Consider the following 115,343-nt stretch of genomic DNA (forward strand, 5'->3'; position numbering starts at 1 on the left):
GAAATCACCTACATGGCCTTCCAATACGGCGAAATGTACACCTTCGACACCGTCTGCAACGACGTCCTCCAACGCAAAGAACCCCTCGACTGGAACGCTCCCACCGACAAGGGCTACTAAACACCCATGAAAACACCCACCACCGCAGCGTAAAGGTAACTTGCCCATAAATTCCGTAATATGGCTTGGCTCAAACTCTTTAGTATCTACCGCTATATAACTTATGTAACTGAGAAATCTCTGGTCCCACTAGATAAAAGAGTCTCATTGGTCGCAAAAAAGCTATAGACTGCGTACACTCAGGATATTTGGTTCCACCAAATTACTAGAAAGTTGGTAGGCATTTTCTACCCTGACCGGGTAGCCCTACCTGCCCTGTAGCACACACCCACAGATCCGGCTGAAAGGTGACCGAGCATGCCCGTGCCCCCTCTTGCCCAACGTACCCCACTTGAACGTACCCACCACGGTGATACTTTTATCGACCACTACGAGTGGCTCCGCGATAAAGAAAGCCAGCAGGTACTGGACTATCTGAAGGCAGAAAACGCTTACACTGAGGCCGCGACAGCCGACCAACAGCCCCTACGTGACGCTATTTTTGAAGAAATCAAGGGCCGCACCCAGCAAACCGACATGTCGGTGCCTTCGCGCAGGGGGGCCTGGTGGTACTTCAATCGCACCGTCGCCGGTCAGCAGTACCCGATTATGTGCCGGGTTCCCGCTCAGACCGAGGGCAGCCTGGCGGAGCGCTACGAGCCACCGGTCGTTCAGCCCGGCCAGCCTCTTGACGGGGAGCAGGTCGTCCTGGACTGTAACGACTTCGCCCGCGATATGGCTTTCTTCTCACTGGGCTCTTTTCAGGTCACCCGTGACGGCACCCTTTTGACTTTCAGTGTTGATGACTCCGGCGATGAACGCTACACCCAGTACTTTAAGAATCTGGAGACCGGTGACTTCCTCCCCGAAACTTTGGAGAACATCTTTGCCGGTGCTTTCTTTGCCTCCGGCGCAAGCCACCTGATCTACTCAGTGGCTGATGAGTCCTGGCGGCCCTATGAGATTCGCGCTCATGCGCTGGGCACCAGCCCGGAGCAGGACATTGTGCTCTACCGCGAGGACGACCCCGGTATGTGGCTAAGCGCGAACATGTCCTCATCCCGCACCCACCTTGTGATTACGTCCTCAAATTCTGAATACTCAGAGACTCGCATTATTAACATTCACGAGCTGGGCCAGCTTGAGCCCACCCTCATCCTGCACCGGGATGCTGGGCTTGAGCACACCACCGACATTATCGATGTCAACGGAACCGGCTACCTGCTACTGGGGCACAATTACCAGGCTCCTAACGGTGAGGTTGTTCTTGCTCCCCTGCATGACCGGTATCTTGCTTTTGAGGACTTCCGGGCGGGCTGGATTCCTCTGATGCCGCACAGTTCCCAGGTCAGGATTGAGAGCTTCAAGTTCTCCCGTAACCACTGGGTGGTTATGGCACGTGAGAACACCACGGTCAAGGTCTTTATTGCCCCTCGGAGTGCTCTAGCAGAGCAAATTGCAAACCCGCATGCTCAGGGAATAGAGCTCTATGAGCCGGGCGGTTTTACCGATGAGCTTTATACCTCGGCCTTTTCGGGGGTCAATATCATGTCCCCGGTGATACGGCTGAACTACACTTCCTATCTAACCCCCAATAGCGTCTACGATTATTTCCCGGACAGCGATGAGCTCATTTTGCGCCGGCAGACCCCGGTCCTTGGCTACCTGCCAGAGCAGTACACGGCCTACCGCATGTGGGCACCGGCTGAGGACGGGGCTATGATTCCTCTGTCTGTCATGCACCGCGCTGACCTGGATCGGAGTCAGGGACACCCTGTGATTCAGTACGGCTACGGCTCCTACGAGTCCTCCATGGACCCCTATTTCTCAACGGCCCGCCTGAGCGTGCTGGACCGAAACGTCGTTTTCGTTGTTGCCCATGTTCGAGGTGGCGGGGAGCTGGGCCGCGCCTGGTACACCGAGGGCAAGAAACTGGCTAAGAAGAACACCTTTACCGATTTCATTGCTGCTACCGACTTTTTGGCACAGCAGCCCTGGGTTGATGCCTCCCGCATCGGAATTATGGGCGGTTCTGCCGGTGGTCTACTGATGGGTGCGGTGGTGAACATGGCTCCCGAGAAGTACGCCGCTTGTCTTGCACAGGTACCCTTTGTGGATGCTCTGACCACCATTCTTGATCCTAACCTGCCGCTATCGTCCCTGGAGTGGGAGGAGTGGGGCAACCCCATAACCGACCGTGAGGTCTATGAGTACATGAAGTCCTACAGCCCCTACGAAAATATCCGCCCGGTTCGCTACCCCGCCATTGCAGCGGTCACCTCGCTCAATGACACCCGAGTTTTCTATGTGGAGCCAGCCAAGTGGGTTGCCGCTCTTAGGCACACCATTGCACAGGACTCCCCCACGCCTCTCCTGAAGATTGAGATGGAGGGCGGTCACGGTGGCGGTTCGGGGCGCTATACCGCCTGGAAAGAAATCGCCTGGGACTATGCCTTCTTACTACAAAAGTTAGGTGCTCAAGACTGAGCGGACACAGGCCGGACGGCCCCTTGCATAAGTTACGACTATGACAAACAATATTTCAAAGGTCCCTCTGAGCATCACTCAGGAGGTCTTACTCTCCATTCTCAGTAAACCTGCTTACCGGGCTCAGTGGATGCCCTATGCTCAGAGGCAAAGGGGCTCTTTGGTCAACCAAAGAGCTGTAGCCACCTTCATCGCCTATCATCTCTCTGACGAGACTGGCACAGAGGTATCAGTAGAATCGCTTAAGGACCGCGTATCACGCGCACTCACGGGCTATCTACCCTCCGATTCAACGCTTCAGCTCTTTGCGTCCGCTTTTGGTTTCACTCTCTCAGAGCGCCAGGAGCTACGCCAAGCCCTTTCGGCAGATACCTTCTCTCGCAGGGCTATATCCACTACCTCGGCAGATGAGGAAGAGCCACCAGATGCCCTAGAAAGAGCACGTTCAGACTATACTTCTTTGTCCACTATCATGATCTGCCATACGGATAGGGAGGGCCTTTTAACCAGCATCGACATTACAGAAGTGATCCAAGCTGACAGGGATCATGTCACCCGTATCCTACCCCGCTTTGAGGCCCCTCAGGCTGATTTTAATCTGCTGGAGGGGGGTCAGCTACAGGTGACCCAGGCGCCGGAGAAGATCAAACCCCACGGGGAGGATAACACCCTGTGGGAATTGGTTATCCAGCCTCCTAGCCCCATCCGCAAGGAACAGATCCACCAGGTACGGTATCGAATCGATATCGACCCCTCTGAAGATCAGCTCATAGATAACCAAAATTGCATCACCCTGGGGCCTTTTGAAAAGGCCCGTTACAATTTCACCTTAGTGATTGATGGACAGGCGCCCCTGAAGAACATGGTCAAAAAAATCTGGGGACCCACCATCGATGAATCCGAATTGATTGATTCTTCTAGCCTGCCCGACCAGTCCTATCATTCCCTGTCCCTACCCATTATTCAGGACACCATTGTTGCCTACCAGTGGGAGCACTCCCACTCAGATTCTTAAGGCTTTGAGAGAAAGTCACTCTAGTCATGAATCATAATCCTGATTTTCCTTCCCTGGACGAGGGTGCCCAGCTACCGGCGCCCCATTCCTTTCGTGACCAGTCGGTCAAACTAGCCAGCGCGATTCTGCGCCAGGAACTACTCTCTGCAAGCAACCGCGCTATCTGGTCTAAGCACACCGCTTCAGATGGCGATCCGCCCTCCCAGACTCTCTCAGTCAGGGCCATATCCAGGGCCATCGCCGCCCATTGCAAACACTATTATGGTCAAGACTGCTCCAGCAACCGCTATAAAGACCGGGTCAGCCGCGCTATTCGCGGGGAGCATATCAGTCTTGACACCCTCAATCTTTTCACCGAAACCTTCAGTTTCAGCCCCTCCGCCAGCGCTAACCTCCATGAAGTACTGACCACTGGGATCGAAACGGATGAGATGCTCGGAATGCTCAGAGTGGTCCCCCAGGCATCTATCGTCAGTTCCTTCACCAGAGTTGATTTAGCCCCCTCAGATCAGGATGGGGAGGACCATGTCATGGCTCATATCAACGCCAAGCTCCTGAGCCTAGAGACCGGTTGCTCGGCCTTACTGCTACCGCTTTCAGCTACTAGCACAGTCACCGTCCGAGAGAGCAACTTCTTACTCAGCAGGCTAGAGGGTGGCCCGGAGTGGGTTTTTACTCCCATGCAGTACATACCACCCCTGCAAACCTTTATGCTCAGGTTTTCTGTCCTTATCCAGGCTCCTGCCGATTCCGAGGGCTTCCGAAAAATCCACTTCCCCTTAGCGACGCGCGTTCATTCCACCGGGATCCGGGTTGAGACGGGAGGGCAGAAAAAAGACATCGAAATTCTACTGGAGGGTCGCGGGTCCAAAGCAGACACAACTTTAATCCATGAAACAGTGGAGGACTACTCGTCCTGTTTTATCCCCCTACTCAGCGACGACTATCTGGTGGTTCGGTGGCGCTAGCAGCTGCCTTTTCCCGGTGCTACATAAGAACGACATGGGCACTTATAGAATCAAAGCACCGGTTGAGGTAAAACGGCTGAGGCCCTCTTGAGGGGTTACTCAGCCAGCCAGGAGGGCTCTAACCAGCCTGACAAACCGCAGGTGCTCACCTCATATCTGCAGGCATGCTGGCCAGTAGGATCTCTCCCCCCAGAGATCTGGCTCTCCTAACGGCGGAACCCACCCGGTCACTGATTCAGGTAGTTTTGGTGCGATATAGCTCCTGAATCTCTAGGGCTTGTTTTTCAAGCCCAGCTCTTGGCCCGAAAGGTCAAGATGATGCCCCTAGGGTATAAATGGTGCGAGTCAAACAGCCCACCTGCTAGCAGGTGGGCTGTTTGCTATTGAGGCCCCTCGTAGAGGCTTTTATACGGCCAGTTTTTCTAAAATCAGCTCGCGCACACGTCCGGCATCTGCCTGCCCCCGGGTTGCTTTCATGACCTGGCCAACGATAGCGCCAACAGCCTGAATCTTGCCGGCCCGAATCTTATCGGCAACATCGGGCATAGCTGCCAGAGCATCGTCGATAGCGGCGGTCAGCGCCCCATCGTCAGAGACAACAGCAAGGCCGCGCTTCTCGACGATTTCAGCGGGTTGGCCTTCACCGTCAATGACAAAGCCAAGTACCTGGCGGGCAATCTTGTCGTTGATCTTCTGAGCTTCAACCAGCTTATTTAGCTCGACAACGGTCTGGGCAGTCACACCGGTTTCCGTCAGTTCAACTTCACCTTCCTTGGCGATACGAGCGATTTCGCCCATCCACCACTTACGAGCAACGGAGGCGGGAGCACCAGCAGCTACGGTTTCCTCGATAGCGTCCATAGCACCGGCGTTTACTACGTCGCGGAACTCCTCGTCCGAGAAACCCCAGTCAGCCTTCAGACGGCGACGGCGCTCGGCAGGAGGCTCGGGTAGCTCTGCACGCAGGCGCTCAATCCATTCACTGTCGGTAACAACGGGAACCAGATCGGGCTCCGGGAAGTAGCGGTAATCGTCAGCATCGGACTTGGGGCGACCCGATGTGGTTTCGCGGGTGTCCTCGTGCCAGTGACGGGTCTCCTGAACGACCTTCTCCCCTGCCTCAAGAACAGCCGCGTGGCGCTGAATCTCGTAGCGGACAGCACGCTCAACGGAACGCAGTGAGTTCACGTTCTTGGTTTCTGAGCGGGTACCGAACTCGGTGGTGCCCTTAGGCATGAGCGAGACGTTGGCATCACAGCGCACGTTACCGCGTTCCATCTTGGCATCGGAGATACCCAGGTTTTTGACGATTTCACGGATTGCCGCAACGTAGGCGCGGGCCAGCTCGGGCGCACGCTCACCGGCACCCACAATGGGGCGGGTCACAATCTCAATGAGCGGAACACCGGCACGGTTGTAATCCACCAGTGAGAAGTCAGCGCCCTGGATACGGCCAGCGCTACCACCCTTGTGGGTCAGCTTACCGGCGTCCTCTTCCATGTGGGCACGTTCAATCTCAATGGTAAAGACGGTGCCATCTTCCAGCTCGACATCCAGTGACCCGTTGGCGGCGATGGGCTCATCGTATTGGGAGGTCTGGAAGTTCTTGGGGGTATCGGGGTAGAAGTAGTTCTTCCGCGCGAAATGTGAGATAGGAGCGATTTCGCAGCCCAGAGCCAGACCCAGCTTAATCGCGGATTCAACAGCCTTGCCATTGACCACCGGAAGAACACCGGGCAACCCCAGCGAAACAGGGGTGATGTTGGTGTTGGGGGTGTCACCGAACTCGTTGGGGGCCGCGTCAAACATCTTGGTTTTGGTGTTGAGCTCTACGTGCACCTCAAAGCCAAGTACGGGGTCGTACTTCTCCATGGCTTCTTCAAACGACAGGATTTCGTCAGACATTTACTTAGCTCCCTCGAAGTCGAAGTCACGGATTAGGGTTTCAGTATCGGGTAGCTGCTCGTGCAGGTAGCCACCCCATTGAGCGACAAGCAGGGCTTCCAGGCCTGCACCTGCGCGGTAGAGACGGGCGTCCTCATGGGCAGGAGCGGTGAACTGGATACCCACGGGCAGGCCGTCTTCATCTGCTAGACCGGCAGGCAGAGACAGCGAAGGAACACCGGCTAGGTTGGTGGGCACGGTAGCGATATCGCCCTTGTACATAGCCATGGGGTCGCCCTTGGTCTTCTCGCCCAGCTTGTAGGCGGTGGTGGGAGCGGTGGGGCTGATCAGTACATCTGCAAGCTCAAAAGCCTTAGCGTAATCGCGCTGAATCAGGGTGCGAACTTTCTGGGCTGAGCCATAGTAGGCATCGTAGTAGCCGGCAGAGAGTGCGTAGGTACCCAGAATGATGCGGCGCTTAGCCTCGGCACCAAAGCCTGCTGCACGAGAAGCAGCCATGACGCGCTCGATGGTAATGTTGCCTTCTTCGGGCAGCTTACGCAGGCCAAAACGAACGCCGTCATACTTAGCCAGGTTTGAAGAAACCTCCGAAGCCATAATCAGGTAGTAGGCACCGATTGCTTCCTTGACGGAGGGCAGGGACACCTCAACGATTTCGGCTCCGGCTTCTTTGAGAAGTTCCAGTGACTCATTGAAGCGAGCCATGACACCGGCTTGGAAGCCCTCGCCGGTCAGTTCCTTGATGACGCCTACGCGCAGACCCTTGATGCCACCCTCAGCGGCACCTTCACGGGCTGCCTGAGCGTAAGCAGGGACCTGAACGGGCAACGAAGTGGAGTCCTTGGGGTCATGCCCACCGATGACCTCGTGCAGTAGCGCGGTATCAAGGACGGTGCGAGCACAGGGGCCTACCTGATCCAGAGATGAGGCCATAGCAATGACACCGTAGCGGGAGACTGAGCCGTAGGTGGGCTTGACACCGACGGAGCCGGTAAGAGCCGCAGGCTGACGGATTGAACCACCTGTGTCGGTCCCCAGGGCCAAAGGAGCCTGGAAAGCCGCAACGGCAACGGCTGAGCCGCCGCCTGAGCCGCCGGGAATGCGATCCAGTGCCCAGGGGTTGCGGGTTACGCCAAAGGCGGAGTGCTCGGTGGTGGAACCCATCGCAAATTCATCGAGATTGGTCTTACCCAGAATAGGCATGCGCGCTTGGCGGAGCTTCTGGGTGACGGTACCGTCGTAAGGGCTTATCCAGCCCTCAAGCATGCGGGAGGCGGCAGTGGTGGGCTGACCCTTGGTGACGATCAGATCCTTCACGGCGATAGGGACACCGGCCAGGGCAGGCAGTTCCTTACCAGCGGCACGGTCTTGGTCAACGCTCCGAGCAACAGCCAAAGCTTCCTCAGAGTTCAGGTGCAAGAAAGCGTTCAGGCCGCTCTTGCCAGCGGCCCGGTTATCGGGGTCAAGCGCCTGACCATCGGTAGCAAGGATATGGTCCAGGTAGGCCTGGGTCACCTCAACTGAGGTCAGCTCACCAGCGGCAAGCTTTTCAGCAATTTCGGCTGCGGACAGTTTAATAATGTCAGTCATGCCTGCTCCTTAATCTTCGTCCAAAATAGCGGGCACCTTGAACTTGCCGTCCTCAGCGTCGGGGGCGCCGGAGAGAGCTTCATCAGCGCTCAGGGTCTCCCCTACAAGGTCTTCGCGGAAGACGTTCTTGAGCGGAATCGGGTGGCTGGTTGCCGGGATATCGTCAGAGACAGCATCAGAAACAGATTTAACGGATTCAACGATGATGTCGAGTTCAGCGGCCATGGCAGCTAGTTCCTCGTCAGTCATCTCGATATGAGCCAGGGTAGCTAGGTGCGCTACCTGCTCACTCGTAATTACAGACATAATCACTTCCACATTTTAGATAGAGGTTTTCATGGTCTATCTTAGCCCGCTTGCCTGCTTAACACGATTTTCCCGCCCTTACCCAGGAGCTAAGAAACCCACGACCATGGAGAGCGCAGAAAAAGCTGTGGCCTACACCCTAAGGTGTAGGCCACAGCTACAGGTTTTATAACCGCTTGAAGCTAAGAGTTGAGGTCTTACTTAGCGGGGATGTTCAGTACCCAACCGATTTCAATGACGTTTGCGTCCTTGATGAGGTCGGAGTTAGCTGCTACCAGCTCGTCCCAGCCGTTGAAGCCGTGAGCGTAGGCGATAGCGGAAAGGGTGTCACCGGCAACAACGGTGTAGGTCTGACCTGCGGGTGCTGCCTCAACAACGGGAGCTGCTTCAACGACAGGTGCTGCCTCAACAACGGGAGCTGCCTCAACAACAGGTGCAGCTTCAACGACAGGTGCTGCTTCAACAACGGGAGCTGCCTCAACAACGGGAGCTGCCTCAACAACAGGAGCAACAACTTCGGTTACGGTGGTTGACTGTGCTGCCACTGCAGGAGTCTCAGCAACGGCTGCGGGTGCGCTACCGGTGCCGTAGGCGTAGAGGTTCAAGCGAGATGAACATGCAGGCCAGGCGCCCCAGCCCTGCATCTGCAGGAGGTTTTCAGCTACACGAATCTGCTCTGCCTTTGAAGCAAACTGGGGGCTACCGGAGCCACCTGCTGCTGCCCAGGATGAAGGGGTGAACTGCAGACCACCGTAGAAGCCGTTACCGGTATTGATTGACCAGTTACCGCCTGACTCACACTGAGCCAGAGCTTCCCAAGCTTCGAGGGGGGCAGCGTTTGCTGCGGGGGTAGCTGCCAGAGATGCGGCTGCTGCGCCACCGATTGCCAGTACTGCTGCTGAACGACGAATATTGGAAGACATGTAATGCTCCGTGAGGCCACCTTATGCTCTTTCCATCCCTGGACGTCTTCGCATTGCCGTCTACCCGTAATCGTAGTGGGATCAGTTGAGGCTATACCCTGTAGACGGCATCAGGTGTGCGGTACAGCCCAGCATGCGTTCACGGCTTCCACCGTGAACTATTGACCGCCCATTCGGACGATCGTTTATTGATTCGTAGATAACGATAACGTAACGATTTCAGCTTTGCCAACCCCAATTTGAGACACAACACAGTCAAAGGGCGCGACCCCCATCGCCTCTGGAGGGTGCGATACACACACTTAAAGACAGGCTTGTATCACCCTTCACACCTTAAAAAATCCCTGATTTTTGGGGATATATAGGTTTTGTATCTGGGAGGCTAAGAGCGGGACAAGCATTTTTTAGACAGGTTAGAAGGTTCTTTTAATTTCTCAAAAAAAATTTCAACCCCTAGCCTGGCAGGTGGTTCTAGGTCACAAAAAGGTCACAAGATCCAAAAACCCTGTGACCTTTCCGTAATTACCCTCTAGTGGGAAGGTTCGCTTGCACCCGCCAGAAGCGCACGGAACCCAGCCTCGTCCAACACAGGGACACCAAGCTGTTCAGCCTTATCCAGCTTAGAGCCAGCTGAAGCCCCTGCCACCAGGTAACTTGTCTTCTTAGAAATCGATCCAGATGCCTTGCCACCACGAATGATAATCGCTTCCTTTGCGCTATCGCGGGTAAAGCCCTCTAGAGTACCGGTGACCACTATAGTCAGGCCCTCCAGCGTCCTCTCAATTGCGGTGTCTCGTTCGTCCTCCATGCGGACCCCAGCAGCAGCCCAACGCTCAAGGATCTCCAGATGCCAGTCCTCACCAAACCATTCCATGAGGGAACGAGCAATAATTGCCCCTACCCCATCTACATGCGCCAGTTCTTCTTCACTGGCCGCCCTGATAGCATCCATTGAACCGAACTCTGTGGCCAGGGCACGAGCCGCAGTGGGCCCAACATGGCGGATAGAGAGTGCAACCAATACCCTCCACAAGGGCTGACTCTTGGCCTTTTCAAGCTGCTCGAAGAGCTTTTCAGTATTGCGAGTGGGAGCGCTCGGCTTTTTGGCGGTGCCACGGGTGTAGAAATAAGGCACAAGTTCGGTAGCACCGGTAGCAACACCCCTGACCTTCTTCTCTCGCTCAATCCGAACATCAGCTAAGTCTTCGGCGGTGAGGTCAAAAAGGAAGGCTTCAGATACCAGTGGTGCCTGGGCAGGAGCGGCAGGACTGGTCAAAGCTCGAGCGGCCTCGTACCCCAGGGCTTCAATATCAAAAGCACCGCGCCCGGCCAGGTGGTTAACGCGCTCGGTTAGCTGAGCCGGGCATGAACGAGCGTTGAGACAGCGAATATCGACGTCCCCGTCCTTAGCCGGGGCAAGAGGCTGACCACATGAGGGGCAGTCTGTGGGCATCACGAACTCCCGCTCACTACCGTCACGTAGCGCAACAACGGGGCCTACGATTTCGGGGATGACGTCCCCAGCCTTGCGCAGCACAACGGTATCGCCAACCAGAACCCCCTTAGCTTTCACCACATCCTGGTTATGCAGGGTAGCCATCTCAACGGTAGAGCCTGCAACCTTTACCGGCTCCATTACACCGTAAGGAGTGACGCGCCCGGTGCGCCCAACGTTGACCCGAATATCAAGTAGCTTGGTGTTGACTTCCTCCGGTGGATACTTATAGGCAACGGCCCAGCGAGGCACCCGTGAGGTATAGCCCAGGCGCTCCTGGGTAAAAAAATCATTGACCTTAATGACGATGCCATCAATCTCGTGCACCAGAGAGTGGCGCTGATCGCCGTACTGGGCAATGAAATCGAGAATCTCGGCCCTGCCAGTCAGCAACTGGGAGTAGGGGCTCACCGGCAGACCCCAGGCTTTGAGCTGGTCGTAGGTCTCGTACTGGGTGCTGATATCAAGCCCGGTGCGCGAGCCAATACCGTGCACAAACATGCTCAGGGGGCGCTCGGCGGTCAAGGCCGCATCTTTTTGACGTAGCGAACCAGCCGCCGCATTGCGGGGATTAGCAAACGGCGCCTTGCCCTGGGCAATCATCTGCTCATTCAATGAACGGAAGTCAGCCGAGGAAATAAAGACCTCACCGCGAATCTCCAGCTCTTCGGGGTGGCCCTCCCCCGCTAATTGGGTGGGGATAGAAGCGATAGTCAGTACGTTGTGGGTGACGTCTTCGCCCGTGGTACCGTCGCCGCGAGTAGCGGCACGAACCAGCTTGCCCCGACGGTAGAGCAGGTTAACAGCCAGACCATCAATTTTCAGCTCGGTCAGCCAAGCCGGGGTCTTCCCGGTCATCTGCTGAGCATTAGCCTCAGCGCGGTCCAACCAAGCGCCCAACTCTTCTAGTGAGAAAACATCTTCCAGAGAGTACATACGGGCCAGGTGGGTTACCGGGGCGAAGGCGGCTGAAGCTTCGCCTCCCACCTCTTGGGTCGGTGAGTCGTTAGCTACCAGCTCAGGATACTGGGCTTCCAGCTTCTCAAGGTCCCGGTAGAGGGTATCGTAGGCAGCATCGGAGATGGTAGGAGCATCGTTCACATAGTAGCTTTGACGCGCCTGACGCACCCGGTCCACAAGCTGGTCATACTGCTCACGAATATCTGTGGGAATCTGCTGGCGCTCACCGCCGCTTGCTTGAAGCTCGAGGGCAGTTTCTTCGACAGAGGCTAAGTCTTTATTTTCACTCACGCTTCCATTGTGCCCTATAGGAGGGCTTGACCAAGAAAACCGGGCGTAGATATGGAACAAACCCCACGCAAAAGCCCCACCTGCATCTGCAGGTGGGGCTCTGTCATTAGCCGTTTATTTCACGGTGCAGGTCTTTCTCAGAGTGGAACTGCTCTTCTTCGGTCGTGGTTGTATGGTGGTAGTCATAACCGTCAATACCGGTCACAATCTGCTGGGCGGCGCTCTCAGTTAGCTCCTTGAGCTCATCGGCACGAGCTTGGGCATCCTCAGTTGTAATCGCATCGGCTACCACAACCGTGATGTTGTCACGCCCGCCAGCACGCAGAGCCGCCATCTGAAGCACATCCGCCGCATCTTGGGGGTGCTCAACGGTAGCTAAGACACGCGCCATATAGTTATGGGACAGCTCGCCGGAAAGCCCATCGGAGCACATCATCAGGCGATCCCCCTCGCGGGCAGGAATTACCCAGAAATCAGGTTCCCAGTAGTTACCGGTACCCAGCGCACGAGTAATGACGTTGCGCCGGGGGTGTGTCAGCGCCTCAAGAGCAGTAATCTGGCCTGTATCGACCAGGTACTGAACCTCGGAGTGATCCACAGTAATCTGCTCAAGCTCCAAACCGTCGACAGGGCCGTTCGAGATAGAAAGAGCGTCCTCGGTTTCTACGTCTTCACTGCGCACCAGCCGGTAGGTGCGAGAGTCACCCACATTGAAGATAAACCACATCTGCTGGTCCCCTATATGGGTGAGCCAGGCACCGGTCACGGTGGTACCTGCTCGTAGGTCCAGGGCACCTTTAATGGCTTCATCGGCTTCCCCGATGATCCCTTTAATCTTGTCTAGAGTCTTGAGAATCTGACGATTAAGCGCTGAAGTTTCTTTACGACGTCGGCGGAGCAGGCGGCTACCTGCATCCCCAGAAAGAGCCTCGCTCGCGACCTCGGAGTCAAAGGCTTTTTCTTCTTCAGGGGTCATGCCACCGGGCAAACTAAAGATTGGAGAATAGGCCAGAGTACGAGTGCATAAGCGCGAAGCAACCTCGCCTTTCTCGTGCCCTCCCATTCCATCAGCTACCACGCAGAGAGTGCCAGCAACGACCACGGAGTCTTCATTATTATCGCGGTACTGGCCTACGTCAGTTGACTTGCCCGCATATACGGTGAGTTGTGGGGCCGGGGTCATTCGAAATCGATCTCCAGTTCGTTGCCTATGCCCGGGGTTATTGCCACGGGCCTAACATTACCGAACCCGCGCACGTTACGTACGCCCTGCGGGATCAGCACAAATCGTTTATCGTCTTCAAGCGCCTCAGCGGTTGAAGCATCGGTGAGCACAATTCCGGGCTCAGTCAAAGCTACCAGGCGAGAAGCCAGGTTAACAGTGGGGCCGTAGATATCGCCCAGACGGGGCAGAACCCGCCCCCACACAAAGGACACTCGAGCTTCGGGGAGCAGGGGGTCTTCGCTAATGAGCTTTGAGAGCGCCAAGGCGATACGAGCACCGTCTTCAGGGGACTCTACCAGGTACATGACCTCATCGCCCACGGTTTTGATGATACGCCCGCCCCCCACAGCAATAACTTCGGCGCATCGCTGCTCAAAGTTCTTCACCAGAGAAGCCAGTTTGCGCTCGTTCATCTCACGAGAGAGAGAGGTATACGAAACAAGGTCAACAAAGCCAACACCGCGCGCCAAGGGCAAATCACTATCGGCCAGTGGTGCGCCGTCTTCCTCGTTGCGCAAAGCAAGGCGCAAAATCGCAGAGTTAAGCATGCGACGGTAGCCATAGACCGTAATATCCTCGAGGTCTTCAATCAGACGCGGGAGCAGGTTCAGCAGTTCCCCCCGGGCTTGTGTATCGGTCAGACCCCCGTGGATTACCATGTCTTCAACCAGGGCCTCTACCTGCCAGACAACCATGCGGTCCATCATTTGCCCGACCGAGCGGGTAATGGAAAGAGCGGCCTCTTCGGAGAGCTGACCTTCTTGCACTAGAGAGTTCACCGTCTTAAGCGCCTTGCTGTCGGCGTGCGTGAAGTGCTCGTCATCATCCTTGTGGTTAGGGAGCCCCAAAGACCGCCAAATTTTACGGGCGGTCAGCAGGGAAACACCGGCTTCTTCAGCCACCTCCCGGCGTTTCATGGTCAGGTTATCACCCAAGAGAGCACGCTCAAGCTCTAGCACTCCCCGGCGGGCTTCGTCACTGCGGTAGAGCAGACTCTGGACGCGATTATGGGGGCGCCTGCTCCGGCTGCTTGCACTGCCGGTTTCCTCGGCTCTTTCGCTACCGGGTGCTGACTTCTCCACTGGAGTATTCCTTCTCTTCTCTCTGGCCTGAGCTCGGTGCCTCGCCATTATTACTAGCTGGACCCCAAGGGGCCTTCTTCAAGAATACCCAAATCGGTGTGACTTGGGCTACGACCGGCAGGGGTAGAGTTTCATTTACCTGCATATTCTATGCCCCCGGTCACTTTTTCAAAAACCATACAGCCATATGTGGGCTCATCACAGGACTTTTTAGGCAAAAACCCAAGGCAACCCCTGCCTCGCTTGGTCAAAAGGGATACCCCTTAAACGCCCAAAGGTGCTAGCGCTCTAGATACTCTTCTTGAGCAGTGCGGATACGGGCACTAAATCTCTCGGGATCAGGAACAGCCCGCAAAACATGGCTGATGCCACGCCCATACACGGTCAAAGGAGCCGCCGCCACAACCCCCATCAAAGCTTTGTACCCCACGCTCACCCTCTCAATTTCATACAGGGGGACGCAAATGTCTTTCTTGGCAGATAAGCCCCGGCGAATGACCAGCCGATCACTGGTCAGCAGGTAACTGGTCAAAATCCAGGCTGCGAGGTACCTGACGGCAAGCACAGCCAGCACCAAAGACACCATAAGGGCCGGGTATGAGATCCAGGCCTGCGCCGAGCCTAGCGCCGAGGAAAAACTCCACAGTGCCATGGCTACCAGCACATAGCACAGAGGGCGCACAAGCACGATCCCGTGAGCGCGCGTAGCGGTCAGCGTGTATTCATCTGGGTTGAGTGGTCCGCGTAGTTTCATCGCCTTTGAGTGTATCGGGGAAAGCTGAAAACATACCTCAACCCACCCTGAAAAGAGCCCTGTATATATAGGTATAAATGATTGGGAACAGGCCTCCCTTTACGCTCCAGCACCGTATCCTTCGGGTCGAACATGCACCACATCACCTACAGTGAAGCTGCGTTCCTGACCGGTAGCTGAGCGAACAACCAGTTGACCTTGGTCGGTCAGGTCTACACCGACCCCTCGGAAAATCTCCTCCCCCGGAAGGTGAATGGTCAGTCTGGAACCCAGGGTACTCATGGCGTCTTTGAGTCTCTGAATCAGAGTTCCTGCTCCCCTGTCAATCCCAGCATCAAAGCCTGCCGCCGCAAAGTCACGATAGTGCTGTTCAAACCGCTGGGCCAAGATGTTGAGAGCGCGGTTAAGATTGACCTCCTGTCCGGTTGCAACAAGAGTGCTAGTGGCAGTGGGCACCGGCAGCTGTTCCTGGTTGACGTTCAGGTTCATACCAATACCCACCACTACCGAGATGTTCCCTTCTGGCTCTATGACCAGTTGAGCAAGAACCCCGCAGACCTTACGGTTTCCCAGCAAAACGTCATTGGGCCACTTGATGGAGGGGCTTAGCCCACACAGTTGCTCCAGGGCATCACAAGCCGCCAAGGCCACCAGCGAAGTAAACCAGTGATACTGATCAGGCGCTACCTTATTGGCAGGGTTGGCATGAGGGCGCACCATAAAACTCGTTGCAAGGGTTGCACCGGGCGGAGCGACCCACACCCTATCCAGACGCCCCTTACCTGCATTCTGGTCTGAGGTACTCACCAGTGAAAGTTCACCGTAGCTACGCCGAGTCAGCGCATCGCCTACCAGAATCTTGCGGGCGTATTCGTTGGTAGACCCGACCCTGGTCAGCACCTCAACCCGGTCGTACCCGGTCAGGTTAAGCTCAGTTGCGCTGAGTTTGGCGTGCATGATGGGCCCTTCTAGCTTGGGGTATCTTCTGCCCGTCATTTTACGGCTTTTGTAGCTTCCGCCGTAAGAGGGGTGAGATACTGGCTACACCATGCACCCTATGAAAGGCTATTCCCTTGGCAGTTTATGCAGTCCAGTACTCTTACGGTCCCGCCGAAGTTCAGGCTGAGCACCGCCCCGCCCACCGTCAATACCTTGCCCAGCTCCACGAGCAGGGCAAGCTCTACGTCTCAGGCCCCTTGGTCGATGATCCCGCCGGCGCTCTGCTGATCTTTGAAGTACAGAACCGCCAAGAGCTCGACCAGCTTGTTGCGGCTGACCCCATGCACTCCGGCGGCGCCGTTACCGGCCACACTGTCCGCGAATGGAACCCTGTCATCGGCAAGCTCGGTTAGTAAACACAGTAAATACTGAGTATCTCCAGGGAGGGGTTAGGGCAGAGCTACGTCTCATGACATAGCCAGATGCTCTAGCCCCGTCTCTTATTTAGAAAAAATGACCTCAAAATCACAAGAATAATTGGGTGGCACAAGCGGCGCAGTCTATAGTTGTTAGGAAGGACCCCACCGCCGGTCAGTCCCCATCCGCCCTACCAACCCCCGCGTGAGAAGGCCCAGCATGAGCGAGAACTCCACTTCCGAAGCCCCCGATCTGACCACCACAGCCGGTAAGATTGCGGACTTCTACGCCCGCCGCGAGCAGACCCTAGCCCCTACCGGTCAAGGCCCTATCGACCGCCAGCATGAGCGAGGCAAGCAGACCGCTCGCGAGCGCATTGAGATGCTCCTGGATGAGGGTTCTTTCGTTGAGTTTGATGCTCTAGCCAAGCACCGCACCACCGCTTTCGGTATGGAGAAGAAGAAGCCACTCGGTGACGGTTTGGTTTCTGGCTATGGCACTATTGACGGGCGACTGGTTGCTGTTTATTCTCAGGACTTCACTGTCTACGGTGGTTCACTGTCGCAGGTCAACGGCGAGAAGATTGTTAAGGTTCAGAAGTTTGCGCTGAAGAATGGTTGCCCCATTATCGGCATTAATGACGGTGGCGGCGCCCGTATTCAGGAGGGCGTGGCTTCGCTGGCTATGTTTGCCGATATCTTCCGCATGAATGTTCGGGCCTCGGGGGTTATCCCCCAGATTTCGGTCATCATGGGTCCCTGCGCTGGCGGTGCGGCTTACTCCCCCGCTCTAACTGATTACATTGTCATGGTAGATAAGACCAGCCACATGTTTATTACCGGCCCCGATGTAATTAAGACTGTGACCGGTGAAGAAGTTGATATGGAGACTCTGGGTGGTGCCCGCCAGCACAATGCTGTCACCGGTACCTCCACTTACCTGGCTGAGGATGAAGAGGACGCCTTTGACTTTGTGCGTGAGCTGGTAGAGTTTCTGCCCTCTAATAATCTCAGCGAGCCTTTCCCGCTGGATCATGACCAGGAGCCGCAGGTTACGGTCGATGACCTTGACCTGGATTTGCTGATTCCCGATTCCGCCAACCAGCCCTACGATATGCGGGCTGTGATTGAGTCGGTCGTTGATGACGGCCACTTCTTTGAATTACAGGCGCTTTATGCGCCCAACGTGATGATTGGCTATGCCCGCCTTGAGGGTAAGACCGTGGGCATTGTGGCTAACCAGCCCATGCAGTTTGCGGGAACCCTCGATATCAATGCTTCGGAGAAGGCCGCTCGCTTTGTGCGTAACTGCGATGCTTTCAACATCCCGATTCTCACTTTTGTTGACGTTCCCGGCTTCCTACCCGGTACCGACCAGGAGTTCAACGGAATCATCCGCCGCGGCGCTAAGCTACTCTACGCTTACGCTGAGGCGACGGTTCCGCTGGTTACCGTCATTACCCGCAAGGCCTACGGTGGTGCCTACATTGTGATGGGTTCCAAGAAGCTGGGCGCTGATATTAACCTGGCCTGGCCCACTGCCCAGATTGGTGTCATGGGTGCCCAGGGTGCCGTTAATATTCTCTACCGCCGTGAGCTGGCTGCTCTTGCCCAAGAAGGTGGCGACATTGAGGCTAAACGGGCTGAGCTGATTCAGAAGTACGAGGAAGAACTGCTTAACCCCTACCAGGCGGCTGAGCTCGGCTTTATTGACGAGGTAATCGCGCCCTCCGAAACCCGCGTCCGTCTTGTAGGCGCCTTGCGTGCTCTGCACGATAAGCGGGCAGCAACCCCCGCCAAGAAGCACGGCAACATTCCCCTGTAAAGGTTTAGGTAGATATGGCAACCGCTAACCCGCTCTCTCTTCTGGGCTTCGGCAAGAAACAGCCTGCACCCCGTTCTACCCCTGCCAAAGTAGAGCACGATACACCGGGTGCTCTCGAAGAGCCTCCCGCTCTTTTTTCTGTGGTTAAGGGCAACCCAACCGAGGAGGAACTAGCAGCCCTTGCCAGCGTGATTGTCGCAGCTCAGCAGCAGGCTAATGCGCACAAAGAAACCGCGCTGGAGCTGTGGCAACGCCGTCTGAATAAGACCCAACGGCTAGGTGTGAAGCTTCGACCGGGGCCGGGGTCTTGGAGACGGGCGCGGCCCCAGTAGCATCATGTGGTGAGGGTAGCTAGCTAAGTTACCTAACCTTTACCTGTGACCGCTCCCATAAAAGCTAGGTCATACTGCCTACAATGGTAGGTATGACTATGCACCCTGAACTTCCTGAAATTTTCCGCACCGAACGCCCGGAAACCCAGATTGACCGGATCGCCAACGCTCACTTTGAGAAACTCCTAGAACTTGATCCTGCCTTTGCCACCATGGAGGGCTATAAGGGCCGGGAAACCGAGTACGCAGACTACTCCCCTGCGGGTATCGAAGAATATGTGGCTACTGTTCGGGCTACCCTTGCCGCACTTGATAGCGCCCAACCAGCAGATGATATTGATCTTGTCACTCTCGATGCTATGCGCGAGCGCCTGGGCCTTGAGATTGAACTGCACGAAGCTGGCCTCGACAGCTGGGAGCTCAACAACATCGCCTGCCCCGTTCAAATAATTCGCGCTACCTTTGACTTGATGAACCGCTCCACTCCCGAGGACTGGGGGCACATCGCAGGGCGTCTGCACAATGTTGCTGCCGCTATTTCTGGTTTTACAGAAACCCTAGAACAGGCTCGTCAGGCAGGTAAGGTCTCTGCTGTTCGCCAGGTCGATACCATTATCGAGCAGGTGGGCGCTTACGTCTCTGAGGGCGGTTTCTTTGATTCGTTGGCTCAGGAAGTCGTGGATGCTTGCCCCGAACACGCTGAGCAGGCCCGATCCGGGGCAGAATCGGCCAAGGCCGGTTACGGTAAGTTCCTGACCTATTTGAAAGAAACTCTGCGCCCCGAAGCCCCTGAACAGGATGCCGTGGGCCGTGACCGCTATGCCCTGTACTCCCGCAAATTTGTGGGAACCGCCCTGGACCTTGAGGAAACCTACGCCTGGGGTGTGGAAGAACTCGACCGGATTATCGAGGCACAGAAGCAGGTTGCCGAGCAGATCAAACCCGGGGCCAGTATCGAAGAAGCCAAAGCACTTCTTGACGCGGACCCCGATCGAACTCTCAAGGGAACCGATGCTCTGCAGGCCTGGATGCAGAAACTATCCGACGCCGCAGTCGACTACCTGAGCCGTGAGCACTTCACCATTGAAGGTCCCCTGCGCAAGCTTGAGTGCATGATTGCCCCCACTCAGGAGGGCGGTATCTACTACACCGGACCGTCCGCTGATTTTGAGCGGGCAGGGCGTATGTGGTGGTCTGTTCCTGCGGGCGAGGACACCTTCGGTACCTGGCGTGAGACCTCGACGGTCTACCACGAGGGAGTCCCCGGGCACCACCTACAGATTGCTTACGCAACCGCTATGGCCGATGCCCTCAACAAGTGGCGTGCCAGTGCCTGCTGGGTCTCCGGTCACGGCGAAGGCTGGGCTCTCTACGCTGAGCGCCTGATGGATGAGCTGGGCTATCTTTCTGATTCCGGTGACCGGATGGGTATGCTCGATGCCCAACGCATGCGCGCGGCACGGGTGGTCTTTGACATTGGTTTGCACTGCCAGTTTGAGATCCCTGAGCGTTGGGTAGCTGAACTCGGTCTTGAACCGGGTGTCTGGGATGCGGAGCGCGGCTACGCCTTCCTGGAAGCTAACCTGGATACCTCTGAGGGCCAGCGCCGCTTTGAGTTCCTGCGCTACCTGGGCTGGCCGGGCCAGGCCCCCTCCTACAAGGTAGGTGAGCGTGTCTGGCTCCAGCTCCGGGAGCAGGCACGAGCTGCCGGTATCTCTGACCGAGACTTCCATACCCGCGCCCTCCTTCTGGGCTCAGTAGGGCTTGACACCCTGCGCCGAGCACTAGCAGCCTAAATACAGCTCATATGCCCCGCACTCTTACCGGTGCGGGGCATGTGGCAAGGCCTCCACCGGTTAGGCCGGTGGCCAGCCAGCGCTTTAGACCTGGTTGAGAGGCCTTGACCTCTTCTTTTATAGTCATTGCGGTACTAGACTGTGATTTACCTTACCCATCGTGGGGGTAAATCCTCACCCAGCTCAAAGGAGAGCCATGACTGTCTATGCCGCACCTGGATCCAAGGATTCACTTCTTACTTTTAAGTCCCGCTACGATCACTTCATTGGGGGCCAGTGGGTAGCTCCAACCGGAGGAGACTACTTTGAGGACTACTCACCGGTCACCGGCAAACCCTTCACCGAGGTTGCCCGAGGAAGCGCTGCGGATATTGATAAAGCCGTCGATGCTGCCGAGAAAGCCTTTATGACCTGGGGCAAGAGCTCACCTACAGAGCGAGCCACCCTCCTGCTCAAGCTGGCGAGCATCATGGAGGATAATCTAGAGAAAATAGCTGTAGCCGAGACCTGGGAGAACGGCAAACCAGTCCGCGAAACCCTTGCCGCGGATATCCCCCTGGCCATCGACCAGCTACGCTACTTCGCCTCGGCAATCCGAACGCAGGAAGGCCGTATCTCCCAGCTGGACGAGGACACCGTTGCCTACCATTTTCATGAGCCCCTGGGAGTCGTAGGGCAAATTATCCCCTGGAACTTCCCCATCCTTATGGCTATTTGGAAGATCGCCCCGGCCCTGGCAACGGGTAACACTATCGTACTCAAGCCGGCCGAGCAGACACCTGCCTCCATCCTCTTTCTCGCGGACCTTTGGAAGGATGTATTACCGGCCGGTGTGCTCAACATTGTTAATGGTTTTGGGGCTGAAGCCGGCGCTGCGCTTTCTGGGCACAAGAGAATCCGCAAAATAGCCTTCACCGGCGAAACCACCACCGGCTCCATCATCATGAAAGCCGCCTCTGAGAACATCATTCCGGTCACCCTTGAGCTGGGTGGTAAGTCACCTAACATCTTCTTTGCCGATGTGGCTAGCCAAGAGGACTCTTTCTACAGCAAGGCCCTGGAGGGGTTTGCCTCCTTCGGCCTTAACCAGGGTGAGGTTTGCACCTGCCCTTCCCGTGCCCTAATTCAGAAGCCCATTTACGATAGCTTTGTGGAAGCTGGAATTGAGCGGGTCAAAGCTATGAAGCAGGGCAACCCCCTCGATACCGAGACTATGGTGGGTGCTCAGGCATCGCGGGAGCAGTGGGATAAGATTACCGGCTACCTGCAGCTGGGTAAAGAGGAAGGCGCGGAGGTCCTCGTCGGTGGCCAGGCCTGTGAACTGAGTGGCGATTTGGCCGGGGGCTGGTATATTCAGCCCACCGTCTTTGCTGGAAATAACGATATGAGGATTTTCCGTGAGGAAATTTTTGGTCCTGTGCTGGCAACCACCAGTTTCACCGATTTTGATGATGCTATTCGCATCGCCAATGACACCGACTACGGTCTGGGCGCAGGGGTTTGGAGCCGAGATCAGTTCACCGCCTACCGTGCTGGGCGTGCGATCCAGGCCGGTCGAGTCTGGGTCAATAACTATCACAACTACCCGGCGCACGCAGCCTTTGGCGGGTACAAGAAATCCGGTATTGGCCGGGAGAACCATCTGATGATGCTTGAACACTACCAGCAGACCAAAAACCTGCTGGTCTCCTACAGCCCTGAGCCGACAGGCCTCTTCTAGGCCCTGGGTGTTCTAGGCTCTGGGTGTTCCGGGCCCTGAGCCAGAGCCGAGCAAGAATAACCCCGCCCTTTCTCTCCTCACTCCGAGCTTATTCACCGGGGCTAGGAGAGAAATAGCGGGTTTTATGCACTTATCAAAGTCTCTTTCCTACAAGACACTAGACTGGTCATATGCAGACCTCCACCAGCACCGATGACAACGGCCAAGACTCGCCCCGCTTGATTCTGGCTTCAGCCTCCCCAGCTCGCAAAAAACTCCTTGAAGACGCCGGCCTAAACTTCACGGTCATGGTCAGTGACGTCGATGAGGACGCCGCCCTAGCGCAAGCACAAAACCAGGCTTACGCGCGGGGGCTGGGGGAGATTACTCCCGCCCAGACAGCCCAGTTACTGGCCAAGGCAAAAGCTCAGGCCGTTGCAGCGCTCCCCGAAACCGCCGGCGCCCTGGTTCTGGGGTGCGATTCCGTCTTCGAGCTTGACGGGCAGGCCTACGGCAAGCCCGGCACCGCTGAGCAAGCCCTCCAACGTATCACCGCAATGAGCGGGCGGAGCGGGCTATTGCATACGGGGCACTGGCTCATCGACAACCGCACAGGCACCCAGCAGAAACTGCCCGAAGCCAGCGAGCTCCGCACCGCAACCGTCCACTTTGACACGCTCAGCCCGGCAGAAGCTGAACGGTATGTAGCCACCGGAGAACCCATCTGGGTGGCAGGTTCCTTCACCATCGACGGCTTCGGCGCCGCCTTTATTCGTGGGATTGAGGGCGAATATCACACCGTCGTAGGACTCTCAATCCATGCCCTGCGTACAATGCTGGGCAGTCTAGGCGTTTCAATCACCGACATTTGGAAAAAATCGCGATAAATTTCAAGATGCGGCTTTTTCTGCTTGCCATCGTAAGCGAGCCTAAAAACCGCCTCACCCGCCAGCGCGCTGCACTAGGCGGGGTAAAACTACCGAGGAGCTGTACGTGACTGAAACCAAGACCCAGGATCAGCAATTTACCCCTGTTGCAGGCCGCCACACCGGCCCCGTCAGTAAGGTACTCATTGCCAACCGTGGTGAGATTGCTGTGCGCGTTATCCGCGCCGCTCAGGACGAGGGAATCGCCACCGTAGCGGTCTACGCTGACCCTGACCGCCAGGCCCAGCACGTCCAGCTTGCCGATGAATCCTATGCCCTGGGCGGTAACACCGCTACCGAGTCCTACCTGGTCATGGACAAACTCCTTGAGGTTGCCCGCCGCTCCGGTGCCGATGCGGTACACCCCGGCTACGGCTTCCTCTCAGAAAACGCCCAGTTCGCCCAGCAGGTCATTGACGCTGGGCTGACCTGGATTGGGCCCTCCCCTGAATCTATTAACCGTCTGGGCGATAAGGTAGCCGCCCGCCATATCGCGGAAAAGGTCGGCGCACCCCTGGTTCCCGGAACCAAGGACCCGGTCAAGAGCGCCGCTGAGGTCGAGGCTTTTGCCGATGAGTTCGGCCTGCCCGTTGCTATTAAGGCAGCTTTTGGTGGTGGCGGACGCGGTATTAAGGTCGCCCGCGAGCGCCAAGGCATTGGTGAGCTCTACGACTCGGCAGTGCGCGAAGCCCTTGCGGCCTTTGGGCGCGGTGAATGCTTTATCGAGCGTTTCTTGGATTCCCCGCGCCATGTGGAAACTCAGTGCCTGGCCGATGCGCACGGCAATGTTGTGGTGGTTTCCACCCGCGACTGTTCACTGCAGCGCCGTAACCAGAAGCTGGTTGAAGAGGCACCTGCTCCTTACCTGACCGATGATCAGAACAAGCGTCTCTACGATGCTTCTAAGGCAATTTTGCGGGAGGCTGGCTACCAGGGCGCGGGTACCTGCGAGTTCTTGGTGGGTACCGACGGTACAATTTCCTTCTTGGAGGTCAACACCCGTCTGCAGGTGGAGCACCCGGTTTCTGAGGAAGTCACCGGTATTGACCTGGTACGTGAGCAGTTCCGGATTGCGCGCGGCGAAGAAATTAGCCCGGTTGACCCCCAGGTGCGGGGCCACTCCTTCGAGTTCCGTATCAACGGTGAGGACGCTGGCCGGAGCTTCATGCCCTCCCCCGGCACTATTGACAGGCTGGTTGTGCCCCAGGGGCCTGGCGTGCGCTGGGATTCCGGGGTCATTGCCGGCGATACCGTCAGTGGCAACTTCGACTCTATGATTGCCAAGCTCATTGTGACCGGTGCTGACCGTGACCAGGCTCTTGCGCGCGCCCGCCGTGCGCTGGGTGAACTGGTGATTGAGGGTATGCCCACGGTCGCCAACTTTCACGCTGCCGTTCTTAATGACCCCGCTTTTGCTCCCGGTGAGGGCGGCACCTTTGCTGTGCATACCCGTTGGATTGAGACCGAATTCAAGAATAATCTGCCCGCCTACGATGGTGCTCTTACCCTGGCCGAGGCTGAGGAAGAGCGCCAGAAGATTACCGTTGAGGTCAACGGCAAGCGCATGGAAATTACCATGCCCTCCTTAGCCGGTACCGGTGCTAAGCCCGCCGCTGCGGCTAAGGCCCGTAAGTCCCGTTCGGCTCGTGGCGGCGCAAGCGGCCCGGCCAATAGCAATGAGCTGACCAGTCCCATGCAGGGCACTATCGTCAAGGTGGCGGTCAAGGACGGCACTAAGGTCGCTGAGGGTGATCTGATTGTGGTTCTTGAAGCCATGAAGATGGAACAGCCTATTACAGCACACAAGGCAGGTAAGGTAAGCGGTCTCAAGCTCAAAGCAGGCGATACCGTTTCTGCTGGGGCCCTTGTTGCAACCATCAAATAGGTAGCCTGCCCTAGGTTTATGCCGGGGCATGCCCGCTGCCTGATACCCGCCCAAGGGCTATCTGGTAGGTAGGGTATGCCCCTGTCTATTTGCCACCAGTGAATAGCGCTCTCAGAATATGAAACACAAGTTTCAGAATGAGAACCGGAGTCTTACATTAAAACCGTAGGCATACACCCATATACCCCGAGAGAAAACCATGTCCACCTCCACTAGGCCTCGTAGAGACTCCGCAGATATCACGGTGCCCCGCAGTCGCGTCATTCTGGCCTCGCTGATTGGTACCACCATTGAGTTCTATGACTTCTACATCTATGCCACCGCAGCTGTAGCTGTCTTCCCCGCACTCTTCTTCACCGGCAACGATGACACCGCCAAGCTACTAGCTTCTATGGCAACTTTTGGTGCCGCCTTTATTGCCCGTCCAATTGGCTCTGTCGTCTTCGGTCACTTCGGTGACAAGGTAGGCCGCAAGGCCACCCTGGTGGGCGCACTACTGACCATGGGTATCGCAACCTTCCTGATCGGTCTGCTCCCCACCTACTATCAGATTGGCCTGTGGGCCCCTACTCTGCTAACTATCCTGCGCTTCTGCCAGGGCCTGGGCCTGGGCGGTGAATGGTCAGGTGCGGCCCTGCTGGCCACCGAGTACGCCCAAGAAGGTAAGCGTGCACGCGCAGCTATGTGGCCCCAGCTTGGGGCACCGTTTGGCTTTATTCTGGCTAACGGTTTCATGCTACTTCTTACCCTGTCGATGGGTTTCACCTCCCTAGCGGCCGGTGACAGTCTGAACCACGACTTCCTGGTCTGGGGCTGGCGTATCCCCTTCATAGCTTCTATCATCATGGTGGCGGTTGGGCTCTACGTGCGTTTCAAACTGGAGGAAACCCCGATCTTTAAGCAGGCACTAGAGCAGGAACAGAAGGTTAAGACCCCTCTGGCTGAAGCTTTCCGTGTTGCCAGGTGGCCCATGATTCAGGGGACTTTCATTATGCTGGCTACCTACGTTCTCTTCTACCTGATGACTGCCTGGATCCTCTCCTTCGGTATCGGCAAGATTGAAGACGGCGGCCTGGGCATTGCCTATCGCACCTTCCTGGTTATCCAGATCATCACCATTCTCTTCTTTGCCGCAATGGTTCCTGTATCGGGCTGGCTGGCAGATAAGTATGGCCGTCGCTCCTCCCAGCTGGTGATTACCGCTTTCATCATGATCTTCGGTATGTCTTTCGGCTTCCTGATGGACCCTGCCAGTGTTGGTACCGGGTCCAACGCTAACATTGGGCGTATTATCCTCTTCATGGCCATCGGAATGACCCTGATGGGCCTGACCTTTGGTTCCATGTCGGCCTACCTGCCCGAGCTTTTCCCCACCAACGTTCGCTATACCGCTAGCGGTATCAGCTACAACGTGGCCTCCATCCTGGGGGCGGCGCTAACCCCCTACGCAGCGGTTTGGCTCAACGCCCACGGCGGCGTTGGCGCAGTGGGGCTTTACCTGGCCGGTGCAAGCTTGCTCACCCTAATCTTTATGGCTATTACCCATGAGACCAGGGACGTTAACCTAACTACCATGGAGCGAACCCAGTAGGTTCTATAAAAATCCAGCATCATAGGGCGCCGCCGGTCTTTCCCACACTGGAAGACCGGCGGCGCTTTTGGTATATCTATGGGTTTTTATTTGGTGTGAAGCTGACGGGCGGCTTCTGAGATAGAGCCGGTCAAGGAGGGGTAGACCGTGAAACACTCGGCAATATCATCGACGTGCAACTTCTTATCCACAGCCAAGGACAGCGGGAAGATGAGCTCCGAGGCTCGCGGACCAACCACAACACCACCGATCACGGTGCCCGAATGTTTGCGAGCAAAAATCTTGATGAAGCCATCCTCAACAGCCATCATCTTGGCACGCGGGTTAGTGGCCAACGGTAGCATGACCATATCGGCCTGGTACTTGCCCTGCTCGATTTCGCGCTGGCTGACGCCAACAGTGGCGATCTCGGGGGCGGTGAAGATATTAGCCGCTACCTGATGGGTTCGCAAGGGCTTAACGGTGTCCCCCATCATATGAGACACAGCTACTCGGCCCTGCATAGCCGCAACTGATGCCAGCGGGTAAACACCTGTGCAGTCACCTGCGGCGTAGATATTGGAGATATTGGTACGAGAGACGCGGTCCACGTTGATGTGCCCGGTCTCGTTGACCTCAACCCCTGCCTGAGCCAGGCCCAGGTTCTCTGTATTGGGGATCGAGCCCACGGCGATCAAAACGTGGGAGCCAGAGACCTTACGCCCGTCCCCCAGGGTTACGATAACGCCGTCACCCGCCTCGTTGTAGCAGGCGGCATCGGCCCGCGAACGCGGCATAACTCGGACGCCGCGGCGTTCAAAGACATTTTCAAGAACGGTTGCGGCGTCTTGGTCTTCGCCGGGAAGAACCTGGTCACGCGAGGAGATCAGTGTAACCGATGAACCCAGGCCCTTGTAGGCTGAAGCGAACTCAGCACCGGTGACACCAGAGCCAACAACGATTAGCTCTTCGGGGAGCTTTTCAAGCTGGTAAAGCTGGGTCCAGTTAAGGATTCGCTTACCATCTGGCTGGGCGGTGGGTAGCTCACGGGGGTGAGTTCCTACTGCAAGGAGGATAAAATCTGCTGCAAGCTCATAGACCAGGCCGGTCTTGTCGGTGACTTCAATGGTGTGCTTGTCAACGAGCTTACCCCTCCCATGGATAATCTTGACCCCACTACGTTCCAGGGTTCGTTTGATGTCCTGGGACTGCTGGTGGGCCAGAGCAAGTAGCCGCTCATTGACCTTTGCCAGGTCAACCGAGATAGGGGGCGGAGAGTCGTCCTCCCCCACCGAGATAGCTAGTTCTTGGGCCTTACCGAAGCGGTTGCGAGCATCTGCGCTTGCAATCAGTGTTTTGGATGGCACAACGTCGGTAAGAACGGCCGAACCGCCCATACCTTTGTCTTCAATCAGTGTTACATCGGCACCGTGGCTTGCGGCTACCAGGGCGGCCTCGTAGCCACCGGGGCCTCCACCAAGAATGACGAGTTTGTGTGATGCGTAGTCTGTTTTTAGAGTCACACCTTATATTGTGTCCTACATCGCAGGAACCCTCAACTTAAGAGGTGCAGGCGGTTGCGGTAGCCCGCTGAGTGTTCACTGCTTACCGGGTAAGGCTACTTCTTTTGTGCTCGCAGATATAGGTGGGTGGCGGGCGGGTTTGGTACCGTAGATAGGGTGTTGAATGATTCAAATATTTCCTCCGTATCCACCGCTGACCCCTCGCACCCGGCGCTTGTTCGCGCCCGCGAAGCAGCTGACTTTATTGCCGAGAAAACCGGTGTAGAAAAGCATGATCTGGCACTGACGCTCGGATCAGGCTGGGGTCAAGCCGCCTCCCTGATTGGTGAGGCAACCCACGTCCTCTCCGCCGATGAGGTTCCGGGCTTTCACAAGGCCGCCGTGGTTGGCCACCCCGGGACCATTACCTCAATTTTGACCCCCGGCGGTCAGCGTGCCCTGGTCATCGGTGCCCGCACCCACTACTACGAGGGGCGCGGTGTTGAAGCCGTGGTCCATGGTGTTCGTACCGCTGCTGCAACCGGTGCCCGGACCATGATTCTGACCAACGGCTGCGGTGGCCTCAATCCGGCCTACTCAGCCGGTGAGCCTGTGCTGATTGCCGATCACATCAACTTCACCTCAGCGTCTCCACTCACCGGTGCCCACTTTGTTGATTTGACCGACCTATACTCACCGCGTATCCGCGACCTGGCAAAAGGTATTGACCCCAGCCTGCAAGAAGGGGTCTACATGCAGTTCCCTGGCCCCCACTACGAGACTCCTTCCGAAGTTGGCATGGCCGGTGTCTTAGGTGCTGATCTGGTGGGTATGTCCACCGCTCTTGAAGCCATTGCCGCCCGCGCCGCAGGCCTTGAAGTCTTTGGTATCTCACTGGTTACCAATCTGGCCGCAGGTATCCAGGAGACCCCTCTGAGCCACGCTGAGGTTATTGAGGCTGGCCAGGCCGCTGGCCCCCGCATCTCGCGCCTGCTGGCAGATATTATTGCGGCCCTCTAAACCCGGGCTTATCCCATCACCGGCCCCGGCATACTTTCTGCCGGGGCTTGACACCTCTCACCTTGGAGAACACACATGACCCCAGATATTAACCAGCTTCTTGAGCAAGCCCGCGCCTGGGTAGCTCTTGACCCCGACGCGGAGACCAAAAGCCAGCTTGAGGGCATCATTGCGCAGGTAGAGGCCGGCAGCCAAGATGCTGCCGCTGACCTGGCAGACCGCTTTAGCGGGACTCTACAGTTCGGTACCGCTGGTCTACGTGCTGAGCTGGGGGCAGGTCCCATGCGTATGAACCGTGTGGTTGTTCAGCGGGCTGCCCAGGGGATAGCTAACTACGCGGTAGCACGAGCACGGGCGGAGGGCTGGGAGAAGATTTCGGCCGTCGTGGGCTTTGATGCCCGTAAGAACTCCGATATCTTTGCCACCGATACCGCCGCTATCTTCACCGCCGCAGGCATCGAGACCCACCTCATGCCCAGCGCCCTGCCCACCCCTGTTACAGCCTGGGCCACCCGCGAATACGGGGCAGAAATAGGGGTCATGGTCACAGCTTCCCACAACCCGCCCAACGATAACGGCTATAAGGTCTACCTCGGTGGGGCCGCCGTTGAACCCGGTGCGCGCGGTGCCCAAATTATTCCGCCCTATGACGGTGATATTGCCGCCTCCATCGCGGCGGTTGAAGCCCCTGTGCTGGCTGCTGAGGGCTGGAATGTACTCCCCGCAAGCCTTGCCACCGACTATATCAACAGGGTCACTCCCCTGGTGGAAACCAAAGAACGGGACCTCAAGATTGTTCTGACCCCCATGCACGGCGTGGGCGGCAAGACCGCTCTTGCTGTGCTGAACCAGGCCGGTTTTAAGAATGTCACTCTGGTCCCTGAGCAGGCTGACCCGGACCCTAACTTCTCGACCGTGGCCTTCCCCAACCCAGAAGAGCCCGGTGCCCTGGACCTAGCGATGGCCCTTGCCCAGCACATTGATGCCGACCTGATTATCGCTAACGACCCAGACGCTGACCGCGCCGCCTTTGCCATCAGGCAAGAGGGCACCTGGCGTATGCTCCGCGGGGACGAAACAGGCACTATTTTGGCCTCTCGTCTGCTGGCTCAGCTGACCGATCCGGCACAGGCAACCTTTGCTAACTCGATTGTCTCCTCCCGCCAGATGGGCGCCCTGGCCCGCGCCGCGGGAGTCAAGCACGTTGAAACCCTCACCGGCTTCAAGTGGATTGCCCGTGTTGAGGACCTAACCTTTGGCTACGAAGAAGCCCTGGGCTACTGCGTCGATCATGCCCAGGTCCGCGATAAGGACGGCATCTCTGCCGCCCTGGTCATGGCCGACTACGCCCAGGAACTCAAGGATGCTGCTTCTTCTTTCCCCGCCCTTCTCGATGAGATTGCCCGTGAACACGGTGTCTACGCTACCGACCAGCTTTCGGTGCGCGTTGATGATTTAGCCCTGATTCCGGCCATGATGAAGCGCCTGCGCACCGCACCTCCTCAGGACTTGGCAGGTTCGCCGGTGACTGTCAGTGATGACCTGACCCAGGGTAGCGAGGCTCTGCCCCCGACCGACGGCATGCGCTTCTATACCGAAGACTCATCGCGCGTCATTGTGCGCCCCTCTGGCACCGAGCCCAAGCTCAAGTGCTACCTTGAAGTCCTTGTGCCCGTTACCGAATCCGTAGCAGAGGCCCGTTCGATAGCCGCAGACCGGCTTGCCCGCATTACCGAAGATATGAAAATCGCGCTGGGCCTCTAAGCCCACGTTGCAAGGAGAAACCATGACTCTTGAACTTACCCAGGCCGAGCTGGCCGCCATGATTGACCACACCATTTTGGCTCCCAGCGCCTCCGAAGAGGACGTCCGCCGGCTCTGCTCCGAAGCCAAGCGCTACGGCTTCGCCAGCGTCTGCGCTAACCCAGTTTGGGCACCGGTCCTGGCTGAAGAGCTAGCCGGCTCTCAGTCCCTTCCCTGCGTTGTAGTGGGCTTCCCCTTCGGCGCTTCCGCCACCGTGGTTAAGGCTTTTGAGGCTAAAACCGCAGTTGAGGCAGGCGCCGCTGAGGTAGATATGGTCATCAACATTGCCGATGCCAAGGCCGGCAAGAAGGAGGCCCTGGTTGCAGATATTAAGGCTGTAGCCGATGCCGTCCACGCAGGTGGCGCCCAGCTTAAGGTCATCATTGAAACCTCTGAGCTCACCGATGAGCAGAAGGTTCTGGCTTGCCAGGCTTCTGTTGAGGCAGGTGCTGACTTTGTGAAGACCTCCACCGGCTACTCAGCGTCGGGTGCCACCCTTGAAGACATTGCCCTCATGCGCAAGACCGTTGGCCCCGACCTGGGTGTTAAGGCTTCTGGCGGTGTGCGCACCCGCCAAGATGCGCTGGCCATGATTGAGGCTGGCGCTACCCGTATCGGTGCTTCTCAGGGTATCGCTATCATTGAAGCGGGGCAGGAAACACCTGGGGCCTACTAAAAGCGCGGGGCCCCCGTAGGGGTGCAAACCTCTAGCTGAACACCTATACTATCTATAAAAGCACACACATCCCACTAAAGGATTTCTCATGGATAATGCCACTGAGCAGCAAGAAGCCGAGAAGCGGTCCAACGTTGAATCGTTGGGCCTGGAATCTGGTAATCGCAAGCGGAGCGGCGCCCCCCAGTACTCCGGCACCAAGGAGCTTGGCTCAAACATCGCCCTTTTTGTTCTCTGCTTTGTTATGCTCTTGGGTTGCCTTTATACCCTGGGCATGTACCCCGAGGGCGGCTGGGTCTGGTGGATGGTTGCCGTTATTCTCTACGGTGTAACCTTCATGGTTCCGCTTTGGATTCTTCCCTCTAAGACCAATGAGCGCGTGCACACCGGCGGTAGCGATCTCTTCCTTAAGTAAGTTCGGCTAGCACAAGGCAAGGCAAAGGGGGCTGGCCCACCGTCATGGTGGGCCAGCCCCTTTTTATTACAGCTGCCCCAGCTAGGGGTTAAGCCGTACCTGCCTCAAAGATGGCGTGGATAAACTGCTCAGTCCACTCCACGATGGCTTCATCTACCAGGTCTTTGCCACCAAGCCGGGCTGTCTTGGGGCGGGGAACAAGAATCTGCCAGTTCTCTGTACCGGGAATCTGCCGGTAGGTTGAGCCGGGGTACATACGCTCTAGGCGCATCTGGCGGGACTCTGGCAGGTCATTGACTGGGAAAAACCGTATCTTGGGTCCCATAGCGACGATTTCCTCCAGACCCACAGCCCGAGCACGGTGGCGTAGGGAGGCAACTTTAAAGAGATTCTCCACGGGGGCCGGGGGCTGGCCGTAACGGTCAATGAGTTCTTCCCGGGCTTCGCCCAGTTCCTCAGCGGTCTGAGCCTGAGCAATCTGACGGTAGGCAGAAAGACGCAGGCGTTCGGAGGAAACGTAGTCGTGGGGCATGTGAGCGTTGACGGGTAGGTCCACCTTGATGTCGGCGGGTGTTTCTTCTTTATCTCCGTGTTGGAAGGAGGCTACGGCCTCCCCCACCAGACGCAGGTAGAGGTCAAAGCCAACACCTGCAATATGCCCTGACTGTTCACCACCGAGCAGGTTACCAGCCCCGCGAATCTCAAGGTCTTTCATGGCAAGGCGCATACCCGCGCCCAGCTCGTTGTGGGTAGCAACAGCTTTAAGGCGCTCATGGGCGACCTCGCTCAGCATCTTCTCTACCGGGTAGAGGAAGTAGGCGTAGGCGCGTTCACGGCCACGGCCTACACGCCCGCGCAACTGGTGAAGCTGGGACAACCCGTAGTTCTGGGCTTGGTCCACAATCAGGGTATTGGCGTTGGAGATATCCAGGCCGGTCTCCACAATGGTAGTTGAGACGAGCACATCGAACTTCTTTTCCCAGAAGTCCACAATGATTTTTTCCAGCCGGGACTCGCTCATGCGCCCGTGCGCAACGGCAATACGGGCCTCGGGCACCAGTTTCTGAATCTCGTTGGCGGTTTCTTCGATAGTGGCGACCCGGTTATGAACCACAAAGACCTGGCCTTCGCGCATGAGCTCCCGGCGGATAGCGGCGGTTACCTGTTGATCGGTCTTGGGGCCAACAAAGGTGAGAACCGGGTGGCGTTCCTCAGGCGGGGTGGCCAGGGTGGAGGTCTCCCGGATACCGGTCAGTGACATCTCCAGGGTGCGAGGAATGGGGGTGGCGCTCATGGCTAGCACGTCCACGTTGGTACGCATGGTTTTGAGCTTTTCCTTATGCTCCACCCCGAAGCGCTGTTCCTCGTCAATAATGACCAGGCCCAGGTCCTTCCATTCGATGGACTCGGACAGAATCCGGTGGGTGCCCACCACAAGATCGACGGAGCCGTGCTTGATTCCCTCGATGGTTTCGGCAGATTCTTTAGCTTTTTGGAAGCGGGAGAGCACCTTGATAGAGACGGGGAAGCCGGAGAAGCGCTCGGTGAAAGTCTCGTAGTGTTGCTGGGCCAGCAAGGTGGTGGGGACCAGAACTGCCACCTGCTTGCCATCTTGAACGGCTTTGAAGGCGGCACGCACAGCGATTTCGGTCTTGCCGTAGCCCACATCCCCCGAGATCAGGCGGTCCATGGGGATTTCTTTCTCCATGTCGGCCTTGACCTCGTTGATAGCCGAGAGCTGGTCGGGTGTCTCGTTATAGGGGAAGGCTTCTTCCAGTTCACCCTGCCAGGGGGTGTCGGGCCCAAAGGCATGACCGCGCGAGGCCTGGCGGGCAGAATACAGTTTAATGAGATCAGCGGCGATTTCCTTGACCGCTTTGCGGGCCTTTGACTTAGTCTTGGCCCAGTCGGAACCGCCCATTTTAGAGAGTACCGGAGCGTCACCGCCCACATAGTTAGAGACCTGGTCCAGCTGGTCGCTGGGCACAAAGAGCCTATCCTTGGGGCCGCCCCGCTTAGAGGGGGCGTACTCCAGTACCAGGTACTCTTTCATGGGCTTGGGCTGGCCCGGGGTGACTGTGGCCCCGGCAATGGGGCGCTGAATCAGCTCCACGAACTGACCGATACCGTGTTGTTCATGCACTACGTAGTCCCCCGCACTCAAAGACATGGGATCTACCGCGTTCTTTCGGCGGCGCACCGGTAGCTTGCCACTGCGCAAATCGCGGGTAGCGTAGGGGCTGGTACGGCCCAGGATATCCGCCTCGGTGAGCAGACCGAGCCGCTCGGTGTCCATCATGAAGCCGCGCCCCATGCTAGCGGTTGTCATCTCGATCATGCCGGGCTCGGGTGGATTGGTCAGGTCTTGGACCCGTGATGCCGGAATCTCAGCCTGCTGGAAGAGGTCGAGTAAGCGGGCTAGCGGGCCGGGGCCGTCCGTCACGACGGTGATCCGCCAGCCGGCCTTAATCTTCTTACCGACCTCGGTGAGCAGTTCGTTGACGTTGCCCGCGTAGGTGTGCGGGGCACGTGCAGCAAGCTGAACGGAGTCAATGCCGTCATCGACCGCATCATCTACACCCAGTGCAGTCATGGCCCACCAGCCAAAGCCTCGGGCAAGGGCTTCATCACGGATTGAGGCAACGGTCCTGAATCCACCTTGGCTCAGCTCCTGGGGGCTGCGGTCAGTCAGGTCAATAGGAGCCTGGGAGGTTTCGGTAGCTGAGTCCCAGGCAGCAAGGAGGAACTCTTCGTTGGTTGCTACCAGGTCGTGGGCTCGCGAGCGCACCCGCTCAGGTTCGAAGACAAGGGGCAGGGAGCCAGCAGGCAGGTGATCGAGCAGGGTCACCATGTCGTCAACCAGTAAGGGGATGAGGGACTCCATACCCTCTACGTAAATACCGCCTGCAATTTTTTCAAGCATGGCGGCTGCCCCCGGGAAACTGGCTTTGAGACGGGCTGCTTTGCTCATGACCGCCGGGGTTATAAGCAGTTCACGGCAGGGTGGTGCCACAAGTTCTTGGGGGTGCTCCTGTCCGGGAAGGGTTCGTTGGTCAGCTATCGAGAAGTAACGGATGCTCTCCACTTCATCGCCGAAGAATTCGACGCGTACGGGATGGGCGGCAGTAGGGGAAAAGATGTCGATGATTCCGCCTCGAACAGCGAACTCTCCTCGCTTAGAGACTAAGTCAACCCGTGAATAGGCGGCGTTTGCCAGGGTTTTGATGAGCTCATCGAAGTCTTGTTCTTGGCCTAGCTTGAGATAAACCGGGCGCATCTTTTCAAGACCAGCAACCAGCGGCTGGAGGACCGAGCGAATGGGTGCCACCACGATACGGGGGGCCTGAGGGCCTCCTTGATGGAGCGCACGCAAAACGGAGAGCCTTTGTCCTACGGTATCGCTTCGGGGTGAGAGCCGTTCATGGGGCAGGGTTTCCCATGCAGGAAAGAGCTGGACTGCCCCGGGCTCTACCAGAGCGCCAAGAGCTGTTGCGGTGTCTTCAGCTTCTCGATCGGTGGCTGTAATTGCGAGCAGGACAGGCTGAGTAGCTTCTGGTGCGGAGGCACTCAGTTGGTCAGCCAAACCCGCTAGCACAAAGGGGCGGGCTCCATCGGGAGCACCGATGATGAACTCATCAACACGTGATGATGGGCTTGCAAAAGCCTGATTGCTAATAGCCCGATAACTCGGTTCCTGGCTCAGGGCGGCGGTGATACCACGCAATGACATGTTCGCTCCATCGATCAGACCTCTAGTGCAGCCCCCATTATCCCATAGGCGGCCCCCTGCCAAGGTAGGGTGATGTAGGCCATTGAAGGGGTCTTAGCCGGCAGTAACTCTTGCCCCCATATTTGGGGGATTTTATCCCCAGCATTGACATACTTTAGATACATTCCCTGGTGAGGAATTTATTGCCTTGTCCCCACAAGTTACTACCAAGTAACCTGATTTTTTACAGGGGTTATACCGGTAAAATTGAAGTGTCTAGCTCACCTCCGGTTTCCTATAAATCTTCTCGCACATGTCCCGGGGGCGCTAGCTTATTTCGCACCATCTTAAGGGACTACATGAACACATTAGGGACCTCTCTATCCTTTTTCCCCGCTATATCTCCCTTTCGGACTATAGCCCTCACCGCGTCATTAGCAGCCAGTTTGGGATTGACGGCCTGCGGGTCAATGACCACCCCTGAAACTTCAGGCAGCAGTTCAGCTACGGTATCTGCTACCAAGGCCTCAGGAAATGCTACAAGCGCGCCCGGGAGCGCTTCTGCTTTGGCACAGCCATCTGCTAGCTCAAATAGCTCGGAAGAGGCTCTGCCCGAAAATAACCAGGCAGCAAGTGCTTTAGCCCAGGCCACTGAAGCGAAGTCGGATGCAGACGAGGTAAAGAAAACCGAAGAGCTCTACAACCAGGTTGAGGAGGCTCTCTCCAAGGTTCCGCCCCTTGATGTGTCAGGAGCAGAAGAGCTCTCTCCCGAGGGTTCAACCGCACAGGACGACAAGGCCCTGGCCGAGCCTAGCTCCTATGTCTCTCCTGAAACCATGTCGCAGCTAGAAGCCATGACCACCGGTAGCGCCCTCGACCAGTACATTGCCACTGCCACCGAATACGCAATGAGTGGCTGGCATGTAGAAGGTAGCTCCAAGGTCATCGGTACACCCAAAATTGCCGACGGCGAATATCAGGGCCAGAAAGCAAAGATTCTCGAAGTCTGCCTTGATTCATCCCAAGTCAAAGTATTTGACTCCTCCGGAAACCTCATGAACTCGGCCCAGGCCACACGTTCCCTGAACATCTTTACCCTGATCGAAGACAAAGGGACTTGGAAAATAGCCTCCCAAGATTTCCCCAATAACGCAGATTGCTAACAGACATGAAAAAACCATCACTCATCACCAAGATCTCAGTAGGAGCTCTTGCCTTAGGCCTAGGTGTCTCCCTACTCCCCGGAGCAACAGCCACCAATGATTTTGCCCCTAACGGTCTGTCTTCGGAAACCGCCGCTGCCTCCTGCTGGGAGGTCAAACAAAACGACCCCGCTGCAAAGTCAGGAACCTACTGGCTCTATACCCCCTCCATGGACGCCCCAGAAAAGTTTTACTGTGATCAGGAAACAGACGGCGGCGGCTGGGTTCTCATCGGCCGAGGGCGAGAAGGCTGGGCTGAGGACTACTATGGTCGCGGCGATGCCTCTGAGCTCTATACTCAGCCTGAAGGCTCAACTGCCTTCACCCCCGTCCAGCTCTCATCAGAAAAAGTGGATCAACTTCTCAATGGACAAAGAGTTGATTCTTTACAGGATGGAATCCGCTTCCGTCGCGCAGCAGACATGAATGGGCGTAGCTGGCAGAATACCTACGCCAAACGCTCACAGACAGAAAAGTGGAGTTGGGCCCTACGCGCCACAGCCAACTGGTCAGACATTCGTTTTGAGAATCCCCCCTTCACCAGTTCTAACTACAGCACACCTGCCTCCCTAGGTAGCGTAGGCAGTTGGGGTTCTTTCAACACTCTTGATTTCACCACCTCTAAAACCTATGGGTGGAAGAATGGTTTTGCCTACAAGGCCGGTGTGTGGGGTAGCTCATCAGCCACCTCCTACCTCTGGTCACCGAGCTACGGCACCCCGCCCATAGCCTTCACCCAGGTCTTTATCCGCCCCCGAATTACTCAGAACACGGCGGGTTTTAAGGCCATCGGTGATAGCGGATTACCCGCTGAGACCAACCGTCAACTGCCCAACAGCTACACGGCTTCTATGCGTTGGCGAACCTCCGAAGACTCAGGCACCGGTGTTGTCTCTGAGCTCAACACCCGAGTCCAGGCCATTGCTCAGGTCGGCAACACTGTCTTCACCGGAGGGGACTTCAAGAATGTTGTCAGCGCCAACGGCGAAACCGTTAACCAGGCTTTCATTGCGGGCTACGACGTCAACACAGCCGAATTAGTCCGCACCTTCACCCCCACCTTTAATGGGCAAATCAAGTCTTTGGCGGCCCTGCCCAATAACCTGCTGGCCGTAGGTGGCGAGTTCAGCCGAGTCAACGGAAAACCAGCCAACGGGTTTGTCATTTTAGACCCGGTTACAGGTCAAACAGATACCTCCCTAGACTGGGATATTGAAAATAGGCTGGCCTCTGGAGTTCCCGTAGTCAAAACCATTGAAGTTCACGGCGATTATGTTTACATCGGTGGTGCTTTCACTCACGTCAAGGGTGCCAACCGCCTCAGCTACGCATACTCTCGTAACGCCGCCAGGTTCTCCTTGAGCGACGGGACAGTTGATATTAGCTGGCGCCCTGCCACTAACGGCACCGTTAACGGCATCTCAGCCAGCGATGACGGGGTAGCCCTTGCTGGCTACTTCACCACAGTCAGCGGCCAGCCCTCTCGAAAGCTGGCCTACCTAAAAACCACCGAGGGCACTCTGGCTAAAAGCTGGAATTGGGCCTTATCCCACCGGGCCGATAGGCCCTACCCCAGCGACGGCTTCCAGTTTGATGTTCAGGACACGGGGGACTCCATCTGGGCCGGTGGTGCTGAGCACCTCATTGCCCAATACGATAAGTCCGATCTTTCTCGACGCTCATCCTCTATCACTAAAAAGGGTGGAGACTTCCAAGATCTGAGCTTTGACCCGCAGGCTAACGTTATCTACGGTTCCTGTCACTGTGGTGACTGGATTTATCAGGGAGGCCAGCAGTACAGCAGCCCTTGGGAGACCTCTTCTAATATCCACCGAATCCGGCTAATCGCCGCCTTTGACGCCCAGTCTGGTCACCTGCTACCAGAGTTCGCACCCGATCTTGCCGGGGCAAGAGGGTATGGCGTTTGGGCCTCCTTCCTCGATTCCACCGGTGTCCTATGGGTGGGTGGGGATATCACCCGTTCCCGAGGCGCAAACGGTACCCAAGCAACGGTGGGCTTTGCTCGCTTCACTCCCCAGGATGTTACTGCAGCTGCTGCACCTAGCAACCTGCAGGTCACCTCAGACGGAACTAATGACCAACTCACCTGGGACAGCAACACTGCCGGCCGCACCGATTACCAGGTACTGCGCAACGATCGCGTGATTGCTACAGTCACTCAGGGTACCTCCTACTCGGTTGCTCACACAGATGATGCGCGCTACTTTGTACGCTCAGTCGATAACGTAGGCAACTACTCTGAGACAACCCCTGTTGCCCTGGCAGAAGTCAAGGCCCCACCAGCGGAGCCCACTACCCCACCCGCTGAGGAGTCCCCGGTGACTCCCCCAGACCAGCCCCAACCCACCAAGGCCCCGGTAAGCCCACCTGTGGAACCAGGACCAGGCGAGGACCCGCTTACCCCACCGGATCAGCCGGAGCCCGGGCAGGACCCTGATCAGCCCGCCGATGGGGCTGACCCAGTGGCTCCCCCCATTGGGGAGGACACTCCCGCTGACCCAGAACAACCCGATGTTGAAGATAATCCGGCTCCAGCTGACCCGGTGGAACCGGTTGGGCCGGAGAAACCAGCCGACCAAAAAATCATTGCCTCTGGAGATGACTGGCGGGTAGCTTTTCACCTCTTCAGTGACTTTGACCGTAGCTGGCGCGATACCAATTACAGGTACAACACCGCCTGGCAGTGGTACACGGCACCAACTTCAATCGGTTGGGGTGAAGGTAGCCTGAAGACCCAGCTGACCTTCAACTTCTTCACCCAGCCCTCGTCCTTCTTCTTGCGTAAGGAGTTCACCTTGAACCCCGCCCCCAACCAGGAGCTGGTCCTGACTACCTACGCTGATGATGGCATCGCTATCTATGTCAATGGCAAGGAAGTGGCCCGTCAGAACCTCCCTGCCAATGCCTACCCCAGGACGGCTGCTCTTGCACGAGTTTCTTATGCTGATGCAAAAGCTAACCCGCTTACTATCACCATTCCGTCTAAGGATCTCAAAGATGGTAAGAACGTCATCGCGGTTGAGGTTCATTCCCACCGTCGTGGCGAACCTACCACCTTCGATATGGATGCAACTCTGGTAACACGCTAGAGGCTGCTCGGGCAAAGAATAGAAAATCCTGCTCCCCAAAGGTTTCCCTTTGATGAGCAGGATTTTCTACCTTCCTATACAGCCCGGTAAAAGATTAGGCTCTGGGTCTTTTTGCCTACATGTTTAGCGGCGGCTTATGAAGACAGGGGATCCTTTCGTCCACCGTTTAGCTGACAAATGATAGGGACAAGTCCTTATAAATATGGGGCTTGTCCCAAGAAGGTCGGCTACTGTTTGAACCTACTCTGACCTAAAATTGAGGGATATACCCCCACCCTTGAGCGGCATCTACCTTTCCCTACACCTGAGGGGTAAAGCAATGATAGGCCGACTCAGGGGCTAACAAGCGGTCCGCACACCGCACTTATCTGCTCGCACTTTACTAGGGACTTCCAGGGCATGGCTATGACCTCTTCTTCCTCTGGCGCCAAAGGCCGGTTCAGGGAAACACTTTCACATTTGAATGCAGCGCAGAAGCCCGGGGTGGGCGTACCTGCTTACACCCGCTGGGTTAATCGTCGGGTCGCACGCATCTTTGCAGCCGCTGCCGTTAAGTGTGGTATTACCCCAAACGGCGTCACCGCTATCAGCGCCATCACCTCGCTGCTAGCCATGCTTCTCTTGCTGACTGCCCAGCCCGCTTTGGCTGTGGGCGCGCTTGCAGCTTTCCTCTTTGCCCTGGGCTACGCGCTCGACTCCGCTGATGGCCAGGTTGCCCGCGTGACAGGCAAATCCTCCCCCGCCGGGGAATGGCTAGATCACGTCGTTGATGCTATGCGCACCCCCGCCATGCACCTGACCATCCTGATCGGCTTCATCCAGTACCCCGGCAGCTGGCCTGTGACAGGCTGGCAGCTCTGGTGGCTACCCCTGGCTTTTTCGGTTCTGATGACCGGCCACTTCATGAGCCAGATTCTGGCAGAACAGCTCCGTAAAAAGCACGCTAGGCAGGAGCCACCCTCGGGGGGAAGTCTTCGCTCTTTCATCAATCTACATATGGATTCCGGTACTTTCTGCTGGGTCTTTATTCTCTGGGGAACGGGCTGGGGCTTCCTCATTGCCTACGGCCTCCTCTTCCTCTCCAACGCAGCAACGGTTCTTCTCTCCATGCGCCGTAAGTTCCTTTCACTCAGTACACCTCAAGGAGCATAGGTCCCATGTCCGACGTTAAAATTTCAGCACTTATTGCAACCGCAGGGGCACGCCCCCAGCTGTTGCGACAGACCGTTCAATCCATGTTTGACCAGGACTACACAGGTCACATCGAGGTTATCGTTGTGTTTGACTACGTTGATATCGATGATCTATCCGATATGACGGTACCGCCCAACCGCTCTCTTAAGACCATTGTTAACTCACATTCGAAGGGTCTTGCCGGCGGACGGAACACCGGTGTGGTTGAGGCCAGCGGTGAATGTGTTGGCTTCTGCGACGATGATGATTATTGGTACCCCACCCGTATCTCTGAACAGATCAAACTCTGGAAAGAGCACCCGGAGGCTATCGCCATTTCATCTGGCATCGTCATTCGTTCTGAAGGTAAGGAGATCGAACGTCTTGCTCCTGCTCTTGCAAGATTCGACGACTTCCTGCGCTCTCGCATCACCGAGATTAATCCCTGCACCACGCTCTTTAAGCGTGATGACCTAGTTCCTGGAGGGCGTATTGGGCTGGTTGATGAAGAGCTCCCCGCCGCCTATGGTGAAGACTACGATCTGCTCCTGCGGGCAACCCGTTGCGGTGATATTTACTCAATTCAGAAGCCCGGCGCGCTCATACTCTGGGATCGCCCCTCCTTCTTTGCGGGGCGCTGGCAGTCAATGGTCGATGGTCTTACCTATATTCTCCAGAAGTACCCCGAGTTTGAGCGTCAGCCCAAAGGCACCGCGAGAATCGCCGGTCAGATCGCTTTTGCACATGCTGCCCTGGGCAACCGCAAACCCGCGCAGGCATACGCAAGATCGGCACTGCGTCGCGACCCCCTACAGGTTCGGGCCTGGGCCGCACGCTGCATTGTAGCGGGACTCATCAAGCCCGAGTTTCTACTGAACCTGGTGAATAAAACAGGTAGAGGGCTCTAGGTCCGCATGACGGTTCCACTCTCCCCAACCTCACACTACAATCGATTTCTGTCGGCGGTGCCCCCCACCGTGGATGCACCGCTCCCGGCCTGGCCCATTTTAATCCTGCTCTATGGCTTCCCCCTTGTGTGGGCTATGGGTTTCATGCAGTTCGCCCCAACGGTTCTAGCCTTGATCATGATTGTTCTCATGGTCATGCGCCGACACGTGATGGTTCATTCCACCATGTGGGTCTGGTTCGCTCTCATGTTCTGGGGGCTTATCTGCCTTGTCTCCATCAATACAGGATCGGAGTTTTTAGGCTGGTTCCAGCGCTACATGAACATCTTTAATGTGGGCATCTACACGGTCTATTTCTTTAACGCCCGTGAACGGATCCCTAACCACATCATGCTGGGCGGCCTGCTGACTATATGGGCAACGGTCGTTATCCTGGGCTACGCCGCCCTAGCTTTCCCCAACTTTAGGCTTCAAACGCCCATGAGTTTTGTCTTGCCGGGTTCGCTACTCAATAACGACCTGGTGAAAGCCTATGTGCTCCCCCCCATGGCAGAAGTTCAGCTCCCGTGGGGAGTCGACGTACCCTACAACAGGCCCTCAGCGCCTTTCCCCTACGCCAACTCATGGGGTTTAGCTTATGCGCTACTCACACCCGTTGTTTTTGCTGTGATTACCGGGGTTCACTCACGTAAAACCCAGATCCTTCTTGTCCTTGCCGTAGTTGTTTCGCTAGTCCCAGCAGTGGCAACCTCAAACCGAGGTATGTTCATTGGCCTGGGCGCAGCTTTTGCCTATGTCCTCTTCCGTTTGCTTCTTCGCGGTGACTGGCGTGCTTTGGGTATAGGCTTTGTGCTCTTCCTTGGGGGCATCACCTACCTCACGGTTTCCGGTGCTATTGAGGAAATCTTGGGCCGCCAGGAGTATTCAAACTCAACCGGTGGTCGGGCCTCACTCTACGAGCTCACTTTTGAGTACACCTTGCGTTCACCACTCGTAGGCTATGGAACCTCCAAGATGGCCGATAACGTGGGTGTTTCAATGGGCACCCAGGGCCAGGTATGGGCTCTCATGTTCTGCTTTGGTTTTGTTGGTCTGGGGCTCTTCCTACTCTATGTAGTCTCAGTCCTCATCAATACCTGGAACGTTGCATCGCTGACCGGTATGTGGGTTCACTCGGTGATTGTGGCAGCGCTAGCAGTGGTCTTCTTCTATTCCTTCGACGTCATTCAGCTCACCGTTCTTATGCTGACGGTAGCCATGATGATGAGATCTCGAATGTACGGGGAGGGCCTCTAATGGCTCGTTCTCTTGCAAAAAGTGGAGCTTTCTCAACGCTGTACGTCATGTACGGTTCGGCTGCGGCCTTTGTGGCTACGCTTATAGTGTCAAATGGTGTAGGTAAAGCCGGTGCGGGTTCCTTCTTTCAAGTCATGGCACTCTTTGCGATTGCGACTTCGCTCTGTGTCTTTGGTGCAGATACCGGACTTGTAAGAGCCATGAGCGCACAGCGAGCTCTGGGGCAGTATTCCCTTCTACCGAAGCTCTTACGATATGCTTTTGGCCCCGCAACCCTCATTGCTTTCACGGTTCTTATTGCGGCAACCCTTATCGCGCTACCGGTTGTAACCCCCAATATGGGCACTGAAAACCGAACAGCGATCCTTGCCAGCGCACCTTTTATTCTGGTTGCGGCCTGGATGACACTGTGCTTCGGGGCACTCCGGGGACTGGGCTACACCGTAGAGTTCACCTTTCTCCAAAGCGCGCTCCTGCCTACCCTTCGTATTCTGGCTGTTCTGCTCGCTGTCAGTATCTCGGGGGCCATTCTCTCTTTGGCCCTGGCATGGTCACTCCCCCTGCTCCTTGTCTTTGCAGTTTCAGCGCTATGGGTTCGCAAGTACATGCCTCAGGGTGAAGATCTTCTCAGCTATCCAGCAAAGCATCTAGCTATTGAAGCCATGGCAAGTACACCTGTCACTGCGCCCGAGACCGCAAAAAGTTTCTGGGCCTTCAGCTCAGCGCGCGGTGTCTCGGCCATGGTCGAGGCGGTCCTGGAATGGATTGATGTTCTGCTCATCGGCCTCTTCTTAGGCCCGGCAGCCAGCGGCGTCTACGGCGCTGTCAATCGTTGTGTCCGTGTCGGTGCAATGGTTGAGCATACCGCCCGCGTGGTCACCGGACCAGAGATTTCGTCAGCAATCGCTCGGGGTGACCTTATTAGAGCTCGCCAGATCTTTGTCTCCGCAACCCGGATTCTGGTGGCTGTTGGTTGGCCTTTTTTCATCACCTTGGCGGCCTTCGGCCCCGCGCTACTGGGATTCTTTGGCTCCGGTTTTGTTGAGGGAGCACCGCTCTTTTGGATCATCGGGGTAGCCATGCTGGTTCAGATGGCCGCCGGTGGCGTTCAGAGTGTACTTCTCATGAGCGGGCGTAGCCGCTGGCAACTTTACAACAAGCTCTCCGCACTAGCTGTTGCAGTCGCTCTCAACCTCACCCTGATTCCACTCTGGGGGCTAGCTGGGGCAGCAACCGCTTGGGCCTCAGCCGTCCTCACAGACTGTGTGCTGGCCACGGTTCAGGTCTACGGAAAACTCGGCATCAGGCCCCGCCCTTCCGAGTTGCTCCCGGTCATGGGTCTTGCGGCTGGAACTCCGTCTCTTGGAGCCGTGGGAGTTCACCTCATCTGGGGAAACCAATTCTTAGGACTCATCATCTACCTAGGTACGGTGGTACCGCTCTATGCGGCTCTCATCTACCGTTTCCGACATCAGGTAGGCCTGGAGCAAGTCATCAACTCACTCACTCGCAAATTTAGCCGCTAGGCAACAATATCTTGATTAATCTTTAGGGAAGGACTCATACTCATGGAACGCCAATCACGGTTAAGAACCAAGGACCAGCAAGCCACACCCGTATCGCTCGGAGCAGCAGCTCGGCGGGTTCTGCGCCACCGCTTTGTGGTGCTTACCAGTTTAATGATCTTCGCGGCGCTGGGCGCTGTGGCAGGGCTTATCCTTCCTAACTCATACCAGTCTAAAGCCGTGATCAATGTAACCCAGCCCAGCTCCGGCGCATCGGGACTCCGTGCTAGCCTGAACACTATTGACATGGATACCGAAGAGGCTATTGCAGGTTCCCGCACTGTACTCGAGGCAGCTGCCGATCAGCTGGGTTTAGATGCTGATGACCTCAAAGATATGGTCAGCGTGGCAGGCCATTCCAACAGCACCATTCTCGATATTATGGTCAGCTCGGATTCACCTGAAAGATCAGCCGAGATCGCTAATACTGTAGCCCACGCTTACCTCAAACACAGGTCAGATACAATCCGGACAACCCGGGAAGAAACCCGCAAAAATATCGACGCTGTCTCTGCGGGGATGGATTCAGGAATCGTCAACCAGGCTATCCTGAGCCTAGAGGCCACCTCCACAGATACCGGCACTATTATCTCAAGCGCCCAAGCCCCTAGCAGACCATCAAATTTCACTCTGGCGCAAACCATCTTTATTGGTGCAGGAATAGGCCTGCTCCTAGGAATTTTTGCAGCCTACATCGTGGATAGAACCTCGAGGGTTCTCGGCTACCCCGAGCGTCTCTCTGAAATTGCTCAGGCTCCCGTCTCTATCATCAAGAGTGGTTCCGAAGAGGAATCTATTGCCCAGCTTCTCCGCCGAATGGATGTTGCCGATGGCAATCTCAAGAAGGCTAACTTTGATGGTGTTACTGTCTTCTCCCCCACCCCTCGCGCGGCAGGTGCGCTGACTACCTTTCTCGTCAAGGGGATTTCTGACCCCGATTTTGTCGTAACCGAGGCTCCGGCTTTCAACTCTCTAACCAACAATCAGGTCAAGGCTCATATCAAGCAGAACAAGCCGCTGATTGTAGATACTCCGGCTTCAGCCTCTCTTGCAAAGGTCCTCCTTTCAGCTGACCAGAGCGGCGTTCTACTCCTGCCTTTTACCCCCAAAAGCACGGTGAAGAGCGTACAACGCCTGTTTAGTGAGCTCACTCCCTCAAGCTCCACCCAGGTTATCCCTGTTTACTTTGACACGCATACTCACGAGAAATAATCACCCATGAAGGTCCTTCTAACAGCAAGTGCTGGTGGCCATCTGGCTCAGCTTATAGCCCTTGAAAAGTTCTGGAAAGAGCACGATCGGGCCTGGGCAACCTTTGAGCTACCCGAAGTTAAGGCCGCTTTAGACGGCGAGCGCACCTACTGGGTACACTTCCCGACTACCCGGAATATTCCTAACGCAATCCGGAATATCGGTGTTGCCTGGCGGGTACTCCGCAAGGAGCGGCCCGATGCCGTTATCTCAACCGGTGCTGCGGTTGCCGTTCCGTTCTTTATTATCGCCAAGCTTCTTGGCATCAAAACGGTCTTTATTGAGTGCTATGACCGTATTACTATGCCAACGCTCACCGGCCGCATCTGCTACCCCATGAGCGATCTTTTTGTGGTGCAGTGGGAGGAGCAGAAAAAGATATTCCCTGAGGCCGTCAATATCGGCCATATTCTCTGAGCGAGGAGGTAGCTTTGAGCGAGAAAAAATATGATCTGGTTGTATCTCTGGGCACTGATTACCACCATTTTGACCGTCTTGTGCATTGGGTGGATGAGTATCTTGCGGCGCGCCCTCAGGTGAGCTGTCTTGTTCAACATGGTTTCACGGCTCCTCCTCAACATGCTGAGGCTGTTGAGCGTTTGCCCCGCGCTGAACTACTGGAACTCTACCGCTCTGCGAAGGTGGTCTTGGTGCAGGGCGGGCCAGGGTCAATTTTGGATGCTCGTGAGGTAGGTGCGATTCCGCTGGCAGTCCCCCGTGTTGCTGAACTTGATGAGGTAGTTGATAATCACCAGGTTGAGTTCTCTCGTGTGATGCAGACACACGGTGAGACCATCGTGGTCAACAGCGCAGAAGATCTCCTGAATAAGCTTGATGCAGCTTTCGCTGACCCGGATTCTCTGCGAGGAACCTACCGTGTACCCGGCAGTGATAAGGCTGCCGATAATCTTACGGAGTCCTTTAGCCGCATTGGTAGTGGCCAGCCAAGTGGGTTTGTTCGCAGGGTCTGGCAGATTCTGTTGGGAATGTGCAGGCGGCCAAGCTAGGTCTGCCCCCCTTACCGCTAGCGCATTCAGGTACAAGCCTGTGAGTATCTGCTCTTGGGCTCAACGATTTAGCCATCAGTGAGCAGGGCTCGCATTTCTCAGTGTTCAAACATGTTAACCCCGTAGAATGGGGCAGGACAGAAACTATTTGCCCTGAAAGGCTTCACTATGGCTGTTCAAAGCTCCACCACTATTAACGCCGGCATCGATTTGGTTGCACGTGCTTTTGCCGACGAGAACTTTGCCCGTTTTGCAAGTGAAAAGGTACGGGTGACTTTTGAGTCTTTCCAGCTTCAGGGTGACCCTGCGGCAGCTTTTACCACCACCACTGTTCGCTCCGTACCTGCTGATCGTCTGCCCGATATGGCCAAGAAGATCCCCGGTGCTTCTCATGGCATCTCCCTGACCCAGGTCGATCAGGTCTCTGCGCCCGCGGCTGATGGTTCACGCACCGTTGTCTCAGAAGTATCTGTTAAGGGTGTTCCCGTAACCGGCAAAGCTAGCCAGAGCCTTACCCCCCAGGGAGATACGACCGTAGCTAATGTTGAGGGCGAAGTTAAGTGCTCTATCCCGCTGGTAGGTAAGAAAATTGCGGCGGCAGCTGAGCCTCAGATTGGCCGCGTGTTCTCGGCTCTGGGTTCCTGCGCAGAAGAGTTCATTCAGAACAACTACTAGGCCAGATAGCCCCATAAAGCTCAAGAGGCGCCCTACCCGTTCGGGTAGGGTGCCTCTTTTCTTGGCTTCAATGGGACTTAGGCCGCAGATGGCATAGAAAGTGCCTTCAGGGCGGCGCGTAACTTAGTGCTGGAGGTGTGAGCGGTGTAGGGGAAGTAAACTACGTGAACACCGACCTCCGCAAAACGGCGCTCTAACTCCTTACCACGAGCAGTACCTTTCCAGTCGTCACCTTTAAAGAAGGTGTTGAAGCGAACCTGTTCCCAGGTCTCTAGCTTATCTTCTACCGTTTCTGCTCGAACTTCATCGACAAAATCAATGTGAGAGACGATTTCCATACGCTCAGCCAAGGGCACGATGGGGCGTCGGCCCTTGGTCAGCTCTAACATTTCATCTGAGACGACTCCTGCAATCAGATAGTCGCAGTTCTTTTTTGCTTCACGCAAGATGTTGAGGTGGCCTACGTGAAAGAGGTCAAAGGCGCCAGCGGCGTAACCGATATTCATTGTTCCCCTGAAGAAAAGTGCGAAAGAACCCGCGTGCGAAAACGGGATGTTAGTGTATTTTCAGTCCTTAAGACTACGGGAGTTAACCTGCTATTGGTAGCCGTTTGAACCGGCTCTTTGGGGGACAGCCCACACTGAAAGAGGCTGGCGTGACCTGCAATAAGACCCGCCCCATTAGCTATCTTCCACAGCCGGGACGGGCCTTATGTCAGGGGCTAAGCCGCAGGTAATACCGGGGCCTAGCGGGTAGCGGCTTCCTTAGTGGCTTCTTCTGCCGCGACCCACGAAAGCATGGCACATTTCACGCGGGCCACAAATTTGGAGACACCGGCAAAAGCTGCAGCGTCGCCGAGCGCTTCCTCATCGGGTTCAATCTGACCGCGTGAGCGGAGCATCTCGCGGAAATCATCAACAAGTTTTTGGAACTCTTCTACGGTCATGCCAGGGGCCATCTCTGATAACACAGAAGCCGCCGCCATGGAGATTGAGCAGCCGTCGCCTTCCCAGGAGACCGACTGGATAAGGGGTTGGTTGGTATCAAGAATAATCCGCAGGTTAATCTCGTCACCGCAGGTTGGGTTGTACTGGTGGTTGGTGGCTACCCGTGCCCCTTCTGCCGGTTCAAGCAGGCCCTCACCACTGCGCTGTTTGGAATGTTCAAGGATAATTTGCTGATAAAGCTGTTCTAGGCCGCTCATTACAGTATCTCTTCTTTCGTCGTAGGTCTTAGAAATGGTGCAGACTAAGCACCCGCCCTCCCGGGTTCTTGCGGAGAGGGTAAGGGACTACAGCAGGTCTTAGTCGGTATACCCGAAGTAGGGGCGTACCTTTGCTAGCTCTTCAATGAAACGCTCAACGTCCTGGGTGCTCGTGTAGATGTAGGCTGATGCTCGCGTTGAGGCGGTGATGCCTAGGGCGCGGTGGAGGGGCTGGGCGCAATGGTGACCCACACGAACCGCAATGCCCTGCTGGTCCAGCAGCTGACCCACATCGTGCGGGTGTACCCCCTCGACATGCACGGAGACAAGCCCAGCACGCGGCTGCCCCACTGAGGGACCCAACAACCGCACACCGGGAATCTGGCTCACACCCTCAGCTAGGAGCTGCCCCAGGTGAGCTTCCCAGGCGTGGACGCGGTCCATACCTAGGTGTTGCAGGTAGCGCACGGCCTCGGCCCAGGCAACAGCCTGGGAGACCCGCTGGGTACCGGCCTCAAACTTGATGGGAGCGGGCATCCATTCAGCTTCGGACATGGTGACCTTGGTGATCATGGACCCGCCCGTGAGAAATGGTGGCAGAGCCTCTAAAAGTTCATGCCGGCCGTACAGGGCACCGATGCCGGTAGGTGCCAGCATCTTGTGCGCAGAAAACACCGCAAAATCAACGCCGAGCGCTTTGACATCGACCTGCATGTGGGGTGCAGACTGGCAGGCATCGAGAACGGTTAGCGCCCCCACCCGCTCTGCCAGCTGGACCATGAACGCCACATCGGTCATGGAGCCAGCAACGTTAGAAACATGGGTGAAAGCTAGGACGCGGGTACGCTCTGTGACGATATTCTCCGCCGCCTGGTAGTCAATCAGCCCATCTGCCGTCACCGGGACATAACGGAGGGTTGCCCCGGTGCGGGCCGCAAGAATCTGCCAGGGAATAATGTTGGCGTGGTGTTCCTGCTCCGTAGTAACGATTTCGTCACCGGGCTTGAGCGCAAAAGCTCGGGCGGCTTCTGCCCCAATACCGTCAGATGCGTTGCCCAGGGAGTAAGCCAGGAGATTCAGGGCCTCGGTGGCGTTTGAGGTCCATACCAGCTCGTTCTCCGCAGCTCCAAGGAATCCAGCTACCGTGCGCCGGGCGTCCTCAAAGGCATCGGTTGCATCAACTGCTAGGGTGTGGGCACCGCGGTGAACCGCAGAGTTAGCGCCCAGATAGTAGTTGCGCTCAGCATCAAGGACCTGAAGAGGATTCTGGCTCGTTGCACCCGTGTCGAGGTAAATCAGCGGTTGGTCGTTGACCGTGCGGTCAAGAATCGGGAAATCCTTACGCACTTCGGCCACAAGATCATCTGTGAGTTCCACCCCGGCCGGGGTGCGGTACTGGCTAGCCACTGATATCTGCCCTTCTTTCGAATCCTGCCTGTATAACGGCATGCTTTTATAGCCTATTCCCAAAAAAGGAAGAAAGGTAGTTAGGTGGGGCTGGCCTATTCAAAGTTCACAGCATCTAGGCCTGGTCCCTCTTGACGTGAAATTTTTGCTGGGCCGCAAGAAGCCCATCAGTGATCAGCAGTTCAAGGGCCTGCGCCGAATCAGACACCAGAAAGGGGAGCTCTTTCTTCTCAAGTTGTGAGAAGGGCCTGAGAACGAAATCTGCGGTCTGCATACGGCCTGGGGGTCGGCCAATCCCGGTACGCACCCGATAGTAATCTTTGGTTCCCAGTGCCTTGGTCATGTCGCGGAGCCCATTATGCCCGCCTTCTCCCCCACCGATTTTCAGTTTGATAGTGCCGAAGGGGATATCCAGTTCATCGTGTACTGCGATAATCCGCTCAGGCTCAATACCGTAAAATCGCGAGAGTTCTGCCGCGGGGCCACCCGAAAGATTCATATAGGTTAGAGGCTTTGCCAGGATCAGGCGGGGGCCTCCCATGCCCAGACGTCCTTCTAGGACTTGGGCACGAGCTTTTGAGTGCTTCTTAAAGCTACCGCCAACCTCACGCGCTAATTGGTCTAGGACCATCTGACCTATGTTGTGACGGGTTGCAGCGTACTCAGTACCGGGGTTCCCCAGACCGATCACGAGCCAAGTCTCTGCCATGTAACTCACCTTTCTGAGCTGATGATACAAAGAGGGTCTGCGCCGTAAATGCTACGGCGCAGACCCCTGAGGTTAGAAACCTCTAAACTTATTCAGCTTCATCTACCAGGGCATCAGCTTCGGCACCCTCAGGAGCGTTTTCGCCTTCTTCGCCGGTTTCGGGAACGTCAAGTTCCTCGGGCTCAGAAACGTTAACGATTAGAAGTTCGGGATCTGCTACCAGGGTAACGCCGGCGGGCAGTTCAATATCAGATGCATGAACGTGCTGACCGATTTCGCGACCTTCGATGTTAACAACCAGGCTCTCGGGGAGCTTGAGGGCATCTGCTTCAACCAGCAGGAAGGTTTCTGTCTGGTTTGCGACAGCGCCAACTACAGGCTCGCCCTCAACATGGATGGAAACTTCAATCTGAACCAGCTCGCCACTCTTAACGGTCTGCAGGTCAAGGTGCTGGAGTTCGGGGCGGATGGGGTGACGCTGGATGTCCTTGATCATGACGAGGTGTGATTCACCTTCGATGTCGAGTTCGAGGATAGCGTTGTCAACGCGAGCAGCCAGGGTGGTTGCGTGGCCGGGCATGATAACGTGCTTGGGCTCTTCGCCGTGGCCGTAAATTACTGCGGGGATGTCGCCTGCCATGCGGATGCGACGAGCGTAGCCCTTGCCGAAGTCGTTGCGGGGTGTTGCGGAAATCTTGATGGTATCTGACATGGTCAGCCATCCTTTCTATGGTTAGGAGTGATGCGCCAAGTGGTGTAGTGAACTGGCGCCAGAAATCACTTTCTAACCAGCCACCGTCAGGTTCGGACCTACCGTCTATAAGACGGTATTCCACTGCCTTGGCCTGTTGATTTTGATACATATTCAACTTTTAAATCATACCTGGCACTCAAGGGTTATTCAAGTACCGCCATTAACCCTTCCCAGAGAACATGCAGGTCAAGGCCGGAGAGAACTAATAATGTGATCCATGCGCCACTTTACAGTTGATGAATAGACATGCCCATTCATAAACTCTACAGCCTTAGCTCTCTTCATCTGAAATTCCCCAATATCATCATTTAGATGCATGATCTTTTGGACAAGCTGCTGCACATCTCCCTGAGGTACCACCCACCCCATTCCCTGTTGAGCTAAATCTGCTAAGGTCTCATTATCAAACCCAATAACAGGAACCCCCTGCCCCAAGGATTCAAAGTAAGTCATGGAGGGATCCCCTTGAATATGGGGCAAGAGCATAATATCGATATTCTTCCTCACAAAAGGTTCCCACTCTTTTTTATATTCCATAAATCCCTTATAGATAATATTGGGAGCACCTTCTGCAATAACTTTATTGCGATCTTCCCCATCACCCAAAATATATAATTTAATGAGCGGATTTGCCCTGTAAATCGCCCACGAAATACGTGATAAATATTCTGAACCTTTGATCTTTATAATTCGCCCAGAAAATGCGACGCTAATATTGGCGCCATCCTTAAAGGAAGATTGTTTTTCTAGAGAAATCACATTCTCAACCCTGTGATCATAAAAAAGAATAGAATTCTTATGTTTTTGACCATAGGCTCTGAATGCAGCGCTACCATTACATTGTAGACCATCCGCCTTACGTGCTGCTCTCTGCAGTTGCCACTCCACCCTGTATGATCCGAGCACAGCTCGGAATTTACTCAGCGTTGAAAAATTCCCTTGACTCAAGATTAGAGAGACTTTATTTTTGCGTGTGTTTTCAATTAAATATACAATCTTTACATTCTTCATATGGAGCCGAGTGAGCCATACAGTAGACTCATTAAGCAATGATAAAATAACAGTTTTACCATCACACTTCTGAATATACTCTTGAGCCCCCTGGGGGGAAACACTTAAACTATCCGCTTTAAACCATTTCAGGCGCGCAACTTCATGCGCATCAACCTTTCTTATTTTACCCAGACAGAGCACAGTTAAAGAGATTTTATCGTGGCGTCTCTCTAAGAAGTCTTGATAAGCTTTATAGCCTATATAGCTGCGCTCGGGCAGATAATATTCATTACCCCATTGGACAATTGCGCCTGGGTCAATAACCACGATTTCAGCCAATTTTTTCATAACTCAGAAATTCTGCGAGTGCTTCCCTATGATCCCGCGGACTGAAGCCCGCTTCGATAATTTTTGACAGGTCCATTGCGGAGTTGGTGGGGCGGGGCGCGAATACCTCAGCCTTGGCGAAGTAGTCTGCCGTGCTGACAGGGCGTACCCGGTCAGCCGAGTGCCCGCCTGCTTCAAAAACAGCTTGAGCGATCTCTGCCCAGGTCACTACATCACCGGTGTTCGAGACATGATAGGTGCCGTAGTCACACTGATTTTCGAGCAGGTGCACAATGGCACCGGCCAAATCGCGGGTGAAGGTCGGACGCCCGTGCTGGTCGGCAACCACCGTGGGGTCGATGCCCCGCTCAGCTAGTGACTTCATGATTTCGATGAAGTTCTTACCATCGCCCATGACCCAGGAGGTTCGAACAATATAATGGCGGGCTACAGAGCGGGCCGCCATTTCACCAGCAGCCTTGGACTGACCATAGACACCTAGCGGAGCCAGCGGTGCATCCACTGCGTATTCCTGCCCCAGTGGCAGGCTACCGTCAAAAACATAGTCGGTGGATACGTGTACCAACGGAACCCCGGCCTGATCGGCGACACGGGCAAGAGCGGCGACACCGGTGGCGTTAGCAGCCCAGGCATCGGCCCGACCCTGGGCGGTCTCTGCCAGGTCCACAGCGGTGTAAGCCGCCGCGTTGATGATGCCTCGTAAGGAGCGCCAACGATAGGCCTGCACCCACGAATCGGGGTCGGCCAGGTCAAGCTCATCACGGCCGGCGGCCAGGTAGGGAGTACCGCTTGCCTCAAGCTGTTTGACCAGTTCACGGCCCAACTGGCCCTTGGCACCAACCACCAGGAAGGGAGCGGGGGCAAGGGGTTCTACCTGAGCCAGACGGGGGTGGTTCTTGTCCTTCTCCGATAGCTCAGCATCTTTAAGAGCAATGGGCCAGTCGATAGCTACGGTCTCATCGGCCAGGTTCAAGAAGGAGTACTCGGACTGGGCATCAGCCGACCAGTGATCGTTGACCAGGTAAGTGTAGGCGGTGTTATCTTCTAAGGTCTGGAAGGAGTTACCCACACCGCGTGGCACGAACACCGCGGTGTCGGGGCCGAGTTCTACGGTCACGGTTTTACCGAACGATTCTCCGGCGCGCAGGTCTACCCAGGCACCAAAGATGCGGCCGGTTGCCACAGAGACATACTTATCCCAAGGCTCAGCGTGAATACCCCGAGTGGTGCCCACTGAGGCGTTAAAGGAAATGTTGTTCTGAACGGGTCCGAAATCGGGCAGACCGGCGGCCAACATTTTCTCCCGCTGCCAGTTCTCCTTGAACCAACCACGGTTATCACCGTGTTGCGGAATATCAATGACCAGCAGGCCGGGAATCTCGGTGGTGTAAACAGCAAGGTCTTTGGGCATTACTGACCAGCCTTTGCGTATTTAGCCTCAACCTCAGCTTTGAGGGGCTCCCACCAGGCGCGGTTATCGGTGTACCAGGCGATGGTGTCAGCAAGCCCAGCCTCAAAGTTGGTGAATTGCGGCTCCCAACCAAGTTCTTCGCGCAGGCGGGTGCCGTCAATGGCGTAGCGCAGGTCGTGACCGGGGCGGTCAACAACGTGCTCAAAAGCGTCCTCAGGCTGACCCATCAGGCGCAAGATAGTACGAAGCACCGTGATGTTGTTCTCTTCACCGTTTGCACCGATGAGGTAGGTCTCACCGATAGCACCCTTTTCCAGAATTGTATGAACAGCGCTGGAGTGATCTGATGCGTGAATCCAGTCGCGGACGTTCAGGCCTTGGCCGTAGAGTTTGGGCTGGATACCTGCCAGGATATTTGTAATCTGGCGAGGAATAAACTTCTCGATGTGCTGGTAGGGGCCGTAGTTATTGGAGCAGTTAGAGATAGTTGCTTCAATACCGAAAGAACGTACCCAGGCACGCACCAGCAGGTCGGAACCGGCCTTTGTTGAAGAGTATGGTGAGGAGGGATTATAGGGGGTAGTCTCAGTGAACTTAGCGGGGTCATCAAGCTCAAGATCACCAAAAACCTCATCGGTTGAGATGTGGTGGTAGCGGGTCTTATGCTGACGCACGGCCTCTAGGAGGGTGAACGTACCCACCAGATTAGTATGAATAAAAGGGCTGGGGTCGTTCAAGGAATTATCGTTGTGTGACTCTGCCGCATAATGGACGACTGCATCAGCCTCTCTCACCAGAGGGCTGACGACGTCCATATCTGCGATATCACCTTTAACCACTTCACACCGGTCAGCAGGCAAGCCAGCCAGTGACATTTCATTGGCGGCATAAGTCATTTTATCGAGGACAAGAACACTATGATCAGTTTTTTCAAGAAGATAGTGAACAAAGTTTGAGCCGATAAAGCCGGCACCGCCGGTAACAAGAATTTTTCCCATGAAGCTAACAATAGTGGTAAATCACCTCAAAGTAGAGGCTATGTTAGCCCCACGAGATGTGGTGTTCATGCCACAATGGAAACTATGAAGGGAATTTTACTCGCAGGGGGTACCGGTTCGCGCCTCCACCCCATTACGCTCGGCATCAGCAAACAGCTCACGCCTGTTTATGACAAGCCGATGATTTACTACCCCATTTCGACCCTTATGTTGGCCGGAATCCAAGACATCCTGATTATCACAACACCCCAAGATCAGGAGCAGTTCAAGCGGCTTCTCGGTGATGGTTCGCAGTTCGGTGTCAATTTCAGCTACCAGGTTCAGCCCTCTCCAGATGGACTTGCTCAGGCCTTTATTCTGGGTGAAAGCCATATCGGAAATGACACCGCAGCCCTTGTGCTCGGTGACAACATTTTCTACGGCCCCGGTTTGGGCAATCAGCTCCGCAAATACAATGATGTGGATGGTGCCGCTGTTTTTGGTTACCGTGTTGCGGACCCCACTGCCTACGGTGTTGTTGAATTTGACGATAATTTCAGAGCTATTTCTATTGAAGAAAAGCCAGAAATTCCTAAAAGTGATTACGCAATCCCTGGCCTCTACTTTTACGATAACAAGGTTATTGAATACGCCAAGGCCATTAAGCCCTCCCCCCGTGGCGAACTAGAGATTACCGACCTCAATAGGATCTATCTAGAGCAAGGCAAATTGCAGGTTGAAGTTCTTCCGCGCGGAACAGCTTGGCTCGATACAGGGACCTTCGGCTCTCTTGCCGATGCAACAAATTTCGTCCGCACGGTTCAGGCCCGCCAGGGTCTTTCCATCGGCGCCCCCGAAGAAATTGGGTGGCGCATGGGTTGGATTGATGACGACCGGCTTGCTGAACTTGCACGACCTCTCGCTAAAAGCGGTTACGGCAAGTACCTGCTGGGCCTTCTCAAATAAGAGATATTTAACATTGCTGGTGTCTTGGGATGAGTTCTGACTCCTAGGACTGCCAAACAGCTGCTGTTAGAATCAAAACAAAATTTATTCTTTTTCAACTGCTTTAAACTCACATTTAGGTTACTGATGACCATACTTGACTTCGTGCGAATGCTACGCGCCAATCTAAAATTTCTCATAGCAGGAGCCCTGATCGGGGCTTTGCTGGGCTTTGGCTACTCCCTCCTACAGCCCAAGGTTTACTCCTCGTCGTCAACTGGCTATGTAACCGTTGGGGACGGCAGCGGTATTGGGGACGTTATAGCCGGATCCACAGCGGCCAAGGAGAAAGCCAACGCCTACCTAGCCCTGGTTAATAGCGGTGCTGTTGCTGAGGAGATCGTCGCCGCCAACCCCAACCTGAACCTGAGCCGGGGACAGGTCCAAGGCAATCTTTCCGCAAGCGTTGATTCCAACTCCGCACTCATCAAGGTCTCAGCCACAGGGTCAAGCCCCGAGACGGCCCAGGCTCTAGCCAACTCTTCGCTGGAAGCTGTAGCCAAAGTTGTTAACGACATGGAAGGCTCAAGCAGCGTAAAGGTTATCCCGCTTGAGGATGCCAGCCTTAACCAGCGTCCGGTAAGCCCGGATACCCAGAAGCTGGTTCTGACTGGCGCTGCCGCTGGCCTGGGGCTAGTTCTAGTAACTATCCTTTTGCGCCGAACCCTTGATACCAAGCTCCGCACTCGCAACGATGCCACTCAAGCAACCGAAGCTGGGATCTTGGGAGTACTGCCTGTGTCAGACGAGCTTGATGAGGAGAACATCCTCAAGGCAGGTAAGGATCATGTTTCACAAGAAGCTATCCGCCAGATGCGCACCAATCTGCGCTTTGTTAATATCGATAACCCCCCTCGTTCGCTGATTGTGACCTCTGCCGAGCCCGGTGAAGGTAAATCAACCGTATCGACTTCCCTGGCCCGGGCCCTGTCCGATGCTGGTGAACCGGTTATTATTATCGACGCTGATCTTCGCCGCCCTACTATTGCCAAGAAGTTCAAAATTGACTCTAAGGTGGGTCTGACCCAGGTGCTAGCTGGCCAGGTTGAACTTGCCGATGCTGTTCGCCAGTTTGAGGACTCTCAGCTCTTCATTCTTCCAGCCGGCCGTATTCCCCCCAACCCCTCAGAGCTCCTAGGGTCCGAGAAAATGCGTCAGCTCATCGCTGAGCTAGCCGGCGAGTTCGTTGTCATTGTTGACGTCCCCCCGGTCCTTCCTGTTACCGACGCGGTCCTTCTCTCAACTGCTGTGGACGGTGTTGTGCTGGTCGGTACCGTGGGCAAGACCCGCAAGGAAAACCTGGCAGAAGCTACTGCCAACCTGCGTAAGGTCAGCGCTAAAATCCTGGGGGTCGTCATCAATAAGGCTCCCCGCACGGGTCTGGGTAACTCCTACTATGGCTTCGCCTACAGCTCCAATAAGGGTTACACCAGCTACTACGGCCAGGACACGACCAAGTCGAAAAAATCTAGGAAGGGGAAGAAAAGCTCAGCTAAGTCAGTTGAGTCCGCACCCCAGGAGTCTTAGAACTCAAATAGTGCTGTGAGTTGAGTTTTATGCCAGTCGTTTATGTAGCGACTGGCATAAACTCTATAGTCCAGGGATTATCGGAGTAAGGTCTATGTCAAAAGAACAAAGTGCCCAAACATCAGCTGTCTCTGATGTTCCCCTTGCATTGCGTATCAGCCTTTCTCATGCTTATTTTCAGCATTTAGCTAACCGGCACGGCATCGATATTCTGCATGTGAAGGGTTATGCCTTTGCGCAGGAGGTCTACCGCCAGGGTAGGGTGAGCACAGATGTTGATTTGCTGGTCCGACCTGAGCACCTACAGAAGCTCATAGAAGCTGCCCAGAGTGATGGCTGGGAAATCATTGCTCGGTTTGAGACAGGGTCAATCTTTGAACATGCTATGACCCTCTACCACGGGTCATGGGGGCTTGTTGACATCCACCGGTACTTCCCTGGAATCGGTGATGCTCAAGGCTCAGCCTTTGAAACTCTCTGGCAACAACGGCGAACGCGGGAGATAGCTCATTATCCCTGCTACCTGCCTTCTCTGACCGACTCCCGTATTTTTGTTGTAGTACACGGGGCGCGTACCGAAAATGAGTACAAGGCCGATATTGAGTATCTTCGTAAGACCCTCTCCCCCGGTCAGTGGCAGGACATGAGAGATCGTCTACCGGCGCTGGATGCTGAACTTGCTTTCGCGGCTGCTCTGCAGGAGTTGGACAGTTTCAGGGATCACCCTGACTATCTGCTCTGGAAGTCAGTATCGGAAAAGACCTCAACCTATATCCGGTGGAAGGCCCGGTTCATGCATGCCAAAGGGTTCAGGGCAAAAACGAGGGTGGTGTTCAGTATCGTGATGGTTAATAAAGATCATCTCGCCATGGAGCTAGGGCACCCACCCACCAAAGAAGAAATCTGTCAGAAGTTCTTCTCCCGGTTTATCTTCTGGAAAAAGAAGTCATGAAGGAACAAACGATGCGATACAGCCGCGCGAACCATATCGGCTTCATCATGGGGTTCGAGAGTGGGCAAAGCGCAGATGATGAAACCTATGTAGCGAATCTGCTGACCTCGGAGATTTCTGTTCTTCGCGGGCCCAGCGCCTTGATATGGGAGATTCTGGACTCTCCCCGTAGTTCCGAAGAGATTATCGCTGATATACAAGATATCTACGGTGTGCCCCGTGAAACCGTGGCAGATAGCGTCCTCAATTTTCTGGACTCGTTAGTCCGGCAAAACCTGCTAGAGCTCACGGCCTAAACCTAAAACTGATGAGGGCGGGGAACAGCTAGCTGTTACCCGCCCTCTCCTTTTAAGACCTGGCGCGCTATTGCTTGACTTGTTCCCTGATTTGCTGGATAAACCGCTCCTCGCTGAACTGGGAGATATGCTCCTGGATTTTCTGGGCTGAGTAGTCATCGGGTCGAAAGTCTTCAACAGCCCGACGGATCTCAGGGGCTGTTGGGAGGTCGATGAAGGTACCGGTGATTCCCTCACGGATAGTGTCGAGGAAGCCACCTGCTTTAAGGGCAATGGTGGGCTTGCCGAAGGCTCCACCCTCAAGCGGGGTGATCCCGAAATCTTCGTGAGAGACCGCTAGCAGAGCTCGCGCATGAGCGTAGGCGTACTGCATCTGTTCATCGCTAAGTTCAGATGCGAAAGCTATGTTGGGGGTGCTCATCGCTTTAAGCTCATCCGCCATAGGTCCGGAACCGATGACCAAGAGTTTCTGGTCGAGCCCAGCAAAAGCCTCGACGGCATGCTGGATATTTTTGTAAGGTAGCAGACGGGAAACAAGCAGATAGTAGCCATCTGCCATGAAGTCTTCAAGAGCCGGGATGGGACTCAGAGGACCGTTTGAATCCATAGAATGTGGGGGGAAAATTACCCTAGCTTGTTTGCCGTAGACATCAAAAATTCTTTGCTGGATGATGCTGGAGTTGGCTATATAGTGATCATGCCTGCCAGCAGCGCGCTGATCCCACCGACGCAAGAAGGGGCGCAAGGCTTTAAAACCTAACTCAATGGCCTTATTCATGCTGCTGCCCATATATTGATCCGTGAGGTAAATCCAGCGGGCAGGAGAATGGCAATAGATCAGGCTCTGTGTGGGAAGGTTGAACCCGTGGGCCCACCCGGTTGACGATACGATCACCCGCTCAGCATCAACTTTGAGTCTGCTCGAGAAGAAGGGAAGTAGCGGTAGCGCTAGGCGGTGGTCTTTACGGAAGAGACCCACCTTGTTAAGGGGAGAAGTGATAACGGTGCAGTTCTTGAACTCAGGGTAAGTCTTCTCTGGGTCATAGAGAGTGGTGTAAATGGGAGCATCAGGGAAGGCCTTGTGCAGGGCAAGAACTACCCGCTCGGCACCACCACGCTGGGTGAGGTAGTCGTGAGCTATTGCGACCGGGTAGCTTGCCTCTGCCGCAGAAGTAGAACGAGAACGCATGGGGGTGGGTTCTTCTTTCAGCTAGAAATTTTTTTGTGCACGGTGGGGGTATCTTGTACCAGCATAGCTGGAGGATTCAACGAGCAACGAAACCAGTTTTTCTGCAAGACGAGGCTGGACCCTCTTTGAAAGCAAATCAATAAATTGACCGGCTGTAGCGATACTGGAGTCGGTGGCAAAAATAGCAGAAGTCCTTACTAGCAGACCCCAGAGGCCTGTGGGCTTAGCGGGGGTAAGTACACCCTCCCCATTTTTGGCGATAAAAAGGTTTCGTGCGGCTCCGGAATATAGAGCTCGCTTTGCCCTGTTAGCGGTGGTAGTTGCTGCCACAAAATGATTTATAGACAGTTCCGGATCAATAATAATTTTTGCACCCGCTCGGTAAACCATATAGCCCATATCAACATCTTCCCAACCGTATAGGCGGTAACGATCGTCATACCCGCCAATTTGATCGAAAAGGGTTTTGGACATTGAGACGTTACCCGCCCAGTACTTCCATCTACTTTCTGGCTTGGTTAGATAAGCGTCCTCTCGAAATTTCTGGTCACGGTAACACCCGTACACGCGAGCATAAGGAGTATCAGGAAAAATATTTTTGTATATACCAATCACACCAATTTCGCCAGGGGATTGATGGTGCCGAAGATGCTTAGCAATGAAGCTCCGGTCTGGTTGTAAATCATCATCACAGCGAATGAGTATTTCGGCATCTGCCGCCCTATGCCCAGCGTTGAGGGCAGCAACTCTCCCCTGATTCTGGTCAAAAACAATCATGCTGAGATTGAGTCGCCCACGGTCAATATAGTTCTGGACGACAGCGGCTGAATTGTCGATATCGCCATCAAGGACGACAATAACCTGGAAGTTCTTTTCGGTTTGAGCTTCTAAGGCATCCAAGGGGTAGTGCAACTTGGGCGCTCCCCCACGGCTTGGGATAATAACGGCGGCTTGATAAGTAGTCATAATAATTTCAGTCTGTATTTTCTATTCGTTTAATAATTTCGGCAACTCTTGCCTTACCTGATTCGGGAGAATAGTTCTCAAACCACCGCCAGTAACTCCTGTCTAAGAGATTTTGACAAGCTGAGAAATCTTCACTCACCATCTCATCTAAGGCAAGGATCATCTCCGCCAGCTGTAAGCTATCGCCCTGCCGGAAAACCCAGGGGTAGTCACATCCCACAACCTCAGGTAAGGCACCTGCATCTGAAACGATAAGGGGTATTCGGGCACTCATAGCTTCAGCCGCAACCAGTCCAAACGACTCATCCACTTCTGAGGGAACAACCAGAATATCGCTCTGAGCAAAGAGCTCACCGGGGTCAACCCAGCCCAGTAGACGGCACTTATCCCCCAAACTATCTAAAGCCAGATTCACCTCCTCTTGGCTGGAGGCATCAATGAATTTTGCCTCACCCCCAATAAGTAACTCAAACCGTCTTTCTCCAGAATCATTGAGCAGTTTAATCGCATGAGCTAAAGTGTGGGTCCCTTTAATGAGAGCAGGACGCCCCAAAAAACCGATACGAACAGGGGAATCTTGTGGCTGAACTTTGGGGGAATCTGATACCTCCGCAACCCAGTTTTCCAATGCTGCAGAACGGGGGACCCGTTGTGCAACATAATAGCTGGGCACCAACACGAGACGAGCACCTTGTTTAGCAACTCTATAAGCAAATTTTTGGATGCCGGTAGGTAACTGATGTAAGTGTACTAGGCGGTTTTGATCCCCAGCCGTAGCCAGAGCCGGCGCAAGGCCGTTACACCACAGAAAAGCATCCCTATGGTGTGCCCGCCAAACACGAAGCTGTGCCATGTAAGATTTTCTGTCCCTTGCTTCTAAGGAAATTGTTGAAAACCCTTCATCCTTTGCAAGGTCTAGAAGTTCCCCCGGCTCAGCGGGGCTCAAAATTGTGACATCGTGCTTTAATGAACGCAGTGCACGGGCCACGTTCAGAAGCATAATTTCACCGCCACCTATTGCCCCGTGGTTTGAAGCAATAACAATCTTCAATTTATTCTCCTGGATTTCTCATGAGTCGAGGTTTCAGAGCGCCTCGGTCTTTTCCGGAGTAATATACAGAACCGTATAAATTACCTAGACTTGAGACAACCAGGGAGATATCACGCCTGCTAATCATCCTATTTCTTAGAATATTTTTCACTAGATTAACAAATGTTGAAGAAAATTTTTTTATACAGTAGAAAAAATTGTAAGAGGCAGAATCATATTGAGGGTACCGGCGGGCCATGAGAACCCTGCCCTTGCCCAAGATAAATTTCTTTTTAAATGAGGCAGATGAACCGCTAATTCTAAACTTTATGCGAGCTTTCTCCACAAATTCTACCGGATAACCAGCCTGCTGCACACGCCACGACAGGTCAACATCTTCAAAACCGTATTTCGGTAAGGACTCATCGTACCCCCCTACCTCAAAAAAAAGAGAACGGCTGATAGCACAGTTACAGTTACCCACATGCGGCAGGTACGTCGTCCGCATTAAACCTTTTGGAAAGAAGTCAGGGTGCAGTACCTCTTGGGAGTCATAGGCTTCAATGAGTCCACCAGCTAGAATCTTATGCCCTACCGTAGCTTCAATAAAAGCTTGAGCCCAGTCCTGAGATACCTCATCATCTGCATCGCAGAAGAGAATAGTTTCCCCCTCGGACTGTGAGGCAGCAAAATTTCTAACTGCTGGGATCCCCTGCAGATTGGGCTGGTAAAAAGACTTTATCCCAAACTTTGAGGTATATTTTTGGCTCCATAATTTTATGATGTGTGAAGTTTCATCAGTCGAGCCATTATCGACGACTATAACCTCATAGGTTACCCCTGGAGATATTCTCTGGTTAGCCACCGCTTCAAGCTGATTCCCCAGGCTAGAACCACCATTTTTCACGCAAATTATAATTGAGGCATCATACAGTTGGGTCATTTCCTCAGACTCCTCACTTCCTCATCGTAGCCAAAAAATGCAATCTTGGAATTCGCGGGTAACAGTGTCACCGCGGCACGCAGCACATAGCCCATGCAGATAGCCCAAGGCAAGGTATAAAAGACTTCGCCCAACCTCAAAGCACAGATTAGCAGAGCCACACCCACCCCCTGGGCAAGCACTCTATAGAGGGGCTCTTCCTTTCTTTGCTTGCTTAGGGGGCGCACAGCAACAAACAGGGTAAGAGCAACCAAGACAAGAGCCCAAATCCAGCCGCCTTCTACAAAAGCAGACCAATAAGAATTATGGAAAAACCAGGTTCTATCTGCCGAGGAATCATAGACGTATGCCTCCCCCAGCCCCTGCCCGAACCAACCTGTTTCTTGCACCTTAGCCCATGACATATCATCGATGCGGGCCCGCAAAGCATCGGTTCCAGTTCGGTCCCCAAAGACCTTTGCATCCGCATAGTCCTCCGTCACCAAATTCAGAAGGAACCAAAAGACCCCTAACAGCAATACTTTCACTGCCGGGGAAAAGCGTGGGGCCACAAGAATCCACAGATAGGCAAAAAGCAAGGCCGCCAGAGAAGTTCTTGAGCCTGTCTCCCACAACAGAAAACACGAAACCGCCAGCCCAACAATCTGCTGCCAGCGCTTTGTATAGACGGTCATAATCAAAAGAGCAAAGAGTGCATGGACCAAACCAGCATAATTTTTATCCCCAAGATACCCGGTGAGGTAGCCCCCGTAGGTGTCCGGTGCAATACCAGCAAAGAACAAGCCAGCATTGATTAAAAGTGCTGTGGAATAGCCAAGGATAGCGGAGCGAAGATGTATTCTGCCCACCGCAATCACATAAATAAGCCCGGTTGTGGCCACAAGACGAATAAATCGTCGCGTAGCGTCAGCGGCATAAAGGCTGGGGTCACTCACGGCAGATACAATGGCGATATAAGCCAGGATTATCCCCAGTGCGACAAAAAAAGTTGAGTACCTGCCTAGAGAAAAAATTGACTTTCGCGTGAGGCCATAACCGACAATAATGAAGACCATGAGCTGGTTAAATGGCAAGCCCAAGCCAGGAACAGGCACACCATAAATCAAGGCGGCAAAAAGTAGGAAATCTACTATACGAACCTGTGAAACCTGAGTTTCTGTTCGCTTTAACAAAACCTTTCCATGCTCGCTCAGGGTCTTCTGCCCCAAAGTCAATTTGCCCTCGTCGGTCACACCAACAACAGCCATACCTATCTGCCCCTCTGATATTGTGCTACTAGCTGATATGCCATCTCTTCTCGGCTAGCCCAGCTAAATGTCTGTGGAGTATGCGCGGTCGCAGCCTGCTCTAGCAGACACTGGGCAACCGTGCTTGCGGCCGTCTGGCGGTTCATCTGGTTGAGCGAGGGCACAAGCTCCTTACCGTCCAGGATCTCGGGGTTGCCCCCAACCGCTGTTGCTACAAGAGCTAGCCCGGCTGCTTTAGCATCCAGCAGGGTATAAGAACAGTTCTCCCAGACCGAGAGCTGAACCAGCAGGTCTGAGCGGCCCATAGCTTCGATGGGGTCCACAAAGCCGGGAAAACTCACGGAGCCCAAAAGCCCAAGTTCTGCAACCTGTCTCTGTAGGTCTTCTTTCAGTTGACCGCTACCGGCAATCTCCAAGGTAGCCCCCGGAATTTCCTGACGAACAGCGGCGAAAGCCTCCACCAGTACGTCCAGCCCCTTCTCAGGAGCTAGTCGAGAAAGCGATAGCACACGCAAAGCACCGGGGGCAGGCTGAACACGGCAGCTTTCAACGGCTGAGGCGACCCGAGCTGTATCAAGGCCGTTATAAACCACGGCCACCCCACGAGCACCCCACTTACCTTTCATCTGGTCAGCGGTGGACTGAGAAACAGCCAGCAAGCCATCTGTCCCCCACAAACGCACGCGGTGCACCAGCTCCATCACCCGCGAGCGCCAAGAAGTACCGTGGTAGACCGCGTCTTCCCCGGCAATACCGTGTTCGGTTGTAAATACCCGAGGTATATGGGTGCCCCTGCGCAGTATCTTGTTGACCTTGCGTAGGTTCACGGTCGCAGCGGCTACCACATCCGCATAAGCCAGGTGGCTGTGCACGATTGCTGGTTTGAGTTCGTCAATGACGGTGTTGAGGGTTGCCCGGGAAGTTGAGAATCCTGCAGCTGGCCCAAAATCAGCTTCGCGTACTTCAGCCCCGAGTTCTTTAAGTCGAACGGAAAGCTCCCCTGGCGGGCAGAGAACCACCAGGCGGTAGCCGGGTAGCCCGACCTCAGCGAGGTCGCTGATGTGCCGGGCTACACCACCAAAATCGGGGACCGGAACGCAGTGAAGCGCCACCGGTAGGTCGCTGTTTACAGCCACTTTTCCAGCCTATCCAGGGCAGTGAAGAAGCCCTCACCGTTGTTGACGTGGCCCTGCCAGATTTCGGGGATAAAGGATGAGTTGGGGGTAAGTTCGCGCAGCTGCTTGCCCAGCGCGGCCCAGTCCACGTCGCCTTCGCCCACCTGGACACCTTCGCCGTCCACGCCTACACCGTCAACCAGGTGCAGGTGGATAGAGCGGGGGGCCAGCAGGTCCACGGCTTCTGACAGCGGCATCTTAAGGAAGTTAGCCGCCAGCATGGTGTGGGAGATATCCAGGCAGAGGGCGGTGTTGTAGGTATCGGAGAACTCTGCGGTGTCCTTGGGGTCAAGGAAGAGGTTGTGGTACTGCTGGCCACCCATGAGCCAGGGGTAAGGGGGCAGGGTCTGAGCAGCAATTCGCACGCCGGAGGTGTCCAGCTTAGCCAGGGCCTGGCCGATACGCTCGTATTTATCGGCACGGGCGGCCGGGGCAATGTGGCCGTCCTTGGTGAAACCGCCCATGGTGACAACCATGACCGGGTCATCGTCTAGGGTGAAGTAGCGGGTCAAGTCGCGGGTGATGTCGATGGTGCGCTGGACCTCGGCGATGGAGCGTTCCCAGATTTCCTGGTCGCGTGAGGCTAGGTCTACCAGGAAGTCCCCGGCGAAGAGGTCGGGCAGGTGGGTGGTGAATGACATGTCTAGCTTGCGGTCAAAGACATCGTCAATGTTGACTTCCAGGTCCTTGTAGCTGAAGTGGAATTCAAGGAAGTCAGGCTTGGCTTCTGAAATCAGCGGCTTGTAGTCGTGGTAGCGAACGGGCAGGCCCCAGGGGCGGTCGAATTTGAAGTCGCGGCGGGTCACCAGGTCGTCTTTGAGATCGCCCTCGAAGAAGAAGGATCCGGCCTCAACCTCGCGCTGCATGGTGCGTCCCAGGAGCTGGGGCAGGTAGTTGGGCTGCAGGCCACGGCCAGGTGACTTGACCTCAACGTCGGCTTCGGTGACAACCTCGCCCTTGGCGATAGTGCGGGTAGCCACCAGTGACTTAGCCAGGTTCACACGGTTCATAAGCTCACCAGTGGATACTTGGCGGGGTGCGGCGGTACCGATGGACTCCTCAACCTCACGAATCTGCTGGACCATAGCCTTGAACTCTTCGGGCAGCAGGGAGACGGTATGGTCGTTGCCCTCAAGGGTCTTGTCAATGGTGAAGTGCTTCTCAATAATCTTGGCACCGCGAGCAACAGCAGCGATGGGTACATGATAGCCGCGTTCGTGGCCGGAGTAGCCAACCAAGCACTGGCCGATTTCTGCCAGGCGGTCCATATAGGCCAGGTTGACATCCTTGAAGGGCGCAGGGTAGGTGGACTGGCATTGGAGTAGCCCATAAGAGGCACCGAGTGAACGGAGCAGTTTGACCGATTCACGGATCTCTTCTTCGCGGCTCATGCCGGTTGAGATCAGCATGGGCAGGCCCCGTGAGGCCATGTCACGGAGCAGGTCATGGTTGGTTAGGTCTGCTGAGGCAACCTTGAGGCCCTGTACACCGTAATCCACCAGAGCCTGAACGGAGGGGGCATCCCAGGGGGTGCACATGATGTCCATGTCGTGCTGTTTGACATGGTCAAAGACCTCATACATCTGATCTACGGTGAAGGAGAAACGAGAGAGCAAATCGAGGGTGTACTGAACACCCAGGTCCTCGCCTGCTGACTTGGAGCCTTTCTGGCGGTAGAGAGCGTCCATGTCACGAAGCTGGAACTTAACAGCATCGGCACCGGTATCAACGGCCAGGTCTACCAGGCGCTTAGCCAGGTCAACGTCGCCCTGGTGGTTGTTGCCGATTTCAGCAATGATGAAGGCTGGTGAGTCCTCGGAGATCTCGGTGCGGCCAATACGCAGGACGTTCTGCTCATCCATGGCGATAGCGACCAGGTGGCCGCGCTCATCGACCAGGGGAAGGTGGCTAATCCCCTTGGCAAACTCCTTCTGAAGTTCAGCGGGCTCAGAACCAACCGGTGCGGTCTTGACGCCCAGGTGAGCGACGTCAAGGGCGCTGGTTTCCAGCGAGGCGGTGGGGTTGGCAATCAGCCAGCGCCGGAAGTCGCCGTCGGATAGCGAGCCTTTGAGAACGCCGGATTCATTGACCAGGAAAATGATGCGCTGGCCGTTAGCGGAGATTTTGTGGAGGGCGGTTAAAACCGGGTCCTCTGAGAAAACGATGTAGGGGGTGATGTTACGTTCGATAATCATGGGGGATTAGCCTTTTTTCTTGTGCGAGGGTGCGAGGGTGGTAAGAAGCTGGTGTTCAGCGAGGGAGAAGTCAATCATGGCATCAATGTCCACGCCTTCTACCTCATCGAGAATGAAGAGCTCAATCTTTCCGCCCAGACGGTTATGGAGGCTTTCATAGAGCTCTGTGCTGGTGATGTACATGGACCCGTTTTCGCGGTAGCGGAAGGTCTCACGGGTGAGTTCCTGCCTGCGAGGCCGATTCATGACTTCGTACTGTGCTGTCGGAGGCTCTGTTGCCGCCCAGATGAAGGGGCCGATGGGGATGACCCCCACCATGGAGTCCGAGTCTGAGTCTGCAAACTGGCGGATAGCCCGTTCCAGGGTGCCGGGTAGGCGGACGGGGCTGGTGGCCTGCAAGAGCATAACCGCATCCGGCCGTCTGCCGTCCTGCGTGTAGAAGTCAATCGCGTGCTCAATCACCGGTTCGGTTGCGGTGGTGTCCTTAGCCAGGTGGGCCGGGCGGATAAAGGGCACCTCTGCCCCGTATTCACGGGCAGTATCGGCTAGTTCGGCGTCGTCGGTGGACACCACAACGTCTACTGTATGTTCACCTGCCAGAGCTTTCTGCGCCTCAAGAGCCTGCTCAATGGTCCAGGCAACCAGCGGTTTCCCAGCGATAGGCTTGAGGTTCTTGCGCGGGATTCCCTTAGACCCGCCGCGAACGGGTATCACGCAAAGAATACGCATGCTGTCTAGTTCTCCAATGATTGAGTGAGGATATGTGCGATGGTTTCCGCCGGTTCACGGCTCGGAAGCTGAGGTGCCGGGGTCGGTTCGCTCCCCCAGGGGCTCATGCCGTAGCGCCCCCAGAAATCCTGCAACCACTGCGGCGGATGCGGGTGGTAGACCCAAGATGGAACCCCGCGAATAGCGGCTTCTAGGACCCCCGTTGAGAAGATGGAAACAATCGGATTATTAACCTGGTTCAGAGGCCGCTGTGAGCGATCAACTTCAATGCCCAGTCTATCCATCAAACCGTGTGTGAGGAGAGAAAGTTTATCTTTCTCACTCGGGTGAGGTCTGTAGATTGCCTTGTTCTCCCTGGTGAATTTGAGGGTGGAGTAAGCGAAGGAAGCACGGGGCAGCTCGGCCCCGTGCATTTGCCCAAGGAACAACGGAGTGGAGAGAATCTCGGCAGGATCAACCGCAGGTTGCTGAGAGGCCTCCCAGAAAAGCTGAGAACCCACGACCTGAGCCGTCACATCGGTACGACCGGAAATCCAGAAGTCAGCATCAGCCTGGCTGAAGGCCAAGAGGTGAGTACCGAAAGCCAGAGGCGGCGCATACGGGGTCTGCAACCCGTGTTGAATAGTAACGAACTGAGCTTCGTTCCTTTGCGAGAATCGGTAGGCGGCGGAGCCCCATGCCATATAGTGACCAAGCGCCACTATCTCTTGGACCTCAGGTAAAACAGTATCCAGCTTGTCTTCTTGCACCAATTGCACCGTCCAGCTCTGGTCTGGAAGATAGGCTGTAAGGTCGTTGGGGGCCCACACCGCATAGGGGGTTTGCCCCAAAAATTTGGTGGGGGTGACCAGAGAGTTCAGCGAAGTAGGTGAGGTGGAGTCCAGCGCGATTAATATCTTTGCAGTTTCACCGGTGGTATGTAAGTAGCCAGTTACAAGCTCATTTAGGGGCTTACCTTTGCCCGTGGAAGGTAGTGAAGACGCAAAATTTTTGACAGTGCTTTTACCCCTCCGTAACAGATGGGCATTTGCCTGCCATCTATTCCAGGCTTCTAAGTCTGAAGGGTACTTTAGGCCCATAAAAGATTCATCTTCTGTGCTCGGTGGAAAAAAGTATGTTCAGCTTGGCTACGTTTGAGCCCTGCTTCACGAATCGAATCACTCCAAGAGGGCTCTGCAATAACTCGCTGGCAAATCTCGATTAGTTCATCGGTGCTATGGTAGAGCAGAACCTCCTTGCCGACTTCGTAAAATTCTTCAACATCGGGCCGGTCAATGAGCTGCAGGCCGTTCATGCCGGGTACCTCAAAAGTTCTCATGGACAAGCCTGCCTGTAACCCATGAACATTCAGCGAGGCAGCAGCAGCAGCTTGAACCTTATAGGCTTCAGCAAGAGGTATATCTCGCTCTGCTGGAAGTTCGGGTCGCTTTATTTCCCAAGTACGCAAGCGGTCAAAGGGGTGGTGTGACCAGGCTCGACCGTACACCCTTACGGGGACCCCCGCTTCTTGGAGGGCAAGCATCATTTTTTCGCGGTTATCGTAGCGTGATCCTACAAAAACAATTTCGGGGATGCGTTCAGTGGGGAAGTCAGCAAGCCTAGGATCATAGCCGTTAGCCACAAAGTGGGCGTTAGCTCCATTGAGGGAAAATTCTTCAGCTTCTAAACGTGCATAGCTAACTACTGTGGGGCGGCTCTTAAGAAATTCAAGAGTGTAACGATGCCTTTTAAGATCGTCGTATAGCCATAAGATGTGAGGAATTCGTGATTCGTCCACTTTCTGCCAAAAGTTATCGCCCAACCCATCGGCTTTAATAACAATGAGTTTGTCAGGCTTTACTTCGTCAAGAACCCTCAAAGCCTTGGCAGTCGCTGCAATCTCAGCAGCCTTTTGTCCTTGCAAACCTATTTTTGAGGGAAGCTCGTACAGGGCCTTATTGCGAATCTTATCTTTGAAAGTGTCAAAAGCATCGTATCTGTGAACTGTAACCTCGTAACCAAGTTGGCTGAATCCATCAGCAATCGAGTGACAGTACCCGTGAAATGCCGGGCTAACAATGAGCAGTTTCTCGGTTGGCATCATTGAGCTTCAGCTTTCTTGATAAATTCGAGCTCTTCTTGGAGTATCCGGCGGGGTTTGACGGCTGAGTTCCATAACGAACGAAACGTATTGAACACAAAATTCAGGTAGCTTACGGCTTTGAGAATAGGCGCTAAGAGAAGACCCTCATCCCATTTCTTGTTGTAAATAAAGCGAGAGTTAAGAACCCACTGGCGTCGCTGAGCTGACCCGCCAGAAGAACCTCCTCCAGCGTGTCGGACTACAATATCGCCCCGAAAGACACGTTTGATTCCTTGATCCGCTAGTCGGCGTTGTAGGTCAATTTCTTCGCTGTTCATAAAAAAGCGCTCATCCATACCACCGACAGCCTCAAAGTCTGCTTTCCTGAGCATCATGCAGGCCCCCATCAACCAATCAGTTTCAGCTCTTTTACCCGTTTGACATTTGGTGTCATGACCAACCATGATATGCCAGAAGCGGGTATCCCGGAAGCGAGCAACCGGGGTAAACCACTCCCAGGCATGATGCGCTGTCTTTGGAAACCGTCTTCCCACCCATTGGGACTTACCGTCATCTCCCACTACCTGAGGGGATAGCAAAACACCACTACCAGATATTTCTAATTCAGTACGGGCAGCGTCAAGCATGTCTTCCAAAAAACTTGGAGGTAGAGTCAAGTCACTATTAAGAATCAAAACCCATTCGCCCGATGCGGCCTCAGTACCGCTGTTCACGTTAGATCCAAAACCACCATTTGCAGTGCGACTGACCAGCTTTACTCCCGGCACCTCGGGAAAAGGGATGGGTGAGGCATCGTCAGAAACAATAATTTCATGGGTCTCAACTAACTTCTGCTCAGTAAGCTGGGTCAATAAGTCAAGGGTGTCCGTTGGATCTCCATAAAATGGTATGAGGACTGAAAGCACGCACATAGAGTTTCCTTCCGCTCTCACAATTCTTGTCTATCCAATCACGACTACAGTCTAAAAACTAGTAAGAGGGAACGTAATTTGTACGACTAACTGGAAGCAACACAAAAGTTGCGTTGCTCATGACGTGATTCTAGTGCAAAGTTCAAGCACGTCTTTACTCCAGGTTTCCCATGTCAGACGCTCTTTAGCATCTGTACTAGCCTTTTGGGACACAGTTTCAAGCATGCTCTGTGTAAGATTCTGAAGCAACTCACTGATCTCACCAATCGTACTTTTTGGTGAAACTAACCACCCATTCTGATTATGCTTGAGCAAAGTAGGAATACCGCCTATTCTAGTTGAAATCACGGGTAGACCGTGGTTCAAAGCATCAGTGACAACCACTCCCCCCTGCACTAGCCTCCGTGGGTTCTATCAGGAGATCGTGGCTCAGGTAAAGAGCTGATATCTCTCGTCTGCTTACTCGGGACAAATAGGCTACCCCATCGTAAGGGATTTCATGAGGAGCCCCAACTACAGTTAGAGTTAGCTCTGGGCGATGCTGGCGAGCTATCAGAAAACTCTTCAGGGCTTTTTCTCCACCTTTACGCTTCCAATCAGAACCCACTAAAAGCAGACAAATTTCTGATTCGCTATGTTTAGGCGATCTCACTGGTTGTACAGGTAGTGTTCCAGGGCCAAAAGGAACAACAGACAAATTGCTGACAGGTAAATTGACATAGCGCATGAGCTGCTGAGCAGACCAGTTGCTTGCAAGGCGGTAGTGGTCTGACCTCTGAGCAACTAATTTGTCAATTATGCAACCTTGGGCCAGCGAAAGGTGAGAAGCTTTTTATCTTTATAGTATCCTTGCACCATAGCAGAAAACGAGGAGTCAGTAATCTGAATAATTGGAATATGTTTAGGAACACCTAAAGATTACTTCGATTCAGAAAAATTAAATTTTAACATCAAAATTCTCGCCGGCAAGTAAATTACGAACCTTTTTTTATTTTTTCAAAGTAGTAAAAAAGGCATCCGTAGGAAGATAAACCATCCGAGCCAATCCCCGTGCCCTTGCTAGAAAACGGTCAACCCATGAGTCAGCCACAGGTGGCACCTGAAGTGGAGTAACTTCCACTCGTTCCGATAGTGCAGAAATAGCCGGAGCTATGACACCAGACCGTGAGTGTGGATCTGTTAAATCCCAGGGCGACAAAACACCTATTTTCACTATTCCCTCCAAGTCACATAAACTTTATATTCAAAATAATCTCCAAGATTTTAGAAAAATTTTTCGTGGTTAAAATATCTCTCTGCCTCAGAAACCTATCAGTAATATTAAAAAAATTATATTTTTTGCTTTGCCTTTGTAATTTTTACGTCTCCATATCAGGTTCATATTCCAAAGGCATGCAAATTCATTGAATCTGCAAGCCAGTCAGAATCCACCAGGAAGAACACCCGGCCGCTTGTCTCGCACAACAGCAGATTAGCCCTCCACTCATACCAAAATCAATATTTGGAACACTGTAAAAAGCGGCTTCTTAAATTAACCCCAAGAACATCTGCCAAATGAGGATACCATCAAGCGGAAATCTAATATAGAAATCGTCTCCCTATGTGAGCTCGACAAGCCTTATAAAATTTTGCCCACTAGTCCTGGACTGAGGATATATACCTGAACTTTAAATTTTAGCTGAACATGATTATATATATTTAACCCAATCCCCAAAATTGATATCGGAAATAGAATTCACAAAAAAGATTTTTCTTAATCATCATTTTTTCATCGCAAAAAATATGCTACAACAATCATATTTGACCAAAAATTGTCCAAGGTTTTTCACCAAAGTACGGTGCCTCCTGCCGCTAAGCACTTCTAAGCATATCCAAATGCTGGCCAGCACAGCTTGCGAATACCATGGACTGACTCCTCGCTGAAGGGCCCGTATTCTGCAACCAATGTGGATTTTTAACCTAGGGCGAGTGCCCTCTTGATAGTGTGCTGACTACAATCTTTAATCCGACCAATCTAAGATGTTTTTGATAAGCAAAACATGACACTTATTTTTGTCTTTGGGTTCACCCCAGCAGCCTCCATAAATTTTCCGCATACCAATCATCAGAAAGTGTAAAGAGACATATTAGATATCGTTGGATATGAAGATATGGACTAGTAGTAGTTTTCTTACATATAGCTACACGGCTTTACCGAATTCACAGCGTCTATCTCAAATAAACCTTCTCCGATGTGCAATCCATATCAGCAGACTTATCCCCTGCTACAGAGCGTTTAGTTTGATCGACCATCAAAGAGGCTAGTGACAGAGCCTTCATCGAAGACTTCCTTGATAGCACGTGCCAGCAGCGGGGCAATGGAAAGCACGGTCAGGTTCTCAAACTTCTGTTCGGGGCGCAGTGGCAGGGTATTAGTGACAACAACCTCGCTAGCACCGCACTGGCTTAGCCTTTCAGCAGCAGGCTCAGAGAAAACCGCGTGAGTTGCCGCGATAATAACGTCCTTAGCGCCGTTGTCCTTAAGGACCTTGACTGCACCGGCAATAGTGCCACCGGTGTCAATCATGTCATCAATCAGAACACAGGTACGGCCCTTGATATCGCCCACCACGGTCTTAGAAACAGCCTGGTTGGGGACGTTAATATCGCGGGTCTTGTGAACAAAAGCCAGAGGTGCACCGCCCAGGAGCTCTGCCCACTGCTCAGCGACACGTACGCGGCCGGTATCGGGGGAAACAACAGTAACGTTTGAGGTGTCTACCTTGCTGGCAACGTGCTCAGCAAGAAGCGGGATAGCCATGAGGTGATCCACAGGACCGTCAAAAAAGCCCTGAATCTGCGCGGTGTGCAGATCAACGCTCATCAGACGGTCAGCACCAGCAGTCTTGTAAAGATCTGCAACCAGACGGGCTGAGATGGGCTCGCGGCCCTTATGCTTTTTGTCCTGGCGGGCGTAAGGGTAGAAAGGAGAAACAACAGTAATGGAACGGGCGGATGCTCGCTTGAGCGAGTCAATCATAATCAGCTGTTCCATGAGGGCATCGTTAATGGGTGCCGGGTGAGACTGAATCACGAAAGCATCTTTACCGCGTACCGATTCGTTGAATCGGACGTAGGTTTCCCCATTAGCAAAAGTGTAGGCAGATGAGGGAAGAACCTCGTTTCCTAGCTCAGCAGCAATCTGCTCAGCCAGTTCGGGGTGGGCACGCCCGGAGACCAAGGCCATCTTTTTTTCGCCCGGATTCGTAATCTCAGTCATTACTGCTTATCGCTTTCCTTTTCAGGCTGTGCCGGCTGCTGCGCCAAAGCCGCCTCGGCGGCTTGAGCAGCCTCTGTTCCAGCGCGTTTTTCAATGACCCAGCGCTCGATATTGCGTTGGGGAGCTTCGTTGATGGCAAGAGCCCCAGCGGGTACGTCCTTGCGGATAACGGTTCCAGCACCAGAATACGCCCCGTCCCCAATATTTACGGGAGCAACATACATGTTGTCTGAACCCATGCGAACGTTACTTCCCACGGTTGAGCGGGACTTATTCACACCGTCATAGTTAACGAACACTGAAGCGGCTCCAATATTGGAGTTCTCACCAATGGTGACGTCGCCAGCATAGGACAGGTGGGGGAGCTTAGATCCGGAACCAATCTCTGCGTTCTTGGTTTCCACGAAAGTACCGATCTTGCCCTTAACACCGAGCTTGGTGCCGGGGCGCAGGTAGGCGAAGGGGCCAACACTTGCACCGTCTGCAATTTCTGAGTCGTAGCCTTCGGTGCGTGAAATAGTGACCTTCTCCCCTACCTTGACGTTGGTGAGCGTGGTGTCTGGGCCAATCAAGGAGCCGGTAGCGATGCGGGTGGTTCCCTTGAGGTGCGTGCCGGGAAGAATGGTGACATCGTTCTCGATGGTTACGGTGACATCAATCCATGTGCTCTCGGGGTCAACAATGGTGACACCACCGACCATGTGGCCATGAGTAATGCGGTCGTTGAGTTTGCGACCCAGCTGAGCCAGCTGAACACGGTCATTAGCGCCTTCTACCTCCCAGCGGTCCTCGATATCGAGTGCCGAGGTGCGGTGGCCGTCTTCACGTGCAATGGATAGGACATCGGTAATGTACTTCTCGCCCTGAGCGTTATCGGTGGTGACGCGGGTTAGCGAATTACGCAGAACAGTGGCATCGAAGGCGTAAATACCAGAGTTAATCTCGGTGATGGCAAGCTGTTCAGGGGTGGCATCTTTAGCTTCAACGATGGCAGTGACTTCGCCTGATTCGTTGCGGACGATACGGCCGTAGGAGCCGGGCTCCTCAAGGTGTGTCGTCAGAACAGTGACAGCGTTTTTGCCTTCTTCGTGGAAGGCGATGAGCTTACGCAGACTTTCGGTCTTCAGCAGGGGAACATCGCCGTAGGTGACAACAACTGTGCCCTCTACCTGACCCACTTCGGAGTCAAGGCCCAGCAGGCCGACCTCTACAGCGCGGCCGGTTCCGGGAATCTCGTCCTGATCGATGATGGTGACCTGCGCATCAAAGGCGGTGACATGCTCAGCCACCTTGTCACGCTGGTGACGTACAACAACGGCAAGGTTCTTGGGTTCAAGTTCCCGTGCCACGGCAACAGCGTGCTCCACCATGGAGCGACCACCGATGGGGTGCATGACCTTGGGAGTTGATGATTTCATACGGGTTCCGGCCCCCGCAGCCAGAACGATCACGGCAGATGGGGCTGATGTAACTACTGTCACTGTATGGAACTCCTCAAGTGAGTGATACCCCAAAAGTATGCCATGAAGGCACCGGGGTGGTTGAGCTCCGCCACAAGGACTCGAACCTTGAATAACGGCTCCAAAGGCCGCTGTGTTGCCAATTACACCATGGCGGAATAGGGCTGTCCTAGCTCAGTCCCATGCTGGGTTGAGCAGGAGCAGACTTAGACCATAGTAGCAAAGATAAAGTTAGGGTGCTAAATAAGAACTTTCTGAAAGCTACCGGGTAGCTGATAAATTGCTAATTCCCTAGCCAGGGCACGACGATATCCAGTGCTTCTTGAATTCGCTGGACAGCTACCTTGGCGGCCTCTGGTCCACGCAGGTAAGGATCAGCAACCTCGTCTTGGGCGAGAGGTTCTTCGTCATACTGCATCATGAAAGCAACCGGATCAACGCGCTTGCCTGCCTGCTTCTGCACCCTGGCCATCTGGCATAGCAGGTGAACCTTTGAACGGTACTGGGGCCATTCATGCACGATCCAGTCCAGGTGCTCTTTCTCCATGACCAGCACAAGAGCTGACTCTCTGACCAGGCGTTCCGTGATTTGTTTGGCAAGGTGCTGATCGTACTGAGCACCACGTTGAGCGAGTTCGATATCAATATGGCGGGCAACCCCTGCCCCAACCATTGCACCGGTACCGGCACTATTAAAAGTCCAAGTAGAGCCATCCTCTAGCATTGCCTCTGCCAGATATTGGGCACTGGCGGAACGGGCTATATTACCGGTACAGACGAACAAGACCTCTTTTTTTGTATCTGCATGATCCGGTTCAGGATCTGTTCGATCCCCCACTTTTCTCAGTAGCGAGGAAACCCCAAAACTTATCATTGCACTCCGCTCAATCTCTCTTGTTTAGGCAAGACAACTGCCGCCCATAGAGATTCTACCTGCAAATCACAGCTTGGTGGTGGGCTAACACTCTGGGGATCTAGCCCAATACCCGCATGCTGTTTTCCTTATTTTTACCTCCTCATGTTCCCTAAGGCTGTAGCCTAGTGTGGTGGCACATTTACTGGGCGGCGAAGAGCTGCATATCGAATTTCCTACCCGCACTATCTTTGAGGGCATCACCGTAGGCCTCAACGAGGGGGACCGCATCGGCATCGTGGGCCGCAACGGTGACGGTAAATCCACTCTGCTTTCCCTACTGGGCGGGCGCTTGGCCCCAGATTCCGGCAAGGTCACAGTGCGCTCAGGCACGCGAATTGGCTACCTTGACCAGGCTGATGTCCTGGACAACACCCTGACCGTGGGCCAGGCAATTGTGGGCGATACCCCCGAATACGAGTGGGCATCGGACCCCAAGGTACGCGACGTCATCGCCGGCCTGGTCTCTGATCTGAACTGGAATGCGCCAGTTGAGTCACTCTCAGGCGGTCAACGCCGACGTGTAGCCCTTGCAGCGCTGCTAGCCGGTGACTGGGATGTGCTCATGCTCGATGAGCCCACCAACCACCTCGATGTTGAAGCCATTACCTGGCTAGCCCAGCACCTCAAAAACCGCTGGCCCAAGAATGCCGGAGGCCTGCTGACAATCACCCACGACCGCTGGTTCCTGGATGAAATCTGCACCGGCACCTGGGAAGTCCACGACGGACTGGTAGAACCTTTCGAAGGTGGCTACGCCGCCTACATCCTTCAGCGCCTTGAACGCGACCGTCAGGCCGCAACTGCCGAAGCTAAACGCCAGAACCTGATGCGTAAGGAACTAGCCTGGTTACGTCGCGGCGCCCCGGCCCGCACCTCCAAGCCAAAGTTCCGTATCGATGCGGCCAATGCTCTCATTGCTGATGTCCCCCCGGTACGCAACACTGTGGAGCTCTCCCAGATGGCGGTAGCACGCCTGGGCAAGGACGTGGTCGATATCGAGGATGTGGATGTCAGCTACCCCGATGCCCAAGACCCAACCCGCACCAAGGATGTCCTCAAAAAGGTCACCTGGAGAATAGCCCCAGGTGAGCGCACCGGCATTATGGGCGTCAATGGGGCCGGTAAGTCGACTCTGCTGGGCCTAGTCACCCGTGCGGTGCAACCGACCCGTGGCCGGGTCAAACACGGTAAGACGGTCAAGGTGGCTACCCTGACCCAGCAACTTGATGAGCTCACAGAAGTGGCTCACGAGCGGGTTTCCGATATCATTGGGCGCAAGCGCAGCATCTATGTGACCGGTGGTAAGGAGATGACTCCCGGCCAGCTTCTTGAACGGCTCGGCTTTACCTCTGCTCAGCTTTCAACCCCGGTGAAGGATCTTTCGGGTGGGCAGAAGCGCCGCCTGCAGCTGCTGCTCATTTTGTTGGATGAACCCAATGTACTCATTCTTGATGAGCCCTCCAACGACCTGGACACGGACATGCTGGCAGCTATGGAGGATCTTCTTGATACCTGGCCCGGCACCTTGCTGGTAGTCTCGCACGACCGCTACCTAATGGAGCGAGTCACCGACCAGCAGTACGCCCTCTTTGACGGCAGGTTCACACACCTGCCCGGTGGGATTGACCAGTATCTGCTCATGTCGGCACAGGCGGCGGCTCACCCTGCCCAGACTGCCCTTGATTCGTCACCCCTGGGCAAGCAGGGGTCTGCAGAAAGCGCTTCTAAGGTGGGCGGCGCAGAGCTGAGGGCCGCCCAGAAGGAAATCAACCAGATTGACCGTAAGCTCACCAAATTGGCCGAGCAGAGGCAGAAGCTGGCTGAGAAAATGACGGTTCACGACCAGTCTGACTACACCGGTCTGGCGGAGCTGGGCGCCCAGCAAGAGTCAATCCAGAACGAGGTCGAAGAACTAGAAATGCGCTGGCTAGAACTTGCGGATAGGGTTGAGGGGAATTAGTACTGGTCAGGAGCCAGTTGGAGGGCCCCTAAGGGTTGATGGACTTTCCTCCAGGGCATTTCTTGAAAACTTCGTCCCTTAACCTCTTGAGGTATTATCCCCCTGGTTTCCGCTACTAGTAATTTTAGTTTAGGTTGATGACTTCATGACGTTCGTAATTCAGTTAATAGTATTACTATCCTTGCTCTACCTGGTGGGCAGACTCTCGAATCCCAAAAAATTTCGGGATTCCAATGATGATTATTCATTTATCACGGTTCTGGCCCATATGCTGATTATTTTAGTGACCTCAGCTTTGATTCTCAGCGGGCAGATTATAATTCTTTTGGCTGGTCTTGCGCTCTACACCTGGTGTACACAGGACCCGGCTGCCCCAGTACCGCTTGAAGACGACATGCTGAACGTGGGTTTCAGTAGCTATAAGTTTGATGGCGGAAACTTTTTGCTAGGGATCGCAATACTTATTCTTATGACAGCTATTGTCCACTTTTGGGTTAGGGCAAAATTTTTTGAAAGATTTCCTCGGCATAGCCCTGACATGAAAGAGATTGAAATATCTGAATACTTCATCCAGTGGCTAACCATTTATCTTGCTGTCTATCAGTTTATTTTTGACGGACTTAAAAACGCATTCTCTTTTGTGGACACCCCAGAAAACACAGCAGCTTTCTTTAATATTGCCCTGACACCGCAAAACATTAACCTGGTGCTCCAGCCGCTCCTTATCGCTTCTTGGATCACCCTTGTGATCTCAAAGATACGCCTACAACGTAAGCATGAAGCAGATTTATAGGATCTAAGACTTCAAGCGCTTCTTACCCTGCGGCTCTCGTTCTTCCACGGATGCTTACAACGGTTGGCCCGGAGCCGGACACAAAGCTGGCAGCTACACCCGGTTGGTGGGCTAGCCGCTCCAGGGTTGATCGGAGTTCCGGCAGAAGAGTGCCGGCAAGTCTCAACAGAGCTCAGGCAGTACGGGAAGAGATTTTAGATGTCATACTTTCAACGCACGGTCCAATAGTCAGGGCAAAATATATTGCCTCTATAATTTCAGCGATCGACCAGCACCCTATCCGGCTTTTGACCTAATGACCTATAAACGAAAATCCCATAGAGACGTCCCAAGTCCCAGGATAGTTGCTGGAGACGCGCTCGTGATTTATCGCGTGATAGTAAATATTCCCTTAAAGTAACTGCCAGCTTACGCGCCATGAGCTTGAAACTCGGGATATACTCATCAAAATCCGGAGAAAAATTAAGAGCAAGCTGAACCCAAGTCCTGCCATAGTTATAAAATTGCTTAAACAAAGCTTTATCGCTGACACGTTGCCGATACTGTATCAGAGGCTCTGAAATCCACCCCTGGGTGTAGCCGAGACGGGAGGCGCGTAGACAAAAGTCAACCTCATCGTGACCACCACGGTAAGAACAATCAAAACCGCCAAGAGTTTCAAAAACAGTCTTCCTCAGGGCTAGATTTCCCCCTAAAAGATATTTTTGATTAGCAAAAACCTTTGGTTGGTCGATGACAACTCGCTCTTGAACATAAGTAGATAATTTATCGCTATAGACCAGTTCCTGATGACCACTACCCACCAAATCATATGCACTGAGGGAGGCGATCATTTTTTGAGCCCAGGTGGAAGCAACAATATCATCGGCATCACATATTAGAACATGTTCATGACGGGCATGAATTATACCTACATTTCGGGCGTAGTTAACACCCTGCATGGCGGAAGAATCAACTATTTCTAAGACCGGAATAGTAAGTTGAAGTTTTTGCACTACAGAACAAGTATTATCTGTTGACCCGTTATTCGAGATAATTATCTGATCAGGCTTTAATGTACCACCCCATACAGCTTGAAGCTGCTCCTCAATAAAACTTTCTGCATTATAGGTAGGAATCACCACTGAGAACTTAAAAGACATTTTCTGCACCATATATTTCATTAACTTTACACAGGTACTTTTCTTGGGAATAAGTCGAAGATGCCTCATTCCTAGCAAAACGAACCTTTTCAGAATATCTCTCAGGGTTCTCAACTATAGCTAGAATAGCCTCAGCAAATTTTTCCGGACTGTTGGCAATTTCTGTAATCCATTCGATGTTTGCAATCCCCTCCGCCCCTGCAGTGGTCGAAACTACTGGGACACCACGCAAAATGGCATCGAGGGTCTTAAACTTAACACCGCTCCCCAACCTAATTGGCGCCACTACCAGGGTAGCCTTAGAGTACGTGGGCTCTAAGTCTTCAACGAACCCCATAAATTCAACTCGGGGGGCTGCGATTGAGTCCACAAGGGTTTTCGAGGGGCTTGAACCAATTACTTTGAAGGTTATCTCAGAATCTTCCGCCCAAACCAAAGGCAGCACTTTTTGAACAAACCACCTGACAGCATCCTCATTTTCCCATCGATACATGGTCCCCACAAAGATAATTTCTTTTTCGCTAGGTCTACGCACTTCAGGTAAATTCGTATTCACATAAACGGGGGGTAAAACCGTTTCAATCTTATCCTTATCGCATCTTTTATAGTTGAGAAGATTGCGATCTTTCTCCGAAAGCACCACAGCAGTTTGCAGATATTTAGCTGTAGCCCTATCTAAGTGCTTGGATATCTTTGCTTGCGCTAACCAAATTAGTGATTTACTCTTTTTCTCTTCCTCAATTGCCCTCCGGACCAAGCGTTGTGAACTGATATCATGAAAGGTTCCAATCAACTTTGCCGAGGGATTTATCTTCTTGATAGAACTTCCCAACAAAATATTAGCTGACCATTGAAGATCAATAATGGATGCATTCCGTATTAGATGCAGAGCCCGTTTATCCCTCTTAATAGCTAGCAAAAATTCATAATTTGGTGTCCAAGTGCCTACACGATTCCGGATTCTTAATAATAAGTTCTTACGACCTAAAGGGACAAAGTGATAATTTACATCATACTGACAGTCCAAAGATCTAGTTGGAGTCGGGGCAATAAAAATTGGTTTATACCCACTCTTTACAAGAGAGAAGTAGAGCTCTCTTACGAGACGCTCACCAGCACTGGCCGGTTCTGGGTTTGGGACCAGCGGAGATACAATAACTACCGGATAACTACTCATAATTTGCCTAACTCCACGAGCTCTTTAAACTCGGAATTAGTCTCGGTTAGCTCACTAAAACTACCCTGGTTAACTACCCGTCCATCTTTCATATAATATATGATATCTGCTTTTTTAATTGTCGATAATCGATGAGCTACCATAATAATCGTCATCTCACCTGCTAAACTTTCAATTGTTTTAGTAATTTTATGTTCTGTTTTATTGTCCAGAGCTGAGGTTGCTTCATCTAAAACCAATAAACTGGGATTGCGATATAGAGCCCTGGCTATCCCTAAACGCTGACGTTGACCACCAGAAAGTCGGCTACCATCTTGCCCTAGATCTTCTTCAATTCCGTTAGGCAATGAATCAATCAAATCACCTAATTGCGCAAGCTCCAAAGCTCTTACTACCTGTGCATCATTAATTTCATCTGGGCCTAAACCAAATGCAACGTTGACCTTCAGCGACCCAGGTAGAACATAAACTGACTGTGGCACAACAGCCAGTTGCGATTGCCAGCCTTTGAGGTCCTCCATGACAGGTTTACCTCCGCAATATAAGGAACCTTGCGATGGAATAAGCATGCCTAAAACGATATCTACCAGCGTTGATTTTCCCGATCCGCTTGAACCTACAAAAGCTACAGTCTTGAATTCTGGTATTTGAATCGATACCTTATCCAAAACAGCTGGACCGTTTTCTTCATACTTGAAGGTAACGTTATCGATTTGAATATCTCCAGAAAATGAATCTCCTGACATGGGTAATTCAGAGTATCTTTGCATTTCCTTAAAATAGGATACTTCCTTATTAAGAACATCAACTCCGTGAGTGCCAACTCTTACAATATTAAGAGAAGCTATAGCAGAATTGATGGCCGGAAGAACTCTTACAGCGGCAACACTGAAAACACCCATAACGGCAACGGCTTCTGCTTGATCCCTCGTGGCAAACATGAACGTAGCTAAGCCGGCAATGCTCATAATGAACACGATCTCCATAATATTCTTTGGCAGTTCGCCGATTACGCCCTGCTGCCTGTTAGCTTGAGCGCGCATATCGGCGCCGGATTCGTACCTTCTGACAAATCTCTGAGAGACATCAAAGAGTCTCATTTCTCTGAACGCTTCAAGCGCAGGCATGGAGGCATACCAGGACACATAGTCTGCCTCTATTAGGTTCTTGCTAATCTGAGTGAGTCTCCTGCGAAGCAAGAATGGGATCAAGTATCCAAAACCAGCAAAAATTGTAAATGCAATCAGTGCTACCTGGGGGGAAATAATAAAAGTTACCACAACCATCATCGCAATTGTCAGTAAACTTGTCAGAAGACTGATGGTGCCCAAAATTGCTTGGCTGTAGGCTTGACTCACTGATGTGGCAAGTCTTGTGTGTATTTGTGACAAGTCCCGGCGCTTGTGGTCCTGATAGGGCGCATCAAGGTAGTAGCGCAGCAATGAGACCCGAGCACTCTTTTCCATGCTATTTATAAAGCCAATCTGCCACCAACGGAAAGATATGGTAAAGAGAGCCTTGGCTATGAAAGCCCCGACAACACCGACCGCCGTGTAGACAATAAGAAGCTGCCTATCGTTTGTCCCGGCAAAGCTAGATAACTTTTCAAGGATAGGATTATCTAAACTTTGACCGGACGCAAGCAATAATAATGGATAAGTTCCAAGCACCCCTAGAATCTCCAGCAATGAAACAAAAAAAGCACCCACTACAGAAAGGGATATTTTATTTCTTACCGGGAATTCAACTAGATAAAATAGGTTGCGTAACTTAGTTAACATTCCCCCCACTTTGTTTGTTTTATACATAATTCTTTCCTAATAATTATACTCTATCTGCTCAAGCTTAAGTAATTCCTTTATGCTTTATCCGGTGAGATGTAGACTACGGTTGGCCCGGAGCCGGACACAAAGCTGGCAGCTACACCCGGTTGGTGGGCTAGCCGCTCCAGGGTCGATTGGAGTTCGGGCAGAAGACTGCTAGCGGGTGCGGCAAGGTCATTGCGGAGCAAGCTCGAAATGATGGGAAGACGCTCAGCCAAGGGAGCTTGTGAGGTCAAGGCCTCAATCAGGGTAGCAGGTACCTCCAGAACAGGGTCCGGTGCCGGGTAGCGCCCGGCTTCCCTGCCCGCGTCCAGTTCACGGAAAACTGCAGGTGTCGATAAGCCCGCCGAAGCAGGGCAGAAGCCAAAGCAAAGCTGCTCTGTAGCTTCCGGCACTTCAAGAGGGGTGAGCTTCTCCCCCAGGCCCAAACCCACGGCTAAACCGCCAAGCAGGGCAAAGGGCACATCCGCCCCCAGAGAGGCCGCTAGCTCCAGCAGACGCTCCCGGGGAACAGAATCCTGCACCAGGTCTGCCTGCACCAGATAGGCGTTCATAGCTTTCATGGCGGCCGCCGCATCAGCTGAGCCGCCTCCCATGCCACCGGCCACCGGCACCGCCTTCTCAATGTGGACTTCCACCGAGATATCTTGCAGCCTGAGTCCCTGCTCTTGGAGCACGGCCAAAGCGCCCCGGTAGGCTAGGTTACTGGCATCCAGCGGGACCAGGGCCGGGTCAAAAGTACCAGCAGCCACCTGCTCTGCCACGGGTGAGCCGGGAGTAACGCTCAAAGACTGGGTAATACCCGGGGCCTTAGCGGAACGAACGGTTACCCGCTCTAGAACATCTACCGCTGCGTATAGAGAAGCTACCTCGTGGTAGCCATCAGCCCGCAGAGGTCCTACTGCAAAATACAGATTAACCTTGCCGGGGGCAGTTGCAGAACAGCTCAGCACGGTCATTGCTCACCACCAGTAGAGACCGAGAAACCCTCTGCGGGTACCTGCCACGCCGCTTGGGCAATCTTGATGTAGTCGTGGATATCCAGCTTTTCACCGCGCTCTTGCGGGTCAATCCCTGCGGCCTCAAGCACAGCACCGGCACGAGCAGCAGAACCCGCCCAGCTCGCAAGCGCGGCCCGCAGGGTCTTACGACGCTGAGCAAAAGCGGCATCGACAATAGCGAAAACTTCCTCACGCGGCAGGTCAGACAGTAACTCTTTGCGGCGTTTGAAGGATACCAACCCGGACTTGATCTTGGGGGCAGGCCAGAAAACATTGGTACCGATAACACCGGCCTTAGAGACCTCAGCAAACCAGTTGGCTTTCACACTCGGTACACCGTAAATTTTAGAGCCGGGCTGAGCCGATAGGCGGTCAGCTACCTCATCCTGAACCATGACCAAAGCATGTTCAATGGAGGGGAAAGTCGCAAACATGTGAAGCAGAACAGGCACAGCGACGTTGTAGGGCAGGTTAGCCACCAGGGCGCTGGGCCTGCGGGGTAGCTCGGTCACTTTCATGGCATCGGAAAGTACTACATCGATCCGGCTCTCGGAGCCGGGGCGCATAGCGGCAATAGTTGTTGGGAGCTCTTGGGCCAGGGGCGGGTCGATCTCTACAGCGACCATATCCTTGGCGGCATCCAGTATGCCCAGGGTTAAGGAACCCAGGCCGGGGCCAATCTCCACCACCGTCTCGTCGGGGCCGATATTGGCCGCCGCAATAATACGACGAATGGTGTTGGGGTCAATCACAAAGTTCTGCCCCAGGGTCTTGGTGGGACGGATGCCTAAGCGGTCGGCCAGGTCGCGGATTTGGTGGGGGCCAAGTAGTTGCTGTTCAGTCACCCCTCCAGTCTAGCGGTATCGCAACTTAGAGAGACCCCACAGGTAGACTCCACAGGGAAACCACTTACCCCGGGTAAGCCACACCGCTCACTGGCTCGGAGCCTTTAGCCCGGTAAGCCGGTAAAATCATTGACCGTACTTGCTTTCCCACACCCAGAGGTTGCTATGCCCAATCGTCCCGCTGAGCCAACCCTACCGAGCATCGGCGTAAGCCTTGCGCGGGCGCTCACCAGCAGATGGGCCTTAGCCACAGCCCTGGCTCTCACAGTGCTCAGTATCTATCCCTTCCTCTGGGACGAGAAAATGCAGGCCCGGCACTTCTTTGACCTTCAGGTCTACTACGGCGGGGTAGCTCACTGGCTGGAAACCGGCAGGCTCTATGACTGGGCCTTACCGCCCGAGGAGGTCTACGGCTTCACTTACCCGCCCTTTGCCGCCCTGGTCTTTACGCCCTTTGTTCTGCTGACCAATGCCCAAACAGCCGGGCCGATCTTCCTCATCTGCAACGTGGCGGCTCTGGTTAGCCTGGTCTACCTGAGTTGCCGGGGTATGGGAGTCAGCAAGCGCCCAGCTCTGGCGGCAGGTTTGTGGCTCACTCCCCTGCTGCTCAAGTTCTTCCCCATCAGCTTTAACATGGAGCTGGGGCAGATTAACCTCTTCTTGGTCCTACTCATTCTGACCGACGTTATCTACCTGAAGAACACCCGCTGGCACGGAATCCTGATTGCCATCACCGCCTGCATCAAGCTCACCCCGGCTGTCTTTGGTCTGCTCTTTCTGGCAACCCGCGACTGGAAATCACTCGCCCGCTTTGTAGGCACTGGCCTGGCCAGCATCGTGCTCAGCTTCGCGGTTGATTTTGAGATCGCCCGCGAATACTTTACTGAAAAGATCTTCGAATCCGGGCGGGTAGGGAGCATCACCGGAGCGCTCAACTACAACCTACTGGGCACCTGGGCCATGCTCTTCCCCACAGGTATTGCAGCAGTTCTCTTTGTCATCTCTGCTGTATCCGCTCTGGTACTTTCCTACCTCGCAGCACTTTCCCTAGCCCGGCGGGGCCAGTACCTGGGGGCCGCCAGCGCGGTTGCGGCGCTGGGGCTACTACTCTCCCCCATCTCCTGGACCCACCACTGGGTCTGGTTCGTTACCTTCATCATCTTTGCTACCCTCTACGGGCTGGCCCGCAGGCAGAGTAGCTACCTCTACCTGGCGGCCACCGGCACCTTACTTTTCTCCATGCCTTTCGCCGTATGGTTTGGGGGCTATAACTGGGGAGGGAATGAATGGCCTAATTCATTGGCTCTCATTCACTCTCTACCAGTTTTCTGGGCTTTGCTGTATCTGCTAGTCCCAGTCCTTGAAGGGCGCAAAACCCTAGAAGCCCTCGATACCCCAGCTACCGTAAGCGGCCAATGAGTTAGCCCTAATATCGCGGCACAACTCCTCGAGATCGCGGTCTAGGTGCGCGGCCATATACCGCACCGTGTAGTTGGTCATGTAGCTGGCATTTGGGCGGCCCCGGAAGGGGTGCGGGGTCAGGAAAGGCGCATCGGTTTCTGCCAGAATCAACTCACGGCGAGCCATGCTCAGCGACTCCTGGATATCCCGTGAGTTCTTAAAGGTCACAGTCCCAGCAAAGCTCATATACCAGCCCCGCTCATTGCAGATTCGCGCCAGTTCTGGCCCACCGGAGTAGCAGTGGAAAATCACCGTCTCGGGTGCGCCCTCATCCAGCAGAACCCGCACAACATCGTCGTGGGCATCGCGGTCATGAATCTGGAGTGCCTTACCGTGTTTTTTAGCCATACGGATATGGGCACGGAAGGATTCCTCCTGGGCCTGACGGCCATCTTTACCGGTGCGGAAGTAGTCCAACCCGGTTTCGCCCAGGGCACGGACGCGGGGGTCAGCGGCCAGGGTGTTGATGACAGCCAGGGCGGCTTCGAGCTGCCCGGCCTCGGCCAGTTTGGGTGCTTCGTTGGGGTGCAGGGCTACAGTGGCTAGAACGCGGGGGTCAGCCTGGGCCATGCTCACGGCATAGAGAGAGCTGGAAACATCGCAACCCACCTGCACGATAGCACCAATGCCCAGAGCCTCACCGGTGTCCAGAGCATCACGGGCGGTAATGGCTACCTCTCCATCGAGCAGGTCCATGTGAGTGTGATTATCCACGATTGCGTAGGGTAGGGGCGCGGGGGCGGGCGGAAAGGTTAGGTTACGACGGCGGCCGTCTTCCCCGGTGGTACCGCGGCGACGGGTGCCCTCACCGCTGGCTTCGCCCTCCACCCGGTAGTGTTCTGCCCGGTAGGCCGGGGGTATTTCGCCCTCATCGATTCTGGGCGGACTCTCAAAGATGCTAGCTCCCTGCTCCTGCCTATCGGGCAAGAGGGTAGCAAAGCGCTCAGCTAACTGGGTGAGTTCTTCGGGGCTCAGGCTATGGTCACTGGTGCACATGGTTTTAGCTTTCCTGGTTTTTAAGATCGAGAACTGCCTGGTAGAGGTCGCGTTTGGAGACCCCGTGCGCTTCGGCCACCTGGGCGCAGGCCGCTTTCAGGCGGATACCACCCTCGGTCATTTCAAGGACAAGGTCGGTCAGGTCTTCAGCCTGCGCAGCCTCAGGAGCGCCCGCGCCTTCAAGCACGATCACGATTTCACCGCGCATCTGCTTGGATTCGCTCCACTCAATCAGCTCTGCCAGGGTTCCTCGGGCTATCTCTTCGTGAAGTTTGGTGAGTTCCCGGCAGACCGCCGCCCGGCGTTGCTCCCCAAAGTTCTTAGCAAAGTCTTTGAGGGTCGCAGCCAGCCTGTGGGGTGACTCGTAGAAGACCATGGTGCGCTCTTCTGCTACCAAAGAGGCCAGCCTGCGGGAGCGGTCAGAACCTTTACGCGCCAGGAAGCCCTCAAAGGTAAAGCGCCCAGACGGCAGGCCAGATAGGGCCAGGGCAGTCACCATAGCTGAGGGCCCGGGGAGAGCGGTGACGGTCAGGCCTGCTTGGGCTACAGCGGCAGCGGCTACATAGCCGGGGTCAGAAACTGCAGGCATACCGGCATCGGACATGAGGAGGACTGTCTGCCCATCGGCCACCGCCTGCACAATCTGTCTAGCCCGTTCGGTTTCGTTGTGGTCGTGGTTGACCAGCACACGCCCCCGGGTGGTAACGCCCAGCCCGGAGGCCAGTTTACGCAGGGTGCGGCTGTCTTCAACGGCAAGGATATCTGCGGTTGCCAGGGCTTGGCGCAGGCGGTGGCTAGCATCGCCCAGATTGCCGATAGGGGTAGCGCCCAGTATGAGGGCACCGCTGCTTGTCTCGGTCTGGGCTGTAGGCTGTGGGGAAGATTCCATAGCTTTTAACCCTACTATCTCAGGTTGGCTCGAACCATGTGGCGGGCCAATCAATTACCATTGCTTAGGTGAAAGCAAACCCAACCAACGCCGTCCTTTCCCTACCCGAAGCCTTTAGCGAGTCCGCTTTGCGGGCCCGCCTGGCTGTTACAGCCCTTACTTTCCCGCGCCGAGGGTGGCTAGCTCCCCTGCTGGTACTGATCCTGGCGGGGCTGATGCGTTTTGTAAACCTTTCAACCCCGAACGCTATTGTGTTCGATGAAACCTACTACGCTAAAGACGGCTATTCCCTCTTGCATTTTGGGTATGAGCGCAACTGGGTTGAGGGTGCTAACGACAGCTTTGTAGCCGGTGCCCCCAGCGGTATTTTGGAGACCCCGGAGTATGTGGTTCACCCGCCGGTTGGCAAGTGGATGATTGCACTGGGCATGGCGGTCTTTGGGGACGATAATCCCCTGGGTTGGCGTTTTGCTGCGGCTCTTACCGGTACCCTGTCGGTGGGGTTGGTCATGCTGGCGGGTTGGCTGCTCTTCCGTTCGGTAACGGTGGCTTCGCTGGCCGGTTTACTGATTTCGGTGGACGGACTTCACCTGGTGCAGTCTCGGTTTGCTCTGCTCGATATTTTCTTGATGTTCTGGCTCCTAGCCACCTTTGTTGCCCTGCTTCTGGACCGCTACCAGGGCAGGCGCAGGCTAGCCTCACGGCTGGCAGAAGCCGCCACCGCTAACGGGGGCACCCCGCCGGATAGCCTCATGGTCTACGGCCCCACACTGGGCTTGCGCTCCTGGAGATTAATTGCCGGTATCTGCGCGGGCCTAGCAGTCGGTGTTAAGTGGAACGCCCTCTTTTTTATCGCTATCTTCGGTCTGATGACCGTCTTCTGGGATGCCAACGCCCGCCGTATAGCCGGTATCAGGCGCTGGTACCTGGCCGGTTTCCTGCGCGACGGTATTCGGGCCTTCTTCTCGCTTATTGGGGTAGGTCTGGTCACCTACCTGGCTACCTGGAGCGGCTGGTTTGCCTCACAGGATGCCTACGACCGTCACTGGGCGCAGGAGCACCCTGGTGAGGGTGTTCTGTGGCTACCGCAGTCCCTGCGCTCGCTGTGGGAATACCACCGCTCAGCCTATGCCTTCCACTCGGGGCTGGATTCCCCGCATACCTATGCTTCACCGGCCTGGCAGTGGCTCATTCTGGGGCGGCCCACCAGCTACTACTACGAGTCCCCCAAGATGGGTACTGATGGTTGTACTGTAGATTCCTGCTCGCAGGCTATCTTGAACATTGGCAACCCGGCTATCTGGTGGAGCTTCCTTGTGGTTGGCGTGTTCTCCCTGGTTATTTTTCTGATTCGCCGCGACTGGCGGTTCGGTGCTCTCTTTGCGGTTTTTGCGGTGGGCTACTTCCCCTGGTTTGCTTACCCTACGCGCACCATGTTCTACTTCTATGCGCTCTCTTTTGAGCCCTACCTTATTCTTATGCTGGCAGGTGTTCTGGGTCTGGCCTTAGGACGTTCTGGCGATACCGTCCGCCGACGCAAGCTGGGCTTGGCTTTGGTTGGGGTCTTCGTGGTCTTTGTTCTCCTGGTCTCTACCTACTACTGGCCTATTTGGACGGCGCAGACCGTGCCCTATACCGAGTGGCGCGAGCGCATGTGGTTTGACGGTTGGATTTAGGAGGGGCCTGGTCTCTAGGCTTTCTGGTTGGCAGCACGACGTTTGAGAGCCTCTTGCCTGCGGCGGGCGGTGGGCCAGGTACTGACCAGAAGCACAAGCGTTACCAGCAGAACAATAATGCCGGCGGTCAGAGCGGCATCTAGCCAGAACTGAGGCGGGTAGAGACGAATCAGGGTGTCAGACATACGGAACTGCCAGTTTCCCTGGGGGAAGAAGACCTGGTGGAAAGTAGTGAAGAAGGATTCCCAGCCCAGGATTCCAGAGACGCCCAGAGCGGTAGCGAGTAGCAGGGTCAGCAAGCTGCCGGTAAAGAGGCTCGAGCGCACCAGACCGGGTGCTTTGGTGGGCAGAGTGCGGGCTGAAAGTAGGGCGGCCACCAGCATCAGAGCGGCCAAGGTCAGGGAGCAGAGAATGACCCGTTTGACGTCAGTCATGTGCTCAACCTCGGTCGGCAGGAAGGCGGCAACTCCCCCGGTCTGGATAACGGCCAGGTAGGATTCCGGTGCCAGGTTGAGGATATAGTCCAGCCCGTAAGAGCCCAGGCGCATGCGCTCAGCAGTGTCAAAGCCGTAGGTGTCAGCGGGGAACCCGGGGCGGTGGTATTCAGCCCACAGAAAGGCAGAGCTGGCTACAAAGCGTACAGCCAGCATCAGGGTAATAAGAGGGACGGACAGGGTGATGATCAGTCGGCGGAGCACCAGAAAACGCGGTTTTTCTGTAGCTTTCTTCTGAGTTTTCCGGGCCCGGAGCTGGGGAGATTCGGTGCCTACCACCGGCTCTGCAGCGTCCCTAGCCTGAGAAGCACGGGCAACCGGAGCAGCAGATACAGCAGCGGGTTCTGTAACAACCGGTTCCAGAGGCGCAGTCCACGGCGCTGGGTCAGTGACCTGCTCGGCTTCCTTCCCTGCCGCTGAGGGGGCCGAAGTCCGGGTAACAGTAGCTGGTGTACCGGCGCTCTTTTTAACGGCGGGGAGTAATTTTTCCCATTCGCGGGTTGTCTCTGCGCCTTCAGGGGTGTTGTGGTTAGGTTCTATTGCCATGGTTCCTCACACGGGGTTAGTCTCTCTGCTCTAGTATCTTACGCTGTGGGAACAAAAACTCCCGCCTGATTGAAACAGGCGGGAGTTTTTCAGGAGCGGGCAGAGAACCGGTTTTTACCAGTTACCCACCCATGCTTCGTCATCGTAATTTTCGAAAGGAATGTTCCAGTCGCCGTAGCCGTCATCGGGGTCAGCCTGGAGGTAGCCGGTATTGATAGTCTCTACAATGTCACCGACACCGAAGGTGTCGTAGAAGAACTTGACATCTTCGGGGAGCATCCCAATACAACCGTGAGAGACGTTATAGGCACCTACCGATGACCAGGCCCCGGGCAAGGCCTGATGAACGAACACGCCACCGGAGGTCAGGCGGGAAGTCCAGGAGGCCCAGAAAGGCTCATAGTAGTGGGCATCGCCCTTCTTGAGATCTAGGGAACCGGGGTTGAAGTAGTAGCTCTCAGCCTTCTCCATGATGGGGAGCTGGCCAACAACAGAGGGCCACTCCGGGTTGCCCAGGGTGATGTAGGCCTCGCGCACCAGCACGTCGTCAACGTACATTTTGATGGTTTTGGTGTTGTTATCGGCCAGAGCGTAGCGCTTGTTCCAGGTCTTGAAGCTGCGGGTGGTGGTGTGGTTACCGATCATGCCCTTGCCCAGGTCAAGGCCGAAGATATCGATAGTGACGGTCACTGTGGAGTTGGTGGCCCATTTATCTGCGGGGCGGTAGCGCACCATGTAGTCGCTGTACCAGCGGAACTTACCGGCTCGGTCACCGCCGCCGGTAACGGTAATCCGCTTCTCTACCTCTGCCTTATTGACGACAGGTTCTGAGAAGTTGAACTGGATAATCTGGCCGATGCCGTAGCTGGCACCGTCAGCAATGTTCATGTGAGCATCGGCTTCGTAGGCCGGTGACACGGTGGAGAAAGTACTTTCGCCTTGGCCTCTTGCTCCCTGAGCGTCTTGGGCAGTCCAGCTGACGGTGTAGGTGCTGTGGAAGAGCATATTCTCGGTGGAGGTCCAGCTACTACCGTCCTCAGAGAGCGCACCAGCTAGTTTTTGGCCTTCGGCGGTGGTGACGGTGACATCGGTCAGGGTGGAGTCAGCAGAAGTAACCTTGACCTTCTCTATGGGGTTGATTTCTATCTCATCAAGTGCGGGGTAAACCTCAACGGTGCCGGTAAATTCCTTGGGCGCGGCGCTAGTGCTAGCCGGTGAGCTGGCTGTTCCAGGAGATGCAGAGCCCTCTGCTACCGGCTTATTCTGTGATGAGCAAGCTGCCAGAGCTAGAGTACCCAGGGCGCCAACGGCCACAAAGGATCGACGGGTAAAGACATCTGATAGAGCTGAGGAGGGTGGATTTACCACGTAGGTCATCTTCCTTAGGTGAATATGTGTGCGATTGTTCAGGTTGTGCACCTGAAAGCATATCTGAAATCAAAGGCTTCTAGGTCTCTATCAGGCCACCCCTAATGCTGGCAATCTGCTGGGAGCACCAAAGGTAAAAGCCTACCCAGGCCCCAAAAGATAAAAGTCGGGGCGCAAGATTTAAAGTACCTGCCGCTTAGATACTGCGCAGAGGAGGAAAGGACTGCCCAAGGGGTTCACTAGCTTCCTGCCAGGCTTCACTTTCATCTAGGCGGACGACGCTCCAGCCCTGGGGCGCGGTCAGACGGTCAGCGTGGAACTCACACAGGTCGTAGGCGTGGGGCTCACGGTGCACCGACAGCGGCCCAATCACAGCGGTGGATTGGGCGTAGGCATAAGTCAGGGTGAAAATAGCCTCACGTTGGCAGGTCTGGCGTGAGCACTGGCGAGTTGATGCCATGAATCAAGCCTTTCTTTCTTAGATAGCTTGCTTGCGGAGACGGCGACGTTCACGCTCGGATAGGCCACCCCAGATTCCGAAACGTTCATCGTTGTCCATGGCGTATTCAAGGCATGCCTCACGCACGGGGCACTCACTACACACCCGCTTAGCATCGCGGGTCGACCCGCCCTTTTCGGGGAAGAAGGCTTCGGGGTCGGTTTGGGCGCACAGGGCATCTGCCTGCCAGGACAGCTCCCCTTCATCGCCATCAGTGCTGTAGATGCCCGCTGCCTGTTGCCAGAGCGATAGGGCATCGGCATCGCTGGAGAAAATATCGGCTGAATGCGCGGCAGAGGGCCTACCTGACTTACCTCGCCCGGTAGGGACTGAGCTGTTAATCAGTGCGGTGGCCTGGTCTTCAAGGTATTGGGTGGAGTGCATGTTGTGGTGATGGGCCAGATCAGGCTTTTGCCCGGCGACACCGTATGTGAGGCGGCTATGTAGGCCCATGGTCTTCCCTTTCATATCCCGGTAGAGGACTGAATGTAAGGTAACCGGTCTTGTGAACCTGGATTACCGGTTGATATGCACACGATCTGAGTACGATAAACCGTCTATGGCCTGCTGGCGCACAGGCGGTCTATAACGGTGCATAAAAAATTCCCTGCACCTAATTACACGCGTGTCATGCCCTATTCGTCAAGCTGAGATAAAAATTTCTCACGTTACACGAGATTTTTGTTCAATAATTTGCGTTTCTCTGTGGTATATGCAAGATGCGGTCGCCTAGAAGAATCGGCGCAAAGTGGCATAAAGTTAGGGGCATGACCTCAGCAGATATGGGCGCTAGGCCCACTTTCCCCCGTTTCATAGATACCCTGTCGCAACGGCAGACTCCAGCTCTGCTCTGGTATTCAGTACCGGGTGAACGTATTGAGCTTTCAGGCAGGGTTCTTAACAATTGGGTGGCTAAAACCGCTAACTTACTGGTAGACGAGTGCGACCTGGAGGCCAATCAGCTTCTTGCCTTGCCCAAGCGCTTGCACTGGCGGTCCCTGATTCTGGCTCTTGCGGCTCTTCGCGTGGGGGCAGAAATTACCTTTGATGGGGAGCGGTCAGCACAGGTTTTTGCGGCTTTTGATCCGGCGGAGTGCGCCAAAGCAGATGCGGAGCATAGGCTGGTTCTTGCCAGTGAGCCCTTGGCACCGCGCTTTAACGGGGAGCTACCGGTAGGGGCTCTTGACTACGCAGCCGAGGTGCGCTTGCACCCCGATGTCTACATGGGCTTCCCTGAGCCCGACCCGCAGGAGAAAGCCTGGGAGGGCACCAGTTACAGGGAGCTTATGCTGGCACTTGAAGAGCGAGTGCTGAACCTCGACAGCAAGCTGGGGCAGGAGATTGCTGCCCTCTGCCTACAGAGCCGGGATTTGACTACGGGCTCTCTTACTCAGGCACTTGTAGCGCTGAGCGCAGGGTACGCAGTGCTTATTCTGGACCCCCACATCGAGTGGGACCAAGAACGAATCAGTCGAGTTTTGGGCGACGAACGGGCCCAGCTTTATCCGGCTCAATAACAGGCAGAGAACCAGTTATTATCTTGGTTGCCTCTTCAATGAGCTCCGCGCGTTCCTCTTCAGCCGTCTTGTCTTGGGTGTGGCTCTTGCTCTGGGAGAAAACCCAGAACTTGTAGAGGAAGTAGCGAACGATAGTACCCAGGATTGTACCAATGATGGTACCTGAGATAAAGGATGCCATCGGGCTTGTTAGGTGAAGCACGTAGAGGCTGAAGAGCACACAGGAGGTTTCGAGGCCGATGCCGATTGCGTTGACAATACCGAATTCAATAGCTTCTCGGGTCTTGTTGCCGGTTCGCTTCTGCCTAAAGGTCCACATGCGGTTGGCAACCCAGGAAAAGACGGTTGCGGCAATACCTGCGACTACTTTCGCCTTGGCGTGTCCGTCCGCAAGAATTGAGTGCATCAGGGACCAGTAAATAACTGAGTTAATGATGAACGCCAGGCCACCCACGGTCAGGAACTGGAGGATCTCGGTGCCGTGTTTTTTCCACAGTACCTGCATACGTTGGGTCAAGGAACTCAATTTTCTCCCTTACTTGGCAGTGCTTCCCGGTTGTTTTTTAACGGTAGGTAATAGCGTACCTGGCGGCGGGGAGCAAGACACTCATCTGTTCACATAGTACAGCCTGTCGAGCAGGCGCTTAGCTCTCAAGAGTATTTTTTGCTTACATGTGCCGGTGGATTAGCTGGGAATAATCTCCATACCAGGCATCCATACCAGGCAAGCGCTTCATCATGTGGGGAATACTTTTACAAGCCCCCTGCGCACGGGTAGCCTAGTGGATGTGACCTACCCTATGACTGGACCCAAAATTGGTGTTGTTGGTGGTGGCCAGCTGGCCCGCATGATGGCCCCTGCTGCCACGGAACTTGGCTTTGACCTGACTGTTCTGGCAGAAGATTCGGGAGTATGTGCCCGTGCGGTGGTCGCGCAGGCACCGATTGGTGATTACCGCGACTACGAAACTCTGGCGGCTTTTGCCCGCGAGGTTGATGTTCTCACTTTTGACCATGAGCACGTTCCCACGGCTTTGCTGGAACGGTTAATCTCTGAGGGAATCAACGTCCAACCGCGTCCCTCCGCCCTGGTCTATGCCCAGGACAAGATTCAGATGCGTAAGGCGGTTGACCGGCTGGGGCTACCCAACCCGCGCTGGGCCGAGGTAAGAACCCTCGATGAGCTCCTGGCTTTTGGTGACAGCATCGGGTGGCCGCTTGTGCTGAAGACTCCTCGTGGCGGTTACGACGGCAAGGGGGTCATGGTTCTTGATTCTGCTCAGCAGGCGGCCCAAGAATCTGCCTCCTGGTTTGAGCAACTCCCCCAGCGCACTGATTTCTCTGCCTTGCTTGCAGAAGAAAAGGTCCCTTTCAGTCGGGAGCTCTCTGCCCTGGTAGCCCGCAACGATGCCGGCCAGGTTGAACCCTGGGCTGTAGCCGAATCTATCCAGGTCAATTCCGTATGCGATGAGGTCATGGCCCCCGCACCGGGCATCAGTGACCGGGTAGCCCAGAAGGCCCAGGATGCCGCTGTTACGGTAGCAACCGAGCTTGGTGTTACCGGCGTTATGGCCGTTGAGCTCTTTGAAGTACCCGGCAGTGATCACGGCTTCCTGATCAACGAGTTCGCCATGCGCCCCCACAACTCTGGCCACTGGACCCAGGATGGCTCAGTCACCAGCCAGTTTGAGCAGCACCTCCGCGCGGTAGCCAACTATCCCCTCGGTAGTACCGCGATCAAGGGCGAGGTGGCGCTCATGAAGAATTTCTTGGGTGGAACCAACGACGATATTTTTGGAGTCTATCCCGCCCTCATGAAAGCCTACCCGGCCGCTAAAGTGCACTACTACGGCAAGGCGGTTAAGCCCGGTCGCAAGATTGGGCATATTAACCTGACCGGGTCGCGCGCTGAACTCAGCGACCTGAGGCAGCAGGCAGCCCAGGCCGCCTCCCTACTCACCAACGGCCTAGCCTAAGGGCTCGGTCTGATGCTCAATCTTTAGTAACCCGGCTTTAGGCCACCAACCCCAAGGAGCGCTCATGGCTTCCCCTTACGATTCAAGCAACCCCATCGTCGGTATTGTGATGGGCTCCGATTCTGACTGGCCGGTCATGGAAGCCGCCGTTCAGGCTCTGGAAGAGTTCGGCATCCCCTACGAGGTCGATGTTGTCTCCGCCCACCGTATGCCCCAAGACATGATTGCCTACGGCCGTAAGGCCCACGAACGGGGCCTGCGCGTGATTATTGCCGGTGCCGGCGGTGCCGCGCACCTGCCCGGTATGCTGGCTTCGGTGACTCCCTTGCCTGTGATTGGTGTGCCGATCAAACTCAAGAGCCTCGACGGCATGGACTCACTGCTCTCAATCGTCCAGATGCCCGCAGGGGTTCCCGTGGCAACCGTCTCTATCGACGGTGCCCGCAACGCTGGCCTGCTTGCCCTTCGAATCCTGGGTTCAGGCGATGACGGTTTTGCCCGCCAGGTCCGCTCAGATTTGGTCGATTTTGCCGCTTCGCTCCGCCAAAGCGCCCAGGACAAGGGTTCAGCCCTGCGCGCTAAGGTCCAGGAGTACAAAGACGAGCTCGATGAATCCGCTCCCCGGCCTGCGCTCTCACAGCAAGCTCCCAAGGCCGCTACCAAGCCTACCGATGAGGGACCTAAAACACCCTACGCCCCCTAAAGAGCGACAGAGGTGAGCAGAATAAAAACTCTTTTCTCACCGCGCGCCCCGTTAGCACCCAGTTTCTTTCGCTAGTGTGGTTGAGTAGTTTTCTACTCAGCCACACCGGCTTCTTGTGAACCATCATTTTCAGGGAGGCACCCTATGTCCCGCCAGAGTAACCAGCCCTTGGCACCCGAGCCTATTAGTGGCACCCGGGGGCGTGGTCAACACCTTGCTGAGCCTCTCTACACGGATCCTCTGCGCCACCCAGAAAAGGCCTCGGCGGGGGTACGATCACGCCGCGCCTGGGTCTTACTTCTACTTACTCTGGTTCTGCCCGGTTCAGCCCAGCTCCTGACCGGGCGTAGGGTGCTGGGGCGCAGAGCACTCATCGTCACCCTGTCCATGTGGGCGCTGGTTATACTGCTGGTTATGCTGTGGGCGGTACGCCGCACCCTGGTTCTTTCACTCTTGACAAGCGCCTGGTCGCTCATGCTGGTCACCGGCCTGCTGATTCTGCTGGCCGCAGGCTGGGTGCTCCTTCTGGTCGATACCCTATTAGCTATCCGCCCAGGCCTACTCGAAGGCCGCTCCAAGACTCTGGTAACGCTGGCAGTCATAGCCTCAATTCTGGTGACCGGTGGAGGCCTAACCTACGGCGCTTACGTCACTTGGCTAGGACGCGGTGTCCTGGGCAATATCTTTGCCGGTGGGACCCAGCTTAAAGAACAGGACGGTCGCTACAACATTCTTCTCATGGGTGGTGATGCCGGGGCCGACCGTGTGGGCCGCCGCCCCGACTCCATGACCGTTGCATCTATTGATGCCAAAACCGGCCAGGCCATCACTATCTCGGTTCCGCGTAACCTCCAGAACGCTATCTTTGAGGAAAACTCACCGCTCTGGCAGGTCTACCCCGAGGGTTTTAACTGCGGTGATGAGTGCATCCTCAATGCCCTCTACCCCACTGTCACAGCTAACTATGCTGACCTTTATCCCGGTGCTGAGGATCCCGGGGCCGAGGCCACCATGGACGCTGTTTCTGGGGTTCTGGGAATTACCGTAGAGAACTATCTACTCATTGATATGTCAGGCTTCGAACAGCTCATTGATGCCTTGGGCGGTATCACTATTGATGTGGGTGGTCGTGTACCCATTGGCGGCGGCACCAATGAGATTACCGGCCTGCCCAACCCCATTGACGGCTATATTGAGCCGGGTGTTCAACACCTTGATGGTTTCCATGCGCTCTGGTATGCCCGTTCCCGTGAGGGTGCCAGTGACTACGACAGGCAGGCCCGCCAGCGCTGTGTGCAGGCCGCTATGCTCAAACAGCTTGATCCTGCCAACGTTCTCACCAAGTTTGCCGATATCACCGCTGCCGGTGAGCAGGTCATCGAGACCAATCTGCCCCAAAACGGCCTGGCGGCCCTAGGCGATGTGGCTCTTAAGTCCAAGAATTACGGCCTCATTCAGTTTGCGGCTGGCCCTCCCTACTTTGACGCCTTGTTCCCCACCTACCCCGATTTTGACCAGCTCCAGGCCGCCATCCAGCAGGTAATTGCGGACTCAGCCCAGGGTATCCAGCCCACAGCGGTCTCCGCCGCCGCAGAGGCAAACGGTGTCCCTGTCATTGAAACCGTGGCCTACCGCGCCCAGCCTGTCGCTGAGCTGAGCGAGAACGGGACCTGCTCAGTACCTTAGGAGCAGAAAGCCTGTGGCTAAAGGCGGTAAGCTGGTGAGCATGAGTAATATCCTGCAGTCAGATATCTGGGCTAAGTTCCAAGAAGCAAACGGCCACCAAGTTTTCCGTGGTCAGGGTGAGGGCTGGCGATATATGGCCACCCTGGAAGGCGGTTCAACCGGCCGCTATCTTTATGCTCCCTACGGCCCCGAAGCTGACAATGAAGTAGCTTTCGATGCCGCTATTGCCGATATGAAGCACCTAGCATCTGACGCTAACTGCTGGTTTATTCGGGTTGAACCCACTAACAGCGCTATCTGGGGTGAGCCTAGTGGCCAAGCGTTCCTTGCGGCCAAGGGTTTCAAGCTCTCTCCTCGCCAGATTCAGCCGGCCCACACCCAGGTCATTGATCTGACTCAGTCAGAAGAGGACATTCTCAAGGGGATGTCAGCAACCAACCGCAACCTGCACCGAAATATCCACAAGAAGGGTGTTTCTTTCGAGAAGTCTCAGAACCCAGCAGACGTCGATATTCTGCTAGGCTACTTGGACCAGACCGCTAACCGCCTGGGCTTCAACCGCCAGCAGGACGACTACCTCAGGACGGTCGCTGAGGTGCTGATGCCCGCGGGGGCGGCCAACCTGTTCATCGCTAAGGCTGACGGAGAGCCGATCGGCGCTTCACTCTGCTACGACTCAGATGACACTCGCACCTATGCGCACGCAGCGACCTCCTTTGAGCACCGCAGGCTCACAGTAGGCAACCCGCTCCTGTCACATATTATTTTCGATGCTAAAGAGTCCGGCCTCAGCTACATGGATCTCTTTGGTATTGCCCCCACCGATGATCCCGACCACGAATGGGCTGGTTTTACCAAATTTAAGAAATCTTTTGGGGGCACCTCAGTGTCTTTCCCCGGCACCTGGGATTTGCCCGTCTCTACTAACGGATACAGGGCCTACAAGGGCATCCGTTCAGCCCGTGAGCTTGCGGGCAAAGGCAAGAGCCTTGCTACCGAGAGAGTCCTTCCCAAGGCCAAGGGCACCTTAGCGGCTCTTGGTACCAAGCTGGGTAAGTAAATACCTAAGCTAAGACATAAAGCGCTGGCCCACCGATACTCCTATCGGTGGGCCAGCGCTTTATCTTTTATCTCAGTGGCTATTTAGCCCTGCATCAGGCAAGAGAGAACCTCTGAGTAGCGGGAGAGCTTATGTTCAGCTTCAATCAGGCGTACAGTACCTGATTTGGCGCGCATAACCAGCGACTGGGTGGTTACGGTGTCGCGGCCGTAGCGTACACCGCGGAGTAGTTTGCCGTCGGTAATACCGGTTGCGGCAAAGAAGCAGTTATCGGTGGTAACCAGGTCATCGGTAGTGAGAACCGCATCGAGGTCGTGTCCGGCGTCCAGTGCCTTCTGGCGCTCCGCTTCATCGGTAGGAGCCAGACGGCCCTGAATGATGCCACCGGTTGCCTTAATAGCGCAGGCCGAAACAATACCTTCGGGGGTACCACCAATACCCATCATCAGGTCCACGCCGGTGCCCTCACGGCAAGCTGCAATAGCACCAGCAACGTCACCGTCCAGGATCATGCGGGTACGCGCACCGGTGGCGCGAATATCTTCAACCAGCTTGGCATGGCGGGGACGGTCCAGCACACATACGGTCAGCTGGCTAACGCTGGTGCCCTTAGCCTTAGCAACAAGGTGCAGGTTCTGCTTGACGGGCAGGCGCAAATCAACCAGATCGGCGGCCTCAGGGCCGGTGACCAGTTTCTCCATGTAGAACACAGCGGAGGGATCAAACATGGTTCCGCTTTCGGCTACCGCGATGACCGAAAGAGCGTTATCCATGCCCAGAGCGGTAAGGCGGGTACCGTCAATCGGATCGACCGCAACATCAAAGCGGGTTCCGCTACCGTCACCCACCTGCTCGCCGTTAAAGAGCATGGGGGCCTCATCTTTTTCGCCCTCGCCAATGACAACGGTTCCGTTGAATTGAACGGTTTTCAAACGGGCACGCATGGCATCAACGGCCGCTCCATCTGCCATGTTCTTATCACCGGCACCTACCAGGGGGCCGGACGCAATGGCTGCCGCTTCTGTAGCTCTCACCAATTCGAGCGCGAGATTGCGGTCTTCCTTGCTTATTGGGGACATCTTCTCACCTTCGAGTTCTTATCAATTATTTTTAGGCGCAACACCGCACTGGGACGCTTCGCTGCGCCGTATACCTTCTAGCCTACTCGTTTCATCTCTGCCTTTCATGGCCCCACCCCGTCCGCTCCAGCTAAATCGGCTATATGACACAATGAACCTCGGTTGGCGTAGGAGCCACTTCGTATATGAGAATAGGAGACGTGACTTCATCCATGACTCCTGACCCCCAGCGCCCCACAGACTCCCAGCAGCTAGCTGGCAACGACAGCCAGCCATCAGCTACCGCACCGGAGAACGGTGATGACCGTGTCCTGCCCCAGATCACAGAAAAGCAGGCCCAGCGCATCAACGCCCCAGCGCGCAATATGGTGATTTCCATGGTGGTCATGGTTCTTCTTCTGCTACCGGTTATCTGGCTCATGCCGCAGCCCAACAAGAACCCCTACCGCCCCTCAGTAGACCTACCCCTTGCAGCCTATGAGGCCAGTGACCAGGCAGGCTACCCGGTGGCGGCTGCCCAGCAGCAGGGCTGGCACTACAACTATGCCCGCTGGGTCACCGGCCAAGCGGATGGTATCAACTATTGGTCAACCGGCCAGGTCACACCCACCAACCATTTCATTGAGCTGATTCAAGCTACCAACACCAACCCCACCTGGATAGCCCAGACCGTAGGCAATGCGGTACCGGAGGCTAGGGTCAACGTAGCATCCCTCGAATGGGAAGTCCGGTCCTTGGCTGATCCCGACCATAAATCTAAGGTGACTACTTTCTACATTGGAGAGGTCAAGGGAACCACTCTCATCTTCAAGGGAGAAGCTGAAGCCTCTGAGTTCCAGGCCCTGATTGAAGCAACAGTCAGTTACATGGATTCCCCTACCTCGACAGTCGCGCCCACGCCCTCCAGCGGCATCCGCTAGGACACACCACAAGATAAGTGGCAGTTCATCTGCCGGGAGCGGGAAACTGCCTGCTAGGTTAGTCTTCAACAGATTGATCGCCGGAAAGAAGCCCAGCATGAGTACCAGCATTGAAACCCCCATCCAGGCCTGGGAACGCCTGGTAGAAGGCAACGCCCGTTTTGTGGCGGGTACACGCTCCCACCCCAATCAAGACGCTACTCGTAGGGCTGAACTGGTCGATGGGCAGTACCCCTTTGCCGCTATTTTCGGCTGTGGGGACTCCCGCCTGGCAGCTGAGATTATTTTCGATTTGGGTCTGGGCGATGCTTTTGTGGTTCGTACTGCCGGGCAGGTACTCGATGATGCCGTTCTAGGTTCTTTAGAATACGCAGCCGGTGAACTCAACATTCATCTCATCATGGTACTGGGGCACGATGCCTGCGGTGCAATTACGGCAACCAGGCAGGCTCTCGAATCCGGGACTATGCCACCGGGCTTTATCCGCAACCTGGTAGAGGGAATCCTGCCCTCAGTTATCTCCCCCGAACTGCCGGAAAATGCCAGTATCAGCGACATGGTAGTTGAGCACACTCGCCAAACAGCAGCCCGTATTGCCGAACAGTCCGGGATTATCCGAGAAGGTATCGAGGATGGCAGTATTGCCGTCATCGGGGTTTTTTACCATCTGGCTGATGGCAAAGCCGACCTGGTCTATTCCTCCTCCCCACTCATCACAATTTAGTGCTCTTCTCAGCTGTCATCTTCCGACTCGGATGCGACAGGCATCACGCAAACGTACTAAGCTATAGCTATGACTGAAAACACTGAATACCGCATTGAACACGACACTATGGGTGAGGTTCGCGTCCCCAAAAGCGCCCTCTACCGTGCCCAGACCCAGCGTGCCGTTGAGAATTTCCCCATCTCAGGTCAAACTCTGGAGCCCGCCCACATTCGTGCTCTAGCTCTCATCAAGAAAGCAGCTGCGAGCGCCAATGAAGAGCTCGGTGTGCTTGACTCTACCCGTGCCCAGGCTATCCGCGACGCCGCTGACCTGGTAGCTTCGGGTGCCTACGATGAGCACTTCCCCATCGATGTTTTCCAGACCGGCTCCGGTACCTCATCGAATATGAACACCAATGAGGTACTCGCCACCCTGGCTAACCGAGCCCTGTCCGGTAACGATATTGAGGTTCACCCCAACGACCATGTGAACGCTTCTCAGTCCTCCAACGATGTCTTCCCAACCTCCGTCCACCTGGCAGCTACCGAGGCTCTGCTCAAGGACCTGGTCCCTGCGCTGGAGTACCTGGCTGAGTCACTCGAGCGTAAGGCTCTTGAGTTCAAGGACGTTGTTAAGTCCGGCCGCACTCACCTGATGGACGCTACCCCCGTGACCCTAGGCCAGGAGTTCTCCGGTTACGCAGCTCAGGTACGTTACGGTATTGAGCGTATCCATGCCTCACTCCCCCGCGTAGCTGAGGTACCCCTGGGTGGCACCGCTGTCGGTACCGGCATTAACACACCTGATGGTTTCTCCGCGCGTGTGATTGAACTCTTGGCTGAGGAAACCGGCCTGCCCCTGACCGAGGCACGCAACCACTTTGAGGCTCAGGCCAACCGAGACGGTCTGGTTGAGGCCTCTGGCCAGCTGCGCAATATCGCCTACTCTTTCATGAAGATTAATAACGATATTCGGTGGATGGGTTCGGGACCCAATACCGGTCTGGGTGAGATCCATATTCCCGACCTTCAGCCCGGCTCCTCGATTATGCCTGGTAAGGTCAATCCCGTTATCTGTGAGGCGGCCATTATGGTTGCCGCCCAGGTCATCGGTAATGACACCACTATCGCCCTGTCATCGACCAACGGTGCTTTTGAGCTGAATGTGGGTATTCCAGTCATGGCCGCTAATTTGCTCCAATCGATCCGTCTGCTGTCCAATACCTCGCGTGTGATGGCCGATAAGATGATTGACGGGCTTGAGGCAAATGTAGAGCGTGCTCGATTCCTGGCGGAGGCTTCGCCCTCCACCGTGACCCCCATGAACAAGCTCATTGGTTACGAGGCCGCTGCAAAGATCGCTAAGTACTCGGTAGCTCATAAGACTACCGTCCGCGAAGCCGTGATTGCTCTGGGCTACGTTGAGCGCGGTGAGGTCACCGAAGAACAGCTCGATCAGGCACTCGATGTCACCAAGATGCTGGGTAGTTTCTAACCTCCCCCCGCTAGCTAAGAGCAAAGCCCCGGCGCCCTTGTATGGGCCGGGGCTTTGGCTGTCTTAGGGGTGGGAGAGAAGGTCGAAGCGGGCGCCCTGACGGTGCTTGAGGGCCGCGTCGATGCGGTCTAACATGCGCGGGCTACAGAACTGGGTGAGGTCTTCTAGCGGCACCCAACGTACCTCGCTTGATTCTTCGTCGTTGACGGTGGCTTCTCCTGACACATAGCGGCAATAGAAAGTGTGGTCCAGAAACTGGCAGCGATCCCCATTACCAAAGGTCATGGACGGGTCCGCTTTGACCTGCCCCAGGGCAACCACCTCAATCACCACGTTCGCCTCTTCCTGGGCTTCGCGTAGGCAGGTCAGGGCGGGGCTTTCCCCGGGGTCAACGATGCCGGTCACCGGAGTCCACTGACCGTTATCACTGCGGCGTACCAGGAGGATATCGCCATTCTCACGCTGGATAACCGCGGTAGCACCCGATAGCCACAGGAGCTCGTGGCCGACTTTGCTACGGAGCTGGGTGATGAAGTCTGGGGTAGGCATGGGGTCTCCTTTCAGGGAGCGACCGGGACGGGGGCACATTAGGTAGCGGGGAATAGCAAGGCAATGGTGGTGCCTAAGAGCATGAAAGGGCCAAAGGCTATATGGGTTCTGGCCTGTGCTCTGCCAGTGAGTATCAGTGCCAGGGAGTAGAGGCCGCCCAGGAGGAAGATGAGCAGGTTGCCCCAGAGCAGGTTAAGCGGGGAGAAGTAGCCCAGGAGCAGACCCAAGACACCGGCAAGCTTGATGTCGCCCAAGCCGAGGGCCCCGCCAGAAGCAAGGCGCATCACCCAGTAGAAGCCCCCCATGATCACCCCGGAGTAAGCAGTCTGGCGGGCAGTCTCAAAGCTATCGGGGGCTGTCAGCAGGATAACCCCCAGTAGAGGCAGGCCGACTAGCGCGTACATGGGCAGAACAATCCGGTCAGGCAGGCGGTGCTCCCGCGCATCGATAATCCACAGGCGAGTGGCACAGAGAAAGTAGTAACCGGCCACCCACCCCATCAGGAGGGCCGCTAAGCCTGACTGCCAGCTACCTGCCAGAGCATGGGCTAGCAACTGATAAAGCTCGTGCACCATATTCGATTAAGAGCCGAAACGGCGTTGACGCTGGGCGTAGTCACGCAGGGCCCGCACGAAATCTACCCTGCGGAAATCGGGCCATAGGGCCTCACAGAAATAGAACTCAGAGTAAGCCGACTGCCAGGTCATAAAACCGGAAAGTCGTTGTTCCCCCGATGTGCGGATCAGCAGGTCCGGGTCAGGCATGCCGCTGGTATACAGGTGGCGGGAGATATCTTCAATGGTGACCTTCTCGGAAAGCTCTTCAAGGCTGGCGCCCTGCTCGGCTGCTTCACGGAGCAGGCTCCGCACCGCGTCGGTAATCTCCTGACGACCGCCGTACCCGACGGCGATATTTACCTGAAGCCCGCACAGCGAGGCGGTCTGGTTCTCTCCCTCTTCAAGAGTGGAACGCAGACTCTCGGGGAGAGAATCGAGACGGCCCACAGCCTTAATCCGCGCAATTTGAGCGGCAGCAAGTTTTTGCGCGAACCCCTCGATGACCTCTACCAAATCATTAAGCTCTTCGCTGCTACGTTTTAAGTTCTCGGTAGAAAGCATGTAGAGAGTCACCATAGGAATCTTAAGCTCGGTACACCAGCCGAGAAACTCAATGATGCGGGCGGCACCGGCTTCATGACCGTGCTTGGTACTCTCCCCCAAGAGAGCTGCCCAGCGGCGGTTGCCGTCAACCAGCACACCAATGTGCTGGGGTAGCTTTGAGCCAGGAATCCCTGCTGTTAGCGACCGCTCATAGACCGTATAAAGAGGTTGCGGTAACTTCATGTAAGGCTCCTGAAAAGACGGTGCATGGTGAGTTCTACCCTGCTCATTCTACCCTGTGTCGCACATCGGCTGACCCCACCAGTACAAACCTAGCTCGAAGATCCGCATTCTATTTCTGGCAGGTAACAAACCAAGCCGGCTTAACCTGCCATACTGAGTATATGGATTCAGATGTTGGCAATTCCCAGACCGGTGGAACCGAAGCATTAGAGAATACGTATCGAGAACCTCAAGTCACCCAGGTCCAAGAAGAAATCATGGACTTCTACCGTACCCACGGTAAACCGCTCCTGCGCGGTTGGATTCACGCTGGCTTTACCCCTATCGCCTTTGTCGCCGGAATTATTCTGATTCTTCTCTCTGGCGGTGGCACCCTGGGTGTAGCCTGCGCAATTTTTGCATTCACCGGGGTCCTGCTCTTTGGCGCCTCGGGAATCTACCACCGGGGCTACTGGTCCGCCGGCCCGCGTATGGTGCTCAAACGGCTTGACCACGCAAATATCACCCTCCTGATTGCGGGCACCTACACCCCCATTGCTCTCACCTTGCTGACAGGCACCCAGCGCTCCGTTCTGCTCTGGGTTATCTGGGGCTGTGCGCTTTCAGTGTCCCTCTTCAGAATCTTTTGGACGGGGGCACCCCGCTGGCTCTACACCCCGATCTACGTCATCATGGGCCTGATCGCTGTCTTCTTCCTGGGTGACTTCTGGCAGGTCTCCCCCACGGCCACCGTCCTCATTGCTACCGGTGGGCTCACCTACATTGTGGGGGCAGGCTTCTACGCCACCAAAAAACCGGCCCTACTGCCCCAGGTGTTTGGGTTCCATGAGCTCTTCCATGTATTCACCGTGCTGGGTTTTATCCAGCACTACATTGCAGTTCTTATCAGCCTATTGCACTAGCTAGCCTAGGGAGCCAGTTGTACGCATCCCCCGGTATAGCACGGGGCGGGCACCCGGCATGGGGTACCGCCTCCCACAGGACCGGTAAAGCTATCAGACCGTTTTTCTAGTGCGGGCGTCGCAGATGATCCTGAGCAACAACAGCCTCATCACGAACTGTCGGAACAACCTGGCCCTGCTGCCCAGCAGCGGCTGCCTCCGCCGTAGCACGTTCCTCAGCTTCACGCGCAATAGCGTACTCACTGCGGTACCGCAGACGCCGGGCACGGCGCGTCAAATCAAGACCCAACAAGATAATGGCAAGAGCCATAATAGAAGTCACGATAAAGCCAATAATGCCGGGTGAGCCCCTAAAAGAACCGTCCGGGTTCACCGTTGTAATAACGGTGGGGGTAGCCTCAGCGGCGAGGAGAATAAAGGGAGTCAGTGCTGACACGGTGATGATGTCCTCCGTTGAGGGGGTTAAAAGCGGGCACGGCCGGTAGGACCGTAAACCATTCTACGCGCCCAGGTTGCCCCAAGCGATGACAGCTAGGTAAGGCACTTAGCTTGCAGTGAAGTCGATACCAGCCGCAATACAGGTTTCGGGTAACTCGGTGCCCACCCGGGAATGAGACAGCACATAGTCCTCAAAAGGCCAAATCTTCCGCTGAATCTCGGGCGATACCACAAAAAATATGGAGTCCGGCGCCACCTGGGAACGATGAGCCAGCAGAGCCTGATCACGCTTTTCAAAAAAGTCAGCACAGTTAATGCGGGTAGTAGTCTGGTGCCGGGATATCGGGGGCCGGTGCCCCTCAGCGTCCTCTTCCAAGGACATTGCAATCCACTGGGCAAAAGGAGACTCAAGACCCTCAGCCTCAAGATAGCTGTTAAAAGCCTTCATACGGTCCAGGCTAAAAGCGCGGTCATAGTAAATCTTAGAAACCTTCCAAGGTTGACCGGTCCCGGGGTAAGCACCGGGCTCCCCCGCCTTCTGGAAAGCCTCCATCGACACCCGGTGGGTCATGATGTGGTCCGGGTGCGGGTAGCCACCTATCTCGTCATAGGTCAGAATAAGGTGGGGCTTGAAGTCCCTTACCAACCGGATCAAAGGAGCCGCAGCCTGCTCCAGCGGCAGGCTGGCAAAAGAGCCAAAGGGAAGCGGGGGCAAGGGATCACCTTGGGGAAGCCCAGAATCGACAAAACCAATCCAGCGGTGCTCAATCCCTAAGACCTCAGCGGCCTGCTTCATCTCAGCACGGCGAACACCCGCCAAATCACGGTGAGCAAGAGGGTCGCTCTCTACCTCAGCGTTCAGGATATCTCCGCGCTCGCCACCGGTCATCGATGCAACCATCACACGGGCACCACGAGCTACATAAGCTGCCATACTTGCGGCTCCCTTTGACGATTCATCGTCAGGGTGGGCGTGGACAGCCAAAATACGCAGGCCGGTGTAATCATCCTTCAGGGGAGCCACCAGGGCCGGGTCATAGGCTGGGGTAGATATTTCTGCTACGGTCATACGATAACTCTCTTAGGCAAGGTGACAGGCCGGTGTTTGGGGTATCGTAAGGAGTGCTACCCACTCGAACACACTGGTCAATTCTACCTGCCAGAAACCCGAAGATAGCACCCCATGTTACCCCGTATGAAAGGCCCGGCCATGGCCGCCACCAAGCTCCAAGACCGCTACGGTACAGCCCGCCAGCGAAAGCCCTTATCCAAGGGCTTTTGGTACATGCTCAGCCTCATAGCGGCTGTCATCGGTGGGGCTTTCGTTCTGTGGGTACAGCTCGATGCCAACGACCAGCCAACGGCCCGTGATGTGGGGTTCGCCCTGACTAGTTCCGATGAGGTCAAGCTAACCTTTGAGGTCAGCAAACACCCCGAGGACACCGCCATCTGCGCCGTCAAAGCGCTCAACTCAGCGGGCGCGCCCGTAGGTTGGAAAGAAGTAGCAGTGGGCCCCTACACGGACCAGAACGGCAACGGCATTTCGGTTCAAACCGTACAGCTACGGGTACTGGGCGAAGCTACCACCACGACCGTTGACAGTTGCTGGAAAGCCCCCTAACCGCCCGCTATCTCGTCTCAAGTTGAGGCGCGGCCACCGTCTATGGGTAGACTAGGCACGAAAACCTTGAAAGAGTACAGGCTATCGCTCTGTCTCTTTCTCAGATTCAGCCGGTGCAAGAGAATCTAACACCGCACCGATTACAAGGAGTAACAATGACAGAACGCGAAGGCGCTTGGCTCACCCCCGAAGCCTACGACAAGCTCAAGTCTGAGCTAGAGCACCTCTCTGGACCCTACCGCCAGGAAATCATCGACCGTATCTCTGCAGCCCGTGATGAGGGCGACCTCAAAGAAAACGGCGGCTACCACGCCGCTCGCGAAGAGCAGGGTAAGAATGAGGGCCGCATCAAGCAGCTCCAGCAACTGCTTGAAAATGCCCAGGTGTCAGATAAACCTGCAGCCGATGACGGCATTGTCACCCCCGGCATGGTCGTTGAAGCCAAGATCGGCGGCAAGACTATGACCTTCCTGCTGGGATCCCGCGAAGTCGCTGACACCCTGGTCGATGGTAGCGACCTGCAGGTCTTCTCTGAGAAGTCCCCCATGGGCGCCGCCATCAACGGGCACAAGGTTGGTGAAGAGCTCTCCTACGAGGCCCCGAACGGTAAGCAGATTCCTGTTACCATCGTCTCCGCTAAACCCTTCCAGGGCTAGTAGCCAGCCATGAGGCAAAATAAAAGCCCGGGGGCTTCTCTTCTTGAAGGGAAGCCCCCGGGCTTTTGAGGATCTATGCTGCTTCTGCAGTCCTTGCAGGCTACGGCAGGGTCTGACCCTTGGCTTAGTAGACCACAATCGGCTGATAGCCGGCGGCCTCTAGTGCCGCAATTACTTCTTTGCAGTGCTCAGCGCCCTTGGTCTCCATATCAATGGTGATGGACACATCGCCCATCGACAGGGCACCGCCCACACGGGTGTGGTCCACACCGGTCACATTGGCATCGCGCTCAGAAATGATGCGCGAGATAGTGGTGAGCTCACCGGGGCGGTCATTGAGCATCATCTTGATAGTCATGTAACGCCCAGCGGCTGACAGGCCTCGCTGAATCACCTTAAGCATGAGCATGGGGTCGATATTGCCGCCTGAAAGAACACAGACGGTAGTGCCCAGGTCACCGTACTTTTCTTTCAGGCTCCCGCTTATCAGAGCGGCAACCGATACAGAACCGGCAGGCTCAACAACTAATTTGTTGCGTTCCATCAGGAAGATAAGGGCACGGGCGATTTCGTCCTCAGATACCGTATGAACATCGTCCACCAGGGTTTTAATGATGGTGAAGGGAAGCTGACCGGGCCGGCCTACCGCAATACCGTCAGCGATAGTCGATACCTTTTTGAGGGGCACCAGAGCATCGGCAGCTAGTGAGGGTGGGTAGGCTGCAGCATGTTCAGCCTGCAAGCCGATAATGCGAATCTTTTTGCCGAGCTGTTTTTCTTTTTCACGCACAGCAATAGACAGGCCAGCCAGCAGGCCACCACCGCCAACACCTACCAGGATAGTGTCGACATCAGGAACCTGCTCCAGAATTTCAAGGCCCAAGGTACCCTGCCCCGCGATAATATCCTCATTATCGAAAGGATGAACAAAAACAGCACCCGTTTCCTCAGCGAAACGTTTGGCCTCAGCCAGCGCCTCATCAACATTAACGCCGTGCAGGATAACCTCTGCCCCGTGGCTGCGGGTGGCAGCAACCTTGGGCAGTGCAGCGCCCTGCGGCATGTAGATTCGGGCAGAGATCCCCAGGCGAGAGGCTGCAAGGGCTACGCCCTGGGCGTGGTTTCCAGCCGAGGCAGCGACCACTCCAAGGGCCTTTTCAGCCTGAGTCAGTCTAGCCATGCGCACATAGGCACCGCGTACCTTGAAGGACCCCGATCGTTGTAGATTCTCACATTTGAGAAACACCTCGGAACCTATCTGTTCACTGAGGGCACGGGAGTGAGCAACCGGGGTACGTTCAATAACACCCTTGAGTAATTGGGTTGCTTCTTCGATCTTATCTATGCTTACGTGGAGCTTTTCAGCTGCGGTATCTTGCACGGCTGTACCCTTTATTTGGTAGCTTCTTGGTGATTCATGGGACCTGTATCTGCTCTAGCTGTCGCAGCTTCTTCTGCCTTGAACTCGCCTTCTTTTTCTTTAATACGGTTAAGACGTTCCTTCACCTTTTCGGCAATAACTTTTCGCTCTAACCGTTTTTGCTCGTGAGGATAGAGGAACTCGCTTTCTCGAATATAGGGGTCTTTCTCCCACTCTCGTCCCGCAAGGTAACGAATCACCGTGTTGGTAACTGCCAAGATGGGTACAGCGAAGAGAGCGCCAATGACGCCGTAAAGCATGGATCCTGCCAGTACCGCGATGACCACGGCCAGCGGGTGCAGAGACACAGCCTTACCCATGACCAGAGGCTGGAGAATATTAGATTCAATCTGCTGGACCAGCAGGACCATAAGTAGCATCACCAGAGCATTAACGGGGCCGTTGGCTACCAGGGCCAGCAAAACTGCAATAGCTCCGGTAAGTAAGGCACCGATAACCGGGATAAAGGAACCCAAGAAGACCAAGACGCCCAGGGGCACTGCCAGCGGGACGCCCAAGAAGAAAGCAGAGAGACCGATTCCCACCGCATCCACAGCCGCTACAAAAACCTGCACCCGCACATAAGACACTAGGGATCTCCAGCCCTGGCGACCGGCCCCGTTGACTGCCCGACGGGCCTCGCGCGGAAAGAGCTTGACGATAAACAGCCAGATTTTTTCCCCCTCTAAGAGGAAGAAGATCAGCGTAAAGAGGACGATCACCATACCGGTTCCAATATCGGCTGCAGTAGAGCTGACACTGGCTACTCCGCTAAGAATGCTCGAGGTGTTGTTTTGCAAGGTCGCTAGGAGCTGGCTGATATATTCGTTGACCTTATCTGCCCCCAGATCAATGGGTAGGTTGTAAAGCAGGGCTAGGAGCTGGTTCCAGCCCTCTATGACTTGGTCAGAGAGAGACGAAAAACCTACGGTTAGTTGTTGCCCCACCATGGCTAGAAGCCCAATGACCAGGGCGATCAGACCAATTTCGGTAATAGCTGTTGCTAACCCGTTTGAAACTCTGTATCGGCGCAGGAAGTAAACCACAGGTGATACTAATCCTGCCAAGAGAGCTGCAATCATCACAGAAATAATGATGAGCGATACTTTGGCTAGCGCCCAGTAGAGGGTTGCGGCTGCAATGGCTATAATCATCAGCCTCCAGGCCCATGCCGAGGCAACGCGCAAGGCAAAGGGAAGCTGCTGACTAACAGCAGAGCTAGATCGAGATGATGGGGAGGTGTCGTTACTCATGCTGTCCATCTTCCCATGTTTTGAGTACCTGTGGCACCGACTAACCCATGTCGTTTCTCTGAGAGTGACTAAGCTCGCTCACACTGGGTACAAATAGCTGCTTGAAGGCTCAGGAGCGCCCCTGCCCTAGGTTGCTCTCAGGCCCTTGGAGATAGGAAGGGCAGAAGCCGGTTTCCCAGCTTCTGCCCTTCCCTGTATTGGTTGTCTTACCCTTAGTCAGCCATGGAGCGAATGTAGTAAATAACGCGAAGAATCTCGATGTAAAGCCAGACCAGTGATACCACTAGGCCGAAAGCGATACGCCACGATTCGCGCTCGGGCAGACCTGACTTGATAGCTTCACTTGCGTGGGTGAAATCAAGCAGTAGGGAGTAGGTTGCCAGCAATACAGCGAAAAGACCGATAATCAGTCCCAGAGGAATACCCATAACTTCAACGCTCCGAGCATTGAAATCAAAGAACATCGAGGTCACAAGATTGACCAGGCAGAAAACGGTGTAAGAGATAGCTGCGACCATGAAAAAGCGGGTCAGTTTAGCAGTGGCACGAATTTTGCCAGAGGAGAAGAGCGCCAGAATGGTCCCGAAGACGATGACGGTTGCCAGAACCGCCTGAACAACGATGCCAGGATAGGAAGTCTCGAAGAAGAGTGAGAGGCCACCGACCAGGAAGCCTTCCATGACCGAGTAGGTCATGACCAGAGCAGGCGAAACCTGCTTCTTGAGGGCGTTGACGAAGCCCAGAACCAAACCGCCAACCAGACCGACAAACATCAGAATGGGGAACTGCCAGGCAATAACTGCGGCCACAAGGACCAGACCAAAGTTGAGGCCGGTCTTGACGATGATGTCGTTGATGGTAATACGATTAGTGTCTACTGGGGTTGCGGCAGGCGCGGTGTACATCTGGTTGAGCTGCTCAGCAGATACGGGCTGGCCGTAGGGAGCCTGCTGGCCATAGGGAGCCTGCTGGCCATAGGGAGCCTTCTGGCCGTAGGGGGCCTGCTGTCCATAAGGGTTCGATGCGGTGGTGGTTCCGCCGGCACCGAACTGCCCGAAGCGGGGATCCCCCTGAGGCTTAGTCATGTTGTTAATGAGTGGGTTTCCAGCCACGCTATGTTCTCCTCGCTGTGATACTGAGTTCACGTAAATATCTTGTTCACCAGCCTAGCTGATAGAACATCTTTTTTCTGCCCTTTTTTCTCAGGGCGTGATAAGGGAACTCAGTTCTACCCTGCCGAGGTCAGCTCCCCCTCAATAAAGTTCAAGACAGCGCCTTCCTTATGAGAGCCGATCTGCAGGCTGGCCTCGTCTAAGAGAACCGGATCGCTATTTGCCATTGCAAGTGCCCGGCCCGCGTAGCGGAACATTTCAAGATCATTGCCGCTATCACCAAAAGCCGTTGTCTGCTGCCCAGGTACCCCCAGGTGGTTAGCCAGCCACTCTAGCCCGTGCCCCTTGTGATGGCCCTCAAGAATCAGGTCAATAGCCCCAAAACCGCTTGAGGTCGCTACGATGCCTTCAGGTAGAGCTTCTTGAACCATTGCCAGGGTTTCATAAGCATCCTCTTGCCCGGAGCTTGTCAGCGCCAACTTCACTACGGTATCAGCAAGCTGATTCCGATCTGTCAGAAGCTGAGCATTGGGGTAGAAAAGTCGCAGGGCACTGAGCGGGTTGCTCTCGTCAAGGTCTGGCACCTGAATACCCTTGGCCTTAATCTGGGCAAGGATCAGGCTTGCGATGGGCTCAAGCCGCTCCTGGGGGACATAAGATCCGTTTCGGCAGGAGATAACAAGACCGAACTGGGGGTGGGCTTGGAGTGCCTTCAGCGTCTGCTCAACCAATTCCGGGCTAAAACTCCAGAG

The 115,343-nt window shown here is 55.0% G+C and carries 101 protein-coding genes and 1 tRNA gene (1 of these 102 running past the window's edge); 44 read left to right on the forward strand and 58 right to left on the reverse strand.

Annotated features, from left to right (window positions below; genetic code table 11):
* Positions 1-417: 417 nt before the first annotated feature.
* Genes ACN082_RS05310 through ACN082_RS05320 form a run of 3 tightly spaced genes read left to right on the forward strand, consistent with a single transcriptional unit; the run spans position 418 to position 4,569 of the window.
* The gene (locus tag ACN082_RS05310) at positions 418-2,586 is read left to right on the forward strand and encodes a S9 family peptidase (RefSeq protein WP_419099813.1); all 2,169 of its coding nucleotides are present in this window, start codon (positions 418-420) and stop codon (positions 2,584-2,586) included.
* Positions 2,587-2,626: 40 nt separating this feature from the next.
* Positions 2,627-3,601 carry a hypothetical protein gene (locus ACN082_RS05315; RefSeq protein WP_419099814.1) on the forward strand — a complete coding sequence of 325 codons (975 nt, stop codon included), beginning with the start codon at positions 2,627-2,629 and terminating at the stop codon, positions 3,599-3,601.
* 26 nt (positions 3,602-3,627) lie between these two features.
* Positions 3,628-4,569 carry a hypothetical protein gene (locus ACN082_RS05320; protein ID WP_419099815.1) on the forward strand — a complete coding sequence of 314 codons (942 nt, stop codon included), beginning with the start codon at positions 3,628-3,630 and terminating at the stop codon, positions 4,567-4,569.
* A 405-nt stretch (positions 4,570-4,974) separates the two neighbouring features.
* Here ACN082_RS05320 and gatB read toward each other — a convergent pair whose 3' ends face one another.
* From gatB to ACN082_RS05365, 9 genes are all read right to left on the reverse strand, one after another.
* Positions 4,975-6,474, reverse strand: a complete 1,500-nt coding sequence (gatB, locus tag ACN082_RS05325; protein WP_419099816.1) for an Asp-tRNA(Asn)/Glu-tRNA(Gln) amidotransferase subunit GatB — start codon at positions 6,472-6,474, stop codon at positions 4,975-4,977.
* Positions 6,475-8,064, reverse strand: a complete 1,590-nt coding sequence (gene gatA / locus ACN082_RS05330) for an Asp-tRNA(Asn)/Glu-tRNA(Gln) amidotransferase subunit GatA (protein ID WP_419099817.1) — start codon at positions 8,062-8,064, stop codon at positions 6,475-6,477.
* Between the two features lie 9 nt (positions 8,065-8,073).
* Entirely contained in the window at positions 8,074-8,370 is a 297-nt protein-coding gene (gene gatC, locus ACN082_RS05335; RefSeq protein ID WP_419099818.1) for an Asp-tRNA(Asn)/Glu-tRNA(Gln) amidotransferase subunit GatC, read from the reverse strand.
* 197 nt (positions 8,371-8,567) lie between these two features.
* Complete coding sequence (locus ACN082_RS05340) at positions 8,568-9,293, reverse strand: transglycosylase family protein (RefSeq protein ID WP_419099819.1); 726 nt, start codon at positions 9,291-9,293, stop codon at positions 8,568-8,570.
* A 529-nt stretch (positions 9,294-9,822) separates the two neighbouring features.
* Complete coding sequence (gene ligA / locus ACN082_RS05345; RefSeq protein ID WP_419099995.1) at positions 9,823-11,961, reverse strand: NAD-dependent DNA ligase LigA; 2,139 nt, start codon at positions 11,959-11,961, stop codon at positions 9,823-9,825.
* Between the two features lie 184 nt (positions 11,962-12,145).
* Entirely contained in the window at positions 12,146-13,222 is a 1,077-nt protein-coding gene (locus ACN082_RS05350) for a PP2C family protein-serine/threonine phosphatase (RefSeq protein ID WP_419099820.1), read from the reverse strand.
* Entirely contained in the window at positions 13,219-14,346 is a 1,128-nt protein-coding gene (locus ACN082_RS05355) for an adenylate cyclase regulatory domain-containing protein (RefSeq protein WP_419099821.1), read from the reverse strand. The genes ACN082_RS05350 and ACN082_RS05355 overlap by 4 nt, the downstream gene beginning before the upstream one ends.
* A gap of 280 nt (positions 14,347-14,626) precedes the next feature.
* On the reverse strand, positions 14,627-15,100 hold the full coding sequence (locus tag ACN082_RS05360; protein ID WP_419099822.1) for a PH domain-containing protein: 474 nt from the start codon (positions 15,098-15,100) through the stop codon (positions 14,627-14,629).
* Positions 15,101-15,199: 99 nt separating this feature from the next.
* Positions 15,200-16,057, reverse strand: coding sequence for a biotin--[acetyl-CoA-carboxylase] ligase (locus tag ACN082_RS05365; protein WP_419099823.1), 858 nt, complete (start codon positions 16,055-16,057; stop codon positions 15,200-15,202).
* Positions 16,058-16,173: 116 nt separating this feature from the next.
* Between ACN082_RS05365 and ACN082_RS05370 the strand changes: the two genes are divergently transcribed.
* The 8 genes from ACN082_RS05370 (at position 16,174) to ACN082_RS05405 (ending at position 26,509) form a co-directional block, all read left to right on the forward strand.
* Complete coding sequence (locus tag ACN082_RS05370) at positions 16,174-16,452, forward strand: YciI family protein (protein WP_419099824.1); 279 nt, start codon at positions 16,174-16,176, stop codon at positions 16,450-16,452.
* 223 nt (positions 16,453-16,675) lie between these two features.
* Complete coding sequence (locus tag ACN082_RS05375; protein ID WP_419099825.1) at positions 16,676-18,280, forward strand: acyl-CoA carboxylase subunit beta; 1,605 nt, start codon at positions 16,676-16,678, stop codon at positions 18,278-18,280.
* A gap of 14 nt (positions 18,281-18,294) precedes the next feature.
* Positions 18,295-18,612, forward strand: coding sequence for an acyl-CoA carboxylase subunit epsilon (locus tag ACN082_RS05380; RefSeq protein WP_419099826.1), 318 nt, complete (start codon positions 18,295-18,297; stop codon positions 18,610-18,612).
* A 92-nt stretch (positions 18,613-18,704) separates the two neighbouring features.
* Entirely contained in the window at positions 18,705-20,408 is a 1,704-nt protein-coding gene (locus ACN082_RS05385) for a DUF885 domain-containing protein (RefSeq protein ID WP_419099827.1), read from the forward strand.
* A gap of 196 nt (positions 20,409-20,604) precedes the next feature.
* Complete coding sequence (locus ACN082_RS05390; protein ID WP_419099828.1) at positions 20,605-22,128, forward strand: aldehyde dehydrogenase family protein; 1,524 nt, start codon at positions 20,605-20,607, stop codon at positions 22,126-22,128.
* Between the two features lie 170 nt (positions 22,129-22,298).
* Positions 22,299-22,994: a Maf family protein gene (locus ACN082_RS05395; protein WP_419099829.1), complete on the forward strand. Its 696-nt coding sequence runs from the start codon at positions 22,299-22,301 to the stop codon at positions 22,992-22,994.
* A gap of 106 nt (positions 22,995-23,100) precedes the next feature.
* Positions 23,101-24,918, forward strand: a complete 1,818-nt coding sequence (locus tag ACN082_RS05400; RefSeq protein WP_419099830.1) for an acetyl/propionyl/methylcrotonyl-CoA carboxylase subunit alpha — start codon at positions 23,101-23,103, stop codon at positions 24,916-24,918.
* Positions 24,919-25,117: 199 nt separating this feature from the next.
* Positions 25,118-26,509, forward strand: a complete 1,392-nt coding sequence (locus ACN082_RS05405) for an MFS transporter (RefSeq protein ID WP_419099831.1) — start codon at positions 25,118-25,120, stop codon at positions 26,507-26,509.
* Positions 26,510-26,595: 86 nt separating this feature from the next.
* Here ACN082_RS05405 and ACN082_RS05410 read toward each other — a convergent pair whose 3' ends face one another.
* A complete protein-coding gene (locus tag ACN082_RS05410; protein WP_419099832.1) occupies positions 26,596-28,011 on the reverse strand; it encodes an NAD(P)H-quinone dehydrogenase in 1,416 nt (471 codons plus the stop codon).
* 174 nt (positions 28,012-28,185) lie between these two features.
* Here ACN082_RS05410 and ACN082_RS05415 point away from each other — a divergent pair, with 174 nt between their 5' ends.
* From ACN082_RS05415 to ACN082_RS05430, 4 genes are all read left to right on the forward strand, one after another.
* Positions 28,186-29,010 (forward strand): purine-nucleoside phosphorylase, encoded by an 825-nt coding sequence (locus tag ACN082_RS05415; protein ID WP_419099996.1) that lies wholly within the window; start codon positions 28,186-28,188, stop codon positions 29,008-29,010.
* A 75-nt stretch (positions 29,011-29,085) separates the two neighbouring features.
* Positions 29,086-30,774 carry a phospho-sugar mutase gene (locus ACN082_RS05420; protein WP_419099833.1) on the forward strand — a complete coding sequence of 563 codons (1,689 nt, stop codon included), beginning with the start codon at positions 29,086-29,088 and terminating at the stop codon, positions 30,772-30,774.
* Positions 30,775-30,796: 22 nt separating this feature from the next.
* Positions 30,797-31,489, forward strand: coding sequence for a deoxyribose-phosphate aldolase (gene deoC, locus ACN082_RS05425; protein WP_419099834.1), 693 nt, complete (start codon positions 30,797-30,799; stop codon positions 31,487-31,489).
* Between the two features lie 88 nt (positions 31,490-31,577).
* On the forward strand, positions 31,578-31,904 hold the full coding sequence (locus ACN082_RS05430) for a hypothetical protein (protein WP_419099835.1): 327 nt from the start codon (positions 31,578-31,580) through the stop codon (positions 31,902-31,904).
* A gap of 88 nt (positions 31,905-31,992) precedes the next feature.
* On the opposite strand, the gene mfd is transcribed toward ACN082_RS05430, so the two are convergent.
* Entirely contained in the window at positions 31,993-35,634 is a 3,642-nt protein-coding gene (gene mfd, locus ACN082_RS05435; RefSeq protein ID WP_419099836.1) for a transcription-repair coupling factor, read from the reverse strand.
* 545 nt (positions 35,635-36,179) lie between these two features.
* Between mfd and ACN082_RS05440 the strand changes: the two genes are divergently transcribed.
* From ACN082_RS05440 to ACN082_RS05485, 10 genes are all read left to right on the forward strand, one after another.
* Positions 36,180-36,776, forward strand: a complete 597-nt coding sequence (locus ACN082_RS05440; protein ID WP_419099837.1) for a hypothetical protein — start codon at positions 36,180-36,182, stop codon at positions 36,774-36,776.
* Between the two features lie 5 nt (positions 36,777-36,781).
* Positions 36,782-39,925, forward strand: coding sequence for a fibrinogen-like YCDxxxxGGGW domain-containing protein (locus ACN082_RS05445; RefSeq protein ID WP_419099838.1), 3,144 nt, complete (start codon positions 36,782-36,784; stop codon positions 39,923-39,925).
* Positions 39,926-40,330: 405 nt separating this feature from the next.
* Positions 40,331-41,077 carry a CDP-alcohol phosphatidyltransferase family protein gene (locus tag ACN082_RS05450; RefSeq protein WP_419099839.1) on the forward strand — a complete coding sequence of 249 codons (747 nt, stop codon included), beginning with the start codon at positions 40,331-40,333 and terminating at the stop codon, positions 41,075-41,077.
* Positions 41,078-41,082: 5 nt separating this feature from the next.
* Positions 41,083-42,006 carry a glycosyltransferase family 2 protein gene (locus tag ACN082_RS05455; protein ID WP_419099840.1) on the forward strand — a complete coding sequence of 308 codons (924 nt, stop codon included), beginning with the start codon at positions 41,083-41,085 and terminating at the stop codon, positions 42,004-42,006.
* A gap of 6 nt (positions 42,007-42,012) precedes the next feature.
* Complete coding sequence (locus tag ACN082_RS05460) at positions 42,013-43,302, forward strand: O-antigen ligase family protein (protein ID WP_419099841.1); 1,290 nt, start codon at positions 42,013-42,015, stop codon at positions 43,300-43,302.
* Positions 43,302-44,828, forward strand: a complete 1,527-nt coding sequence (locus ACN082_RS05465; protein WP_419099842.1) for a lipopolysaccharide biosynthesis protein — start codon at positions 43,302-43,304, stop codon at positions 44,826-44,828. Before ACN082_RS05460 ends, ACN082_RS05465 begins: the two co-directional genes overlap by 1 nt.
* Before the next feature lie 42 nt (positions 44,829-44,870).
* Entirely contained in the window at positions 44,871-46,079 is a 1,209-nt protein-coding gene (locus tag ACN082_RS05470) for a YveK family protein (RefSeq protein ID WP_419099843.1), read from the forward strand.
* A 6-nt stretch (positions 46,080-46,085) separates the two neighbouring features.
* Positions 46,086-46,535 carry a PssD/Cps14F family polysaccharide biosynthesis glycosyltransferase gene (pssD, locus tag ACN082_RS05475; RefSeq protein WP_419099844.1) on the forward strand — a complete coding sequence of 150 codons (450 nt, stop codon included), beginning with the start codon at positions 46,086-46,088 and terminating at the stop codon, positions 46,533-46,535.
* A gap of 14 nt (positions 46,536-46,549) precedes the next feature.
* The gene (locus tag ACN082_RS05480; protein WP_419099845.1) at positions 46,550-47,125 is read left to right on the forward strand and encodes a glycosyltransferase; all 576 of its coding nucleotides are present in this window, start codon (positions 46,550-46,552) and stop codon (positions 47,123-47,125) included.
* 168 nt (positions 47,126-47,293) lie between these two features.
* Positions 47,294-47,800 carry a DUF2505 domain-containing protein gene (locus ACN082_RS05485; protein WP_419099846.1) on the forward strand — a complete coding sequence of 169 codons (507 nt, stop codon included), beginning with the start codon at positions 47,294-47,296 and terminating at the stop codon, positions 47,798-47,800.
* Between the two features lie 77 nt (positions 47,801-47,877).
* On the opposite strand, the gene ACN082_RS05490 is transcribed toward ACN082_RS05485, so the two are convergent.
* From ACN082_RS05490 to rfbB, 8 genes are all read right to left on the reverse strand, one after another.
* Complete coding sequence (locus tag ACN082_RS05490; protein ID WP_419099847.1) at positions 47,878-48,306, reverse strand: adenylyltransferase/cytidyltransferase family protein; 429 nt, start codon at positions 48,304-48,306, stop codon at positions 47,878-47,880.
* A gap of 239 nt (positions 48,307-48,545) precedes the next feature.
* The gene (gene sufU / locus ACN082_RS05495; protein WP_419099848.1) at positions 48,546-49,004 is read right to left on the reverse strand and encodes a Fe-S cluster assembly sulfur transfer protein SufU; all 459 of its coding nucleotides are present in this window, start codon (positions 49,002-49,004) and stop codon (positions 48,546-48,548) included.
* Between the two features lie 99 nt (positions 49,005-49,103).
* A complete protein-coding gene (locus ACN082_RS05500) occupies positions 49,104-50,411 on the reverse strand; it encodes a SufS family cysteine desulfurase (RefSeq protein ID WP_419099849.1) in 1,308 nt (435 codons plus the stop codon).
* Positions 50,412-50,526: 115 nt separating this feature from the next.
* Positions 50,527-51,120, reverse strand: coding sequence for an aminoacyl-tRNA hydrolase (pth, locus tag ACN082_RS05505; protein WP_419099850.1), 594 nt, complete (start codon positions 51,118-51,120; stop codon positions 50,527-50,529).
* A gap of 88 nt (positions 51,121-51,208) precedes the next feature.
* On the reverse strand, positions 51,209-51,832 hold the full coding sequence (locus ACN082_RS05510) for a 50S ribosomal protein L25/general stress protein Ctc (RefSeq protein WP_419099851.1): 624 nt from the start codon (positions 51,830-51,832) through the stop codon (positions 51,209-51,211).
* Between the two features lie 228 nt (positions 51,833-52,060).
* Entirely contained in the window at positions 52,061-53,215 is a 1,155-nt protein-coding gene (locus ACN082_RS05515) for a glycosyltransferase family 4 protein (protein ID WP_419099852.1), read from the reverse strand.
* Positions 53,199-54,626, reverse strand: a complete 1,428-nt coding sequence (gene rfbD / locus ACN082_RS05520) for a dTDP-4-dehydrorhamnose reductase (protein WP_419099853.1) — start codon at positions 54,624-54,626, stop codon at positions 53,199-53,201. The genes ACN082_RS05515 and rfbD overlap by 17 nt, the downstream gene beginning before the upstream one ends.
* Entirely contained in the window at positions 54,626-55,624 is a 999-nt protein-coding gene (gene rfbB / locus ACN082_RS05525) for a dTDP-glucose 4,6-dehydratase (RefSeq protein WP_419099854.1), read from the reverse strand. Before rfbB ends, rfbD begins: the two co-directional genes overlap by 1 nt.
* 84 nt (positions 55,625-55,708) lie before the next feature.
* Between rfbB and rfbA the strand changes: the two genes are divergently transcribed.
* From rfbA to ACN082_RS05545, 4 genes are all read left to right on the forward strand, one after another.
* Complete coding sequence (gene rfbA / locus ACN082_RS05530) at positions 55,709-56,569, forward strand: glucose-1-phosphate thymidylyltransferase RfbA (protein ID WP_419099855.1); 861 nt, start codon at positions 55,709-55,711, stop codon at positions 56,567-56,569.
* Between the two features lie 126 nt (positions 56,570-56,695).
* The gene (locus ACN082_RS05535; RefSeq protein WP_419099856.1) at positions 56,696-58,135 is read left to right on the forward strand and encodes a polysaccharide biosynthesis tyrosine autokinase; all 1,440 of its coding nucleotides are present in this window, start codon (positions 56,696-56,698) and stop codon (positions 58,133-58,135) included.
* Positions 58,136-58,229: 94 nt separating this feature from the next.
* Entirely contained in the window at positions 58,230-59,087 is an 858-nt protein-coding gene (locus ACN082_RS05540) for a nucleotidyltransferase family protein (protein ID WP_419099857.1), read from the forward strand.
* Positions 59,084-59,383 carry a PqqD family protein gene (locus ACN082_RS05545; protein WP_419099858.1) on the forward strand — a complete coding sequence of 100 codons (300 nt, stop codon included), beginning with the start codon at positions 59,084-59,086 and terminating at the stop codon, positions 59,381-59,383. Before ACN082_RS05540 ends, ACN082_RS05545 begins: the two co-directional genes overlap by 4 nt.
* A 67-nt stretch (positions 59,384-59,450) precedes the next feature.
* On the opposite strand, the gene ACN082_RS05550 is transcribed toward ACN082_RS05545, so the two are convergent.
* From ACN082_RS05550 to ACN082_RS05625, 16 genes are all read right to left on the reverse strand, one after another.
* Entirely contained in the window at positions 59,451-60,572 is a 1,122-nt protein-coding gene (locus tag ACN082_RS05550; protein ID WP_419099859.1) for a glycosyltransferase, read from the reverse strand.
* Positions 60,573-60,593: 21 nt separating this feature from the next.
* A complete protein-coding gene (locus ACN082_RS05555; protein ID WP_419099860.1) occupies positions 60,594-61,538 on the reverse strand; it encodes a glycosyltransferase family 2 protein in 945 nt (314 codons plus the stop codon).
* 7 nt (positions 61,539-61,545) lie between these two features.
* Complete coding sequence (locus ACN082_RS05560) at positions 61,546-62,211, reverse strand: glycosyltransferase family 4 protein (protein ID WP_419099861.1); 666 nt, start codon at positions 62,209-62,211, stop codon at positions 61,546-61,548.
* 379 nt (positions 62,212-62,590) lie between these two features.
* Positions 62,591-63,511, reverse strand: a complete 921-nt coding sequence (locus ACN082_RS05565; protein WP_419099862.1) for a glycosyltransferase family 2 protein — start codon at positions 63,509-63,511, stop codon at positions 62,591-62,593.
* Positions 63,508-64,758, reverse strand: coding sequence for an O-antigen ligase family protein (locus ACN082_RS05570; protein ID WP_419099863.1), 1,251 nt, complete (start codon positions 64,756-64,758; stop codon positions 63,508-63,510). The genes ACN082_RS05565 and ACN082_RS05570 overlap by 4 nt, the downstream gene beginning before the upstream one ends.
* A gap of 2 nt (positions 64,759-64,760) precedes the next feature.
* On the reverse strand, positions 64,761-65,894 hold the full coding sequence (locus ACN082_RS05575; protein ID WP_419099864.1) for a glycosyltransferase: 1,134 nt from the start codon (positions 65,892-65,894) through the stop codon (positions 64,761-64,763).
* Entirely contained in the window at positions 65,885-68,128 is a 2,244-nt protein-coding gene (locus tag ACN082_RS05580) for an N-acetylneuraminate synthase family protein (RefSeq protein ID WP_419099865.1), read from the reverse strand. Before ACN082_RS05580 ends, ACN082_RS05575 begins: the two co-directional genes overlap by 10 nt.
* 6 nt (positions 68,129-68,134) lie before the next feature.
* Entirely contained in the window at positions 68,135-68,857 is a 723-nt protein-coding gene (locus tag ACN082_RS05585) for a cytidylyltransferase domain-containing protein (RefSeq protein WP_419099866.1), read from the reverse strand.
* 5 nt (positions 68,858-68,862) lie between these two features.
* Positions 68,863-69,540, reverse strand: coding sequence for a hypothetical protein (locus ACN082_RS05590; RefSeq protein ID WP_419099867.1), 678 nt, complete (start codon positions 69,538-69,540; stop codon positions 68,863-68,865).
* Positions 69,541-69,926: 386 nt separating this feature from the next.
* Positions 69,927-70,940 (reverse strand): CgeB family protein, encoded by a 1,014-nt coding sequence (locus ACN082_RS05595; protein ID WP_419099868.1) that lies wholly within the window; start codon positions 70,938-70,940, stop codon positions 69,927-69,929.
* Complete coding sequence (locus tag ACN082_RS05600; RefSeq protein ID WP_419099869.1) at positions 70,937-71,845, reverse strand: glycosyltransferase family 2 protein; 909 nt, start codon at positions 71,843-71,845, stop codon at positions 70,937-70,939. The genes ACN082_RS05595 and ACN082_RS05600 overlap by 4 nt, the downstream gene beginning before the upstream one ends.
* Positions 71,846-71,968: 123 nt before the next feature.
* Positions 71,969-72,247, reverse strand: coding sequence for a glycosyltransferase (locus ACN082_RS05605; protein WP_419099870.1), 279 nt, complete (start codon positions 72,245-72,247; stop codon positions 71,969-71,971).
* A gap of 1,879 nt (positions 72,248-74,126) precedes the next feature.
* Positions 74,127-75,110 carry a ribose-phosphate diphosphokinase gene (locus ACN082_RS05610; protein WP_419099871.1) on the reverse strand — a complete coding sequence of 328 codons (984 nt, stop codon included), beginning with the start codon at positions 75,108-75,110 and terminating at the stop codon, positions 74,127-74,129.
* Entirely contained in the window at positions 75,110-76,591 is a 1,482-nt protein-coding gene (glmU, locus tag ACN082_RS05615) for a bifunctional UDP-N-acetylglucosamine diphosphorylase/glucosamine-1-phosphate N-acetyltransferase GlmU (RefSeq protein ID WP_419099872.1), read from the reverse strand. Before glmU ends, ACN082_RS05610 begins: the two co-directional genes overlap by 1 nt.
* A 65-nt stretch (positions 76,592-76,656) precedes the next feature.
* Positions 76,657-76,728, reverse strand: a tRNA-Gln gene (locus tag ACN082_RS05620).
* 125 nt (positions 76,729-76,853) lie between these two features.
* Positions 76,854-77,354, reverse strand: coding sequence for a hypothetical protein (locus tag ACN082_RS05625; protein ID WP_419099873.1), 501 nt, complete (start codon positions 77,352-77,354; stop codon positions 76,854-76,856).
* A gap of 262 nt (positions 77,355-77,616) precedes the next feature.
* Here ACN082_RS05625 and ACN082_RS05630 point away from each other — a divergent pair, with 262 nt between their 5' ends.
* Both ACN082_RS05630 and ACN082_RS05635 read left to right on the forward strand, forming a co-directional pair.
* A complete protein-coding gene (locus tag ACN082_RS05630) occupies positions 77,617-79,446 on the forward strand; it encodes an ABC-F family ATP-binding cassette domain-containing protein (protein WP_419099997.1) in 1,830 nt (609 codons plus the stop codon).
* Between the two features lie 145 nt (positions 79,447-79,591).
* Positions 79,592-80,239 (forward strand): SA1002 family membrane protein, encoded by a 648-nt coding sequence (locus ACN082_RS05635; protein ID WP_419099874.1) that lies wholly within the window; start codon positions 79,592-79,594, stop codon positions 80,237-80,239.
* Between the two features lie 22 nt (positions 80,240-80,261).
* Here ACN082_RS05635 and ACN082_RS05640 read toward each other — a convergent pair whose 3' ends face one another.
* The 6 genes from ACN082_RS05640 to rsmA all read right to left on the reverse strand — a co-directional run bounded on the left by ACN082_RS05640 (position 80,262) and on the right by rsmA (position 86,227).
* On the reverse strand, positions 80,262-80,405 hold the full coding sequence (locus ACN082_RS05640; protein ID WP_419099875.1) for a hypothetical protein: 144 nt from the start codon (positions 80,403-80,405) through the stop codon (positions 80,262-80,264).
* A gap of 91 nt (positions 80,406-80,496) precedes the next feature.
* Positions 80,497-81,381, reverse strand: coding sequence for a glycosyltransferase family 2 protein (locus tag ACN082_RS05645; RefSeq protein WP_419099876.1), 885 nt, complete (start codon positions 81,379-81,381; stop codon positions 80,497-80,499).
* Positions 81,371-82,558: a glycosyltransferase gene (locus ACN082_RS05650; protein WP_419099877.1), complete on the reverse strand. Its 1,188-nt coding sequence runs from the start codon at positions 82,556-82,558 to the stop codon at positions 81,371-81,373. The genes ACN082_RS05645 and ACN082_RS05650 overlap by 11 nt, the downstream gene beginning before the upstream one ends.
* Positions 82,555-84,366 carry an ABC transporter ATP-binding protein gene (locus ACN082_RS05655; RefSeq protein WP_419099878.1) on the reverse strand — a complete coding sequence of 604 codons (1,812 nt, stop codon included), beginning with the start codon at positions 84,364-84,366 and terminating at the stop codon, positions 82,555-82,557. The genes ACN082_RS05650 and ACN082_RS05655 overlap by 4 nt, the downstream gene beginning before the upstream one ends.
* A 50-nt stretch (positions 84,367-84,416) precedes the next feature.
* Entirely contained in the window at positions 84,417-85,334 is a 918-nt protein-coding gene (locus ACN082_RS05660) for a 4-diphosphocytidyl-2C-methyl-D-erythritol kinase (RefSeq protein WP_419099879.1), read from the reverse strand.
* Positions 85,335-85,336: 2 nt separating this feature from the next.
* Positions 85,337-86,227: a 16S rRNA (adenine(1518)-N(6)/adenine(1519)-N(6))-dimethyltransferase RsmA gene (rsmA, locus tag ACN082_RS05665; protein WP_419099880.1), complete on the reverse strand. Its 891-nt coding sequence runs from the start codon at positions 86,225-86,227 to the stop codon at positions 85,337-85,339.
* A gap of 165 nt (positions 86,228-86,392) precedes the next feature.
* Here rsmA and ACN082_RS05670 point away from each other — a divergent pair, with 165 nt between their 5' ends.
* A complete protein-coding gene (locus ACN082_RS05670) occupies positions 86,393-87,646 on the forward strand; it encodes a glycosyltransferase 87 family protein (RefSeq protein ID WP_419099881.1) in 1,254 nt (417 codons plus the stop codon).
* Here ACN082_RS05670 and ACN082_RS05675 read toward each other — a convergent pair.
* The gene (locus ACN082_RS05675) at positions 87,605-88,684 is read right to left on the reverse strand and encodes a TatD family hydrolase (protein WP_419099882.1); all 1,080 of its coding nucleotides are present in this window, start codon (positions 88,682-88,684) and stop codon (positions 87,605-87,607) included. The two genes, ACN082_RS05670 and ACN082_RS05675, sit on opposite strands and share 42 nt — an antisense overlap.
* A gap of 4 nt (positions 88,685-88,688) precedes the next feature.
* A complete protein-coding gene (gene rsmI, locus ACN082_RS05680; protein WP_419099883.1) occupies positions 88,689-89,573 on the reverse strand; it encodes a 16S rRNA (cytidine(1402)-2'-O)-methyltransferase in 885 nt (294 codons plus the stop codon).
* A 68-nt stretch (positions 89,574-89,641) separates the two neighbouring features.
* On the opposite strand from rsmI, the gene ACN082_RS05685 reads away from it, so the two are divergent.
* On the forward strand, positions 89,642-91,249 hold the full coding sequence (locus tag ACN082_RS05685; protein WP_419099884.1) for a dolichyl-phosphate-mannose--protein mannosyltransferase: 1,608 nt from the start codon (positions 89,642-89,644) through the stop codon (positions 91,247-91,249).
* Between the two features lie 14 nt (positions 91,250-91,263).
* Here ACN082_RS05685 and ACN082_RS05690 read toward each other — a convergent pair whose 3' ends face one another.
* The 4 genes from ACN082_RS05690 to ACN082_RS05705 form a co-directional block, all read right to left on the reverse strand.
* Positions 91,264-92,289, reverse strand: coding sequence for a TIGR01906 family membrane protein (locus ACN082_RS05690; RefSeq protein WP_419099885.1), 1,026 nt, complete (start codon positions 92,287-92,289; stop codon positions 91,264-91,266).
* A 114-nt stretch (positions 92,290-92,403) separates the two neighbouring features.
* Positions 92,404-93,666: an Ig-like domain-containing protein gene (locus ACN082_RS05695; RefSeq protein ID WP_419099886.1), complete on the reverse strand. Its 1,263-nt coding sequence runs from the start codon at positions 93,664-93,666 to the stop codon at positions 92,404-92,406.
* A 187-nt stretch (positions 93,667-93,853) separates the two neighbouring features.
* Positions 93,854-94,117, reverse strand: coding sequence for a DUF3499 domain-containing protein (locus ACN082_RS05700; protein WP_419099887.1), 264 nt, complete (start codon positions 94,115-94,117; stop codon positions 93,854-93,856).
* A gap of 18 nt (positions 94,118-94,135) precedes the next feature.
* On the reverse strand, positions 94,136-94,609 hold the full coding sequence (locus ACN082_RS05705) for a WhiB family transcriptional regulator (protein WP_419099888.1): 474 nt from the start codon (positions 94,607-94,609) through the stop codon (positions 94,136-94,138).
* Positions 94,610-94,923: 314 nt separating this feature from the next.
* On the opposite strand from ACN082_RS05705, the gene ACN082_RS05710 reads away from it, so the two are divergent.
* On the forward strand, positions 94,924-95,673 hold the full coding sequence (locus ACN082_RS05710) for a TIGR03089 family protein (RefSeq protein ID WP_419099889.1): 750 nt from the start codon (positions 94,924-94,926) through the stop codon (positions 95,671-95,673).
* Here ACN082_RS05710 and ACN082_RS05715 read toward each other — a convergent pair.
* Entirely contained in the window at positions 95,624-96,199 is a 576-nt protein-coding gene (locus ACN082_RS05715; RefSeq protein WP_419099890.1) for a GtrA family protein, read from the reverse strand. The two genes, ACN082_RS05710 and ACN082_RS05715, sit on opposite strands and share 50 nt — an antisense overlap.
* Before the next feature lie 274 nt (positions 96,200-96,473).
* Between ACN082_RS05715 and ACN082_RS05720 the strand changes: the two genes are divergently transcribed.
* The 4 genes from ACN082_RS05720 (at position 96,474) to ACN082_RS05735 (ending at position 101,098) form a co-directional block, all read left to right on the forward strand.
* A complete protein-coding gene (locus ACN082_RS05720; RefSeq protein ID WP_419099891.1) occupies positions 96,474-97,649 on the forward strand; it encodes a 5-(carboxyamino)imidazole ribonucleotide synthase in 1,176 nt (391 codons plus the stop codon).
* A 64-nt stretch (positions 97,650-97,713) separates the two neighbouring features.
* Entirely contained in the window at positions 97,714-98,352 is a 639-nt protein-coding gene (gene purE / locus ACN082_RS05725) for a 5-(carboxyamino)imidazole ribonucleotide mutase (protein ID WP_419099892.1), read from the forward strand.
* 144 nt (positions 98,353-98,496) lie between these two features.
* Positions 98,497-100,038: an LCP family protein gene (locus ACN082_RS05730; protein WP_419099893.1), complete on the forward strand. Its 1,542-nt coding sequence runs from the start codon at positions 98,497-98,499 to the stop codon at positions 100,036-100,038.
* Positions 100,039-100,078: 40 nt separating this feature from the next.
* Positions 100,079-101,098, forward strand: a complete 1,020-nt coding sequence (locus ACN082_RS05735) for a lipid II:glycine glycyltransferase FemX (RefSeq protein WP_419099894.1) — start codon at positions 100,079-100,081, stop codon at positions 101,096-101,098.
* Positions 101,099-101,181: 83 nt separating this feature from the next.
* Here the strand turns inward: ACN082_RS05735 and glpX are convergent, their stop codons facing one another.
* On the reverse strand, positions 101,182-102,177 hold the full coding sequence (gene glpX, locus ACN082_RS05740) for a class II fructose-bisphosphatase (RefSeq protein WP_419099895.1): 996 nt from the start codon (positions 102,175-102,177) through the stop codon (positions 101,182-101,184).
* Positions 102,178-102,377: 200 nt separating this feature from the next.
* Between glpX and ACN082_RS05745 the strand changes: the two genes are divergently transcribed.
* The 3 genes from ACN082_RS05745 to ACN082_RS05755 all read left to right on the forward strand — a co-directional run bounded on the left by ACN082_RS05745 (position 102,378) and on the right by ACN082_RS05755 (position 105,297).
* Entirely contained in the window at positions 102,378-103,097 is a 720-nt protein-coding gene (locus tag ACN082_RS05745) for a DUF4245 domain-containing protein (RefSeq protein ID WP_419099896.1), read from the forward strand.
* A gap of 97 nt (positions 103,098-103,194) precedes the next feature.
* Complete coding sequence (locus ACN082_RS05750; RefSeq protein ID WP_419099897.1) at positions 103,195-103,821, forward strand: carbonic anhydrase; 627 nt, start codon at positions 103,195-103,197, stop codon at positions 103,819-103,821.
* Positions 103,822-103,890: 69 nt separating this feature from the next.
* Positions 103,891-105,297, forward strand: a complete 1,407-nt coding sequence (locus ACN082_RS05755; protein WP_419099898.1) for a class II fumarate hydratase — start codon at positions 103,891-103,893, stop codon at positions 105,295-105,297.
* Positions 105,298-105,360: 63 nt separating this feature from the next.
* Here ACN082_RS05755 and ACN082_RS05760 read toward each other — a convergent pair whose 3' ends face one another.
* Genes ACN082_RS05760 through ACN082_RS05770 form a run of 3 tightly spaced genes read right to left on the reverse strand, consistent with a single transcriptional unit; the run spans position 105,361 to position 107,189 of the window.
* Positions 105,361-105,846 carry an NUDIX hydrolase gene (locus ACN082_RS05760; RefSeq protein WP_419099899.1) on the reverse strand — a complete coding sequence of 162 codons (486 nt, stop codon included), beginning with the start codon at positions 105,844-105,846 and terminating at the stop codon, positions 105,361-105,363.
* 38 nt (positions 105,847-105,884) lie between these two features.
* The gene (locus ACN082_RS05765) at positions 105,885-106,421 is read right to left on the reverse strand and encodes a prepilin peptidase (protein WP_419099900.1); all 537 of its coding nucleotides are present in this window, start codon (positions 106,419-106,421) and stop codon (positions 105,885-105,887) included.
* Between the two features lie 6 nt (positions 106,422-106,427).
* Positions 106,428-107,189 (reverse strand): isoprenyl transferase, encoded by a 762-nt coding sequence (locus tag ACN082_RS05770; RefSeq protein ID WP_419099901.1) that lies wholly within the window; start codon positions 107,187-107,189, stop codon positions 106,428-106,430.
* 161 nt (positions 107,190-107,350) lie between these two features.
* On the opposite strand from ACN082_RS05770, the gene trhA reads away from it, so the two are divergent.
* Complete coding sequence (gene trhA, locus ACN082_RS05775; protein WP_419099902.1) at positions 107,351-108,091, forward strand: PAQR family membrane homeostasis protein TrhA; 741 nt, start codon at positions 107,351-107,353, stop codon at positions 108,089-108,091.
* Between the two features lie 106 nt (positions 108,092-108,197).
* Here trhA and ACN082_RS05780 read toward each other — a convergent pair whose 3' ends face one another.
* Both ACN082_RS05780 and mca read right to left on the reverse strand, forming a co-directional pair.
* Positions 108,198-108,527 carry a hypothetical protein gene (locus ACN082_RS05780; protein WP_419099903.1) on the reverse strand — a complete coding sequence of 110 codons (330 nt, stop codon included), beginning with the start codon at positions 108,525-108,527 and terminating at the stop codon, positions 108,198-108,200.
* 108 nt (positions 108,528-108,635) lie between these two features.
* A complete protein-coding gene (gene mca / locus ACN082_RS05785; protein ID WP_419099904.1) occupies positions 108,636-109,598 on the reverse strand; it encodes a mycothiol conjugate amidase Mca in 963 nt (320 codons plus the stop codon).
* Positions 109,599-109,712: 114 nt separating this feature from the next.
* Between mca and ACN082_RS05790 the strand changes: the two genes are divergently transcribed.
* A complete protein-coding gene (locus ACN082_RS05790; protein WP_419099905.1) occupies positions 109,713-110,150 on the forward strand; it encodes a DUF4307 domain-containing protein in 438 nt (145 codons plus the stop codon).
* 155 nt (positions 110,151-110,305) lie between these two features.
* Positions 110,306-110,806 (forward strand): transcription elongation factor GreA, encoded by a 501-nt coding sequence (gene greA / locus ACN082_RS05795; protein ID WP_419099906.1) that lies wholly within the window; start codon positions 110,306-110,308, stop codon positions 110,804-110,806.
* A gap of 124 nt (positions 110,807-110,930) precedes the next feature.
* Here greA and ilvA read toward each other — a convergent pair whose 3' ends face one another.
* The 4 genes from ilvA to ACN082_RS05815 all read right to left on the reverse strand — a co-directional run.
* A complete protein-coding gene (gene ilvA / locus ACN082_RS05800) occupies positions 110,931-112,187 on the reverse strand; it encodes a threonine ammonia-lyase (protein ID WP_419099907.1) in 1,257 nt (418 codons plus the stop codon).
* A gap of 11 nt (positions 112,188-112,198) precedes the next feature.
* Positions 112,199-113,479, reverse strand: a complete 1,281-nt coding sequence (locus tag ACN082_RS05805; RefSeq protein WP_419099908.1) for an AI-2E family transporter — start codon at positions 113,477-113,479, stop codon at positions 112,199-112,201.
* Between the two features lie 212 nt (positions 113,480-113,691).
* A complete protein-coding gene (locus ACN082_RS05810; protein WP_419099909.1) occupies positions 113,692-114,591 on the reverse strand; it encodes a Bax inhibitor-1/YccA family membrane protein in 900 nt (299 codons plus the stop codon).
* Between the two features lie 116 nt (positions 114,592-114,707).
* Positions 114,708-115,343 carry the 3' portion of an HAD-IIB family hydrolase gene (locus ACN082_RS05815; RefSeq protein WP_419099910.1) on the reverse strand. It continues 267 nt past the right edge of the window, so 636 of the gene's 903 nt are visible here — the last part of the coding sequence; its start codon lies beyond the right edge, outside the window; the stop codon is at positions 114,708-114,710.

Source organism: Rothia sp. CCM 9417, assembly GCF_048513575.1.
Lineage (GTDB): Bacteria > Actinomycetota > Actinomycetes > Actinomycetales > Micrococcaceae > Rothia.

What these genes read in the sequence shown, in the direction of transcription:
- ACN082_RS05730 (WP_419099893.1), top strand. Translation starts at nt 98,497, where the DNA reads ATGTCCCGCCAGAGTAACCAGCCCTTGGCACCCGAGCCTATTAGTGGC.
- ACN082_RS05555 (WP_419099860.1), bottom strand. Translation starts at nt 61,538, where the DNA reads ATGACTACTTATCAAGCCGCCGTTATTATCCCAAGCCGTGGGGGAGCG.
- ACN082_RS05595 (WP_419099868.1), bottom strand. Translation starts at nt 70,940, where the DNA reads ATGATGCCAACCGAGAAACTGCTCATTGTTAGCCCGGCATTTCACGGG.
- ACN082_RS05540 (WP_419099857.1), top strand. Translation starts at nt 58,230, where the DNA reads ATGTCAAAAGAACAAAGTGCCCAAACATCAGCTGTCTCTGATGTTCCC.
- ACN082_RS05635 (WP_419099874.1), top strand. Translation starts at nt 79,592, where the DNA reads ATGACGTTCGTAATTCAGTTAATAGTATTACTATCCTTGCTCTACCTG.
- ACN082_RS05705 (WP_419099888.1), bottom strand. Translation starts at nt 94,609, where the DNA reads ATGGGCCTACATAGCCGCCTCACATACGGTGTCGCCGGGCAAAAGCCT.
- ACN082_RS05450 (WP_419099839.1), top strand. Translation starts at nt 40,331, where the DNA reads ATGACCTCTTCTTCCTCTGGCGCCAAAGGCCGGTTCAGGGAAACACTT.
- ACN082_RS05515 (WP_419099852.1), bottom strand. Translation starts at nt 53,215, where the DNA reads ATGAAAAAATTGGCTGAAATCGTGGTTATTGACCCAGGCGCAATTGTC.
- ACN082_RS05570 (WP_419099863.1), bottom strand. Translation starts at nt 64,758, where the DNA reads ATGGCTGTTGTTGGTGTGACCGACGAGGGCAAATTGACTTTGGGGCAG.
- glpX (WP_419099895.1), bottom strand. Translation starts at nt 102,177, where the DNA reads ATGTCCCCAATAAGCAAGGAAGACCGCAATCTCGCGCTCGAATTGGTG.
- ACN082_RS05695 (WP_419099886.1), bottom strand. Translation starts at nt 93,666, where the DNA reads ATGACCTACGTGGTAAATCCACCCTCCTCAGCTCTATCAGATGTCTTT.
- ACN082_RS05720 (WP_419099891.1), top strand. Translation starts at nt 96,474, where the DNA reads ATGACTGGACCCAAAATTGGTGTTGTTGGTGGTGGCCAGCTGGCCCGC.
- ACN082_RS05610 (WP_419099871.1), bottom strand. Translation starts at nt 75,110, where the DNA reads ATGACTGAGATTACGAATCCGGGCGAAAAAAAGATGGCCTTGGTCTCC.
- ACN082_RS05770 (WP_419099901.1), bottom strand. Translation starts at nt 107,189, where the DNA reads ATGAAGTTACCGCAACCTCTTTATACGGTCTATGAGCGGTCGCTAACA.
- rfbB (WP_419099854.1), bottom strand. Translation starts at nt 55,624, where the DNA reads ATGGGAAAAATTCTTGTTACCGGCGGTGCCGGCTTTATCGGCTCAAAC.
- ACN082_RS05310 (WP_419099813.1), top strand. Translation starts at nt 418, where the DNA reads ATGCCCGTGCCCCCTCTTGCCCAACGTACCCCACTTGAACGTACCCAC.
- ACN082_RS05535 (WP_419099856.1), top strand. Translation starts at nt 56,696, where the DNA reads ATGACCATACTTGACTTCGTGCGAATGCTACGCGCCAATCTAAAATTT.
- ACN082_RS05315 (WP_419099814.1), top strand. Translation starts at nt 2,627, where the DNA reads ATGACAAACAATATTTCAAAGGTCCCTCTGAGCATCACTCAGGAGGTC.
- ACN082_RS05375 (WP_419099825.1), top strand. Translation starts at nt 16,676, where the DNA reads ATGAGCGAGAACTCCACTTCCGAAGCCCCCGATCTGACCACCACAGCC.
- trhA (WP_419099902.1), top strand. Translation starts at nt 107,351, where the DNA reads ATGGATTCAGATGTTGGCAATTCCCAGACCGGTGGAACCGAAGCATTA.
- ACN082_RS05565 (WP_419099862.1), bottom strand. Translation starts at nt 63,511, where the DNA reads ATGACCCAACTGTATGATGCCTCAATTATAATTTGCGTGAAAAATGGT.
- ACN082_RS05805 (WP_419099908.1), bottom strand. Translation starts at nt 113,479, where the DNA reads ATGAGTAACGACACCTCCCCATCATCTCGATCTAGCTCTGCTGTTAGT.
- ACN082_RS05545 (WP_419099858.1), top strand. Translation starts at nt 59,084, where the DNA reads ATGAAGGAACAAACGATGCGATACAGCCGCGCGAACCATATCGGCTTC.
- ACN082_RS05430 (WP_419099835.1), top strand. Translation starts at nt 31,578, where the DNA reads ATGGATAATGCCACTGAGCAGCAAGAAGCCGAGAAGCGGTCCAACGTT.
- gatA (WP_419099817.1), bottom strand. Translation starts at nt 8,064, where the DNA reads ATGACTGACATTATTAAACTGTCCGCAGCCGAAATTGCTGAAAAGCTT.
- ACN082_RS05675 (WP_419099882.1), bottom strand. Translation starts at nt 88,684, where the DNA reads ATGTGCACCAGTGACCATAGCCTGAGCCCCGAAGAACTCACCCAGTTA.
- ACN082_RS05765 (WP_419099900.1), bottom strand. Translation starts at nt 106,421, where the DNA reads ATGGTGCACGAGCTTTATCAGTTGCTAGCCCATGCTCTGGCAGGTAGC.
- ACN082_RS05405 (WP_419099831.1), top strand. Translation starts at nt 25,118, where the DNA reads ATGTCCACCTCCACTAGGCCTCGTAGAGACTCCGCAGATATCACGGTG.
- ACN082_RS05490 (WP_419099847.1), bottom strand. Translation starts at nt 48,306, where the DNA reads ATGAATATCGGTTACGCCGCTGGCGCCTTTGACCTCTTTCACGTAGGC.
- ACN082_RS05350 (WP_419099820.1), bottom strand. Translation starts at nt 13,222, where the DNA reads ATGACCCCGGCCCCACAACTCACCGTATATGCGGGCAAGTCAACTGAC.
- ACN082_RS05380 (WP_419099826.1), top strand. Translation starts at nt 18,295, where the DNA reads ATGGCAACCGCTAACCCGCTCTCTCTTCTGGGCTTCGGCAAGAAACAG.
- ACN082_RS05360 (WP_419099822.1), bottom strand. Translation starts at nt 15,100, where the DNA reads ATGAAACTACGCGGACCACTCAACCCAGATGAATACACGCTGACCGCT.
- ACN082_RS05445 (WP_419099838.1), top strand. Translation starts at nt 36,782, where the DNA reads ATGAAAAAACCATCACTCATCACCAAGATCTCAGTAGGAGCTCTTGCC.
- gatC (WP_419099818.1), bottom strand. Translation starts at nt 8,370, where the DNA reads ATGTCTGTAATTACGAGTGAGCAGGTAGCGCACCTAGCTACCCTGGCT.
- ACN082_RS05735 (WP_419099894.1), top strand. Translation starts at nt 100,079, where the DNA reads ATGAGTAATATCCTGCAGTCAGATATCTGGGCTAAGTTCCAAGAAGCA.
- mca (WP_419099904.1), bottom strand. Translation starts at nt 109,598, where the DNA reads ATGACCGTAGCAGAAATATCTACCCCAGCCTATGACCCGGCCCTGGTG.
- ACN082_RS05455 (WP_419099840.1), top strand. Translation starts at nt 41,083, where the DNA reads ATGTCCGACGTTAAAATTTCAGCACTTATTGCAACCGCAGGGGCACGC.
- pth (WP_419099850.1), bottom strand. Translation starts at nt 51,120, where the DNA reads ATGGCAGAGACTTGGCTCGTGATCGGTCTGGGGAACCCCGGTACTGAG.
- purE (WP_419099892.1), top strand. Translation starts at nt 97,714, where the DNA reads ATGGCTTCCCCTTACGATTCAAGCAACCCCATCGTCGGTATTGTGATG.
- ACN082_RS05750 (WP_419099897.1), top strand. Translation starts at nt 103,195, where the DNA reads ATGAGTACCAGCATTGAAACCCCCATCCAGGCCTGGGAACGCCTGGTA.
- ACN082_RS05655 (WP_419099878.1), bottom strand. Translation starts at nt 84,366, where the DNA reads ATGTATAAAACAAACAAAGTGGGGGGAATGTTAACTAAGTTACGCAAC.
- greA (WP_419099906.1), top strand. Translation starts at nt 110,306, where the DNA reads ATGACAGAACGCGAAGGCGCTTGGCTCACCCCCGAAGCCTACGACAAG.
- ACN082_RS05340 (WP_419099819.1), bottom strand. Translation starts at nt 9,293, where the DNA reads ATGTCTTCCAATATTCGTCGTTCAGCAGCAGTACTGGCAATCGGTGGC.
- ACN082_RS05420 (WP_419099833.1), top strand. Translation starts at nt 29,086, where the DNA reads ATGACCCCAGATATTAACCAGCTTCTTGAGCAAGCCCGCGCCTGGGTA.
- ACN082_RS05485 (WP_419099846.1), top strand. Translation starts at nt 47,294, where the DNA reads ATGGCTGTTCAAAGCTCCACCACTATTAACGCCGGCATCGATTTGGTT.
- ACN082_RS05320 (WP_419099815.1), top strand. Translation starts at nt 3,628, where the DNA reads ATGAATCATAATCCTGATTTTCCTTCCCTGGACGAGGGTGCCCAGCTA.
- ACN082_RS05585 (WP_419099866.1), bottom strand. Translation starts at nt 68,857, where the DNA reads ATGCGTATTCTTTGCGTGATACCCGTTCGCGGCGGGTCTAAGGGAATC.
- ACN082_RS05670 (WP_419099881.1), top strand. Translation starts at nt 86,393, where the DNA reads ATGCCCAATCGTCCCGCTGAGCCAACCCTACCGAGCATCGGCGTAAGC.
- rfbD (WP_419099853.1), bottom strand. Translation starts at nt 54,626, where the DNA reads ATGCCCAAAGACCTTGCTGTTTACACCACCGAGATTCCCGGCCTGCTG.
- ACN082_RS05470 (WP_419099843.1), top strand. Translation starts at nt 44,871, where the DNA reads ATGGAACGCCAATCACGGTTAAGAACCAAGGACCAGCAAGCCACACCC.
- ACN082_RS05385 (WP_419099827.1), top strand. Translation starts at nt 18,705, where the DNA reads ATGACTATGCACCCTGAACTTCCTGAAATTTTCCGCACCGAACGCCCG.
- ACN082_RS05710 (WP_419099889.1), top strand. Translation starts at nt 94,924, where the DNA reads ATGACCTCAGCAGATATGGGCGCTAGGCCCACTTTCCCCCGTTTCATA.
- deoC (WP_419099834.1), top strand. Translation starts at nt 30,797, where the DNA reads ATGACTCTTGAACTTACCCAGGCCGAGCTGGCCGCCATGATTGACCAC.
- ACN082_RS05390 (WP_419099828.1), top strand. Translation starts at nt 20,605, where the DNA reads ATGACTGTCTATGCCGCACCTGGATCCAAGGATTCACTTCTTACTTTT.
- ACN082_RS05645 (WP_419099876.1), bottom strand. Translation starts at nt 81,381, where the DNA reads ATGTCTTTTAAGTTCTCAGTGGTGATTCCTACCTATAATGCAGAAAGT.
- ACN082_RS05690 (WP_419099885.1), bottom strand. Translation starts at nt 92,289, where the DNA reads ATGGCAATAGAACCTAACCACAACACCCCTGAAGGCGCAGAGACAACC.
- ACN082_RS05550 (WP_419099859.1), bottom strand. Translation starts at nt 60,572, where the DNA reads ATGCGTTCTCGTTCTACTTCTGCGGCAGAGGCAAGCTACCCGGTCGCA.
- ACN082_RS05760 (WP_419099899.1), bottom strand. Translation starts at nt 105,846, where the DNA reads ATGCCTACCCCAGACTTCATCACCCAGCTCCGTAGCAAAGTCGGCCAC.
- sufU (WP_419099848.1), bottom strand. Translation starts at nt 49,004, where the DNA reads ATGAGCGGCCTAGAACAGCTTTATCAGCAAATTATCCTTGAACATTCC.
- pssD (WP_419099844.1), top strand. Translation starts at nt 46,086, where the DNA reads ATGAAGGTCCTTCTAACAGCAAGTGCTGGTGGCCATCTGGCTCAGCTT.
- ACN082_RS05755 (WP_419099898.1), top strand. Translation starts at nt 103,891, where the DNA reads ATGACTGAAAACACTGAATACCGCATTGAACACGACACTATGGGTGAG.
- ACN082_RS05395 (WP_419099829.1), top strand. Translation starts at nt 22,299, where the DNA reads ATGCAGACCTCCACCAGCACCGATGACAACGGCCAAGACTCGCCCCGC.
- ACN082_RS05460 (WP_419099841.1), top strand. Translation starts at nt 42,013, where the DNA reads ATGACGGTTCCACTCTCCCCAACCTCACACTACAATCGATTTCTGTCG.
- ACN082_RS05580 (WP_419099865.1), bottom strand. Translation starts at nt 68,128, where the DNA reads ATGATTATCGAACGTAACATCACCCCCTACATCGTTTTCTCAGAGGAC.
- ACN082_RS05590 (WP_419099867.1), bottom strand. Translation starts at nt 69,540, where the DNA reads ATGGCATGGGGCTCCGCCGCCTACCGATTCTCGCAAAGGAACGAAGCT.
- ACN082_RS05465 (WP_419099842.1), top strand. Translation starts at nt 43,302, where the DNA reads ATGGCTCGTTCTCTTGCAAAAAGTGGAGCTTTCTCAACGCTGTACGTC.
- mfd (WP_419099836.1), bottom strand. Translation starts at nt 35,634, where the DNA reads ATGTCATTGCGTGGTATCACCGCCGCCCTGAGCCAGGAACCGAGTTAT.
- rfbA (WP_419099855.1), top strand. Translation starts at nt 55,709, where the DNA reads ATGAAGGGAATTTTACTCGCAGGGGGTACCGGTTCGCGCCTCCACCCC.
- rsmI (WP_419099883.1), bottom strand. Translation starts at nt 89,573, where the DNA reads ATGGAATCTTCCCCACAGCCTACAGCCCAGACCGAGACAAGCAGCGGT.
- ACN082_RS05650 (WP_419099877.1), bottom strand. Translation starts at nt 82,558, where the DNA reads ATGAGTAGTTATCCGGTAGTTATTGTATCTCCGCTGGTCCCAAACCCA.
- ACN082_RS05700 (WP_419099887.1), bottom strand. Translation starts at nt 94,117, where the DNA reads ATGGCATCAACTCGCCAGTGCTCACGCCAGACCTGCCAACGTGAGGCT.
- ACN082_RS05790 (WP_419099905.1), top strand. Translation starts at nt 109,713, where the DNA reads ATGTTACCCCGTATGAAAGGCCCGGCCATGGCCGCCACCAAGCTCCAA.
- gatB (WP_419099816.1), bottom strand. Translation starts at nt 6,474, where the DNA reads ATGTCTGACGAAATCCTGTCGTTTGAAGAAGCCATGGAGAAGTACGAC.
- ACN082_RS05510 (WP_419099851.1), bottom strand. Translation starts at nt 51,832, where the DNA reads ATGTCAGATACCATCAAGATTTCCGCAACACCCCGCAACGACTTCGGC.
- ACN082_RS05365 (WP_419099823.1), bottom strand. Translation starts at nt 16,057, where the DNA reads ATGCACGCCAAACTCAGCGCAACTGAGCTTAACCTGACCGGGTACGAC.